Origin of the sequence: Streptomyces cyaneofuscatus (genome assembly GCF_033109485.1) — a bacterium.
GTDB lineage: Bacteria > Actinomycetota > Actinomycetes > Streptomycetales > Streptomycetaceae > Streptomyces > Streptomyces cyaneofuscatus.
Genome location: NZ_CP137002.1, coordinates 5598446 through 5713788 on the forward strand (window position 1 = coordinate 5598446; position 115343 = coordinate 5713788).

Sequence of the window (115343 nt, forward strand, 5' to 3'; positions counted from 1 at the left end):
TCGCTCGGCATGGGCCAGCGGCTCGGCATCGCGGCCGCGCTGATCGGCGACCCGGAGGTGCTGATCCTCGACGAACCGGTCAACGGCCTCGACACCGAGGGGATCCGCTGGATCCGCGAACTGATGAGGTCCCTGGCGGCGGAGGGCCGTACGGTCTTCCTCTCCAGCCACCTCATGAGCGAGATGGAGCTCACGGCCGACCACCTCATCGTGATCGGCCGGGGCCGGCTCATCGCGGACACCACGATGCGCGACTTCATCGAGACCAACTCCCGCGCCCACACCCTCGTACGCACCCCCGAACCGGAGAAGCTCCGCGCTCTGCTGGAGTCGGCGGGGGCACAGGTCCGCCTGGACGCCACGGGCGGCTGGCGGGTGGACGGCCCGGACGCGGCCGCGATCGGGAACCTGGCCCGCGACCACGGCCAGGCCATCCACGAACTGACATCCACGCGCTCCTCGTTGGAGGAGGTCTACACGGCGCTGTCGCAGTCGTCGGTGGAGTACCGGACCGAGAACCAGAAGGAGAAGGAGGCAGCCCGATGACGACGCTGACGCTCGGATCCCAGGCCCTGTCCTACGAGTGGATCAAGTTCCGCAGCGTGCGCTCAACGGTGTGGACGACGGTGGCGACCGCCGTACTCCCCCTCCTGGGCGCGGTGTTCGTCGCGGCCACCGGCAGCCTCCAACCCGACGACACCGTCCTCGGCGGCAGCCTCACGCTCTCCGTCGTGGCCCAGATGCTGGCGGCGGTGGTGGGCGCGCTGGTGGTCTCGGGGGAGTACAGCAGCGGCACGATCCGTACGACGTTCGCGGCCGTACCCCGCCGGTCCACGGTGTTCGCGGCCAAGGCGACGCTGGTGGCGGCCGTGATGTACGTCGTCGCGCTGCTCTCCTGCTCGGCGGCGTACCTGGTAGGGGACGCGATGCTGCCGGAGGGCCGCTACGCCCAAGGCGAGCCGCTGCCCGCCCTGTTCGGCATCGCCGCGTCCTTCGCGGTGGCGGCGGCGCTGGGCCTGGCGGTCGGCACCCTGGTCCGCCACTCCGCCGGCGCGGTCACGACGGTGATCGGCGTACTGCTCCTGCCGTCCCTCTTCGGCCCCCTTTTCGGGAACGCCGAACGCTGGATCGCCGGCCTCTCCCCGACGGCGGCCCTGGAGAAGCTCACCCAGACCTCGGACGCCACCGCCGACACGGTGGGCAGCCTGGGCCCCTGGCCCTCCCTGCTCCTGGTCACGGCCTGCACGACGGCTCTTGCCCTGGCCGCGCTGGTGCTGCTCCGGCGACGGGACGCGTGAGAGCGACCCCGGATGGTGCATACGGCTTTCGGGTTGCCCTCCATCGTGGTGACGTGGATCACGCGGTACCTCCTTGAACCCGCAACTTCCCGCTGCATAGCATCTGGTAACGGTAGAGTAAATTCCGTTGAATGGACATAGAAGGCGTTATGTAAAAGAAATCGATGGCCGGTATTTCTGCGAATGGTGTCGGACGAGCCTAAGGGCCATTAAATGGTCCGGGTGAATATTCCGCGAAATATTCGGGAAATCGCTGATCGGGGTGGCGCGGGGCAACGTTTCGTCTGATGGTTGATGAGGGGGAGACAACGGGTGAAGGCGGAATGGGTACTCATAGTCGAGGGGGATCCGGAAGCGGCTCAAGAGCTTTCCGACAACCTCCAGCGCAATGGCTATTCGGTCCGATGGGCTCGGACCGGTGAGCAGGCACTCCACATGCACGGCGAGGCCGATCTGGTTTTGCTGACGCTTGACCTGCCGGATGTCGACGGTCTGGAAGTCTGCCGGGCCGTGCGGGCGACCGGCCGTGCGCCGGTCATCGCGTTCACCGAGGGTGCGTCGGAACTCGACCGGGTCCTCGGACTCCAGGCGGGCGCCGACGACTGCATGGACAAGCCGTACGGGCTCCGCGAACTGCTCGCCAGGATGGAGGCGGTCCTGCGACGTACCCGGACGACTGCGGAGCCGCCGGCTCCGCAGTCGATCGGCCTGGGTTCGCTCTGGATCGACGCCGTGGCCCGCGAGGTGTGGCTCCACGGCGAGCGGATCGAGATGACCCGCAAGGAGTTCGACCTGCTCTACCACCTCGCCAGCCGGCCCGGCGAGGTCACCTCGCGGGCGGAGCTGATGGCCGAGGTCTGGGAGGTGCCCGAGGCCCACACGCTGAACATCCGGGCCAGCCGCACCATCGACACGCACATCAGTGCGCTCCGCAGCAAGCTCGGCAACGACATCTGGATCACGACGGTGCGGGGCGTCGGGTTCCGCTTCTGTGCCGGCCAGGGCCTCGCGTGCGGATCGGGGCCGTGAGCGCGGCCGCGTCGGGGGGCCGGGTCCCGGCCCCCCGGGTGCGGCCGCGTCCGGACGTCGTGGGTGCTCTCAGTCCGCCGGGCCCGGCCGGCGGCGGGCGTCCAGCGTCCGCAGGACATCGCCCTCGTGGTAGTACGTACGCCCCTGGTGGCCGCGCCGCCGCCACCCCTGCTCGCTGGCCATGCGGTACACGCTGCCGGGTGCGACCTTCCAGAGCGTGCTGATGTCCGCGGCGGTCAGCCAGGCCGGCGCGGTCCTCCTCGCCGGGCCCCCCGGAGCCGGGGCGGAGGCCGCCTTCTCCCGCACGCGCTGCCCCAGCCGTACCCACTCGCCCGCGGACCAGCGATGGCTGCGGTCGGCGTCGCAGCGGACATCCGTGGAGCCCTCGCCGGCGCCACCGGGGAGCACACGCGCCCGCAGCGTGCCCGGGCAGCCGGTCTCCGGGCAGGTCCCCACCGGCGCCCTGCGGTGACGGTCCGGCTCGGCGACCCGCCGGGCCGTTCGCACCAGGCCGGCCGCCTCGCGTGAGGCGTCCGGCGCCGCCGGGTGCCGGCACAGCCAGTCCAGGTGGAGCTGGAGGAAGGCCGCGAGGGCTCGGGGGTCACGGGCGGGCGGGGGCAGCCTGCGCTCCTCGGAGACCAGGCCGGCCCAGGCGCCGAGCACGTGGACCACCGCGGCCCGGGCGTCCGCCGCCGCCGTGTTGAACGGCATGCCGGGCAGCGGGCCGCCCGAAGTCCTCTCGTAGGGGCCCTCGCTCGTCCTCCCACCGCCCAGGACCTCTCCGCAGGCCTCATGGAGCGTCGGCAGCCGCCGCAGGTCGTCGAAGAGGCCGGCCCGGCAGCGCGCGCAGATCCCGTCGCCCGCCGCCAGGGGGTGGCGGTGCTCCGTCTCGCGTGCCGCACAGGCGGCTCCCCCGCACAACGCGGCCCCCGCGGACGTCCGCCCTTTTATGCCGGTCTCCGTCGATACCCGTTTCGCTGCCACGTTACGTGTCCCCCGTCGCGTTCTGTGAGTCCCTGCCCCATCCCGGGTCAGGGGCGGTAGCGAATGTATGAGGTGGCGCGAGTGAAGGCAACAGTCTTATGGACTTCACGCCACTTTGCGTTCGCTTGACATATTCTTATAGCTTCTCTTGAAGTGCGCCCTTGACTTCGGTCTCGTCTCCGAAGAAGCTAATCAATAGCTTCAGAAGAACTGTGGACGAGGTCACGTGCCCCGGGTTTCCGGCTATGGGCCGTCGGTCACGGAAGTGCCACCCGCTTATTTTTTGCCATGAACCATTTCTTTTCCCCGAGCTGCCGCTTACTGCAGAATAATTGACAGGCCGAGGCCCCGGCGCAATTGCTCCGAGCGGAAAGACACGGATATGAGAAAGCTCCCCGCCCCCGTGCGGATCGGTGTGCTCGGTTGCGCCGAGATCGCCCGCCGCCGGATCCTGCCCGCCTTCGGCGCGCTCCCCGATGCCCGGATCACGGCCGTTGCCAGCCGCAGCGCCGACAAGGCGGCGGGCCTGGCGCGGGAGTACGGCTGCCGCCCCGTGCACGGGTACGAGGAACTGCTCGAACGGGACGACGTGGACGCGGTCTACGTACCGCTGCCCGCCGCCCTGCACGCCGAGTGGGTCGAGGCGGCGCTGAAGGCCGGCAAACACGTCCTCGCGGAGAAGCCCCTCACGACCGAGTTGCGGAGCACCCACACGCTCCTCGCTCTCGCCCGCGACCTGGGGCTGGTCCTGATGGAGAACATGATGTTCGTCCACCACTCCCAGCACGAGACGGTCCGGGCCATGGTCAGGGACGGCATGATCGGGGAACTGCGCGACTTCCAGGCCTCGTTCGCGATCCCCGCGCTGCCGGACAGCGACATCCGGTACAACGCGGCACTGGGCGGCGGGGCGCTGCGGGAGCTCGGCATCTACCCCATCCGGGCCGCCGTGCACCTGCTCGGAGGGGAGCTGGAGGTGGTCGGGGCGGTGCTCACCGCCGGGGCGGGACGTTCGGTGGAGACCTCTGGCGCCGCGCTGCTGCGCACCCCGCAAGGGGTCACCGCCCAGCTCACCTTCGGGCTGGACCACGCCTACGGGTGCCGGTACCAACTCTGGGGCAGCGAGGGCCGGATCACGCTGGACCGGGCCTTCACGCCCCCCGCGGACCACCGCCCCGTACTGGTCGTGGAGCACCGCTCGGGCGGTAAGGAGGAAAAGGTGCTGGAGGCCGACGACCAGGTGGGCAAGGCGGTCGCCCGGTTCGTGGCGGCGGTGCGGAACGGCAGCGCCCCCGCCGACGAGGACTGCCTGCGGCACGCGGCTCTCCTGGACGAGGTGTACCGGGTGGCCCGCACCACGTGAGCGCACGGCGGCGGGTGCGTGCCGCGCCCCCGCAGGACGGGACCTGCCGACGAGGAGACAGGACATGAGACAGATGACCATGCCCGCACGCGGGCCGGCGCCTTCGACGGGCACGCCGGGCGCCAGGGCGGGGGCGTGAAACGCGGAGTGGGCGACCTCGCGCTCTTCGGAGGCCGCTCCGCCTTCCTGCAGCCCATCTACGTGGGGCGCCCCAGCCATATCGACCGCGGCCGCCTCTTCGAGCGGCTCAACTGGGTCCTCGACAACCAGTGGCTCACCAACGGCGGGCCGCTCGCCCTGGAGTTCGAGGACCGGGTCGCCGAACTCGCCGGTGTGCGCAACTGCGTGGCCACCTGCAACGCCACGACGGCGCTCCAACTGCTCATCCAGGCCTCGGACCTCAGCGGCGAGGTCATCATGCCCTCGCTCACCTTCGCCGCCACCGCCCACGCCGTCCGCTGGGTCGGGCTCGAGCCCGTCTTCGTGGACGTCGACCCGGCCACCGGCGCCATGGACCCCGCCGCCGTGGCCGAGGCCGTGGGGCCGGAGACCGCCGCCATCGTCGGGGTACACCTCTGGGGGCGCCCGTGCGATGTGGACGCCCTGGAGAAGGTCGCCGCCGAGCACGGGCTGCCGCTCTTCTACGACGCCGCGCACGCCATCGGCTGCACCTCGCGCGGCCGGCCCGTCGGCAGCTTCGGCACGGCGGAGGTGTTCAGCTTCCACGCCACCAAGGTCGTCAACGGGTTCGAAGGCGGCGCGATCGTCACCAACGACGACGGCCTCGCCCAGCGGATCCGGGCCCTGCACAACTTCGGCATCGGGCTGACCGGGGTCAGCGCGGCGGGCGGGACCAACGGAAAGATGAGCGAAGCGTCCGCCTCGATGGCGCTCACCTCGCTCGACGCTTTCGACGCCACCGTGCGCCACAACCGCGCCAACTTCGAGCTGTACAGCGCGGAACTCTCCGACGTGCCGGGACTCACCGTCGTACCGCACGACCGGGAGGAGTCCCACAACTACCAGTACGTCGTCGTGCTCATCGACGAGGAGCAGACCGGTATCCGGCGCGACCTGCTGCTGGACGTCCTGGGGGCGGAGAACGTGTCGGCGAAGCCCTACTTCTCACCCCCCTGCCACCAACTGCCGCCGTACAGCGACCGCCGGCCCGTCACCCTCCCGCACACCGAGCGCCTCGCGGCGCAGGTGTTCGCGCTGCCGACCGGGTCGACCGTCTCCCGCGAGGACATCCGGCGGGTCTGCAACGTCGTACGCCTGGCGGTGTCCCGCGGAGCCGAAGTGACATCCCGCCGACGGCGGACGAAGGGAGAACAGGCATGACACCCGTGAAGGGAGACACCGCGCCGCCCCTCGCATTCGGGACGCCGGGTGGAGACAGGGAGGCGGCGTCGGCCGTGCGGGCGCTGCTGCTCGCGGGCGGCCACGGCCCGCCCGAGGAGGCCGGCCGGACCGCGGAGCGGCTCACCGCGCTGGGAGGGCACTACAGCAACCGGCCGTTCACCCCCCTCGAAGAGGTGCGGCAGCGGCTCGGCCTGGACGGCGACGCCTTCCGCCGGCTGCTGGACCTGTTCGGACGGATACCCGAACTGCGCGAAGCGGTCGTCGCGGGCCCTGCCGGGAAGTACTGGTCGAACACCGTGCTCCCGCTGGAGCGCGAGGGAACGCTGGACGCCGTGCTGGAGGGGAAGCCGGCCCACCCGCACATCGTCGGCCTCTACCCGGGACCGACCTGCATGTTCCGCTGCCACTTCTGCGTCCGGGTGACGGGCGCCCGGTACGCCTCGTCCGCCCTGGACACCGGCAACGAACTGCTCGCCTCGGTCATCGACGGGATGCCGACCGGCAACCCCCACGCCCTCTACGTCTCCGGGGGCCTGGAGCCGCTCACCAACCCGGGGCTCGGCGAACTCGTCACCCGTGCCGCCCGGCGGGGCTTCCGGATGACGCTCTACACCAACTCCTACGCGCTCACGGAGCAGACCCTGACCCGCCAGCCGGGCCTGTGGGACTTCCACGCGGTACGCACCTCCCTCTACGGGCTCGACGACGCGGAGTACGAGGCGACGACCGGCAAGAAGCAGGCGTTCCGCCGCGTGCGGGAGAACCTGGCCGGTTTCCAGCGGCTCCGGTCCGCGCGGCAGCGACCGGTGCGGCTCGGCCTGAACTACATCGTGCTGCCCGGCCGGGCCCACCGGCTGCTCGACCTCATCGACTTCGTCGCCACCCTGAACGCCGCCGCGCCGGACCGCCCCGTCGACTTCCTCAACCTGCGGGAGGACTACAGCGGCCGCCCCGACGGCCGGCTCCCCGCCGAGGAGCGGGCCGAACTGCGCGAAGCCCTGGCCGCGTTCGAGCGGAAGGCGGCGGAGCTGACACCCACCCTGGACATCGACTACGGCTACGCCCTGCACGGCCTCAAGTCCGGGATCGACGCCGAGCTCCCCCGGATCCGGCCCGGGACGATGCGCCCGGGCGCCCACCCCCAGGTCGCAGTCCAGGTCGACCTGCTCGGCGATGTCTACCTCTACCGCGAGGCGGGCTTCCCCGACCTCGCCGGGGCCGACCGCTACATCGCCGGGCGCGTCGCCCCCGACAGGCCCCTGAGCCAGGTGGTGCGGGACTTCGTCTCCGAGGGCCGGCAGATCGCACCGCGGGCGGGCGACGAGTACTTCATGGACGGATTCGACCAAGTGATCGCGGCACGGCTCAACCAGATGGAGGCCGACACCGCCGCGGGCTGGGGGGACAAACGTGGGTTCCTTCGCTGACGGCGCCGAGCGCGCCGCCGACCGTGCCGGTGACCCGGCGGGAAAGGCTGACCGATGACCACACGGGTCTGGGACTACCTGGCCGAGTACGAGAACGAACGCGAGGACCTGCTCGACGCGGTCGAGAAGGTCCTCTCCTCCGGACAACTGGTCCTCGGAGAGAGCGTCCGGGGCTTCGAGGAGGAGTACGCGGCCCACCACGGCGTCGCCCACTGCGTCGGGGTCGACAACGGGACCAACGCGGTGCAGCTCGGCCTGGAGGCGCTGGGCGTCGGGCGCGGGGACGAGGTCATCACCGTCTCCAACACCGCCGCCCCGACCGTCATCGCCATCGACGCCGCGGGAGCCGTACCCGTCTTCGTCGACGTACTGCCGGAAACGGCACTGATGGACACCTCCCAGGTCGCCGCGGCCATCACCGAGCGCACCAAGGCGATCCTCCCCGTCCACCTGTACGGCCAGTGCGTGGAGATGGCACCCCTGCGGGAACTGGCCGACGCCCACGGACTGCGGCTGCTGGAGGACTGCGCGCAGGCCCACGGGGCACGCCACCACGGGCAGCTCGCCGGAACGATGGGGGACGCCGGCGCCTTCTCCTTCTACCCCACCAAGGTGCTGGGCGCCTACGGCGACGCCGGTGCGGTGATCACCGCGGACGACGAGGTCGACCGGGCGCTGCGGCAGCTGCGCTACTACGGCATGGAGGAGGTCTACTACGTCGTCCGGACACCCGGCCACAACAGCCGGCTCGACGAGCTGCAGGCCGAGATCCTCCGGCGCAAGCTGCGCCGCTTCCCGCGCTACGTCGAGGGGCGGCGTGCCGTCGCCGACCGCTACGCCGAAGGCCTGCGGGACCTGACGGGACCGGGCGGGCTCGTGCTGCCGGCCGTGGCACCCGGCAACGACCACGTCTACTACGTCTACGTCGTCCGCCACCCCCGCCGCGACGAGATCATCGAGGAGCTCAAGGGCCACGGCATCGAGCTGAACATCAGCTACCCGTGGCCGGTGCACACCATGAGCGGCTTCGCGCACCTCGGGTACGAGGAGGGCGCACTGCCCGTCACGGAGTCCCTCGCCCAGGAGATCTTCTCCCTGCCGATGTACCCCTCGCTCTCCAAGGACACCCAGGACAGCGTGATCAGCGCCCTCCACTCGGTGCTGGCCACCTCGTGACCTCCTCGCCGACCTACGACAAGAAAGCAGGGCAGACCATGAGCAGCGGCGCGGCACGCAATCTCTTCGACACCGCGGATGTGTACGAGGCCATCTACCGGGGGCGCGGCAAGGAGTACGAGGCGGAGGCGGGGCGCGTCGTCGAGCTCGTCCGCGCGGTCCGCCCGGACAGCACGTCGCTGCTGGACGTCGCCTGCGGACCCGCCGCCCATCTGGTGCACTTCCAGCACCACTTCGCCCATGTCGAGGGCGTGGACCTGTCGGAGGACATGCTCCGGGTCGCGAAGGAGCGGGTCCCCGACGTCCCGCTGCACCACGGCGACATGCGGGACTTCCGCATCGAGGGCAGGTTCTCCGTCATCACCTGCATGTTCAGCTCCATCAGCTACGCCAGGACCCCCGACGAACTGGACGCCGCCCTGCGCTCCATGGCCCGTCATCTGACGCCCGGCGGGGTGATCGCGATCGAGCCGTGGTGGTTCCCGGAGGACTTCCGGCCCGACCACATCGGCGGCGACGTGGTGACGGTGGACGGCCGGACCATCTCCCGGGTCTCGCACTCGGTGCGCGAGGGCCGGGCCACGCGGATGGACGTGCACTACCTCATCGCCAGTCCGGCCGCCGGCATCCAGCACTTCTCCGACACCCACCGGATGACCCTGTTCGAGCGCGCCGAGTACGAGGCGGCCTACACCCGGGCCGGGCTCTCGGTGCGCTACGAGGCCGATCCCGCCGGCGGGCCCGGCCTGTTCGTCGGCGCCCTGCCCGCGGGCGAAACCTCCGTCTGACCGGCAGTGCGCCGCCCCACTCACGGAAGAGGTCCCATGTACACGCTGCACGTCCGCCGGAGGCTCGCCGCCACGACCGGAGCCCTGCTGCTGGCCACCGGTGCGGTTCTGACCGGTGCGAGCCCGGTCGCCGCCGCGGGTCCCGCTCCCCGCGTCGAGGTGCGCAACGGCCCGGTGCTGGAGATCGTCTCCACCGAGACGTCCCTGACCGCCCCGGCCACCGCGCGCCCCGGCCCCGTCACCTTCCGCTCGTCCACCACGCACGAGGGGTCGGGCTGGGTCGGCCTGGCCCGCGCGCACGAGGACGGCACGACGTCGTTCCTCGGCGGAGTGGTCAACCACCCCGGCCGACCGGGGCTGTTCACCACGACCCTGACGCCGGGGGAGTACGTGCTCTTCGACTACCTGTACACCCAGGGCGGCGCCGAACCGAGGGAGCGACGCCTCACGGTCTCGGGACCCGTATCGGGTACGACGCCGAAGCCGACGGCGACCATCGTGTCCCGGGAGGTGCCGGGGAAGGGCCCCCGCTTCACGGTGACGGGCAAGCTCCGCGCCGGAGCGCCGATCCGGTTCACCAACGAACTGCCCGGCCAGTACAACGAGGCCGTGCTCTTCCCGCTGCCCGCGAACGTCACCCGGGCCGAACTGCAGGCGTTCTTCGACGCCGCCGACGAGGGCGAACCGGTCGAGGCGCCCTTCGACACCTCGCTCGGCCTGGGCAGCCTCCCGCTGTCGACGGACCGCTCCCAGGTCTTCCAGGTGCCGCTGGAGCGCGGCCGGCACGTCCTGGTCACCTGGGTGCGCGACAGCAGCGGCCATCTCCTGGCCAAGCAGGGCCAGTTCGAGATCGTCGACGTGTGCTGACCCGGCGGCCCGGCCCCCGCGACCCCGCCCTTCCCCAGCCGTAGAACCCGAAGGAGGCCCGACGTGCGGATCATGTTCGCGACCTGGCCGGCGACGTCCCATCTGTATCCGGCGGCGCCGCTGGCCTGGGCCCTGCAGAGTGCGGGCCACGAAGTGGTCGTGGCCAGCTATCCCGCCCTGGCGGACACCGTGGTGGCGGCAGGGCTCACCGCGGTGTCCCTGGGGGCCGCAGCCGACACCGCACCGAAGGCGTCGCTCCCCGACGACGAGCTGGACGTACTCGCCGCGGCCCTCGGACCCGGCCCCGACGAGGGCCATCTGTGGGAGTTCTTCCGGCACCGCATCCTGCCCGTCCTCTCCTTCCACTACCCGGGCCGCGCTCCCGACGCGGAGCAGCGGGCCATGGTGGACGACCTGGTCTCCTTCGCCCGCGACTGGCGGCCGGACCTGGTCCTCTGGGACCCGGCCTTCCTCGCCGCACCCGTGGCCGCGCGGGCCTGCGGAGCCGCCCACGCCCGCCTGATGTGGGGCCTGGACTACTTCGGGTGGATCCGCGAGCGGTGTGCGCGGCTGGCCGCCCGCCCCGGCGGAAACCCGGTGGGCGACCCGCTGGTACGCCTCGCGGAGCCCATGCACCGGCGGTTCGGGTACGACTCCGACGAGGAGATGTTCCTCGGCCAGTGGACCGTCGACCTGATGCCGCCCGGGATGCGGCTGCCGCTGGACACCCGCAGTGTCTCCCTGCGGGCCGTCCCCTACCAGCAGACGTCCGTCATGCCGCCATGGCTGCGCGAGCGGCCCGAACGGCCGCGGGTCTGCCTGACGCTGGGGGTGACCGGGCGGGAGCGGTTCATCAACAGCGGGGTCCCCCTCTCCGAGGTCCTGGACATGATGTCCGGACTGGACGTGGAGGTCGTCGCCACCCTCAACGCCGATCAGCTCGCGTCGGTGGGCCAGGTGCCCCCCAATGTCCGCACGGTCGACTACGTACCGCTCAACCAGCTCCTGCCGACCTGCTCGGCGATCGTGCACCACGGCGGATTCGGCACCTTCGCCGCCGCGGCGGCCCAGCGGCTGCCGCAGCTGATCACCGGGGCGCTCAGCGCCTGGGACCGGGGCGTGGCCATGGCCACCGCCCAGTACGTCGAGTCCAGGGGAGCCGGACTCGCCATGGCCGTCGAGGGGTTCACCCCGGAGGTCATGCGCAAGCACCTGCTGACGCTGCTGCACGATCCGTCGCTCGGCGAGGGCGCCACCGAGCTGTACCACGACCTGCTGGCCACACCGAGCCCCGCCGACATCGTGCCCGTCCTGGAGCAACTGACCGCCCGGGCCCGCGGCTGACCTCCTCCGGGCCCCGCCGGAGCCTTGTGCCGAAACCACTGGAGAGCCCATGCGCGTCCTCGTGACGACGACGCCCCTGTCCACCCATTTCCTCCCCCTGGTCCCCCTGGCCTGCGCCCTGCGCGCGGCCGGTCACGAGGTGCTGGTCGCCGGCCAGCCGGACGTGCTGGACGCGGTCCGCTCGGCCGGCCTCAACCAGGTCACCATCGGCGAGCGGTTCCACACCCAGGACCGCATGCTGGGGCTGCTCCGCGGCGACGAACGGCTCATCCACACCTACGGCCGCCCCACCGCCGAGGACATGGCCGGATACCCGGACACCTGGGTGGAGCACACCGCTTCGATGGTGCCCCGGTACCTCGACTTCGCGCGGGCCTTCCGGCCCGACCTCCTGGTCTCCGACCCGCTGGACTTCAAGTCCCTGATCGTCGCGGCCGTGCTCGGCGTGCCGTCCGTGCACCACCGCTGGGGCGTGGACCCGCTGTCGGGCCCGATGCGCCGGAGCGCCCGGGACCCGCTCAAGGCGGTGTGCGAGAGCGTCGGACTCGCCGGACTGCCGGACCCCGACGTCGTGCTGGACCCGTGCCCCCCGTCCCTTCAGCTGCCGGAGGCGGATCCGGGCACTCCGGTCCGCCACTTCCCGTACAACGGCAACGGTGAACTCCCGGCGTGGCTGCGGGAGGAGTGGCAGGCGCGGGGCGACCGCCGCCCGCCCGACGGCCGGCGCAGGGTGGTCGTCTCCATGGGCGCCCGCACCCTCGATCTCAACGGGGTGCCCCTGATGCGCCGGGTCCTGGGGGCGTTCGACGGACTCCAGGGTGTCGAGGCGCTCGCCACGGTGGAGGAGCGCTACCGGGAGAGGATCGGCCCGCTGCCCGCCAACGTCAGGCTGATCGAGCCGACACCGCTGCACTTCTTCCTCGACGGCTGCTCGGCGATGGTGCACCACGGAGGCACCGGCACCGTCACCACGGCCGCCGCCTACGGGCTCCCGCAACTGGCCCTGCCGCAACTGGCCGACCAGTTCGCCAACGCCGACCGGCTGGCCGCCACCGGCGCGGGCCTGATGCTGGACACCGCCGCCGCGCAGGACGACCCCGCCCAGGTGCGCGCCGCGGTGGAGCGGTTGCTGTCGCAGCCCGGTCTCGCCGCCGCCGCCGAGGGGCTGCGGCGCGAGACCGAGGCGATGCCGGTCACCTCCCGGGTGGTCACCGACCTGGAGCGGCTCGCCGCCGGGTACCGGGGCCGCGACCGCGCGGCGCACGGGTGAGCGCCGGCTCCGGCCCGGGGGCCGGGCCACCGGATGTGAACGGCGCCCGCGAGCGTACTCGTGGGCCTGACCTCTGCCAGGAGTGCTGATGAGAATCCTGTTTCTCGCGGGGGGCAGCCCCGCCACCGTGTTCGCCTTCGCGCCGCTCGCCACGGCCGCGCGCAACGCCGGCCACGAGGTCTTCGTCGCCACGATCGAGGAGAACGTGCCGTTCGTCGAAGGGGTGGGGCTGCCGCCCGTCCCCGTCGCGGTGATGGCCGATCTGGAGATCCTGGCCCGCGACGGCTCCGACCGGCCGGCGGAGACGCTGAGGGACCCGGTGCGGCAGATGCGGCTCGTCGGCCGCTGGTACGCCCGGATGGCCCGCGGCAGCATGGACGGACTGACGCGCCTCACGGAGAGCTGGCGGCCCGATCTCGTCGTCGGCGGCAGGCTGGCCTACGCCGGGCAGCTCATCGCCGCCAGGCTCGGCGTCCCCTACGTGCGCCACCCGTGGGGCCTGGGGGACTGGGGCGGTTACGACGTGGGCGGCGCCGAGGAGCTCGCCTCCGGGCAGGGCGGGGCCGGCTCCGACCCGCTGCCCGCCCCGGCCATGGCACTGGACATCTGTCCGCCGGCGCTGGTGCCCGAGGGGTCGGCCTCCGCCGAGCCGGGGCAACTGCTGCGCTGGATACCGGCCAACCTCCAGCGCCGGCTCGAACCGTGGATGTACACCAAGGGGGAGCGCCGCCGGATCTGTGTGACCACCGGAACCCGGGTGACGGAAGAGAAGAGCAAGGACGAGAACACCTTCGACGCGCTCGGCCGGAACTCGGACTTCCTGCGCGAACTGGCGGCCACCGCCGCACGGCTCGACGCGGAGATCGTCGTCGCGGCCCCGGACGACGTCGCCCGCCGCCTGAGGGAGGAACTGCCGGACGTACGCGCCGGCTGGATCCCCCTGGACGTGCTGGCACCGACCTGCGACCTCATCGTCAGCCACGGCGGCACCAACACGAGCATGGTGGCGCTGAACGCCGGAGTGCCGCAGCTCAACATCACCAAGATGTACATCTCCGAGGCGCAGTCGACGCTCATCTCCGACTTCGGCGCGGGCCTCACGATCCCGGTCGCCGAGGCCGGCGCGGACCGTGTGGAGGCCGCGTGCGAGGAACTGCTCTCCCGGCCGGCGTACGCGAAGAGGGCCCGTGAGGGAGCGGCCGACATGGCGGCCATGCCCTCACCGGCCGCGGTGGTCGGGAAGCTGGAGGACCTCGCCGCCGCGTGACCGCGCCCGGCTTCCCCCGGCCCCCAGCCCCCAGCCCCCCCGCCCCCTGTCCCGAACCCACGGTCCACGCAGCAGAACGGAGAGTCCCGATGCGGGTCCTGTTCACGATCTTCCCGGCGACGGCGCATCTGTACCCGGTCGTTCCCCTCGCCTACGCCCTCCAGAGCGCGGGGCACGAGGTGTGTGTGGCCACCACCCCCGACCTGGCGGCCGACATCACCGCCGTGGGCCTCAAGGCCGTGCCGGTCGGCGAGCCGGTGGACCTCGGAGCGGTCCTCCAGCGGGTCGCCGCCGAGGACAACCTGGAGCGGCTCGCGGGCCGTCTGGGCATCGACGAGGCGGGCCTGGCCGACCCCGAGGTCCGCAAGTCCGTCCGCTACCACATGATCTCCATGATCACCCTGGGCCATCCGTCCCCCTCGACCGGGCGCGTCGCGCTCGCGGACCTCGTCGACTTCGCCCGGTCCTGGAGCCCCGACCTGGTGCTCTGGGACCCCATGTGCTTCGGGGCCGCGGTGGCCGCCCGGGCCTCCGGGGCCGCGCACGCGCGCGTCCTGTGGGGGATCGACCTCTTCGCCCGCTTCCAGGACGCCTACGTCGACGTCCTCAACGACCCCGGCGACCTGGGGGAGGACCTGCTCATCGACGCCCTGGCGCCCACGATGCGGCAGGGGGGACTCGCGTACGACCGGGAGCTGCTCTACGGGCAGTGGAGCGTCGACCTCATGCCGCAGCGCATGAGCCGGGAGGAGACGGGCCTGCGCTACCTCCCCGTGCGGCGGGTCGCCTACAACGGCCCCGGGGTGTACCCGGAGTGGCTGCTCACCCCGCCGAAGAAGCCGCGGGTCTGCCTCACGATGGGCATGAGCATGCGCAAGTACTTCGAGGAGGACGAGGCCCTCGTCACCGAACTGCTCGCCACGGCGGCCGGCCTCGACGCGGAGGTCGTCGCCACGGTCGACGCGGGCCAGTTCGCCGCCGACTACGTCCTCCCGGACAACGTCCGCACGATCGACTACGTCCCCCTGGACCTGGTCCTGCCCACCTGTGCGGCGATCGTCCACCACGGCGGTACGGGAACCTACGCGGCGGCCGTGGCCCACGAGGTACCGCAGCTCATCCTCCCCACCCCCATGGGCGACCACCTGGCCCTCTCCCGGTACGTCGCCGAGAGGGGCGGCGGACTCTACACCGAGCGCGCCGACTTCTCACCCGAGGTCGTGCGCGAACAGCTGGTGCGACTGCTCTCCGAGCCCTCGTTCCGGCAGGGCGCCACCGAACTGCGGCGGGACCTCCTCGCCTCGCCCAGCCCGGTCGACAGCCTGCCCGCGCTGGAGAAGCTCACCGCCCAGTACGCCCGTTGACCGGCACCGCCCGCACCCGGAGCCACCAACTGTCCGGCCCAGGAAGCCAGGAAGGGTTGTCATGCAGGCACGCGAGCTGAATGTCGCGGGGGCTTTCGAGTTCACCTCCGCCACTTTCCCCGACGACCGGGGGCTCTTCGCCTCGCCGTACGAGGAGAAGGAATTCACCGCGGCGGTGGGACACCCGCTGTTCCCCGTCGTCCAGTCCAGCCACAGCGTCTCCCGGCGCGGCGTCGTCCGCGGGGTCCATGTCACGGCGACGCCCCCGGGCCAGGCCCAGTACGTCTACTGCGTGGGCGGGCGCGCGCTCGACGTGATCGTCGACACCCGGGTCGGATCCCCGACCTACGGGCGCACCGACACGGTCCTGCTGGGCGGGGACACCGTACGCGCCGTGTACTACCCCGTCGGGGTCGGCCACGCGTACATCGCGCTGGAGGACGACACGGTCATGTTCTACCTGCTCTCCGCGGGCCATGACCCGGGCAGCGACCTGTCGCTCTCCGCCCTGGACCCGGCGCTCGGAGTGCCCGTTCCGCCGGGCCTCGAACCGATCCTGTCCGAGCGCGACCGGAACGCCATCACCCTGGCCGAGGCGGAGGCCCGGGGTCTGCTGCCCCGGTACGACGAGTGCCGCGCGGCCGGAACGCCGGGCAGGCCGGCGCAGGGCCGAGGGGCGAGGGCGTGAGGAACGGTGCGTGGGCGGGCGGTGCCGCGGATCCCCGGCGCCGGCCGCTGGTCACGGTGCTGGGCGCCTCGGGGCTGATCGGCTGCGCGCTGACCCGGGAGCTGGCCAGCCGGCCGATCCGCCTGCGCGTCGTCTCGCGGCGCCCCACCCCGGCCCCCGCGTCCGCAGAGGCCGACATCGAGGTGCGCACGGCCGACCTGACCGAGGCCGGCGCGCTCGCCGACGCCGTGGCGGACGCCGACGCCGTGGTCCACCTGGTGGCCCACATGACGGACGCCACGCGGTGGCGGCTCGACGCGGACGACACCTTCGCCGAGCGGGTCAACCTGGGGCTGGTCCGCGAACTGGTCGAGCTGCTGCGGCGCGACGCCGCCGCGGTCGCACCCGGCCCGGCCCCGGTCGTCCTCTTCGCGGGGACGGTCTCCCAGGTCGGCCTCTCGGCGCGGGAGCGGATCGACGGAAGCGAGAGCGACGCGCCCACCGGCGCCTACGACCGTCAGAAGCTCGCCGCCGAACACCTGCTGAAGCGTGCGACGGCGGAGGGGGCGCTGTGCGGGATCTCGCTGCGGATGCCGACGGTGTTCGGCCATGAACCGCACGCACCGGCCCTGGACCGGGGGGTGGTCTCCACCATGATCCGCCGGGCGCTGGCCGACGAGCCGCTCACCCTCTGGCACGACGGCAGTGTCCTGCGCGACCTGCTGCACGTCGATGACGTCGCCCGTGCCTTCGTGGCCGCCCTGGACCACGCGGGGAGCCTCGGGGGCGGGCACTGGCTCCTGGGCAGCGGCCGGGCGGAGCGCCTGGACGAGGTGTTCGCCAAGATCGCGGGGGCGGTGTCCGCGCGGACGGGCCGCCCGCCCGTCCCGGTCCACTCGGTCGCCGCGCCCGCCCAGGCGGAGGTGACGGACTTCCACAGCTACGAGATCGACTCCTCGGCGTTCCGGGCGGTCACCGGCTGGCGGCCCCGGGTGCCGCTGGACGAGGCCCTCGGCCGCACCGTCTCGACGCTCGCGCTCGACGGGCGCCACCGGCTCCCGTCCGGAAAAGGGGGGCCGTCGTGACCCGTGCCCCTGCCATCCGGTCGCGGGAACTGGCCGTCAGCGGAGCCTTCGTGTTCAGTACGCCGTCGTCCCCGGCGGACGAGCGCGGCTTCACCGTCCCGACGCTGAGCGAGGAGACCTTCGCCGAGGCGCTGGGGCGGCCCGTGTTCCCCGTGGCCCAGGCGAGCTACAGCCGCTCCCGGCGGGGTGTCCTGCGCGGTCTGCACTACACGGCGGCCCCGCCCGGCCGCCCCAAGTACGTCAGCTGCCCGCGCGGCAGCGCCCTGGACATCATTGTCGACACCCGGGTGGGGTCGCCGAGCTTCGGGCGGCACGATGTGGTCCGGTTCGATCAGGAGGAGCCCCGTGCCGTGTACTTCCCGGTGGGGGTGGGCCATGTGTTCGTCGCGCTGGAGGACGACACCCTCATCTCGTACCTGATCCGGGGCGGATATGTCCCCGAGCGGGAGATGGCCCTCTCCGCGTTCGACCCCGCCCTCGGGCTGCCGATCCCCGAAGGTCTCGAACCGATTCTCTCGGAGCGCGACCGCGCTGCTCCCACGCTCGCCGAGGCGGAGGCCGCCGGACTCCTTCCCGAGTACGCCGTGTGCCGGGCCGCCGAGGAGGAGTTCTGGGCCTTCGGCGGCACCCGCCCCCCTTCACGGAGGTAGACAGTGCCGGACAGTCCGACACCGGCCGGCCCGGCCGGAAACGCCCTCGTCCTCGGCGGGACCGGCTGGGTGGGGCGGCACGTCTGCGCCGCGCTCGCCCGGCGTGGGTACACGGTGCTGGCCGTGGCCAGGAACCCTCCGGCGGCCGCCGGAGGGCCCGCGTTCCGCTCCCTGGACCTGGCGGCCGCCTCCACCGGAGCCCTCGCCCGGCTCCTGGCCGACACGCGCGCGGACGTGGTCGTCAACGCGACCGACGCGGCCAACGCCACCGACGGCTGGGACCGGACCGACGAGGAACTCCAGGTGGCCAACGTGCGGTTGCCCGGGAGACTGGTCGAGGCGATGGCGGCGCAGCCCCGGCGCCCGTGCCTGGTCCACTTCGGCACCATCCACGAGTACGGTCCGGTCGAGGCCGGCGCCTCCGTCTCCGAGACGGCCGTTCCCCGGCCGGTCAACACCTACGCCCGCACCCGCCTGGCGGGTTCGCTCACCGTGCTCGACGCGGCCCGCTCGGGAACCGTCGACGCGGTGGTCCTGCGGCTGGTGAACGTCCTGGGTCCGGGCCCCTCGCCCGCCAGCTTCCCGGGCAAGCTGCTGGAGCTGCTGCGCGAGGCCGCCGACCGGGGTGCCGCCGGCCTCACCGTCGCCGACGCGCGGCGCGACTGGCTCGACGTGCGGGACGCGGCGGCGGCGGTGCCCCTCGCCGTACGCCCGGGGCCCGGGGTGAACGGGGAGGCGTTCAACCTGGGCAGCGGCACGGCGGTCCACACCCGCGACCTGGTCGCGCTCGCCCGTACGGCCGCCGGACTGCCCCCGCACGCCCTCACCGAGCGGGAGAGCACCGTGCCCGGGCTGGGCGGGGACTGGATCAGGGCCGACATCCGGCGGGCGGCCGAGCGGCTGGGCTGGGCCCCTCGGATCGGTCTCGTCCGGTCGATGGAGGACATGTGGGAGGCAGCCGTCCCCGCCCCGGGCGGGGCGCCTTCAGCCGGGCAGCCCGGCTGAGAGCCCGTCGAGCACCCGGCGCAGCTGCCAGGCGAAGGACTCGTCGGTGTCGGGGTGGGGCTCGGCCTCGTTGACCATGCGGGTGAAGAACGGGTACTGGCCGCTGTCCATGAGGTGCTGGAGGTAGGGCAGCATGCGGTCCTGCCACGGGCCTTCGGCGCCACCCTCCGCCCCGGTGCCCGCCGGGTGGCGCCAGGCACGCTCCTCCAGTTCGGTCTGGACGAAGCCGTTGACGAAGGCGTGCAGGGTGTTGATGACCCGCACCATCTCGTCCATCGACAGACCGAGCTCCGACACGGCGGAGAGCGCCAGCTCCGTCGAGGCCAGCACATTGGGTCCCAGCACCGGACGCCCCGCGAGGAGCGAGGCGAGCCAGGGGTGGCGCAGCATGACGGCCCGCTTGGCGTGGGCGAGCCGTCCGAGGTCCTCGCGCCAGTCCCCGGAGGGGTGGGCGGGCCGGTCCTCCTCGCCCATCGCGGCGTCGGCCATGAGGTCGAACAGTTCGTCCTTCGTCCGCACGTGGCGGTAGAGGGACATGGTGCCGCACCCCAGCCGGGCGGCGACCTGCCGCATCGTGACCGCGTCCACCCCTTCGCTGTCCGCGAGAGCGAGGGCGGCGGCGGTGATCTGGTCACGGGAGAGCGCCACCTGGGGGCTCCGCCGGGGACGCTGCGGGCGCATCCAGATGACATCGGCCTGCGGGTCGCCGGAGTCGGCCACGTCGGGCGTCCTTTCGGTTCCGGGCTGCCGGGCGGTCGTGGCAGCCGATGAGGAATGAGTTGCGTACAGCGTATCTGTGAGTACGATGTACGCAAGCGTACGGCGCACGCAACGCGCCGCGCAGACGGCGAAGGGGAACGGACACATGGCAGCGCAGGGCCTGACCTTGGTGATCGGGGCGACGGGGAACGTGGGGCGCCAGGTCGTCCACCAGCTCGTGGAGGGCGGCCATCCGGTGCGCGCGTTCGTGCGGAACCCCGCCGCCGCCGGACTCCCCGCCGAGGCGGAGATCGCGCAGGGCGACCTGACGGACCCGGCCACCCTGGAGGCGGCCCTGGAGGGCGTCGACTCGGTCTTCCTGGTCTGGCCCTACCTCACCCTGGAGGACGCCCCCGCGGTCGTCGACACGATCAGCGCCGACGGCCGCAAGGTCGTCTACCTCTCCTCGGCCGGGATCAGGGACGACCGCGCGGAGCAGGACGACCCGATCAACCGCTTCCACATCGGCATCGAGCAGATGATCGACAAGAGCGGGGCGCCGTGGACGTTCCTGCGCTGCGGCAGCTTCATGGCCACCCTGCTGGAGTGGTCGGAGCAGATCCGGGAGGGCGTCGTACGCGAGGCGTTCCCGGACGCCGCCCGGGTGCTGATCCACGAGAGCGACATCGCCGCGATCGCCGTACGCGCCCTCACCGAGGACGGGCACGCCGGCCGCAAGTACCTGCTGACCGGCCCCGAGGCGCTGAGCCAGGTCGAGCAGGTGCGCATCATCGGCGAGGCCATCGGGCGGCCGGTGCGGTTCGAGGAGGTCACCCAGGAGGAGCTGCGGGAGGCCATGCTCTCCGAGGGCTGGGCCGACGGTGACATCGACGGCCTCTTCGCCGCCTACGCGCAGATGGGCCAGGTCGAGCAGCCCGTGCACTCCACGGTCGAGGAGATCACCGGCGTCCCGGCCCGCAGCCTGTTCCGCTGGGCCCAGGACCACGCCGCCGACTTCCGCTGAGCCGGTCATCCCGCCCCGGCGGCCCGCTCGTGGGCGGGGCGCCGGGGCCGTCCGCGCCGCGCGGACACCCCCACCCACCCCGGACCGTCAGGAGGAGACCGGATGCGCGTTCTCATGATGAGCACCCCCGCGTCGACGCACTTCACGCCGATGGTGCCGCTGGCGTGGGCGCTGCGCGCCGCCGGGCACGAACTGCTGGTCATGGGGCAGCCGGACGTGATGGGCGCGGTCCGCTCGGCCGGACTGAACGGGGTGAGCGTCGGCCCCTGGTTCCACGGCGACTCCATGATGCTCGCCCTCGTCGGCGACGAACGGCCCGTCCGGGCGATCCCCCGCACCCCGCCCGAGGCGCTCGGCAACCTGGGCTACACCTGGATGACGCACACCAAGTACGTCCTGCCGGAATACCTCGCCTTCGCCCGCGCCTTCCGGCCCGACCTCGTCGTGGCCGATCCGATGGAGTACGGCTCACTCGTCGTGGGCGGCGCCCTCGGCGTACCCGTCGCGCACCACCGGTGGGGTGTGGACCCCATATCCGGCCCCGCCCGCCGGGCCATGGCCCCCCACCTGCGGCGGTGGTGGCAGGACGAGGGGCTCGCCGGGCTGCCCGACCCGGACGTGATCGTCGACCCCTGCCCGCCCTCCCTCCAGGACCCGGACGCGGAACCGGGCCTGCCCGCCAGGTATGTGGCGTACAACGGCAACGGCCCGCTCCCCTCCTGGCTGCGCACCCACCGGGAGGAGCGCGCGCGGGCGACGGAGCCGGACTCCCCGCGGCGGGTGGTCGTCTCCCTGGGGACGTACACACTGCTGCTGAACGGGGCGTCCCTGGTGGGCGACGTCCTGCGCGCGTTCCGCGGCTTCCCGGACCTGGAAGTGATCGCGACCGTCCCGCCCGAGTACCAGGACGCGGTCGGTCCCGTCCCCGGCCACGTACGCATGGTGCCGCCGGTACCGCTCCACCTGCTGCTGCCCGGCTGCGACCTGATGGTCCACCACGGCGGAGCGAGCACCGTGATGACGGCGCTGTCCCTCGGCCTTCCCCAGCTCGCCCTGCCGCAGCTCGGCGACACCTTCGCCAACAGCGACCGGCTGGCGGCGACGGGCGCGGGCATCAGCCTGGACACCGCGGAGGCGCAGGACGACCCGGCACGGCTGCGCGCGGCGCTGGAGGAGCTGCTCACCGCCCCCGGGTACCGCGAGGCCGCCGGCGGGCTGAGCCGGGAGATGGCGGCCATGCCCGGCCTGCCCGAGGTCGTCGGCGACCTCGAACGGCTGGTGGCGAAGGGACGCCCCTCCTTCTGACACACCGTGATCCGCCCACCCCTGCCCCACTCCTGAAGGAGAGAAGACCCATGAGCGACAGGACGACCACCGTCCGGACCCGCAGGGGCGGGTGGCGCTGATGCGCGTGCTGTTCACCGTGTCGGACTGGACCACCAACTGGTTCTCCCTCGTACCGCTCGGCTGGGCTCTCCGGTCCGCCGGCCACGACGTGCGGGTGGCCTGCGCCCCCAGCCAGGCCGAACCGGTCTCCCGCGCCGGACTCCTCCCCGTCCCCGTCCTGGTGGGCACCGACCTGGCGGTCACCGCCCGCGTGCACAACTGCCGGGAGGCCGCAGCCGGACGATGGCCCTTCCCCGAACTGCCGCCGCACCCCGACACCGGCCGCCCGCTCACCGCACCGGACGCGTTCGACGCCGCCGTCTGGTACCGGCAGAACATCGACCGCATGGCGGGCGACGCCCGCCGGTCCACCGACGACGCCGTCGCGTTCGCCCGGTGGTGGCGGCCGCACCTGGTGGTCCACGACCTGATGAGCCTGGAAGGCCCCCTGGTCGGCCGGGTACTGAACGTGCCCGCCCTGCTCCACCTGTGGGGCCCGCTGGGCCCCGAGGACCCGGTCCCCGGGGTGCCGCAGGACGAGGCGAACAAGTCCACCTTCCTGCCCGTCGACCTCAGCGGCGCCTTCGCCCGGTACGGCGTCGGGGAGATCGGCCCCGAGGTGTACGAGCACGTCGTCGACCCGTGCCCCACCGCCGTCGCCCCGCCCCTGCGCGGCGAACGCCTCCCCGTCCGCCACGTCGTCTACAACGGCCCGGGCCCCATGCCCGCCTGGCTGATGGAGCCCTCTGAGAAACCGCGGGTCTGCGTCGTGTGGGGCACATCCGTGAGCACGATGTTCGGCGACTCCTCCTTCCCCGTGCCACGCATCGCCGAAGCACTGGAGGGACTGGACGCGGACGTGGTGTTCGCCCTCACCGGCGCCGACCGCAGGCGGGCCGGAACGCTGCCGCGGGACATGCGGCTGCTGGAGAGCCGCGTACCGCTGCACCTGCTGCTCAGCGGGGCCGACCTGGCCGTCCACCACGCGGGCGGCGGCTGCACCATGACGGCGCTCGCCGCCGGGACGGCCCAGCTGACCCTCCCTCCCGGTCACGACCAGGAGGTCATCGCACCCCGTCTCACGGCCGCCGGGGTCGGGGAGCACCTGCACGACGCGAAGGCCGGCCCGGAGGCGATCAGGTCCGCGGTCCGCCGCCTGCTGGGCGACCCCGGCCCCCTGGCGAGGGCCCGGGAGCTCGCCCAGGAGATGGCGGACCGCCCGAGCCCCGCCGCGCTGGTCTCCTCGCTGGAGCGCCGGGTGGAAGGAGGAGGGCGCGCCCTCCTCCCGCCGGCCCGTTCCACCCGTCCGACCACGACCCCACTGGAAGTGATCACATGACGCATCGCGCAGCCCCCAGGGAGCCCCTCGTCACCGTGCTCGGCGCCTCGGGGTTCGTCGGATCCGCCGTGGCCAGGCAGCTCGCCCGCCGCCCCGGACGGCTGCGGCTGGTGGCGCGCCGCCCGGCGTCCGTGCCCGCGGACGCCCGTGCCGACACGGAGGTCCGTACCACCGACCTCACCGAGCCCGGCGCGCTCGCCGACGCGGTGGAGGGCTCCGACGCGGTGATCCATCTCGTCGCCCGGATCACGGGCGCCTCCACCTGGCGCATCGCCGAGGACGACACCGCCGCCGAGCGGGTCAACGTCGGCCTGATGCGGGACCTGATCGAGGTCCTGGGCGCGCGCCGCACCGCGGGCGGAAGACCGCCGGCGGTGGTGTTCGCCGGGACCGCGCTGCAGGTCGGGCTGCCCGCCCACACCCGGATCGACGGAACCGAACCCGACCACCCGACCGATGTGTACGGGGGCCAGAAGCTCGCCGCCGAACACGCCCTGAAACGCGCCGCACAGGACGGGATCCTGCGGGGCGCCGCCCTGCGGCTGCCCACCGTCTTCGGCCACGGCGCCGAGTCCACGGTGGCCGACAAGGGGGTCGTGGCGACGATGGTGCGCCGCGCGCTCGCCGGGGAGCCGCTCTCCATGTGGCACGACGGGACGGTCCGCCGCGACCTGGTCTATGTCGACGACGCGGCGGCGGCGTTCCTGGCGGCGCTGGACCATGTCGACGCGCTCGCCGGCCGCCACTGGCTGATCGGCACCGGACGCGGCGAGGGCCTCGGCGCGGTCTTCACCACCATCGCCGACCTCGTCTCCCGGCGCACCGGCCGCCCACCGGTCCCGGTGGTCTCCGTACCGCCTCCCGCACAGGCCGAGGCCGTCGACTTCCACAGCGTCGAGATCGACTCGACGGCCTTTCGGACCGTCACCGGCTGGCGCCCGCGGGTGCCGCTGCACGAGGGGCTGAGCAGAACGGTCACCGCACTCTCCGAGCCGTCGCCCGCCCACCAACCCCTGCTCCGGCCGCGCTCCTGACCGCCCGGGGCCACCCGGCCTCCCGCGCGTCCCCACCCTCCGCGTACCCCCGCCCGCTTCGGTATAAGGACCCCCCTTGCTCATCCGGCTGCTGCGCACGTACTTACGTCCGCACCTGCGACCCCTCGGTCTGCTCGGGCTCTTCCAGCTCCTGCAGACGCTGGCGACCCTCTATCTGCCGACCCTCAACGCCCGCCTCATCGACGACGGGGTGATCAAGGGGGACACCGGATACGTGCTGGCCGTCGGCGGTCTCATGGTGGCCGTCGTGCTGGTGCAGATCCTCTCCGCGGCCGCCGCCGTCCACTTCGGGGCCAAGGTGGCGACGGCGCTGGGCCGGGACGTACGGGTCGCGATCTTCGAGCGGGTCCAGGGACTCTCCGTCCGGGAGGTCGGCCGGTTCGGCGCCCCGTCGCTCATCACCCGCACCACCAACGACGTGCAGCAGGTGCAGATGGTGCTGCTGGTGGGCTTCACCCTCGCGCTGCCCGCCCCGTTCATGGCCGCCGTGGGCATCGCGATGGCGCTGTCCCTCGACGCCACGCTCTCCTGGCTGCTGCTCGTCGTGGTCCCGCTGCTGGTGGTCGTGGTGGCGGTGATCCTGCTGCGCATGGCGCCGCTCTCCCGGGACATGCAGGAGCGCATCGACCAGGTCAACCGGGTGGTACGGGAGCAGATCACCGGCATCCGCGTCATCCGGGCCTTTGTCCGCGACGCCCATGAGCAGGGCCGGTTCGCCCGCGCCAACACCGAGCTGATGCAGGTCTCCCTGGGCGCCGCCCGGATCAACGCGCTCATGCTGCCCAGCATCATGCTGATCCTGAACGGCGCCAACATCGCCGTCCTGTGGTTCGGCGGCCACCGGATCGACAGCGGTTCCCTCCAGGTCGGCGCCCTGATCGCCTTTCTCCAGTACCTGCTGCTGATCCTCCAGGCCGCGATCATGGCCACGTACATGCTCATGATCATGCCGCGCGCCGAGGTGAGCGCCGGACGCATCCGCGAGGTGCTCGGTACGGAGTCGAGCGTCAGCGTGGCCGCGTCGCCGGTCACCACCTTGCGTGAGCCCGGCCATCTCGACGTCCACGACGTGGAGTTCCGCTACCCGGGAGCGCAGGAACCGGTCCTGCGCGGGGTCCACCTGTCCGCCCGGCCCGGTGAGACGACAGCCGTCGTCGGGTCGACCGGCAGCGGCAAGACGACCCTGGTCAATCTGGTGGCGCGGCTGTTCGACGCCACCGGCGGCAGTGTCCGGGTGGGCGGCAGCGACGTACGGGAGCTCGATCCGGCGCTGCTGCCCTCCACCGTGGGGCTGGTGCCCCAGACGCCGTACCTGTTCTCCGGCACCGTGGCGAGCAACCTCCGGTACGGGAACCCCGACGCCGACGACGCCGAACTGTGGCGGGCCCTGGAGATCGCCCAGGCACGGCAGTTCGTGGAGGCCATGCCAGGGCGGCTGGAGGCCCCGATCAGTCAGGGCGGCGGAAACGTGTCCGGCGGCCAGCGCCAGCGCCTGGCCATCGCCCGCGCGCTGGTGGCGAGGCCGGACATCTACCTCTTCGACGACTCCTTCTCCGCCCTGGACTACGCGACGGACGCGGCTCTGCGGGCCGCGCTGGCCCGGGAGACCGAGGACGCCGCGGTGGTCATCGTGGCGCAACGGGTCGCGACGATCCGGGACGCGGACCGCATCGTGGTGCTCGACGAGGGCCGGGTGGTGGGGACGGGCACCCATACCGATCTGATGGAACGGAACGAGACCTACCGGGAGATCGTGCTCTCCCAGCTCACCGAGGAAGAGGCAGCATGAGTACCGGCGCCTGGGAGAAGGACCCCGAGAGGACCGAGACCGGCGAGAGTGGTCCTGAGGTGACCGGGGCCGGTGATGAGATGACCGATCCCGATCCCGAGGAGACCATGGACTTCCTCGGCTCCGGCGCCCGGCTGGTGCGGCGGATGCGCCCGGACCGGCTGCTGCTGTGGGCGGTCCTCGCCATCGGTGTCGCCGGGGTCGCCCTCTCCGTCCTGGTCCCCGCGATCCTGGGCAGGGCGACCGACCAGGTGCTCGACGGAGTACGGGGCGACGGGGTCGACTTCGCCCGCGTCGGCGCGATCCTCCTGGTTGCCCTGGCCGCGTCCGTCGGGTCCGCCGCCTTCACACTCGCCCAGGAACGCCTGACGGCGACGATCGCCGAACGCACCGCCTTCCGGCTGCGCACCGACGCGTCCGCCAAGATCGCCCGGCTGCCCCTCGGCTACTTCGACCGGCAGTCGCGGGGCGAGGTGCTCTCCCGGATGACGAACGACATCGACAACGTCGTGCAGACCATTCAGCAGGCGCTGACCCAGATCATCACCTCGCTGCTCTCCGTGGTCGGCGTGCTGGCCATGATGCTGTGGATCTCTCCGCTGCTGGCGCTGGTCGCCGTGGTGACCGTGCCGCTGTCGGTCTACCTCACCAAGCGCATCGCCCGGCGCGCCCAGCCGCAGTTCGTCCGCCAGTGGGAGGCCACCGGCCGGCTGAACGGCCATATCGAGGAGATGTACACGGGGCTGGCCGTGGTGAAGGCCTTCGGCCGGCAACGGCAGTCGCTGCGGACCTTCGTCGAGCACAACGACCGGCTCCACGAGGCGAGTTTCAAGGCCCAGGTCATCTCCGGCATGATCCCACCCGCCATGACCTTCGTCGGCCACCTCGGCTACGTCCTGGTCGCGGTGATCGGTGGCCTCCGGGTCGCCGCCGGTTCCATGACCATCGGCGGCGTCCAGGCGTTCATCCAGTACACCCAGCAGTTCAACCAGCCCATCACCCAGGTCGCGTCCATCGCCAACATGCTCCAGTCCGGGGTGGCCTCGGCGGAACGGGTCTTCGAACTGCTCGACACCGAGGAGCAGACACCCGACCCCGCGACCAGCCCGCTCCCCGGCGCGCACGGCGACCGGGGGCGCGTCGTCTTCGAGGGCGTCTCCTTCCGGTACGAGCCGGCGAAGCCCCTGATCGAGGACCTCCACCTGACCGTCGAGCCCGGCCGCACCGCGGCCATCGTCGGTCCCACCGGCGCGGGCAAGACCACCCTCGTCAACCTGCTGATGCGGTTCTACGAGGTCACCGGCGGCCGGATCACCGTGGACGGGAGGGACATCTCCCTGCTCCCGCGGGCCGAACTCCGTTCCGGCATCGGCATGGTGGTCCAGGACACCTGGCTCTTCGGCGGGACGATCGCCGAGAACATCGCGTACGGCGCCGACGGGGTGTCGCGCGAAAAGATCGTCGAGGCCGCCGTGGCCACCCATGCCGACCATTTCATCCGGACCCTGCCCGACGGTTACGACACGGTGATCGACGAAGAGGGATCGAACGTCAGCGCCGGTGAGAAGCAATTGATCACCATCGCGCGCGCCTTTCTCACCGAACCGGCCATTCTGATCCTGGACGAGGCGACCAGTTCGGTGGACACCCGAACCGAAATGCTCATTCAGCGCGGCATGGCCACCCTGCGCACGGGCCGCACCAGCTTCGTCATCGCCCACCGGCTCTCCACGATCCGGGACGCCGACGTCATCCTGGTCATGGAAGGCGGCAGCATCGTCGAACAGGGCACCCACGATGAGCTCATCGCGGCCGATGGCGCCTACGCACGGCTGCATGCCGCCCAGTTCGCCGCGGCGGCCGACGGGTGAGGGGCGGATCACGCGGCGTAGGCCGCCGCCCCTCGGCGGTAGGTGCTCGGCGCGGTGCCCATCGCCCGCTTGAAAGCGGCGGAGAAGGCGAACTCCGACGCGTAGCCGGCCTGTTGCGCGATGACGGAGAGCGTGGTGTCGCTCTGGCGCAGCCGCTGTGCCGCGGTCACCATCCGGACCCGGGTCAGGTGGGCCAGCGGGGGACTGCCGACGAGGTCGGTGAAGCGGCGGGCGAAGGCGGAGCGCGAGAGGCCCGCGAGGGAGCCGAGGCTCTCCACGGTCCACGGCAGGCCGGGGGAGTTGTGCATGGCGCACAGGACCTTGCTGATCGCCGGATCGTTGAGTGCCGGGCCCCAGCCGGTGTCGGCGCCGTGCTCCCGGTACCAGGAGCGCAGGACGTACAGGAACAGGGTGTCCAGCAGTACGCCGGTGGCTGCGTCCGACCCCATGCCGGGCGTGTCCTGCTCGTGGCGGAGCAGGTCCAGGACGCCCCGTAGCGGTGCCTCCTGGGCCGGTCGGGCGGGCAGGTGCAGGACGGGGGGCAGGTCGTCGAGGAGCGGGTGGCACTGGCTGCGGTCCAGCGGGAAGTATCCGCTGAGCAGCACCGCGGCCGGCTCCTGGCCGCCGTCCGGCCCTCCGGGAGCGCCGATGCGGAAGGCCCCGGGGGTGGCGTCGAACAGCTCGGGGGACAGGGCCTCTTCGGCGCCCGCCCCGTCCCCGGCAGGCGTCGGCCCGCCGGCCAGCCGGTGGGAGAGACCGGCGGGGACAAGGGCCACGCTGCCCGCGCCGAGGGTGGTCCGTTCGCCGCCCGGCACCGTCAGGGAGGCCGTGCCCCCGAGGACGAAGTGGAAGGCCGCTCCGGGAACCTGGGGGAATCGGCAGGCCCACGCCGCGTGCCCCGTCAGATGTGCCCAGCGTGGCCGGTCGGCGCGCATCGAGGCGGACACCTGGCTCAGGAGATCCATGGGTTCAGCGTAAGCGCTTCCTCCGCCGCCGTACGGACTTTGGCGTATGGACGGGGGACGGTGGCGCATGGAGGTGGCCGTGACGCCCCCATAGCCTGCCGGGAGGGCGACGGAGTCACTCCGTGGCTCCCGCTTCGAACGAGAGTGGCTGACCATGATCAAGGTAGGAATCGTCATCGCGAGCACCCGTCCGGGACGCGTCGGTGAGGACGTGGGCCGGTGGGTGCTGGAGGTGGCCCAGCGCCACGGCGGCGCCGCCTACGAGCTGGTGGACCTGAAGGACTACGAACTGCCCCACCTGGACGAGCCGGTGCCCGCGCTGATGGGCGGGTACAGCCGGCCGCACACCCTGCGCTGGGCCGAGAAGGTCGCCTCCCTGGACGGCTTCGTCTTCGTCACACCCGAGTACAACCACGGCGTGCCCGGGGCCCTGAAGAACGCCATCGACTTCCTCTACGCGGAGTGGGGCGACAAGGCCGCGGGCTTCGTGGGGTACGGCATGGAGGGCGCGGGCCGCGCCATCGCGCACCTGCGCAACACCATGGCCGCCATCGGGATCGCCGATGTGCGCCACCACGCCGCGCTCCTCATGCACCACGACTTCGTCGACTTCCGTGAGGTCAAGCCGCAGCCGCACCAGGAGGACGCCGTGCGCGCCATGCTCGAGGACGTCGTCTCCTGGAGTACGGCGCTGCGTCCGCTGCGCGCCGGCTGAGGAAGCCCCCGCCCCCTCGACCGTCAGGACCGGCCGGCCACCGGCGTTCCTGACGGTTTCGTATGTCCCCGCCCGGTGGCGCCGGCGGGGCGCATCCGAGCCGTAAGAGCTTTGTCGCATGTTTGTCAAGCCGATCCCGTGCTCCTTTACCCGGACCCGGAAAAATGGCGGAAACGTACTCCTGGGTGACCGGGTTACCTCGGGTCACGGATTGTTTGCCCGGCAGAGTTCGCCACTGTTCGCGCCATATGCCCCCGGTGGTGACGTTATTCATCGGGGATCCGAGGGGGTATGCCCGGCCTGGCGCGGAATCGTTAACCCTTTGACAGAATGGTGAGGCCATTCGTAAAGTCTTTCGCGGATCCTTCTCGATCTGTAAACCGCGCCAAGGTGCAGGAGTAGCAGATGCAGCAGAATTCCATCCTTCCTACAGAGGGCCGAATACGTCAGCAGCACACCACGCGGCCGCCGGCGCCCCCCTTCCCCGCCGTTCCCGGGGACGCCACCGCGGAGCTGCGTGCCACACTGCGCATCCTCGTCGTGGAGAACGACGGGCCCGCCGCCGACTGTCTCGTGGGAGGGCTGCGCCGGCACGGATTCCAGGCGGACAGTGTGGACACCGGAAGAAGAGCGCTGCAGGCCTACCGCCAGGCCGACCTGGTACTGCTCGACCTCGATCTGCCCGACCTGGACGGGCTGGAGGTGTGTCACGGCATCCGGTCCTCGTGCGACACCCCCGTCATCGCCGTCACCGCGCGGGGTACGGAGCTCGACCGGGTGCTCGGCCTCCAGGCGGGTTCGGACGACTACATGGTCAAACCGTACGGCTTTCCGGAGCTGCTGGCCCGCATCGAGGCGGTGATGCGGCGCTCCAGGCCGAAGCGGGTCGTCAGGGACGTCATCATCCGAGGTCCGCTGCGCATCGACGCGCGAACCCGCGAGGTCAGCCTGCACGGCGGGCGCATCGAGGTGACCCGCAAGGAGTTCGATCTGCTGCATCTGCTGGCCTCGCAGCCCGAAGGCGTCGTCTCCCGCAAGCAGTTGATGGTGCAGGTCTGGGACGACTCCATGTCGCGCCCCGGGCGCACCATCGACACCCACGTCAGCAGCCTGCGCGGCAAGCTGGGTTCGAGCAGCTGGATCACCACCGTGCGCGGCGTCGGGTTCCGCTTCGGCCGCCCCTGACGCGTTACCGCGGGCAGGACGAGCGGTCGGGGCGCCCGGCGGGGGAGTGCGCGCGACCGTCCGGCCTTCGTGAGATGAGCCGTGTTCACCGGCCGGCCTGCCCGGCCGGCCGAAAAGATGCCCGGTGCCGGGAGCGTGTCCGGCACCGGGCACTTGTCTCCGGTCATCGCCGGCTCCGCTCCCCGTGTTCCTTCCGCTTTCCTCCTGAGTGGCGCCCGCCCACGCGCCACCCACCACCCGCTTTGCCTTTCTCTGACCTTCACATTACCTTGCTCTGTTATTTGTCAATCCATCTGACATGAGCTGACAGAGATCTGAATAAATGTGGGTTGACTCCTCTCTCCGGAGCGAAGAAGCTTATCTCTAGCATCCGCTGAACTGTGTTGAATTCCGGTCCGGATGGTTTCTCATCGGCAGTGCGGCAGTAGCGGCACTTTTCCATGGCCACGCATTCCATGGATTTCCGAACGCGTTCAAGGAGAGGTATATGGATGCTGCGGTGATCATTTCGGGCGCCGGCCCGGCAGGGCTCATGCTCGCCGGTGAACTGCGGCTCGCGGGGGTCGAGGTCATCGTCCTGGAACGCCTCGCCGCACGTACCGGGGAATCCCGCGGACTCGGCTTCACGGCCCGCACGATGGAGGTCTTCGACCAGCGGGGGCTGCTGCCCAGGTTCGGAGAGATCGAGACCAGCACCCAGGGCCACTTCGGCGGGGTTCCCATCGACTTCGGGGTGCTGGAAGGCGCCTGGCAGGCCGCCAAGACTGTGCCCCAGTCGGTGACCGAGACCGTGCTGGAGGAATGGGCCACGGAGCTGGGCGCCGACATCAGACGCGGCCACGAGACGCTCTCCTTCGAGGACGACGGCCAAGGCGTCGACGTCGTCGTCCGGGGCACCGAAGGGGAACACCGGTTGCGCGCCGCCTACCTGGTCGGCTGCGACGGGGGCCGGAGCACCATCCGCAAGGCCGCCGGCTTCGACTTCCCCGGCACCCCCTCGACCATGGAGATGTTCCTCGCCGACGTACGAGGTCTCCAGCTCGCCCCGCGGATGATCGGCGAGACGCTCCCCGGCGGCATGGTCATGGTCGGTCCGCTGCCCGGCGGCCTCACCCGGCTCATCGTCTGCGAACGCGGCACACCACCGCGACGCCGGACCGCACCGCCCGACTACGAGGAGATCGCGGCGGCATGGAAACGGCTTACCGGCGACGACATCGCGCACGGCGAACCGGAATGGGTCAGCTCCTTCGGCAACGCCACCCGGCAGGTCACCGAGTACCGCCGCGGCCGGGTCGTCCTGGCCGGCGACTCCGCCCACATCCACCTGCCGGCCGGCGGGCAGGGCATGAACACCAGCATCCAGGACTCCGTGAACCTGGGATGGAAGCTGGCCGCCGTCGTGGCCGGACGGGCCCCCGAGGCGCTGCTCGACACGTACCACGCGGAACGGCACCCGGTGGGCGAGCGCCTGCTGATGAACACCCGCGCCCAGGGGCTGCTCTTCCTCAGCGGCCCCGAGGTGCAGCCGCTGCGCGACGTCCTCACCGAACTCGTCGCCCACGAGGAGGTCGGCCGTCATCTCGCCGGCATGGTGAGCGGCCTGGAGATCACCTACGACGTGGGGTCCGGCCGCCACCCGCTGCTGGGCCGTCGCATGCCGCACCTCGAACTCGTCGGCGAGGCCCGCAAGACGAGCAGCACCGAACTGCTCCGGGCCGGCCGGGGCGTTCTGCTCGACCTGGAGGACAATGCCAGGCTGCGCGACCGGGCCGCCGCGTGGTCGGACCGGGTCGACATCGTGACGGCGCTGCCCCACGCGCTGAGCGCCCGCAGCCCGCTGCACTCCACCGCGGCCGCCCTGCTCCGCCCGGACGGCCATGTCGCCTGGGCCGCGCCCGGCGCCCACCACGATCTGCCGATGGCGCTGGAGCGCTGGTTCGGTCCCCCCAGAGGATCCGGGGCATAGCCGCGGCCGCCGCCCGCCCGGACATCTCGACACCCGGAAGAGAGAAGAAGCATGCACAGCAATCTGATCGTGGCCCGGATGGACGCCGCGTCCGGCCGTGATGTGGCCGAGCTCTTCGCCGCGTTCGACGCCACGGAGATGCCCCACCGGATGGGCACCCGGCGTCGTCAGCTGTTCCGCTACCGCGGCCTCTACTTCCACCTGCAGGACTTCGACACGGAGAACGGGGGCGCCCTCATCGAGGAGGCCAAGACCGACGAACGGTTCGTCCGCATCAGCCAGGACCTCAAACCCTTCATCCAGGCGTACGACCCGGCGACCTGGCGTTCGCCGGCCGATGCGATGGCCACCCGCTTCTACGACTGGACGGCCACCGCATGAGCCCGCACACCGGCCGGGACCTCCCGAGACGCCGGGTGGTCATCACGGGACTCGGGGTCCTCGCGCCGGGCGGCATCGGGGCCGAGAACTTCTGGAGTCTGCTCAGCGAAGGCCGCACCGCGACCCGCGGCATCACCTTCTTCGACCCCTCGCCGTTCAGGTCGCAGATCGCCGCGGAGGCCGACTTCACGCCGGAGCTGCACGGACTGGGACCGCAGGAGATCCGCAGGATGGACCGTGCCGCCCAGTTCGCCGTCGTGGCGGCGCGCGAGGCGTTCGCCGACAGCGGCCTCTCCCCGGCCGGGCTCGTCCCCCACCGCACCGGAGTGACCATCGGCAGCGCAGTCGGCGCCACCACCGGGCTCGACGACGAGTACCGCGTGGTCAGCGACGGCGGCCGGCTCGACCTCGTGGACCACGCCTACACCCCGCCGCATCTGTACGGCCACTTCATCCCCAGCTCCTTCTCGGCCGAGGTGGCCTGGGCCGTCGGCGCCGAAGGGCCCAACACGGTCGTCTCAACGGGCTGCACATCCGGTGTCGACGCCGTCGGACACGCCGTCGAGCTGATCCGTGAGGGCTCCGCCGACGTCATGATCGCCGGTGCGACGGACGCCCCCATCTCCCCGATCACCGTCGCGTGCTTCGACGCGATCAAGGCGACGACACCGCGCAACGACGATGCCGAGCATGCCTCCCGCCCCTTCGACGGCACCCGCAACGGGTTCGTCCTGGGCGAGGGCTCCGCGGTGTTCGTCCTGGAGGAGCTGGACGCCGCCGTCCGGCGCGGCGCCCACATCTACGCAGAGATCGCCGGGTACGCCTCCCGCTGCAACGCCTTCCACATGACGGGACTGCGCCCGGACGGACGGGAGATGGCCGAGGCGATCACGGTCGCGCTGGACGAGGCGCGGATGAACCCGCAGACCATCGACTACATCAACGCCCACGGCTCCGGCACCAAGCAGAACGACCGGCACGAGACCGCCGCGTTCAAACGCAGCCTGGGGGAGCACGCCTACCGCACGCCCGTGAGCTCCATCAAGTCCATGGTGGGCCACTCGCTCGGCGCGATCGGCTCGATCGAGATCGCCGCCTCCGTCCTGGCCATGGAGCACCACGTGGTGCCGCCCACCGCCAATCTGCACACGCCGGACCCGGAGTGCGATCTCGACTACGTACCGCTCACCGCCCGTGAGCACACCACCGACACCGTGCTGACCGTCGGCAGCGGATTCGGCGGGTTCCAGAGCGCGATGGTGCTGGCCCGTCCCGAGAGGAGCGCGGCATGAACGGCACCACCGTCATCACCGGCATCGGGATCGCCACACCCCACGGACTCGGTATCGAGGACTACTGGGCGGCCACCCTGGTCGGCAAGAACGCCATCGGGCGCGTCACCCGCTTCGACCCCTCCGGCTATCCCGCCACGCTCGCCGGCGAGATCGACGGGTTCGTCGCCGAGGAGCACCTGCCGGGCCGGCTGATCCCGCAGACCGACCGGATGACCCGCCTCGCGCTCGTCGCCGCCGACTCCGCGTTCGAGGACGCCGGCGTACGCCCGGGTGACGTCGCCGAATTCGACATGGGCGTGGTCACCGCCAGTACCGCGGGTGGCTTCGAGTTCGGCCAGAACGAGCTCAAGAAGCTGTGGAGCCAGGGCAGTCAGTACGTCAGCGCGTATCAGTCCTTCGCTTGGTTCTACGCGGTCAACAGCGGCCAGATCTCGATCCGCAACGGCATGCGCGGACCCAGCGGAGTGGTCGTCAGCGACCAGGCCGGCGGTCTCGACGCCCTGGCCCAGGCCCGGCGGCAGATCCGGCGCGGCAGCGCGCTGATCCTGTCCGGCGGCTTCGACGCGCCGATCTGCTCCTGGGGCTGGGTGGCCCAGCTCGCCGGCGGCCGGATCAGCACGAGCCAGGACCCCGAGAGGGCCTACCTGCCCTTCGACGCCGGCGCGCGCGGCTACGTACCGGGGGAGGGCGGAGCGCTGATCGTCCTGGAGGACGGCGAGGCCGCCGCCCGGCGGGGCGCGCGGCAGATCTACGGAGAGATCGCCGGTTACGGCGCGACCTTCGACCCGAGGCCGGGCAGCGGCCGGGAGAGCGGACTGCGCCGCGCGGTCGAACTGGCCCTCACCGACGCGGGCCTGGAGCCCGGGGAGATCGACGTGGTGTTCGCCGACGCGGCGGGCACGCCCGAACTGGACCGTATCGAGGCCGACGCGCTCACCGCGGTCTTCGGTGCGCGCGCGGTTCCGGTCACCGCGCCGAAGACATCGACGGGGCGGCTCTACTCGGGGGCCGCTCCGGTGGACGTGGTCGCCGCCGTCCTGTCGATGCGGGAGGGCCTGATACCGCCCACCACCAACGTACGGCCGGCACCGGAGTACGGCATCGACCTCGTCACCGGGCAGCCCCGCGCGGCACGGGTGCGCGCCGCCGTCGTCATCGCCCGCGGACACGGCGGATTCAACTCCGCCGTGGTGGTCCGGGACACCGCACGGACTGCCCGGCCGGCACCCCACCCTCAGAGCACAGGACCGACGGAGGAATGACCATGGCCCCTCAGGAATTCACCCATGCCGACCTCAAGCGCATCCTCCTCGAAGGAGCCGGTGCCGAGGAGGGCGTCGACCTCGACGGCGACATCCTCGACACCGATTTCGAGGCGCTCGGATACGAGTCACTGGCCCTGCTGGAGACCGCGGGTCGCATCGAGCGGGAGTTCGGCCTCTCGCTGGAGGACGACGTCTTCGTCACGCACCCCACGCCCCGCGCCCTGACGGCGGCCGTCAACGCCGTCCTCCGCAGCGACGTGACCGCGTAGCCGCACGGCCCTCGCGCCGCTGCCCATCACCCTTACGCAGGAAGAGAGATGACATGACGCAGCAGGACCGGCCGGTCGCCCTCGTCACCGGCGCCACCAGCGGTATCGGCCTCGCCGTCGCCCGGCTGCTGGGGAGGGCGGGACACCGGGTGTTCCTCGGCGCCCGCACCGCCGAGAACGTCGAGGTGACCGTCAAGGAGCTGAGCGACGAGGGGCTGGACGTCGCGGGGACCGCCCTCGACGTCCGCTCCCCGGACGATGTGCGCGCGTTCGTGCAAGCCGCCGTCGAACGGTTCGGCACGGTCGACGTACTCGTCAACAACGCGGGCCGCAGTGGCGGCGGGGTCACCGCCGACCTCGCGGACGACCTGTGGGACGACGTCATCGACACCAACCTCAACAGTGTCTTCCGGATGACCAGGGAGGTCCTCACCACCGGCGGACTGCGCCACAAGGACCGCGGCAGGATCATCAACATCGCCTCCACGGCCGGTAAGCAGGGCGTCGTGCTGGGAGCGCCGTACTCGGCCTCCAAGCACGGCGTCGTCGGCTTCACCAAGTCCCTCGGCAACGAGCTCGCGCCGACCGGCATCACCGTCAACGCGGTCTGCCCGGGGTACGTCGAGACCCCCATGGCCCAGCGGGTGCGCCAGGGGTACGCGGCTGCCTACGACACCACCGAGGAAGCCATCCACGACAGGTTCCGGGCGAAGATCCCGCTCGGTCGCTACTCGACCCCCGAGGAGGTCGCCGGCCTGGTCGGCTACCTGGTCTCCGACGCCGCGGGCTCCATCACCGCGCAGGCGCTCAACGTCTGCGGCGGCCTCGGCAACTTCTGACCCCGACCGACGGACCCGACCGAAGGAGTGAGGACACAGCCATGACCCGAGAGGTCGAGCACGAGATCACGGTGCGGGCGCCCGCCGCCGAGGTGTACCGCCTGATCGCCGACGTGGCGAACTGGCCCCGGATCTTCCCGCCCACCGTCCACGTCGAACACGCCGAGCGGGGCGAGCACGAGGAGCGCATCCGTATCTGGGCCACGGCCAACCAGCAGGTCAAGAGCTGGACGTCCCGCCGCACCCTCCACCCCGACGAGCTGCGCATCACCTTCCGCCAGGAGGTCTCCGCCCCGCCGGTCGCCACCATGGGAGGCGCGTGGATCATCGAGGCGCTGTCGGCCGACGCGTCCCGGATCAGGCTGCTGCATGACTACCGGGCGGTCGATGACGAACCGGAGGCCCTGCGCTGGATCGACGAGGCCGTCGACACCAACAGCCGCTCCGAACTCGCCGCGCTCAAGTCCAACCTCGAACTCGCCCGCGCCACCGAGGAGCTGGCCTTCTCCTTCGAGGACACCGTGCGGGTGGCGGGTTCCGCCAAGGACCTTTACGACTTCATCGACGCGGCGCATCTGTGGCCCGAGCGGCTCCCCCACGTGGCGACCGTTCGCCTCGACGAAGTGGCCCCCGGGGTCCAGCTTCTGGAGATGGACACCCGGGCCAAGGACGGCTCCACGCACACCACCGCGTCGTACCGGGTCTGCTTCCCGCACAGCAGGATCGCGTACAAGCAGGTCACCCTGCCCGCGTTGATGACGCTGCACACCGGCGTCTGGACGTTCGAGGACGAGGCGGACGGAGACGTGCTCGCCACCTCCCAGCACACCGTCGTGCTGAACACCGCGAACATCGCCCGTGTCCTCGGCCCCGACGCCGGTGTGGCGGAGGCGCGCGCGTACGTGCACACCGCACTCAGCACCAACAGCCTGGCCACCCTCGGCCACGCCAAGGCCTACGCCGAGGAGCGGCGCTGACCGTGGTGGCCGACGGCACGAAGACCCAGGTGGTCGTGGTCGGCGCCGGCCCCGTCGGCCTCATGCTCGCCGGTGAACTGCGGCTGGGCGGCGCCGATGTCGTCGTCCTCGAGCGGCGGACGGCACCCACCACCGCATCGCGGGCGACCACCCTGCACGCCCGCACGATGGAGATCCTCGACAGCCGCGGACTGCTGGACCGGCTCGGCCCGGTGCCGAACGAGGTGACCGGGCACTTCGGCGGCATTCCGCTGGACCTGAGCCTGCCCGGCCGCCACCCCGGCCAGTGGAAGGTCCCGCAGGCCCGCACCGAGGAACTGCTCCACGACTGGGCGACGGAGCTCGGCGCGGTCGTCCTGCGCGGACACGAGCTGCGCGCGCTGGAGGTGACCGCCGACCACGTCCTGGCCGAGGTGGCCGGCCCGGCCGGCCCCATGGCCCTGCGGGCGAAATACGTCGTCGGCTGCGACGGCGAGGACAGCACGGTGCGACGGCTGGGCGGATTCGACTTCCCGGGCACCGACGCCTCGCGGGAACTGCTCCGCGCGGACGTGGCGGGTATCGACATCCCCGACCGCCGGTTCGAGCGGCTGGAGAGGGGCCTGGCCATCGCGGCCCGCCGCCCCGACGGGGTCACGCGCATCATGGTCCATGAGTTCGACCGGCCCCGCCGCACCACCGGCGAGCCCGGATTCGACGACGTCGTCCAGGCCTGGCGGCGTGTCACGGACGAGGACATCAGCGGCGGAACCCCCCTCTGGGTCAACGCCTTCGGCGACGCGTCCCGGCAGGCCGCCCGCTACCGCGACGTCCGGCTGTTCCTGGCGGGCGACGCCGCCCACCAGCAGATGCCGATCGGCGGTCAGGCCCTCAACCTCGGGCTCCAGGACGCCGTGAACCTCGGGTGGAAACTGGCCGCCCAGGTACGCGGACGCGGCCCCGAAGGGCTGCTCGACAGCTACCACACCGAGCGGCACGCGGTCGGCTCCCGGACGCTGGGCAACATCCGGGCCCAGGCCCTGCTGCTCCTCGGCCCCACGGAGACCGGGCCGGTCCGCGAGGTGGTGGGGGAGCTCCTCGCACGGGACGGCGTACGCGAACACCTGGCCGGCATGATCTCCGGTCTCGACGTCCGGTACGACGTGGGGCCGGGCAGCCACCCGCTGCTCGGCGCCCGGCTCCCGTACGCCCGCCTCCTGCACGGCGACGAGGGCGGCGGAGAGCCGGCCGGCGAGGCCCGCGAGATGACCACGACCGAACTCCTGCGCACCGGCCGGGGCCTCCTGCTCGACCTGTCCGGCGATCCGTCCCACGCCGACCGGACCCGCGCGGCGGCCGGACCGTGGTCCGGCCTGGTGGACACCGTGATCGCCACCCACCGCGGGGCCGGGGCCGACGCCACCCCGGACGGCGCCCTGAGCGGCACGGATGCCGTCCTCGTACGCCCGGACGGTCACGTGGCCTGGACCGGGTCCGAGGGCGAACCGGATCTCGTCACCGCCCTGGGCCGCTGGTTCGGCGCACCGGCGGCCCCGCACAACGTCATGACGTCCAAGAAGCGGAGATACGACATGGGCAGGCTCAACGGCAGGACAGCACTGGTCACGGGGGCGAGCCGGGGGATCGGCCGGGCCACCGCCGTACGTCTCGCGCAGGAGGGGGCGCTCGTCGCGGTGCACTACGCCTCCGGCCAGGCGGACGCGGAGGAGACCGTCGCCTCGATCGAGAAGGACGGCGGACGGGCCTTCGCCGTCCAGGCCGAACTGGGCGTGCCCGGCGATGTCCACCGGCTCTTCGTCGCTCTGGAGAACGGCCTCAAGGAGCGCACCGGCTCCACGGAGCTGAACATCCTGGTCAACAACGCCGGGGTCATGGGCGGAGCCGCCGCCGAGGACACCACCCCCGAGCAGTTCGACCGGCTCATGGCGGTCAACGCGAAGGCGCCGTTCTTCATCGTCCAGCGCGCCCTGCAGAACATTCCGTCCGGTGGCCGCATCGTCAACATCTCCTCCGGGCTCACCCGGTTCGCCAACCCGCAGGAGATCGCCTACGCCATGACCAAGGGCGCCGTCGAGATGCTCGCCCTGCACTACGCCAAGGCGCTCGGCCCCCGCAACATCACCGTCAACAGCGTGGCGCCCGGCATCACACGCAACGGCAACCCCGCCTTCGGGATCCCGGAGGCCGTCGAGCAGATGGCGGCGATGTCCACCTTCAACCGGGTCGGTGAACCCCAGGACATCGCGGACGTGGTGGCCTTCCTCGCCACCGACGACGCGCGCTGGATCACCGGCGCCTTCATCGACGCCACCGGCGGCACGCTGCTCGGCTGAAGACGCCCGAGCCTCCGTCCCGGGGCCGGGCGCGCCACCGCCCACAGGCTGCCCGACCCGGCCCCACCACCCCGGAAGAGGACCATGACGCATCCGAGGACCATCGGTCACGGTGGGCCGCCGGCGCCCCACGGGCGATGGACCCCCGCCCTGTGGGGTCTGCTCCTCGTCCTCGCCGGCAACATGCTCATCGACGCCCTCGAAGTCTCCGTCGCGCTCGTGGCGCTCCCGGCCATCGGCCAGGACCTCGGGATCGCGGGGCCCCGGCTGCACTGGGTCGTCAGCGGCTTCGCCGTCGGTTTCGGCGCGCTGCTGCTGTTCGGCGCCCGGCTGGTCGCCCTGCTGGGCCGCCGCCCCGTCTACCTCGCGGCCCTGCTCGTCTTCGCCGCGGCCTCCCTGGCGGGGGCCCTCACCGACGCGGTGCCCGTGCTGATCGCCACCCGCTTCGTCAAGGGGTTCTGTGCCGCGCTCACCGCCCCCACCGGGCTGGCCATCATCGCCGCCACGTTCCCCGAGGGCCGGGAGCGCGCCAGGGCGGTGTCGGTCTACACCCTCTGCGGCGGTTGCGGCTTCTCGGCCGGACTGCTGCTGTCGGGCGTACTCACCGAGGCGAGCTGGCGCTGGACGTTCGCCTTCCCCGCACCGGTCGCCCTGCTGCTCTTCGCCTTCGCCCTGCGCCTCATCCCGCACGACACCCCCGGCAACGCACCGGAGCGCACCTCCGGCAAGCAACCGGCACGCAGTTACGGGTTCGCCGGCGCGCTCACGCTCACCGGCGGCGTACTGCTGCTGCTGTACGCCCTCACGTCCGGGGCCGAAGCGGGGTGGGCGCACGCACGCACTCTCGGCTCCTTCGCGGCGGCCGGCCTGCTGCTGGTGGCGTTCGTCCGTGTCGAACGCGGCGCCCGGCAGCCGCTGGTGCGGCGGCAACTGTTGCGCGACAGGCACCTGGTCAGATCGGCGCTCGGTGCCGCGGCGCTCAACGGCTCCTTCCTGGGCCTGCTCTTCCTGAGCACCCTTCACCTTCAGCGGACAGCGGGCTGGACACCGCTCCAGACCGCTCTGGCGTTCCTGCCCGCCAGCGTGCCGCTGGCCGCGTCCGCGCTGTACTCGGGGCGGATGGTCGCCCGGTTCGGCCCGGCCCGGCTGATCGTGGCGGGCGCCGCCCTGCCCCCGCTGGGCTACCTGCTCGCCCTGCGGCAGCCCGTACCGGTGCGGTACGTCACCGACGTCCTGCCGACGATGCTGCTGGTGGGGGCGGGCTTCGTCCTGGCCTTCACCGCCCTGCACATGCAGGCCACCTCCCGCATCCCCGCCGAACGGCAGGGGGCGGCGAGCGGCATCTACCAGACCGCGGTCCAGATGGGCGCCGCGTTCGTGCTCGCCCCGGCCGCCGTACTGCGCACCGACAGCCACCGGCTGGGCCTGCTGCTGGTCACGGTGGTCGGGGCGCTGGGCCTGGCCGTCGCCCTCACCGGCGTACGCCCTCAAGCCCCGCGCGCACGCCCGGAGTCCGGCCCATGAGGTCCGGGTCCCCCCGGGCCACCGAGGGAACCCGGCTCGACCTCCTGCTGCTCCGGCTCCCCGCCGCCGGTGGTCCCGGGGCGCACGGCCCCGGTGCACTTTCCCGCGCCGCCGACCTCGACGTGCTCGACGACGCGGAGAGGCGGCGTGCCGCCTCCTTCCGGCGTCCGGCCGACGGGCTGCTGTACGCGGCGGCCCACGCCGCCCTGCGGCGGCTGCTCGGCCACCGGCTGGGCATCGCGCCGCGCCAGGTGCGCTTCGTCCGGGAACCCTGCCCGGGCTGCGGCGGTCCGCACGGCAGACCGGCCCCGGCCCACCCGGGGGAGCCGCCGCTGCACTTCTCCCTCTCGCACAGCGGCGGCCTGGCGCTGATCGCCATCGCCTCCACCGCCGTCGGAGTGGACGTCCAACGGCTGCCGGGAGCCGGGACGGTGGAGGTGTGCTCCGCCGCACTGCACCCGGGGGAGCGCGCGGAGCTGGCGCAGGAGCCACCGCAGACGAGGCCGGCGCTGTTCGGCGGGATCTGGGCCCGGAAGGAGGCCTACCTCAAGGGCCTGGGCACCGGACTCGGCCGCTCGCCGGCCGCGGACTACCTCGGTGCCGACAGCCACCGCCGGCCCCCGGGCTGGTCCTTCGTCGACGTGCCCTGCGGCCCCGGGCACCGGGCGGCGGCCGCCCTGCCGGGGGAGCCGCCCGCCTCGGTGGCCGTCCGTCCACTGCCCTTCGGCGGGTGACACCCGCGGGACGGCCGTCGCTACGCATCCGATCACCGAGTGGAGAACGCCATGTCCACCTTGAAGGAACGTCTGGACGAACTCGGCGCGCTCAAGAGGTCGGCCCGTGAGGGGCCGGACCCGGCCGCGACCGACAGACAGCACGCCAGGGGCAAACTGACCGCGTACGAGCGGATCGCGCTTCTGCTCGACCCCGGCTCCTTCCACGAGACCGAGGCGCTGCGACGGCACCGCGCGACCGGCTTCGGCCTGGAGGCCAAACGCCCGTACAGCGACGGTGTCGTCACCGGCTGGGGCACGGTGCACGGCCGTACCGTCTTCGTCTACGCCCATGACTTCCGGGTCTTCGGCGGGGCGCTGGGCGAGGCGCACGCCGCGAAGATCCACAAGGTGATGGACCTGGCCGAAGCCGCGGGCGCGCCCCTGGTCAGCCTCAACGACGGTGCCGGAGCCCGCATCCAGGAGGGGGTGACGGCCCTCGCCGGATACGGGGGCATCTTCCGGCGCAACACCCGCAGCAGCGGCGTCATCCCGCAGCTCTCGGTGATGCTGGGCCCGTGTGCGGGAGGCGCGGCCTACTCGCCCGCGCTGACGGACTTCGTGTTCATGGTCCGGGACTCCTCCCAGATGTTCATCACCGGACCCGATGTGGTGCGGGCGGTCACCGGAGAGGACATCACGCAGGACGGGCTCGGCGGCGCGGATGTGCACGCGGGCCGCTCCGGCGTCGCCCACTTCGCGTACGACGACGAGGAGTCCTGCCTGGAAGACGTGCGCTTCCTGCTCTCCCTGCTGCCCTCGAACAATCGCGAACTTGCCCCCGTCGTCCCCACCGACGACCCCGTCGGCCGGCGCGGTGACGCGCTGCTCGACATCGTCCCCGCGGACCCCGGCCACTCCTACGACATCCGGCAGGTGGCCGAAGAGATCGTGGACGACGGCGAGTACGTCGAGGTCCAGCCCTCCTGGGCGCCGAACATCGTCTGTCTCCTCGCCCGGCTCGACGGGCACACGGTCGGCGTCGTCGCCAACCAGCCCGCCGCCATGGCGGGCGTACTGGACATCGACGCCTCCGAGAAGGCGGCGCGGTTCGTGCAGTTCTGCGACGCGTTCAACATCCCCCTGGTCACGCTGGTGGACGTGCCGGGCTTCCTGCCGGGCGTGGACCAGGAGCACAACGGGATCATCCGGCGGGGCGCGAAGCTGCTCTACGCGTACTGCAACGCCACCGTCCCCCGGATCTCCCTCGTCCTGCGCAAGGCCTACGGGGGCGCGTACATCGTCATGGACTCCCGCTCCATCGGCGCGGACATCGCCCTCGCCTGGCCCACCAACGAGATCGCGGTGATGGGCGCCGAGGGTGCCGCCAATGTGATCTTCCGCCGGGAGATCGCCGCCTCCGACGACCCCGAAGGGCTGAGGCAGCAGCGGATCAAGGAGTACAGGAGCGAACTCATGCATCCCTACTTCGCCGCCGAACGCGGTCTCGTGGACGACGTCATCGACCCGCGCGACACCCGGTCCGCTCTCATCGGCGCCCTCGCCATGCTGCGCGCCAAACACGCGGATCTTCCCGCGCGCAAGCACGGAAACCCCCCGCAGTGACCCACGGCAGGAGCACACCCGTGACCCCGTCCGAGCCCGACGAGGCCCTGTTCCGCGTGGAGGCCGGTGCCCCCGACGCCACGGAACTGGCCGCCCTCACCGCCGTACTGCTGGCCCGCGCGGCTGCCCGCGAGCCCCGCACCCCGCAGGCCCCGGCCCCTGCCCCGGCGCGCTGGCGCCGCTCCGCACGCGCTCCGCGGCACGACCTGCCCCCGAGCTGGCGCCGCTGACGCCCGGGCGCGACGTGGCCGTCCGCCGGAACACCGTCGAACGGCGGGACGGCCCTCTAAGGGATGTGTCAGCTCATTGTCATTCTTTGGTTAATTTCCTTGCCGCGCGTCACACGTGCCGGGAATGTGAAATCGGAACACCGTGGGCCCTTTTCGGCGCGCGGCGCCATTGACGAGGAGAACTCTCCATGACGGCGAAAAAAGTGGTCCTGGTGGTCGGGGCCACCGGGAATGTAGGACCGCCCGCCCTTTCCCAACTGCTGGAAACCGGTGCCGTGGTCCGCGCATTGGTGACCGAGAACGATCCGAACGCCGACCGGGTGCCGGCCGGGGTCGAGGTGTTCCACGGTGATCTGGCCGAACCGGAGACACTCCGCGCGGCGCTCGACGGCGTCGACAGCGTGTTCCTCATGTGGCCCTTCTTCCACCTGTCGGTCGCGACCGCCCCCGAGGTCCTGGCGATGATCCAACGGGCGGCGCGGCGCGTCGTCCTCGTCTCCTCGGTCGGCGTGCACATCGGGCTGGAGAGGCAGGACAACAACTGCCACGCCTACCTGGAGGAGCTGATCGCGCGGACCGGCCTGGAGTGGACCTCGCTGCGGACCACCGGCTTCATGGCCAACGCCCTCGGGTTCGCCCCGCAGATCAAGGCGACCGGCGTGGTGCGCTTCCCCTTCGGGGCGGCCGCCCGCACCGCCGTCCACGAGGCGGACCTGGCCGCCGTCGCCGTACGTGCCCTGGTGGACGACGGCCACGCCGGCCGGGCCTACCTGGTCAGCGGGCCCGAGGTCATGACCCAGGAGGAGCAGGTCCACATCATCGGCGAGGTGCTCGGCCGGGACCTCGGGTGGCAGGACGTGCGGGCGGAGGAGGCCCGGGCCCGGATGGTCGCGTCCGGGTGGCCCCCCTCGTACGCCGACGGTGCGCTCGACTACTTCGAACAGCTGACCAAGGAGCCGGAGGTCAGGAGCTCCGTGGTGGAGGAGATCACCGGACGGCCGGCCCGCACCTTCCGGACCTGGGCGTCCGAGTCCGCCGACCGCTTCCGCTGAGCCGCTGGGAAAGAGCTGACCCATGACTGCAACGACCGCGGCCGGCAAGGCCGTCGGCCACGTCACCTTCGAGGAAGTCAAAGCCTCCCGACCGGGCGTCGCGGAGGAACTCACCACGCTCATCGCCGCGGAGTTCCGAGCCCGGGTCCGCCACCTCGCCGGGTTCGTCTCGGCGCGCATCCACCTCAGCCTGGACGGCACCAGCGTGGTCAGCCGCGTCGAGTGGTCGAGCGAAGAGCACTCCCGCGCGGCACTGCGCGACGGAGGGGCCACACTGCACGCCCTCCCGGAACGGCCGGGCGTGGTGTCGGTCACCACCTTCGCCGGTGAGCCCGCCCCCGGTATCCAGGGGCCGGCCGAGGCCGGGCCCGCCGGTGTCGTGGCGGTGGTCAAGCGCCATGTCGGGGAGCGCCGGGACGCCGAGACCCTGGCCCGGCTGCTGCACGCCTCAGGGGGGTGGAAGAGCGAACACCCCGGCTTCATCTCCGCGACCCCCTATGTCAGCCTGGACGGCGCCACCTACCTCAACTACCCGCAGTGGGTGTCCGAGGAGTCCTTCCACTCCTACATGGACGACCCCCGCAACGCGGCCGGACAGGACGCCATCGCCGTACTGGAGACGGAACCGCCCGAGATCCTCCTGTGCGCGCTGGTCACACACATCGACGCGGCGCCGCGCGAGCACCCGCCCGCCCGCGCGCACAGCACCGGGTCGCTGTCCCCGGACACCGTGTCCCCCCTGGACCAACTGCGCCTCTTCGAGCGGAAGTACGATCCCGGCACCACGGAGATCCTCCGGCGGCTGCCGATCCGGCCGCGTCGGCGCTGCCTGGAACTGGGCGCGGGCGCCGGCTCCATGGCGTACTGGCTGGCCGACACGGCACCGGAGGGCAGTGTCGTCGCCGTCGACACCGACACCGGGTATCTCGACCCGGACCGGGCCGGCAACCTCACGGTCCGGAAGGCGGACATCACCTCGGCCACGTTCGCACCGGGCTCCTTCGACCTGATCCTGGCCCGCGCGGTACTGGAGCACCTGACCGACCCCGACGCGATGCTGGACCGCGCCCTGAGCTGGCTGGCCCCCGGTGGCTGGCTGGTCGTCGAGGACTTCTACTTCCTGCCGGCCGCCGACGCCCCCACTGCCGTGGGCCGTTCGCTCCTGGATGCCTACGTCACCCGAATGCGCGAGCACGGGGCGGACCTCAGCTGGGGGCGCCGGCTGCCCGCCGCCCTGGCCCGGGCCGGACTCACCTCGGTCGCCACCCGGGTGACCCCCGCGGGGCCCGGACAGTCCGCCGTCGACGACGAGCTGATCGCCCTGCGGATGCGGCAGGAAGGCCACACCCTCGTGGACGGCGGACAGGTGACCGCCGGAGAACTCGACACGTTCCTCGGCCTGCTGGGCACGTCCGAGGGCCGGGACCTGACCGCCCTGCTCGTCTCCGCCTGGGGCCGGCGGCCCGCGGACCCCGAGGAGAGATGAACCGTGCGTATCACCGAACTCGGCATACCGGGCGTGTTCGCCGTCACCCCGAAGCGGCTGGACGATGACCGCGGGTCCTTCCACGAGGGCTTCCGAACCGATGTGTTCGAGCGGGAGACCGGCCGCGCCTTCGAGCCCCGGCAGATCAACTACTCGGTCTCGCGCCGCAACACCCTCCGGGGAATCCACAGCGTGACCGTCCCGCCCGGGCAGGCGAAGTTCGTGACCTGTGTACGGGGGGCGCTACGGGACTTCGTGGTCGATCTCCGTATCGGGTCCCCCACCTTCGGACACAGTACGAGCAATGTCCTGGACGAGGATTCCGGCCGTTCCGTCTACGTTCCCGAAGGCGTGGGACACGGATTCCTCACCCTCACCGACAACGCCTGTATCTGTTATGTGCTTTCCAGCACCTACATCCCCGGAACACAGATCGACATCAATCCGCTGGACCCCGACCTCGCTCTTCCCTGGGGATTTACGGAGCCTCCGCTGATGTCCGAAAAGGACGCACACGCCCTCTCGCTGAAGGACACCTTGTCCACCGGTCGGCTGGCACATTGGAAGGACGACTCATGAAGGCACTGGTGTTGTCGGGCGGGTCCGGAACCCGTCTGCGGCCCTTCAGCTATTCGATGCCGAAACAGCTGATTCCGATCGCCAACAAGCCTGTTCTGGAACACGTCGTGTCGAACATCCGCGACCTCGGAGTGACCGAAATCGGCATCGTCGTCGGCGACCGCGCCGGCCAGATCCGGGCCGCCATGGGAGACGGTTCCGCGCTCGGTGTGCGGATCACCTACATCCCCCAGGACGAGCCGCTCGGCCTCGCGCACTGCGTCTCCCTCGCGCGCCCCTTCCTCGGCGACGACGACTTCGTCATGTACCTCGGCGACAACATGCTCCCCGACGGGGTCGGGCCGATCGCCGAACGGTTCGCCGAGGACCGCCCCGCCGCCCAGCTGGTGGTGCGCAAGGTGGCGGACCCCCGGGCCTTCGGCGTGGCCGAGGTCGACGGCACGGGCCGGGTGGAACGGCTGGTGGAGAAGCCCGCCCACCCGCGGAGCGATCTGGCGCTCATCGGCGTCTACTTCTTCACCCCGGCGATCCACGAGGCCGTCGGGGCCATCGAGCCGAGCGCCCGCGGCGAATTGGAGATCACGGACGCCATCCAGTGGCTCGTCGCGCGGGGAGCCGACGTACGGGCGAGCGAGTACGACGGCTACTGGAAGGACACCGGCCGGATCGAGGACGTCCTGGAGTGCAACCGCGAACTCCTCGACGCGCTCCAGCCGTCCGTCGCCGGCGAGGTCGACGAGACCAGCACGCTGGTGGGAACCGTCGTCGTCGAGGCGGGCGCCCGGGTGGTGGGCTCGACCGTGGAGGGGCCGGTCATCATCGGCGCCGGTACGACCGTCACGGGCAGCCACATCGGCCCGTACACCTCCATCGGCAGGAACTGCGTGCTCGGTGACACCCGCATGAGCCACTCGATCGCCCTGGACGACGCCACCGTCTGCCGGGTCGGCGGCCTGCACGGCTCCGTCATCGGCCGGTCGGCGACGGTCGGCCCGGCCGACCAGGGCGCCACCCGGCACCGCCTCCTCGTCGGCGACCACACCCGGGTCGAGGTGGCGGCATGAAGCGGATCCTGATCACCGGAGGCGCGGGCTTCATCGGCTCGCACCACGTGCGCTCCCTCCTCGACGACGCCTATCCCGACTGGGCGGGGGCCCACGTCACCGTCCTCGACAAGCTCACCTACGCCGGGAACCGCAGCAACATCCCGGCCCACCACCCCCGCCTCACCTTCGTCCGCGGAGACATCTGTGACGACGCGCTCCTGCGCGAGCTGCTGCCCGGCCACGACGCGGTGATCCACTTCGCCGCGGAGTCGCACGTCGACCGTTCCCTCGAATCGGCGGAGGAGTTCGTCCGCACCAACGTCGTCGGCACCCAGCGACTCCTGGACGCGGTACTCGCCACCGGCGTCGGCCGCGTCGTCCACGTCTCCACCGACGAGGTCTACGGCTCCATCGAGGAGGGAAGCTGGACGGAGGAGTGGCCGCTGGCCCCCAACTCCCCCTATTCGGCGTCGAAGGCCTCCTCCGACCTGCTGGCCCGTTCGTACTGGCGCACTCACGGCCTTGACCTCTCCGTCACCAGGTGCTCCAACAACTACGGCCCCTACCAGCACCCGGAGAAGCTCATCCCGCTGTTCGTCACCAACCTGCTGGAAGGGGTGCGGGTCCCGCTCTACGGCGACGGCGGCAACGTCCGCGAGTGGCTCCACGTCGACGACCACTGCCGGGCGATCGACCTGGTCCTGAACAACGGCCGGGCCGGCGAGATCTACAACATCGGCGGCGGCAACGAACGGACCAACGTCGCCATCACCCGATCCGTGCTCGAACTGACCGGCCAGGACTGGTCACGGGTACGCCGCGTCGCGGACCGCAAGGCACACGACCTGCGGTACTCCCTCGACGACACCAAGATCCGCGAGGAGCTCGGCTACGCCCCGCGCATCCCCTTCGAGGAAGGCCTCGCCGCCACGGTGGCCTGGTACCAGGACCACCCCGACTGGTGGAAGGGCACGAAGCTCAGGACGGTCGCGGAGTGACCGTCGGCCGCACGGTCCTGCTCCTTGGCGGCACGGGCTTCCTCGGCCGTGCCATCGGCGCCGCCTTCGAGGCCGGCGGAGCCCGGGTCCTCTCCGCGGCCCGCGGCGGCCCACTGCGCCTGGACCTCACCCGGGCCGGCGCCGAGGATCTCGCGGCGCTGCTCCGAGCCCACCCGCCGGATGTCGTGGTGAACGCGGCGGGCCGCGCCTGGCGGGCGACCGATGAGGAGATGTACGCGGCCAACGCACTCGCGGTCGTCCGGCTGGTGGAGGCCATGGCCGGGCTCCCGGACCGGCCGCGCCTCATCCAGCTGGGAAGCGTGCACGAGTACGGCGCCGGTGTGGTCGGGGCAGGCCTCCGGGAGGACCACCCTCCCGCCCCCGTCACCGCCTACGGGCGCTCCAAACTCCGCGGCTCACAAGCCGTCCTGGACGGCGTACGCACCGCGAACCTGGACGGAATCGTGCTGCGCCTGGCCAACGTCTGCGGCCCGGGAGCCCCGGCGGGGAGCCTCCTCGGGGCGGTCGGCGCCCGGCTGGCCCGCGCCGGGTCGGCCCCCCGGGCGGCCGACGACCCCGTGGTGCTGCGGGTCGCGCCGCTGCGGGCGCGGCGCGACTTCGTCGACGTACGCGATGTGGCCGAAGCGGTGGTGGCCGCGGCCGGGCTTCCCGGCACGGGCCCGGCCGAACCGGTGATCAACATCGGGCGCGGTGAGGCGCTGGACATGCGGGAGCTGGTCGAGCGGCTGGCGGCCCTCAGCGGTCTGCCGGTGCGGATCGTCGAGGCGGAGACCGACGGCCCGCTCCGCGCCGACGTGGAGTGGCAGCGGCTCGACGTCTCCAAGGCCCGGCTGCTGCTGGGCTGGCGGCCCCGGCGCGGAGTGGACCGGTCGCTCGGGGACCTGCTCGCCGTCGAACGGGCCGCCGCCCCCGCGGCGAGGCCGGCGTGACCCCGATGGACGCCATCGAACGACGAAAGGGACACCATGAGCGTGCACAAGAACCTGGTCCTGGATGAGGTGCGGAAATACCACCAGGACACCCGGGGTGACGGGGTGTTCGTTCCCGGCACCACCGAGATATGGCCGTCCGGGGCGGTGCTGGAGGAGGACGACCGGGTGGCCCTGGTCGAGGCGGCCCTGGACATGCGCATCGCGGCCGGCCGCAGCTCGCGGAAGTTCGAATCGCTCTTCGCCCGCAGGATGGGCCGCCGCAAGGCCCACCTGACCAACTCGGGCTCATCGGCGAACCTGCTCGCGGTGGCCTCCCTGACCTCCCATCTCCTGGAGGACCGCAGGCTTCGCCCCGGCGACGAGGTCATCACGGTCGCGGCGGGCTTCCCGACCACGGTCAACCCGATCCTGCAGAACGGCCTCGTGCCCGTCTTCGTCGACGTCGAACTCGGGACGTACAACACCACGGCTGACCGGGTGGCGCAGGCCATCGGCCCGAAGACCCGGGCCGTCATCGTCGCCCACGCCCTGGGCAACCCGTTCGAGGTGGCCGAGATGGCCCAGCTCGCCGAGGACCACGACCTGTTCCTCATCGAGGACAACTGCGACGCGGTCGGTTCGACGTACGACGGGAAGCTCACCGGCACCTTCGGCGACCTCACGACCGTCAGCTTCTACCCGGCGCACCATCTGACGATGGGCGAGGGCGGATGCGTACTGACGTCGAACCTGGCGCTGGCCAGGATCGTGGAGTCCCTGCGCGACTGGGGCCGGGACTGCTGGTGCGAACCGGGGGAGAGCGACAAGTGCCTCAAGCGGTTCGCCTACCAGATGGGCACCCTCCCTGAGGGGTACGACCACAAGTACATCTTCTCGCACGTCGGTTACAACCTGAAGGCCACCGACCTCCAGGCGGCCCTCGGACTCACCCAGCTCACCAAGCTCGACCGCTTCATCGACGCCCGCAAGCGCAACTGGCAGCGGCTGCGGGACAGTCTCGACGGCGTCCCGCATCTGCTGCTGCCGGAGGCGACACCGCGCAGCGACCCGAGCTGGTTCGGCTTCGTGCTCACCGTCGACCCGGACGCGCCGTTCGCCCGGGCCGAGCTGGTCGACTTCCTCGAAGGCCGCAAGATCGGCACGCGCCGGCTGTTCGCCGGGAACCTCACCCGGCACCCCGCCTACATCGACCAGCCGCACCGGGTGGTCGGCACGCTCGCCAACAGCGACATCATCACCGACCAGACCTTCTGGGTGGGCATCTACCCGGGCCTCACCGACGAAATGATCGATTACATCGGCTCCTCGGTGCGGGAGTTCGTGGCAGCCCGCGGCTGACGACCTGTTCCGTTCGCGTTCACGACCGTCTGGAGTACGTCATGCTGTCCCCATTCGCCCCTCTCGCGGCCGGGCCGGACACCCTCAGGCCCCGGGAAGACCCCTCGGTCGCCCAGCGGATCCTGCGGTCGGCCGGGTCACCCGCCGGCTCATGGCTCTCCACCGAGGCCTTCCCCGGCTGGCTGGAGGAGCGCCGCCGCGCCCACCGCTTCGAGGTCGAACGCATCCCGTTCGCCGAACTCGACGGCTGGTCGTTCCAGGAGGGCACCGGAAACCTCGTGCACCGCAGCGGACGGTTCTTCTCCGTGGAAGGACTGCGGGTCAGCACCGGCGAAGGCCCCGTCCGCGCCTGGGACCAGCCGATCATCAAACAGCCCGAAGTGGGCATCCTGGGCATCCTCGCCAAGGAGTTCGACGGGGTCCTGCACTTCCTGATGCAGGCCAAGATGGAGCCGGGCAACCGCGAACTTCTCCAGCTCTCGCCGACCGTGCAGGCCACCCGCAGCAACTACACCCAGGTGCACCGGGGTGCGGGGGTGAAGTACATCGAGTACTTCACCCGGCCGGAGGACGGCCGGGTCCTCGCCGATGTGCTCCAGTCCGAGCACGGCTCATGGTTCCTCCACAAGAGCAACCGCAACATGATCGTGGAGGCCGTCGGCCCGGTCCCGCTCCACGAGGACTTCTGCTGGCTGACGCTCGGGCAGCTGGCCGAGCTCCTGCACCAGGACAACGTCGTGAACATGGACGCGCGTACGGTGCTGGCCTGCGCCCCGTACCCCGACCAGGTGGACGGGGCCCTGCACACCGACACCGAGCTGCTCTCCTGGTTCACCGCCGAACGCGCGCGCCACGACATGACCGCCGAGCGGATACCGCTGGCGGACGTGGCCGGATGGAAGCGCGACGCGTGGGCCATCGAGCATGAGGAAGGCCGCCACTTCGACGTCGTCGCCGTTGACGTACAGGCGGGCAACCGGGAAGTCACCGGCTGGACCCAGCCGCTGTTCGAGCCGCGCGGCCTCGGTGTCACCGCCTTCCTCACCCGCCGGTTCGCCGGTGTCACGCACGTCCTGGCGCACGCCCGTACCGAGGGGGGCTTCCTCGACACCGTCGAACTGGGCCCGACCGTCCAGTACACCCCGGCCAACTACGCGCACCTCACCGGGGAGGACCGCCCGCTCTTCCTCGACCAGGTCCTCGCCGCCGAGCCGGGCCGCATCCGGTACCAGGCCGTCCACTCCGAGGAGGGAGGCCGCTTCCTGAATGCCGAGAGCCGCTACCTCCTCGTCGAGACCGACGAGGACCGGGCCCCCCGCGAAGCACCCCCCGGCTATCACTGGGTCACCCCCGGGCAGCTCACCTCCCTCGTCCGCCACGGCCATTACGTCAATGTGCAGGCCAGGACCCTGCTCGCCTGCCTGTACGCGAGCGGCGCGCGCACGACCTGACCCCCGCGCCGCCCCAGAACTCCGCCACCAGGAACCGCGCCACGGCGCCACGACCCAGAAGGCAGGACCGGATGGCCGACCCGTTCCGCACACCGCTCCCGCCGGGCACACCCCCTTCCCCCGGCGTCCGCAACGTGGTCCTGGACGCCGGAGGCATCCCCCTCTCGGGCCTGCTCGCCGAGCCGCCCGGCACCCCGCCCCGAGCGGTGCTCGTCGCCCTGCACGGCGGCGGCATGCGGGCCGGGTACTTCGACAGCCGCGCCTGCCCCGGCATGTCCCTGCTGGAGCTCGGCTCCGCTCTCGGCTGCACGGTGCTCGCCCTGGACCGCCCCGGCTACGGACTCTCCGCGGCGGCCCTGCCCGAAGGCCAGACCCTCGCCGAGCAGACCGCGACCGTGGGGAAGGCGCTCACCGCGTTCGCCCGGAGCCACCCGACCGGTGCCGGCTTCTTCGTCGTGGCGCACTCCAACGGAGGCAAACTGGCATTGAGCCTGGCGGCGCGGGACCACGGCCGCGCCCTGCTCGGCCTGGACATCTCCGGACTCGGCCAGCGGTTCGCCGTGGACGTGCCCCGGCTTCCCTGCGCCGAGAGCCGCGGTGACTGGCGCAGGCACTGGGGTTCCGTCCGCCTCTACCCGCCCGGCGCCTTCGCGCAGGGCCGCGGCCTGGTGGCGCCCGTGCCGAGCCGGGAGTCGGATGAGGGGCCGCGGTGGCCTCTGCTCTACCCCGGCATCGCCGCCGGGGTACGGGCCCCGGTCCGCCTCACCTTCGCCGAACAGGAGCAGTGGTGGCACCACGACGACGAGGCGGTGGCCGCCATGACCGGTCTGCTCACCGCGAGCCGCGTGACCGTCGCACGGCAGCCCGACGCGGGGCACAACATCAGCCTCGGGTGGGCCGCCCGCGCCTATCACCTCAAGGTGCTCAGCCACCTGGAGGACTGCCTCCTCGCCCGCGTCGCGGCGCCCGCCGTCCTGGCGCACCGCGCACCGGCCGGCCGGTGAGAGCGCGCGGGGACGGCTGCCCCCCCCGGCTACCCGGTGACGAGCCTCTCCAGCCGGCCGACGAACGCGGCCGGCGGCGGGAGCCGGGCGATCTCGCGAGCGAGCAGACCCGACCGCTCCCGGTAGCGGGGATCGGTCAGCAACTCCTTCGCCGCCTGCCGCACCGCGTCGCCGGTGGCGTCCTCGGGATCGAGGGCGATCGCCGCGCCGAAGCCCGCGATCCGCCGGGCCGGGGGAGCGAAGGCCGGGGACTCGGGAACGATGAGCTGGGGCACGCCCGCGTGCAGGGCGTTCATCGCGGTGGCGCCCCCGGCGTGGTGCATCACGAGGTCGCAGGTGGGCGCGACCACATCCAACGGGATCCAGCCGGTCCGCACCTGGGGCAGCGCGGCGCGCAGCTCGGCCGCGAGCGCCTCGGGCGCGGGAACGACCAGCTCCGCGTCGAGCGGGGCGAGTTGCTCCGTCAGCTCCCGCAGTCCGGCGAAGCTCCGCTCGGTGCTCGCCCTGCTGCCCGCGGTCAGGCAGATCCGGGGGCGCTCCGGCCGGGTGTACATCCACGGTTCGAGCGCGCACTGCAGATTGCCCGGCGTCCAGCGCATCAGTTCCGCGGGGGGAGCGTCCGGCGGGGCGATGGAGGGCGGGCAGATCTCGATGCGCAGTTCGGCCTCGGGCAGGTGCCGGATACCGAGCTCCCGCAGCTCCGGATCGAGGACCCGGTGAGCGCCCTCGTCCGTCCCGCGCCAGTCGCCCGGGTCCCACGCCTGCATGACGTGCGGGATGCCGAGCCGGGCCGCGAGCAGGGGCGCCGCGTACCCCATGGTGCCGCCGACGACGAGGTCGGGCCGCCAGTCGCGGGTGACGTCCACGAGCGAGGCGTAGCTCTCCGCCGCCAGGTGGGCGAACCAGCCCCCGACGAATGCGAGCAGCCCGCGCGGGTCCTGTGGAACCGGCACCGGCCTGCCGTCGCGGCCGGTCGAGATGTAGTACCAGATGTCGTGCTCGGCCACCGGGAGCGCGGCGATACCGCAGCCGGTGATGACCGGCGCCATCTTCTTCGTGGTCGCGATGAAGACCTGGTGTCCCGCGCTGCGCAGGGCGTGGGCCAGCGGCACGATGCCGAAGATGTGGGCGGGGGCGACCCCGCCGATGAACAGGACCTTCACTGCGCCTCCTGAGGAGCTGGGGGCGGCTCGTCACCGCCTGGCCGACGGCCGGAGTACGTCAGGCGATGACGTCGGCGGATGACGTCAGCCGATGTACGGTGCCGCGGCCCGCGCCCCGCGCAAGGCTTCTCCCCACCACAGGAGTTGGCCCAGCAGCGTCTTGGCCGCCCGCTCGCTGCCCGCCGCGTCCAGCGGCAGCCCGTCGGGGCCGAACGCGGCGCCGGCGTTGTGGAAGCTGATCTGGTCGCGCACCGTGGTCGCGTGGACCTCGGCGAAGACCTGCCGCAGGTGCTCGGCGGCCCGCAGGCCGCCTCCCATGCCGCCGTACGAGATCAACCCGACCGGCTTGGCCTTCCACTCGTCGAGGAACCAGTTGACGGTGTTCGTCAGCGCGGGGGGCGCGGTGTGGTTGTACTCGGGTGTCACCACGGCGAACGCGTCCGCCGATGCGAGGGTCTCCCGCAACCGGTCGTGTGCCTCCCGGGTCGCCGGGGAGAGAGCCCCGGAGTGCGCGGGCATGGTCAACGGCAGTGAGTGGTCGGCCAGGTCGACCAGATCGACCCGCACGCCGCCGTGCCGCTCGGCCTCACCGGCGAACCAACGGGCCACGGTCGGCCCGAACCGCCCCTCGCGCACGCTGCCGATGATCACGGCGATCCTCAGGGGACCAGGGGACATGGCTGACCTCCAGGACGCGGGCAGGGGTGTCCCGGCGCATCGCCCCAGGGGTGGGCGCCGGGAAGTACCGCCAGTCTTCGGGGCCGCGCGCCGGGGGACAAGGCAGTTGACGAAGAGCTGTAACGGCGTTGTCCGGCCGCTGACCTTTTCCCCGGGGGAACGGGGGTCGGGAGGACCAGGTGGCGACGGGCCGACCTGTGAAATGTCGTCGGCCCGACACGACGGTCGGTGCGCCCCCGGCAGGACTCGAACCTGCGGCCAAGCGCTTAGAAGGCGCCTGCTCTATCCACTGAGCTACGGGGGCCGGGAGCCCTGATCGGGTGGTTCCGTGGCCGTGCCGGGACAAGGATAGGGCTCCGATCGCCTGGACCCGGTTGCTTCACCTGCGTGGCACGATGTGGAGGTTCGGTGAAGCGAACCGATAATCGCAGGTGAGTGCGGATCGTGCATAGCTTTTCGCTCCCTGTGGCCCGGGTGTTGTGCACTCGTTATGCCTGCGCCCTACTCGTCCCCTCTGTCCCGACTCTGTCCGGAGAGTGGAACCGCCGCGCAGAGGGGTCTATAAGCTTCAAAAGGGCGCCAAAATTGGGCATTCTTCGCATGTGGTGACCATGGACGTACGGCCTCAGCTCATCGACGCACTTTCCGCCCTGCGCGACCGTGTCGCCGCCGTGCGTCTTCCACTCCCGCTGCCGGGGGCCGAACGCGCCCGGCAGACGAGGGTCGAACTCCTCGCACAGCTCGACGACTACCTCCTGCCCCGGCTCAAGGACCCCGAGGCCCCGCTGCTCGCCGTGATCGGCGGATCCACCGGGGCCGGGAAGTCCACGCTGGTCAACTCGCTCGTCGGGTGCCGGGTCAGCGAGGCCGGGGTGCTGCGGCCCACCACCCGTACCCCGGTGCTGGTCTGCCACCCCGACGACCACCACTGGTTCGCCGGCGTACGGGTGCTCCCGCAGCTCACCCGGATCTGGCTGCCGCCGGGTCAGGCCCCGGACCCCGACGGGCTCGACGACCTCGGGGCGGGCGCCGACGACGAGGCGAACGTGCTGCGGGTGGAGACCGCTCTCAGCCTGCCCCGCGGGCTCGCCATCCTCGACGCCCCCGACATCGACTCCCTCGTCGTACGCAACCGGGTCCTGGCCGCCGAACTCATCTGCGCCGCCGACGTCTGGGTGATGGTCACCACGGCGTCCCGGTACGCCGACGCGGTCCCCTGGCATCTGCTGCGTACCGCGAAGGAGTACGACGCCGCCCTCGTCACCGTCCTCGACCGGGTGCCCCACCAGGTGATCGCCGAGGTCTCCCGGCAGTACGCGGCACTCCTGACCCGCGCCGGACTCGGGGACGTACCCCGCTTCACCATCCCCGAACTCCCCGAGTCCGCGGGCGGCGGCAGCGGACTCCTCCCCACCACCGCCGTCGCCCCGCTCCGCGCCTGGCTCACCCACCGGGCCCAGGACCCCGCCGCCCGGCAGCAGGCGGTGGGGCGTACGGCCTCCGGGCTCATCGAATCGCTGAACGTACGGATGCCCGAGCTCGCGTCGGCCGTCGCCGCGCAGTACGCGGCGTCCGTACGGCTCACCGGGGTGGTCCAGGACGCCTACGGCAAGGAGGCCGAACGGATCCGGCGCAGGCTCCAGAGCGGGGCGGTCCTCTCCGGGGACGCGCGGACCCGGTGGCGCGGCTACCCCCTCTACAGTGCCCCCGGCGAGCTCCTCGAAGCCCTGGTGGACAGCCTGATCGCGCTCCTCCAGTGCGCCGTCTCCGCCGCCGACGACCAGATCCGTACGCAGTGGAGCCGAGAGCCCGCCGCCGGGGTCTTCCGGTTCGAGGGCGCGGGCCGGGAGACCGGGGGGTGGGGGCCCGTCGAGGACATCGAGGGCCGGATCGCCGTGGCCGTACGGCGGTGGCGGCGGGTCCTGGAGGAGCTCGCCGAGGAGGAGGTGCGCCAGCTGGAACGCAGCGTGGCGCCCGACCCCGAGACCGTCGCCGCCCTGCTCGCGGCGGCCCTGCTGGGCGGGCGGCGGGCCCGTACGGCGGGGGAGCAGCTCGCCGAACGCATCGGGGCCCAGGGTGCGCTGCGCCTGCGCGACAAGGGCGGGCACCTGCTGACGACCTATCTGGACCAGGTGCTCGGCGGCGAACGCGACCGCAGGCTCGCCCCGCTCGACGCACTCGACATCGCCCCGGAACCGCAGGCCGAACTGATCGCCGCGCTTTCCGTCATGCAGAAGGAGAGGTGGCAGCGATGACTGCCGTCACGGACGAGGACCAGGGCAACAGCACGACGGAGACCGGCGAACCGAAGGAGAAGGAGAAGGAAAATGAGGAGGCCCGGAGCAAGGACGGGCGCTGGGACGACGGGCTGATCGCCCGGCGCGCCGCCGCGGCCGACCCTCGCGGCGATTCCGGAACCGGGCACTCCCGTACGGACGGGGGCTCCACGGACTCCGCCGACCCGTCCGGCCTCACTGCCCCGTCCGCCCCCGCCGGCGCCCCTCCCGACGAGGACGACGTACGGCCGCAGGTCGAGGCGTACGGGGCCTCCGGCGGCCCCCTGCCCACCCGCCTCGACGCCCTGCGCGAACTCGTCGGCCTCTCCCGCGCCCGCCTCGACCGGGACACCCTCGCCGAGGCCGGACGCGTACTGGACGAGGCGGCCGCCCGGCAGCGGCTCTCCTCGCGGCACACGGTCGTCGCCATCGCGGGGGCCACCGGGAGCGGCAAGTCGACCTTGTTCAACGCCCTCGCCGGCACCCAGATCTCCGACACCGGGCTGCGCCGCCCCACCACCTCCCAGCCCATCGCGTGCAGCTGGACCGACGGGGCCGCAGGCCTCCTCGACCGCCTCGCCATCCCCGGCCGGCTCCGCCGCAGGCCCCACCCCGGGCCCGCCGCCTTCGACGAGGCGCTCCAGGGGCTCGTCCTGGTCGACCTGCCCGACCACGACTCCGCCGCGACCGCCCACCGGGACCAGGTGGACCGGGTGCTGGCGCTGGTCGACGCGGTGATCTGGGTCGTCGACCCGGAGAAGTACGCCGACGCCGCCCTGCACGAGCGCTACCTGCGCCCCCTCGCCGGGCACGCCGAGGTCACCTTCGTCGTCCTCAACCAGATCGACCGGCTCCCCGGCGAGGCCGCCGACCTCGTCCTCGACGACCTGCGCCGGCTCCTCGACGAGGACGGCATGGCCCTCGGCGAGCACGGTGAACCCGGCGCCACCGTCATGTCCCTCTCCGCCCTGACCGGCGACGGGGTGCCCGAACTGCGGGAGATGGTCGGCCGGTTCGTCCAGGACCGCACGGCCGCCACCCGCCGGCTCTCCGCCGACGTGGACGCGGCGGCGGCGCGGCTGCGCCCCGTGTACGTGGCGGAGGGGCGGCCCGGACTCGGGGAGCGGGCCCGGGAGGAGTTCACCGACCGGCTGGCCGAAGCGGTCGGGGCGGCCGCCGCCGGGCAGGCCGCCGAGCGGGAGTGGCGCAGGAACGCGGGGCGGGCGTGCGGGACGCCGTGGCTGCGGCTGTGGCGCTGGTACGAGTCCCGGGGGCTGCCGGGCAGCCTGGACCGGATGGGCCAGGCGCTCGCCCCGCCCGAGGAGGAGCCGACCGCCCGGCAGCGGGTGGAGCAGGCGGTCCGGATCGTCGCGGACGACGCCTCCGCCGGGCTCCCCGCCCCCTGGGCGCAGGCGGTGCGCGAGGCCGCGTTCAACGGGGCGAAGGGGCTGCCGGAGGCGCTGGACGACCTGGCGGCGAAGGCGGCCGCGGGGGGCGGTTCCGCCAAGGGATCGGGCGGCTCCGGGCGGTTCGGTACGGCGTCGGGCCGGGGCCCGGCCACGGGCGTGGCGCTCGGCGGCCGGCCGGCTAAACCGCCCCGGCCGAAGTGGTGGCCCGCCGCGGTCCTTGCCCAGGTCTCCATGACGCTGCTCCAGGTCTTCGGCGGTCTGTGGCTGCTCGGCCAGATCGTCGGGGTCCTGGAGCCGGGGCTCGTCGTCCCCGCGCTGATCATGCTGGCCGGGGTCGTCGGCGGGCCGCTGGTGGAGTGGTCCTGCGCGGCGGCGATCCGGGGCCCCGCCCGGCGCTACGGCCAGGACGCCGAACGCCGGCTGCGTGAGGCGGCGGCCGGGTGCGGCCGGGCCAGGGTCCTGGACCCGGTCTCGGCGGAGCTGGCGCGGTACCGGGAGGTGCGCGAGCGGTACGTGGCGGTGACGGAGTTTTCCACAACCGGCCAGTAGTCCACAGGCTCCGGCGCGATTCGCTTCCGGCGTCCACCATGAAGTCGTCGGCATGCGGGTTCGCCGGCGGACGGATACGCGACGCACGACCGGAACGACGGAACGACGGAACGACAGAACGACGGAACGACGGAAATCGGGGGCGGGAAATGAACGAGACGATGGTGACACTGGTGGGAAACGCGGCCACCGCGGTGGAGTTCCGCGAGACGGCGACCGGGGGAATGGCGCGATTTCGCTTCGCCGTGACCCCGAGGCGCCGGGACCGCGAGACGCAGCTGTGGGCGGACGGACCCACCAGCTTCTACACGGTGTGGGCCTGGCGCACCCTCGCCGCGAACCTGGCCGGCTCGGTGGCGATCGGAGAACCTCTGGTGGTGCACGGCCGGTTGAAGGTCCGCGAGGAGGAACGGGAGGGCGGGCGGCGGACGTTCGTGGATGTCGAGGCGGTCGCGGTCGGCCACGATCTGAGCCGCGGGACCGCCGCGTTCCGCCGGGTCGTCAGGACCGAACCGGCGCTGACGGCGGCCTCGCACAGCGGAGCTGACGGACAGTCGGACACCGGTTCCGGCGCGTCACGGGCCCGGTCGGAACAGGCCGCCGAAAAGGTGGCTGTGTCCTGAAAGGGCTGGTCGCAGGGGCGGCCCGGCGATAACGATTCCGATTCGGAATGGTTGGCCAGGGGCAGTACGGGGGATTGTGGTTCGCCCGGTCCTTAGGATTCCCAGAGCTCATGGATCACTTGAGTCTGCTGGCGGGGCATTCCCCACACGCGCACCACGCGCGAGGGCCCCGCCCGGAGGGGAATTCTGTGTCTTCTGCGCCTTCAGTGTCCGCTTCGCCGTCCGCCGCGAAGGCGGTGCACGCCTCCGACGCGAAGGCGCTGCACGCCGTCCCTGGCAGAACGCCGCGGGCCGGGAAGGCCTCCGGGACCGGGCGGCCACGACGCGGCCGGGCCTTCCTCCGGCCGGTGGCCGCGCTGCTGCTCTCCGGTCTCGTCACGGCGGCCACCCTCGCCGGGACGGGCACGGCGGCCGCCGACGATCCGGGCCGGCACCAGGGCGGCGCGGCCGCCGTCCTCGACGGGCTGAAGACCTTCGACAGCGCCGTGCTCCGCACACCGGGTGAGAACGGTGCCCCCGACGTCACGCAGGAGCTGCCCGCCGGGCTCTTCGAGATGACCGTGGACGGCGGCGGCAAGCTCAAGACCTACTGCGTCGACCTCCACAACCCCACCCAGAACCAGGCGAAGTACCTGGAAACCCCCTGGGCCGAGACCTCCCTCGGCGCCAACCGGAACGCCGGGAAGATCCGGTGGATCCTCCAGCACTCCTACCCCCAGGTCGACGACCTCGCCGCGCTGGCCGAGGCGGCGGGCACCGGGCCGCTCACCGAGCGGACCGCCGCGGCGGGCACCCAGGTCGCCATCTGGCGCTACTCGGACGGTGCCGATGTCACCGCGGTGGACAAGCAGGCCGAGAAGCTCGCCGACTGGCTGCACCGGCGCGCCCGCAACGTCACCGAACCCCGGGCGTCCCTGACGCTGGAGCCCGCGGCGGTCTCCGGCCGGGCGGGCGAGCGGCTGGGCCCGGTGACCGTCCGCACGGACGCGGAGCAGGTCTCCGTGTCGCCCCCGGTGGACGCGGCGGTCAGCGGCATCACGGTGACCGACAAGAAGGGCAGGCCCGTCACCTCGGCCACCGACGGCGCCCGCCTCTACTTCTCCGTGCCGAAGGGCAGCGCCGACGGCTCCGCCTCGTTGTCCGTCCAGACCACCACCTCGGTACCGGTCGGCCGTGCCTTCGCCGGGACCACCCGCACCCAGACCCAGATCCTGGCCGGATCCAGCGAGTCCACGGTCTCCGCCCGGGCCACCGCCACCTGGGCCGAGACGGGCGCCGCCCCGGCCCTGACCGCCCGGAAGAACTGCGCGGCCGGCGGCGTGGACATCACCGCGGTCAACCGGGGCGACGAGCCCTTCACCTTCGAGCTGGGCGGCGCCGAGCACACCGTGGCCGCCGGAGCCACCCGGACGGTGACGATGCCGGTCGCCGAGGACCAGGCGTACGACTTCACCATCACCGGCCCCGCCGGTTTCCGGAAGAGCTTCACCGGCGTGCTGGACTGCGCCACCAGCGGCAGCGTCATCGCGGCCGAGAAGGACCAGCAGGCCGACGAGGACAGCGGCATCGGCACCCGATCCGCCCGCGACTCCCTCCCCGCCTCGACCGGCACCACCACCTCCGGCCTGGAGGGCGACCTCGCAGCGACCGGCGGCTCCAGCACCACCCCGATGATCGCCGCCCTGGCCGTCGGCTTCCTCGTGATCGGCGGCGGCGCCCTGTTCGTCCTGCGCCGCAAGGAAGCACAGGAGCACGCTGAGTAGGTGCGGGTGCGCATCCGTGAGCGGTGACGGATGGCCGATCCCCGGACGGGTTTCCTTCCGGGGATGGACGTCAGGCAAGATGGGGTGTATCTGCCCACACCTCTATTGCTGCCGGACGGTTTCTCTTGGCTGAGTTCATCTACACCATGCGCAAGACGCGCAAGGCGCACGGCGACAAGGTGATCCTTGATGACGTCACCTTGAACTTCCTGCCCGGCGCGAAGATCGGTGTCGTAGGACCCAACGGCGCCGGTAAGTCCACGGTGCTGAAGATCATGGCGGGCCTGGAGCAGCCGTCCAACGGTGACGCGTTCCTGTCGCCCGGGTTCAGCGTCGGCATCCTCATGCAGGAGCCGAAGCTCGACGAGAGCAAGACCGTCCTGGAGAACGTCCAGGACGGCGCCGCCGAGATCATGGGCAAGCTCAAGCGCTTCAACGAGGTCGCCGAGCTCATGGCGACCGACTACTCCGACGCGCTGATGGAGGAGATGGGCAAGCTCCAGGAGGACCTGGACCACGCCAACGCGTGGGACCTGGACGCCCAGCTGGAGCAGGCCATGGACGCCCTGGGCTGCCCGCCCGGCGACTGGCCGGTCACCAACCTCTCCGGTGGCGAGAAGCGCCGCGTGGCGCTCTGCAAGCTCCTCATCGAGGCCCCGGACCTGCTCCTCCTCGACGAGCCCACCAACCACCTCGACGCCGAGTCGGTGAACTGGCTGGAGCAGCACCTCTCGAAGTACTCGGGTGCCGTCGTCGCCGTCACCCACGACCGGTACTTCCTGAACAACGTCGCCGAGTGGATCCTGGAGCTCGACCGCGGCCGCGCGATCCCCTACGAGGGCAACTACTCCACGTACCTCGACAAGAAGGCCGCCCGCCTCAAGGTCGAGGGCCGCAAGGACGAGAAGCGCCAGAAGCGGCTCAAGGAAGAGCTGGAGTGGGTACGGTCCAACGCCAAGGGGCGCCAGACCAAGTCCAAGGCCCGTCTCGCCCGGTACGAGGAGATGGCGGCCGAGGCCGACAAGATGCGGAAGCTGGACTTCGAGGAGATCCAGATCCCGCCGGGGCCGCGCCTCGGGTCCATCGTCGTCGAGGTCGAGAACCTCTCGAAGGCCTTCGGCGACAAGGTCCTCATCGACGACCTGTCCTTCACGCTGCCCCGTAACGGCATCGTCGGCGTCATCGGTCCGAACGGCGCGGGCAAGACCACGCTGTTCAAGATGATCCAGGGCCTGGAGACGCCGGACAGCGGCGCCATCAAGGTCGGCGACACGGTCAAGATCTCCTACGTCGACCAGTCCCGCGCCAACATCGACCCGAAGAAGACCCTCTGGGCCGTCGTCTCGGACGAGCTGGACTACATCAACGTGGGCCAGGTCGAGATGCCTTCGCGGGCGTACGTCTCCGCGTTCGGCTTCAAGGGGCCGGACCAGCAGAAGCCGGCAGGTGTCCTCTCCGGTGGTGAGCGCAACCGCCTCAACCTGGCGCTGACGCTCAAGGAGGGCGGCAACCTGCTGCTCCTCGACGAGCCCACCAACGACCTCGACGTGGAGACCCTGTCCTCGCTCGAGAACGCGCTGCTGGAGTTCCCCGGTGCGGCCGTGGTCATCTCCCACGACCGCTGGTTCCTGGACCGCGTCGCCACGCACATCCTCGCCTACGAGGGTGACTCCAAGTGGTACTGGTTCGAGGGCAACTTCGAGTCGTACGAGAAGAACAAGGTCGAGCGTCTCGGCGCGGACGCGGCCCGCCCGCACCGCGCCACGTACAAGAAGCTCACGCGAGGCTGATCGTCTTGGCCCGTCACATCTACAGCTGCCCCCTGCGCTGGTCGGACATGGATGCCTTCGGCCACGTCAACAACGTGGTCTTCCTCCGCTACCTGGAGGAGGCGCGCATCGACTTCATGTTCCGGCTGGCGCCGGGGGACGGCTCGCCGTCGTTCTCGGGCGGGTCCGTCGTGGCCCGGCACGAGATCGACTACGTACGGCCGCTGGTGCACCGGCACGAGCCGGTCACCGTCGAGTCGTGGGTCACGAAGATAGGCGCCGCGTCGCTGACGATCGCCTATGAGATCAAGGACCCCGACCAGGTGTACGTACGGGCCTCGACCGTCGTCGTCCCGTACAACCTGGAGGCCGAGCGGCCCCGGCGGATCTCCGCCGAGGAGAAGCTCTTCCTCCAGAAGTACCTGGCAGAGGAGCCCGCCGCGGCATGACGGTGCCTGTGCAGTCGCTGCTGTTCGCCGATCCGAGGGAGGCGGCGGATCTCGCCGCCTTCCTCGGCCGGCTGCTCCACTACGACCGGGCCGCGGCGGTCCGGTTGCAGGCGGGCGGCGGCGACGCACTGGCCGTGTTCGGGCGCCCGCCCTCCTTCGAGGTGCTCGTGATCCGTGCGGCCCGCCTGGCCCGCCCCGAGACGCTCGACGTCACGGTGTCGGCCGGGGAGCTGCTGGAGTCCCTCTCCCTGTCCCCGTCCCTGGACACGGCCGGGGAGGAGCCGGGGGAGCGGGGCGGTGTGCTGCCCGCTCCCGTGACCGGGCCGCCCTGGACCGGCGTCCTGCCGCCCCGGGGGCCCTGGCGGGAACAGGCCGGTCTGCCCCGGCCGGACGCCCTGCGCGCCGCCCTGGACGCGGCCGTCGCCGAATTCCGTACGCGGGACGAGGCGCTGCCCGAGGAGCTGCGCACCCGCGCCGAACGCGACCGGATCGGCCGGGAGATCTGGTCCCGGCCCGTCGGCGCCACCGAACTGCCGCTGCGCGCGGTCCACGCCGCCCAGTCCCTGGGCTTTCTCCGCGCCGACCCCGGCTTCCCCGTCTCGCTCCTCGCCGCGGGCGGCTGGCTGCGGCTGCGGACCCCGTTCGGGTCGGTCGCCCTGCGCCGCGACCCGGTCGGCGGGCTGGGCTCGCTTGCCCTGACCGTCGGGCACCGCTGAGCCCGGCGGGCGGACCGCTCGCCCGCCCGCCCGTCCCAGCCGTCAGTCGGCGGTGTTGACCATCGAGGCCGCCGCGTACGTCAGGTAGTCCCACAGCTGCTTCTCGTGCTCCGGCGCGAGCCCCAGCTCGTCCAGCGCCACCCGCATATGGGACAGCCACGCGTCGTGCGCCGCCCGGTCCACCCGGAACGGGGCATGCCGCATCCGCAGCCTCGGGTGGCCGCGGTGGTCGCTGTAGGTGCGCGGGCCGCCCCAGTACTGCATCAGGAACAGGGCGAAGCGCTCCTCGGCCGGGCCCAGATCCTCCTCCGGGTACATCGGCCGCAGCAGCTCGTCGCCCGCGACCCCCTCGTAGAAGCGGTGGACCAGGCGCCGGAAGGTCTCCTCGCCGCCGACCTGCTCGTAAAAGGTCTGCTCCTGAAGCGTGTCGCGCGGAATCTCTGTCACCCGTCCATGGTCGCAGACGCACCGGCCGGGGTCAGGGGTCCTAGGACCAATGGCCGGGACCCCGCCGCGATCCGTGTGCGATCCATGTGCGGTCGCGTGCGGTCGCGTGCGGTCGCCTCCGCCGTCCCGCCGCAGGACAGTGGAGACATGGGCGCACACCGGGAAGTCCCGTCCGAGGCCGGTACCGGGGCCGAGACCGACTCCGAGGTCGACGAGGCGCACCACGCCCTGGTGCGGGACATCGTCGCGCAGGGCGGGCTCACCGACCCCGCCTGGCGGGCCGCCTTCGAGGAGGTGGAGCGCCATCTGTTCGTGCCGTACTACTACGTGCACGGCAGCCGGGGCTACGAGCGGCTCTGGGGCGAGGACCCCGATCCCGTACGCCGTCTGCGCTGGGTGCGCGGAGTGTACGGGGACGAGGCGCTGGCCACCCGGATGCGGGACGGCGAGCTGATCTCGTCCTCCAGCCAGCCCTTGCTGATGGCCCTGATGCTGGAGGCGCTGGACGTACGGGACGGGCACACCGTCCTGGAGATCGGCACCGGCCCCGGCTACAACGCCGCGCTGCTCTCCCACCGGCTCGGCGACGCGGCGGTGACCAGCGTCGATCTCGACCCGGAGATCACGGACGCGGCCCGTGCCCATCTCGCCGCCGCCGGGTACCGCCCGACGGTCATCACCGGCGACGGGGCCCGGGGCTGCCCGCAGCGAGCCCCGTACGACCGGATCATCGCCACCTGCACGCTGCCCGCCGTACCGTCCGCCTGGCCGGAACAGTGCTCTCCGGGGGCGCGGATCCTGGCCCCCGTCGCGACCGGGCTCGTCTCGCTGGACGTACGCGCGACGGCGCACGGTCCACGCGCCGAGGGGCACTTCCTGCACACCCCGGCGTACTTCGTGCCCCTGCGCGGTGCCTCACCGCTCTCCGAACCGCTCGCGCGCCCCGGCGGAGTGCCGCGGCGCGCGATAGGGGACGAGCTCTTCCGGTTCCTGCTGACCCTGACGGCGGGCAGCCTCGACCCGCGCGACGCCCTCTCCCTCTGGGAGCGCGAGGAGCGCCCGCAGCGGGAGAGGTACGGCGTCACGGTGGCGGACGGCCGGCAGTGGGCCTGGCTGGACGACCCGGAGGGGCCGTACACCTGGTCCCTGGGTGTCTCTTAGTCCCGGCGGATCGTGATCGTCGTCCAGGCCCCGACGTGCACCTGGTCGCCGTCCTGGAGGGGGACGGGGACGTACGGCTGGATCGGCTCGTCGGCGCCGTTGAGCGTGGTGCCGTTCGTCGACTTCTGGTCGACCACGGACCAGCCGCCGTCGGGCTGCTGCACGAGGACCGCGTGCTGGTGGGAGACGCCCGGGTCCTCCGGCGGCACGGACAGGTCGATGTCCGGGGACTCGCCGGTGCTGTGCCGGCGGCGGCCGATGGTGACCTGGCTCCCGGTGAGCGGCAGGCGCTGCTCGGGGGAGTACGCGGGCAGGTTCAGCCCGGTCGCCTCGGGGCCGCTGCGCTGCATCATCGCCAGGAAGTACTCACGGTCCGGCGCGATGACGGCGGTCCAGGTGGTGGCCTGCTGCGGCTGCCCCTGACCGGGGACCTGGCCGTAGCCCTGGTCCTGGCCATAGCCCTGATTCCCCTGCGGCTGGCCGTGTCCCTGGCCTTGGTTCTGGCCTTGGCCTTGGCTTTGGTAGGGCGCCTGCTGCTGGAACGCCTGGGGCGGCTGCTGCGCCTGCTGCGGTGCCGGTGCCTGTGCCTGGGAAGGCGGCGGCAGGACCCAGTCGTCGCCACCGCCACCGTGCGGGGACTGGTGCTGGGGCGGCGCCGACTGGTGTTGCTGCGGCGGCGCGAAAGGCGAGGACTGCTGCGGCTCGAACGGTGAGGGCGCCGACTGGTGCTGGTGCGAGGGCGGCGGGCCCTGCTGCTGGAAGACCGGCGGAGGCGGCGGGCCCTGCTGGAACGCGCTCGGCGGAGGGCCGCCCTGGCCACCGGGACCGCTCTGGCCACCGCGCTCGTCCTGGCCGCCATGACCGCCTTGGCCGCCGTGACCACCCTGGCCGCCGTGACCGGTCTGTTCCGGAGCGAGCGGCTCGGCGGGACGGTTCACCTGTGAGGGCCGCGAAGCCTGGAACTCGTACGGGTCGTGCTGCTGAGGCCGCGGCGCACCGCCAGGACCACCAGGACCACCGGGGCCGGCAGGGCCGCCCTGTCCGCCCTGGCCCCCAGGACCACCCTGTCCACCCTGGCCGCCCTGTCCTCCGGGGCCCTGCTGGGCCAGGAAGCCGGGCGGCAGGTTGAGGCCGGGCGGCGGGCCGCTGGGTGCGCCGGGCTGCGGGGCCAGCGGCGTGTAGGAGGTCGCCGTGTTGGTGAGGAAGTTCCAGCGGCACTCCTCGCAGTACGGCGCGTTCGCCTCGCGGGGCGTGCGGCACTGCGGGCAGAGCTCGGCCTGCATCGTCGCCGGACCGCCGTCGTGGGAGGCGGGCGGCGGGTAGCCGTAACCGGGGGCGGGGGGCGGAGGAGGCGGTGGGGGTACGGCGCCGGCGGGGGCGCCCGTTCCGGTCATGCGGTGTCCGCAGACCTCGCACCAGTCCTCGGAACCCGACTGGTGTCCGTTCGGGCAGGTCGGCATGTCGGCGCTTCCCCCTCTCCTCGTCCGGCCCAGGGGGCCGTCATGCTGTCGATCGATCGTGACCGTTCGGTCACCGATGCTGCTACTTCTTGACGCGAACAGTCTTGGTCGAGCGCGTTTCGAGGGTCATCTCGTCCGCTTCCGCGACCTTCGCTTTCAGTCGCACAGTACCGGTCGCCGCATCGACGACGTCGACCACCTTCGAAAGCAGTTTCGCAGTGTCCTGGTTCCCGGACACCGATGCCAATTGCACCGCACGGCCCAGTTTCGCCGTAGCGCCGTCGAAGTCGCCCGATTTCCGGGCATCCAGCCCCTGCTGGATGACCTGGGCCAGCTCCGCCTGGCCCGTGTAGTGCGCGACCTGCGGATTGATCGAGGTCGACGCCACCATGTCGTCCGTCCAGACCGCCCGTACGAGCCCCTGCGAGAGGACCTGCGGGGCTCCCGCGCCCGAGGGGTCCGGCAGGATCAGCGAGACCCGCGCCGCCAGCATCTCCTGGCCGATCCCGGCCTCGGGGACCAGGACGCAGACGTGGTAGTCGCGGGACTCGTCGCCCCAGGAACCGGTCGGGTAGTCCCCGGCGCGCGGGCCCGCCTCGGTGCGCCGGCCGGTCAGGTCCTCGACCGTCGGCGCCACCTGCTTCACGAACCGGATCTCCACCCCGACGGGCGTCCAGAGCCGCAGCGCCACGTCCGCGACCTCCTTGCCCATCGCGTTCTCCATCATCTGCGTGAAGTCGGCGGCGAGACCGGCGGGGTCGGCGACGATGTCGGCGGTGCCGAGCAGCGCGGAGGCGATGGAGGTGACCTCCTTGACCTCCCAGTCGGTGCCGACACCCCGGGCGTCACAGGTGAACCGGCCCGCGCAGGAGTCCAGCGCGGCCCGCAGGTCCTCGGGCGCCTCGTGCTCGTTGCGGCCGTCGGTCAGCAGGATGCCGTGCCGGATGTCGACGTCGGCGGCGCCCAGCAGCCGGTCGGTCAGCCGCAGCCAGGTGCCGATCGCGGTCCCGCCGCCCGCGCTCAGCCTCCGCAGCGCCTCCTTGGCCTGCGCCTTGGTCCGCGCGTCGGCGACCGCGAGCTGCCCGTTGCCGGGGTAGACGTCCTTGGCCACATGCGTCCCGGCGACCACCGCGAACCGGGTGCCCTCGCGCAGGGTGTCGATGGCCGCCGCCGTCGCGTCGCGCGCGTTGCGCATCTTCGTGGGCGGGTAGTCCATCGAACCGGAACAGTCGACCATCAGCACCACCGCGGCGCTCGGCGCCTGCCCCGGCCCCGGCCCGTATCCCGGTACCTGTCCGGGGGAGGCCGCCGCCCGCGGCAGCGGGATGCCGCCGGTCGTGCCGCCGCCGGTGGAGGTGACGGTGACGATCGCGTTGACCTCGCGGCCGCCCTCGGGCAGGAACGCGTTCTGGTACACCTCGACGGAGAACTGCGGCACGTTCGACTTCGAGAAGTTGGCCATCCGGTCTGCTCCCTGAGACTCAAACGGTGGTGCAGGCCGATCCTGCCCCTTGCGGCTCCACGGCGAACGGCAGCAGAGCCACTGTTACGTTGTCGTGGCCCCCGCCGTCGAGTGCGTGCCCCACGAGCACCTGGGCGCCGTGCAGCGGGCGCCGGTGGGCCTCCGGAGGCACGGCCGCGGCCATCTCCTCGGCGGATTCCGCGTAGTTCCACAGGCCGTCCGTGCAGACCACGACGAGGCCGGGGCGGTCCGGCTTGAACGAGGCGGTGTGCGGCTCCAGTTCGTAGGAGTCGGCGCCGAGCCAGCCGGTGATGGCGTGGGCGCGCTCGTCCGCGTACGCCTCGGCCTCGTTCATCAGGCCCGCCGCCACCATCTGCGCGGCCCAGGAGTCGTCCTCGGTGAGCCGGGCGGGCGGGCCCGTGCGGTCGTCCGGCACCCAGTAGACCCGGCTGTCGCCGACCCAGCCGACGACCAGCAGGCCGCCCGCCATGATCGCGCCGACCAGGGTGCAGGCCGGGGCGTTCTGATGGCGGTGGGCCTCGTGCTCGGCCGACCCGGGCGGGTCCTGGGCCAGCGCGTTGACCGCCTCGGACGCGGCGACGATCGCCTCGTGCATCGCCTGCTGCGGGTGGGTGCCGCGCGGCAGGGACTCCAGGAGCGCCTCGTTGGCGGCGCTCGCGGCGGCGGCCGACGCCTCGTCGGGCCGGCTCGCCGAGGAGACGCCGTCGCAGACGATCGCGACCACGGCGGGCGAACCGTCCGGCAGCGCGGTCGAGGAGACCGCGAAGGAGTCCTCGTTACGGTGGTGGCGCAGGCCCCGGTCGCTGACGGCGGCCACCGAGCCGAGCTCCTGCTCCATGTGGTCGCGCTCGCGGGGCTGGGCGTGCCCGCAGTTCTCGCAGTACCCGTCGGGGTCGACCCGGCCGGACCGGCAGGCCACACAGACCTTCGTCCCGGCGGCGGGCGTCGGGGCGGGCTCCGCCGTACGGGGATCGGGCGCGGCGAGCGCGAAGTCGCCGGAGGCGTCCGGGGGTACGACGGTGGCCGGTTCCGCCAGCACCGCCCGGTCGTCGTGGCGCACCGGAGGTGTCGTCGGCGGGTCGTCGTGGTGTGCTCCGGGTGTCGCCGGCAGTGGCTTGCCGCCGGAGTCCGTGCCGGGCAGGTCCGTCGCGCGGTGCACGGGTACGGGCACGTCGGAGCTGTCCGTCTCGGAGGCGGCGGGCCACTGCACGGCCGCCACCGGCGGTGCGGGCGCGTCGGGCGCGTGCGGGGCCGTCGGCGCGACGGCAGGGGCAGCGGCAGGGGCGGGCGGGGCCGCCGGTGGCACGGTGATGGCCAGCGTCGGCCGGTCGTCCGGACGGGCCGGCACGGCCGAGAGGTCGTAGCCGCACGCACCGCAGAACAGGTCGCCGGACGCCGGCGGTTCCGCGCAGCCGGGGCACCTGGTCAGGGCGGGCTGCTGGTGGCTCTCTGACATCTTCACACCCACGTCCGGGGGCGGAAACGGTTGGCCCGCTCCACCAGTTCGATCCTCTCGTCGCCCCGCTGTGCGAGCCGGGCGAGCATGCGGTACGAGCGTTCCAGGCCCAACCGCAGTCCCTTCTCGTCCAGTTCGGCGTCGAGCAGCTTCCGGGAGCCCGAAGCTCCGGCGGCTGCCGATCCGCCCGGCGGCGGGGCGCCGGGACTACCGGAGAGTACCCAGTCCAGCGCTTTGCCCAGTACCTCGGTCGTCAACTGCTCGCGCCGCACCGGGTCCAGGCCGAACCCGGTCAGCGCCGCCACCTGGACGGCGGCGGCCGTCAGGTCGGTCAGCAGGGGCTCGGCGGGGTCCCGCTCACGCAACCGGGCGCGGACGGCGGCGACCCGGGCCGCGGTGTAGTGGATCGACGCCTCCGGCACCGACTCCAGGGTGCGCGCCGCCTCCGCCCGCTCCCCGGCGGCGATCTGCACCCGGGCCAGACCGAACGCGGCGCTCACGAAGCTGGGATCGGTCGCCCACACCAGGCGGTAGTACTCGGCGGCGTTGTCCAGCTGGCCCAGCACCTCCGCGCAGATCCCCAGCGCCAGCTTGGGCGCGGGCTCCCCGGGGAACGCGTCGTACACCGCGTCGAAGGAGAGCGCCGCGACCTCGTGGTCACCGGTCACCAGCGAGGTGATGCCCCGGCACCAGACGACCCGCCAGTCGTCCGGGTGCCGGGCCTCCAGGGCGTTCAGCGTGTCGGCCGCGGCGTCCGGCTCGTGCATCTCCAGCTGGGCCCGCAGCTCCCGCAGCCGGGTCTCCAGGGAGGCCGAGGGCACCGCCTGGAGGGCCGCGATCAGCTCGGCGGGGGCGGAGGCCATCAGGCCGGCCAGGAAACCGGCGTTCGGGTCGTTCGCGTCGACCCGGGGGACCGGCAGCGCCAGGGAGGTGGCCCGCGCGTCGAACAGGGCGAGCCGGACGCCCCCGGTGGTCACCCCGTACGGGCCGGGCTGCGCGGCGGGGGAGGGCGGGGCCTCCCGGGGTGCCGGGACGGGGGCTTGCCCGTACGCCGGGGGTTGAGCAGGCGCAGGAGCGTGGACCGGGGGCGCGTACGCCGCTGCCGGTCCGCCGCCCCGTACATGCGTCGCCGTCGCCGTCAGCGGAGCCGCCCCCGCGCCGGGCCACGCGGCTCCGGCGCCCGGGCCGGCGGGGTGCGCCCCCACCGGTAGCGCGCCCGCCACCGCCGACGTCACGGCACCAGGAGCCACCGGCATCGCACCGCCCTGGCCCGGTACGCCGCCACCCTGCGCCGGAATGCCCGGCAGCGGACCCGTACCGCCCTTGCGGCGCCCGAAGCGGCCACCGCGCCCCGAGGCCGTCGCCCGGGCGCCCAGCCGCGACACATCGTCCACCTGCTCGGCGAACAACTCCGTGTCCGTCACCCGCAGTTCCGTGCCGAACAGCGTCGACAGCGCCGGCCTCGGCCGCCCGCTCTGGAGCGCCACGACCTCGCGCAGCACCCCCGTCAGCTGCTCGGCCATCTCGGAGGCGGAGGCGAACCGCCTCCCCGGGTCCGGGTCGGTCGCCCGGACCAGCAGCCGGTAGAAGGACTCGTAGGTGCGGAAGACCTCGATGTTGTCCGGGTCCGGCAGCGAGTCCACGAAGACGTTCGTGTACCCCTGGAAGTCGAAGGTGAGGACCGCCAGCGTCCGCGCCACCGTGTACAGGTCGGAGGCGACCGACGGGCCGACCTCCGCGACCTCGGGGGCCTGGTAGCCGACGGTGCCGTAGATGGCGGACTCGTCGTCGTCCATCCGGCGGACCGCGCCCATGTCGATCAGCTTGAGCTGGTCCTCGGTCTGGATCGCGTTGTCGACCTTGAAGTCGCAGTAGAGCAGGTTGCGGCTGTGCAGATGGCCGAGCGCCTCCAGCGCCTCGATCCCGTACGCGCAGGCCTGCTCGACCGGGAGCGGGTCGCGCTTCCCGGACGGGGTGCGGCGCTGGTTGGCGATCTCCTTGAGCGCCTTGCCGCCGACGTACTCCATGACGATGTACCCGTCGAGCGAACCGGTCCGCTGGTCCAGGTGCTCCACGAAGTTGTAGATCCGCACGATGTTGGCGTGCTCGATCTCGGCCAGGAAGCGGCGCTCGGAGATGGCCGCGGCCATCGCGTCCTGGTCGCCGGTGTCCAGCAGGCCCTTGAGGACCACCCAGCGGTCCGAGACGGCCCGGTCCACCGCGAGGTAGACCCAGCCGAGCCCGCCGTGCGCCAGGCAGCCCACGACCTCGTACTGGCCGTGCACGATGTCGCCGCCGGTCAGCTTCGGCACGAAGGAGTACGGGTGGCCGCACTTGGTGCAGAACCCCTCGGTGCGGCCCGGCCGCTCCCCGCGCGAACGGCCCACCGGGGCCCCGCAGTCCGAGCGGGAGCAGAACCGCTTGCGCTCGGGCACCTCCGGGTTCTCCATCACCGCCGTACGCGGGTCGGGCCGGGGCACGTCCGGTACCTGCACCAGGCCGACGCCGAGCCGGCCCCGGGTGGAGGAGGCGGCCGACGAGCCCGAGGAACGCACCGAGACCGAACGGGAGGTGGAGGAGCCGGAGAGCGAGCGGGAGAGCCGCCCCGACACCGAGCGCCGCGAGGTCGACGAACGCGACGAGGAGCGCGCGGAGGCACGGGAGCCGGAGCGCTGCGAGGAGCTGTTGCGGTTGCTCGCGCGGCCGCTGGCCCGGCCGCCGCCCGCGATACCGGTGGGCGGTGAGGAGACCATGCCCGTCGGCGAGACGACCGGGGCCAGACCGCACGTGTCGCAGTACAGCTCACCGCCGCCCATGTCCTCGTAGGAGCCCTCGCACGCCGGGCGCTGGCACTGCGTACTCATCGTGTCTCCCCCTGATCGCCCCGCCGGTCCTCGGGTCCGTCGGCCGGGCGCGGTGTCAGCAGCTCGGCCGCCGCCTGCTGGTAGCGCAGCACGTTCTGCTCGGCGACCCGCAGATCGCACGGGGCGCTCCACAGCATCCGGCGCGCCGCGTCGTACCGCTCGATCAGCAGCGGGTCCTCCGCCAGACCGTGCCGGGCCACCTTCGCCTTGTACGCGTCGAGCCGGCCGCGCAGCTCGGCGCGGACCGCCAGCGGGGCCGTCACCGAGGTCAGCGACTCCCGGGCGCGCAGCAGCTCCTCCTCGGCCTCCTGCTCCAACGACTCAAGGAGCGGGGAGAGCCGGTTCCACTGGGCGCGCCTGCGGTACTCGGCGGCGATGTCCAGCCGCTCCTGGAGGGCGGTCGCCGGTCCGCTGACGGCGGGCACCTCGGACGCGGCGATCTTGGCCAGCACCTCGCCGCGCGCCGCCCGCGCCTCGGTCAGCGTGCGGTCGGCCCGCGAGAGCACGTCCCGCAGCCGCATCAGCCGCGCCTCGGCGTCCTGCCGCACCGCGAGCACCGCCTCGATCTCCCGCCGTACGTCCTCCAGGGCGCGGGCCGCCCGGTCGTACCGCGAGGTGTCCGGGCGGCCGCCGCCGGGCGCGGCGCTGCCGGGGCCCGGCAGCCAGAACGCCAGCGGGTCGGAGATCACCTGCACGCGCAGCGTGGTGAGCTCCTCGGTGATCTCCTCCAGGTCGTCCCCGGCCGGATGCTCACCGGGCCGCACCCCGACCGAGTGGGCCAGCGAACGGGTGCGGTGCAGCTCGGCGGCGAGCAGGTCGATCCGGGCGGGCAGCGCCGACCAGACGGAGTCCGAGGCGACGACCATGTCCAGCGACCTGGCGTACAGCTCGTTCATCCGGGCCACCAGCTCCTGGAGCGAGAACCGCTCCGACAGCCGGGCCGGGCCCGTCACCGAGGAGGGCGGCAGCGCGCCGGAGTTGGCCACGGTGACCGCCTCGCCGCGCAGCAGCTCGGTCAGGGCGGCCAGATCCTCCCGGTTCGGATGGCGGCGGCGCGCCCGTATGTCCCGGGCCTCCTCCAGCGCACCCGCGTAAGCGTCGAAATACCCCCACAGCACCGTGATCGACCGCTCGGTCGTGGCCCAGCGCTCCCGGGTGAGACCGGTCAGCTCGGCGCCCTCCAGGAGGCGGCGGCCCGCATGGTCCTGCAGGGCGAGGAGCGAGGTCTCGATGGCCTCGTGCTCCGCGCCGAGCCGGGCCAGCGCACGGTCCGCCTCTTCCCGGTCCATGACCGGGCCGGGGGGCCTCCCCGCGAAGCTGGGGAAGGATCCCGCGACGCCCATCGATCACCTCTCCGCTCTCGCCGCCGGGCCGGTGGGCCCGGACGGGGTCAGTTGCTCCGGTACGTACGTGTCCATTCGGGGACGCACGTGCTCCGGCGTGCCGGGTTCACTCGCTCCGGTACTTCGGGGCCGGCGGCGCCGTGATGCCGGGCAGTCCGGCGGCCAGCCACTTGCGGTACGACACCATCCAGGCGCTGTCCTTCCCGCCCGCGCGATAGTCCACCAGGACCTTGTTGACCCGGGCCACCAGATCGTCGGCACCCTTCTTCGCCGCCACGCCGTAGAACTCGGTGGTGAACGGCCCCGAGCCCTTGAGGGCCACCGCTGGGTCCTGCGCCGCCTGCCCGGCGCCCAGCGCGTTGTCCGTGAGGACGGCGTCGACCTCGCCGAGCTGGAGCCGCACCAGGCAGTCCAGCTGGTTGGGGACGGTCAGCCGGTCCGGGTCCCGCTCGGTGCCGTCGAACTCGTCCCGGAATATCGCCCCGTACGACTCCTTCTCCAGCGCCTCGAACGCGGTGGTGCCCTCGCCGGAGCAGACCCGCTTGCCCTTAAGCGAATCGTCGTACCCCGTGATGGGGGAGTCCTTGGGGGCCAGGATCTGCTGCCCGGTCCGGAAGTAGGCGGTGGAGAAGGAGACCTGCTCCAGCCGCTTGCAGTTGATGGTCATCGTCCGCACGATGACGTCGACCCGGTCCCTCTCCAGGGCGGCGATGCGCTGGTTGGTGGGGATCGCCCGGAAGATCACCGCGTCCGGGTCGCCGAGGATGTCCTTGGCCAGCGCCCGCACGAGGTCGATGTCGAAGCCTTCGAGCTCGCCGCTGTACGGATTGCGGTAGCCCCAGCGGTAGCTGTTCTGGTCGACGCCCGCGACCAGCTTGCCACGCGCCTTGATCTTCGCGATGCCCGGCCCGTCCGCCGACGAGGGCGGCAGGCTCGCCTCGGGATCGGTGCACGCCTCGGCCCGCACCGGGACCGTCGCCGTCGTCCCGCTGCCCACCGGGTCCGCCCCGGCGGTCCGCCCGCCGTGCTGGGAGAGCGGCAGCAGGGTGAGCGCGGCGGTGATCACGCACGCCACCGCCATCGCCGTCACACCGCCCCAGCCGCGCAGCCCGCCCCGTGGGGTGCGGCGCCGTGCCCACGTCCTCGCCCTGGCCATCGCTGCCCCTCTCACCGGTACTCCGAGAGCCTGCGGTTGATCCCGAGGATCGCGGCGACCGCCCCCAGCACCGCCAGCGCGGCGGCTCCGGTCGGCAGGCCGCGCAGGGCCCCGCGCCCGTCCTCGGCGGCCGCGGTGAACTCGCCCTGCTCATGGGCGAGCGCCGTCCGCAGCGCGCTGTCGACCTGCTGGAAGGACTGCCCCGTGGAGTCCTCCGCCCCGATGATCTGCTGCAGAGCGCCCTCGTAGTCGCCCTGGTCGTCCGTGGCACGCGCCTTGCGGTGGCGCTCCTGCCACTCCGTGACGCTCTTGGCGGCCTTGGCCACCGGGGCGCTGCCGCTCGCGTCGTCCGCGAGCCGCTCGGCCTCCTTGAGCTGCTCCCGGAGGGCCTTCATGCCCGTGGTGTAGTCCGTCTCGTACTGGTCGGCCGAGCCGTCGGCGGTCAGCACGGCGCCGCGCGCCACCAGTGTGAGGTTCTCGTTGGCGCGCGCCTTCAGGGAGTTGATCCGCGCGTTGTTGAGCACACCGAGCGACTCCTGACCCTGCGTCATCGCGGACCGCAGCTCGGTGCGGGCCACCGTGTGCCCGACCGCCAGCCAGAGCAGCACCACCGAGGCGGCGGCCGTGGCCACCAGCAGCCCGTGGTTGAACACCCGGTTGGTGCGGCGGTAGTTGCGGCGCTGCATCCACACCAGGGCGCCCAGCACGACGAGTCCGGCGGCGAGCGAGAGGAAGGGCCACCGGCGGGCGTCGGCGGCGTCCCGGTCGAGCCTGCCCGTCTCCGCCGCGTACAGCCGCTCGGCCGCCGGCAGCAGCTCGTCGGTCATCTTCTGGTTGGCGTACCGGAGATAGGCGCCGCCCAGCGGCAGCCCCTGCCGGTTGTTGGCGCGGGCCCGCTCGATCAGACCGGTGTAGACGGGCAGCACCTCGTTGAGCGTGGTGATCTCCCGCCAGGAGCTGGTCGAGGAGTCGGTGTTGGCCGACGCCTTAACCAGCAGCCGGGCCGCTTCCTCGATGTCCTTCCGATACTGCTCCTGCACGGCCTTGGGCTCCTGCGCCCCCGCGAGGAAGCCGCCGGCCGCCATCGTGTCCGCGTCGGCGAGCGAGCGGTAGATGCTCGCCGCGTCCGCGCTGAGCGGCTGGCTGCGCCCCACCACGTCGTCGGCGGCTGAGGCCCGGTGCGAGATCTCCAGCGCGGTCACCGCCCCGAACGCCACGACCAGCAGCGCCAGCACGGCCCCGATGATCTGCAGGCGGCCCGGCTCGGTGGTCGCCGCGGCGCGCAGCCGGCGGCTCTGCACGGCCCAGGAGCCCGGTCGTTGAGCGGGCAGACCGGTGGGCGCGGGCGCCTGCTCCGGCGCGCGCTGCGTCTGCGGGCCGCCCTGCGGCAGCTGTGTCACTCGACCTCCCCCTCGGTCACCGACAGTCCCCCGGACCCCGGCAGTTCGGGGCCGGCGCCCGGCCAGAAGTATGGCCGCGGGGACGTACCCGCACATCGTGAACGCCTGGATCCCGTACCGGACAACGCATTCGATCAGGGCGGACGCGGCTGATCAAGGCGATCGGCGCAACGTGCCCCGAAACATCCCCATAAGCGAACCGGCAGCATCGCCGGCCTCTTCGCACCGCTCCGGATCCGCCCCGAGCCTTCCCCGACCGCCCAGCCATCCCCATGCGTTGCGGACTCCCCATCAGGTACACGAGTGGGGCGTCCGATCGGTTCCCCGGCCTCCCGCGTTCCCCCGAACGAGGGAGGGGCGCCCCACCGCGCCGAACGCGACAGAACGCCCCTCGTCCCGGCCTCCCAGAGTCCCGGCCTCCCGGAGTCCCGGCCCTCCCGGTGTTCCCGGGAGGGCAGTCCCGGGAGATCAGGCGTACTGCGCCCGCAGCCGCCGGTGGACCTCCGGCGCCGCCCCCGTGACGTCCAGCCCCAGCAGCGCCGCCCCCAGCACCGGCGGCTCGGACACCACCCGCACCGCGGCCTTCGGGGCGCGGGCCGCCAGCAGTTCGGCGATCCGGTCGTTCAGCTGCGGATGGCGCGCGGCCAGCACGCTGCCGCCCAGCAGAACCGGAGCCTCCTCCTCCAGCAGCCCGAGCCGGGTCAGCGCCACCGACGCCATCGCCACCACCTCCTGCGCCAGCCGCTCCACCAGCGCGCCCGCCACCGGGTCCCCGGCGACGGCGGTGGCGAACAGCACCGGCGTCAGCTCATGGCGCCGGGTCAGCGGAATCGTGCCCCGGTGCAGCGCCTCGATCAGGGCGTACATCGAGTCGAGCCCGAAGTGCCCCGGCAGTACCCGGGCCAGCTCGGTCGGCTCACCCCGCCCGTCCTCGGCCCGCGCGGCGAACCACAACGCCTCCTCCGCGAGCCCCGCACCGCCGCCCCAGTCGCCGGATATCCGGCCGATCGCGGGGAAGCGGGCCGTCCGCCCGTCGGGCACCATGCCCACGCAGTTGATCCCGGCCCCGCAGACCACCGCGACGCCCCGGGGCTCGTCCACCCCCGCGCGCAGGATCGCGAAGGTGTCGTTGCGCACCTGGACCGACGTCCCCCAGCCACGGGCCTCCAGGGCCTCGGCCAGCTCCGCCTCCTCGACCGGCAGGTCGGCGTTGGCCAGGCACGCGGACACGTGGCCGACGGAGCCGACGGGTCCGGGCAGCGCGGCGAGGGCCTCGTCCAGGGCGCCGGCCAGCACGTCGAGCGCCGCCTCCACCCCCACGTAGGGCGGCTGGAACCCCCCGCCCCGGGCCGTCGAAAGAACCGTTCCGTCCGCACCGATCAACGCCACATCGGTCTTGCTGTTGCCCGCGTCGACGGCGACGACCGAGACGTTCACGCCCACGCGAGGTGCTCCCGGTTGTGCGCGATCAGCCGGTCGGTGAGCTGCTCGGCGTACTCGTACTGGCCGATCAGCGGATGGGAGAGCAGCGCCTTGAAGACCCGGTCCCGGCCCCCGCGCAGCGCGGCTTCCAGGGCGAGGTCCTCGTACGCCGTCACGTTGGCGATCAGACCGGCGTACAGCGGGTCCAGCGCGGGCACGGCCAGCGGGGTCGCCCCGTCGTGGCCGACCCGGGCCTGCACCTCGATGACCGCGTCGTCCGGGAGGAAGGGCAGCGTCCCGTTGTTGTACGTGTTCACCACCTGGACCGGCGAACCGCCGCCGCCCAGCAGGGAGGCCGCGAGGTCCACGGCCGCCTCCGAGTAGAACGCGCCGCCGCGCTTGGCGAGCAGCTCGGGCTTCGTATCCAGTGTCGGGTCGCCGTACATCGCCAGCAGTTCCTTCTCCATCGCCGCGACCTCGGCGGCCCGGGACGGCTTGGTCCCCAGCTCCCGTACGACCTCGTCGTGGGCGTAGAAGTAGCGCAGGTAGTACGAGGGGACGACGCCGAGCCGGTCCACGATCTGACGTGGCATGTGGAGGTCGTCGGCGATGGCGTCACCGTGCTCGGCGAGCAGCTTCGGCAGCACGTTCTCGCCGTCCGGGCCGCCCAGGCGCACGCCCAGCTCCCAGGTGAGGTGGTTGAGCCCCACGTGGTCGAGGTGGACCTGTCCCGGCTCCACGTCCAGCAGCCGGGCGAACTTGCGCTGGAAGCCGATCGCCACGTTGCACAGGCCGACCGCCTTGTGCCCGGCCTGGAGCAGGGCGCGGGTGACGATGCCGACCGGGTTGGTGAAGTCGATGATCCAGGCGTCCGGGTTGGTGCGGCGCACCCGCTCGGCGATGTCCAGGACGACCGGCACGGTCCGCAGCGCCTTGGCGAGGCCGCCGGCGCCGGTGGTCTCCTGGCCGATGCAGCCGCACTCCAGCGGCCAGGTCTCGTCCTGGTTGCGCGCGGCCTGTCCGCCGACGCGCAGCTGGAGGAGGACCGCGTCGGCGCCGGCGACGCCCGCGTCCAGGTCGGTGGTCGTGGTGATCTTCCCGGCGTGGTCCTGCTTGGCGAAGATCCGCCGCGCCAGGCCGCCGACCAGCTCCAGCCGGTCGGCCGCCGGGTCGACGAGCACCAGCTCCTCGACCGGCAGCGTGTCCCGCAACCGGGCGAAGCCGTCGATCAGTTCAGGGGTGTAGGTGGACCCGCCACCAACTACTGCGAGCTTCATTGTCAGCCCTTTACTCCGGTGAGTGTGACGCCCTCGACGAATGCCTTCTGAGCGAAGAAGAAGACGGCGATCACGGGGGCCATGACCAGAACGGTCGCGGCCATGGTCAGGTTCCAGTCGGTGTGGTGTGCGCCCTTGAAGGATTCCAGGCCGTAACTGAGCGTCCAGGCGGCCGGGTTCTCGGAGGCGTAGATCTGTGGTCCGAAGTAGTCGTTCCAGGCGGCGAAGAACTGGAAGAGCGCGATGGCCGCGATGCCGGGCTTGGCCATGGGCAGGACGACCTTCATCAGCGTGCGGAACTCACCGCACCCGTCCACCTTGGCGGCGTCCAGGTACTCGTTCGGGATGGTCAGAAGAAACTGCCGCAGCAGGAAGATGGAGAACGCGTCACCGAAGGCCATCGGGATGATCAGTGGCCACAGGGTGCCGGAGAGGTCCATCTGCTTCGCCCAGAACAGGTACATGGGGATGATGACGACCTGCGGCGGCAGCATCATCATCGAGATGACGAGCATCAGGGACAGCTTGCGGCCCCGGAAGCGGAACTTCGCCAGCGCGTACGCCACGGGGATCGACGACACGACGGTCAGTACGGTGCCGAGTCCCGCGTACAAGAGGGTGTTGCGCCACCAGACAAGGAAGCCCGGAGTGTTGAAGACCCTCTCGTAGTTGCCCCACTCCCAGGTGTTGGGTGTGAGGTCACGCGTCAGCGCCTGTTGGTCGCTCATCAGCGAGGTGAGCACCACGAAGACGAACGGCAGCACGAAGAAGAGCGCGGCGGCGATCCCGAGCGAGTGAACGGCGATCCAGTGCAGCAGGGCCTTACGGCGGGCGGTGCGCGCGGCGGGCGTGGGCGCATCACCTGTAGGGAGTGCGCGAGGTTTGTCGAGGAGCTGGGTCATAGCTCAGTCACCGGCCTGGATCAGGTTGTTGCGGCCTCGCATGAGCAGCGCGGTGAACGCCATGGCCAGGGCGAACAGGACGAGGGCGACGACACACGCGGCGCCGTAGTCGAAGCGCTGGAAACCGAGGTTGTAGACGAGCTGAGGGAGCGTGAGTGTCGACTTGTCGGGATAGCCGGGTTCGAAGGACTGTCCTGAGCCGCCGATCACCCCGGAGGCGACCTTTCCGGCCACCAACGGCTGGGTGTAGTACTGCATCGCCTGGATGACGCCCGTCACCACGGCGAACAGCACGATCGGCGCGATGTTCGGCAGGGTCACGAAGCGGAACTTCTGCCAGGCGGAGGCGCCGTCCAGCTCGGCCGCCTCGTACTGCTCGGTCGGCACGTCCAGCAGCGAGGCCATGAAGATGACCATCAGGTCCCCGATGCCCCAGACCGCGAGCATGGTGAGGGCCGGCTTGGACCAGGTGGCGTCGTTGAACCAGCCGGGCGTCGGCAGCCCCAGGTCGCCCAGGATCGCGTTGACCGGCCCGGTGCCGGGGTTGAGCAGGAAGACGAAGGCGAGCGTCGCGGCGACGGGCGGGGCGAGGTAGGGAAGGTAGAAGAGCGTCCGGAAGACGCCCGTCCCTGTCTTGATCTTGGTGATCAGCAGCCCGATCCCGAGCCCGAAGACGACCCGGCAGGTGACCATGACGACGACCAGCCAGAGCGTGTTCCACAGCGACGGCCAGAACATCGGATAGTCCTGGAAGACGTACGTCCAGTTCGTCAGCCCGCTGAAGACCGGCGCGCCGAACCCGTCGTACGACGTGAAGGAGAAGTAGACCGTCGAGACCATCGGGTACGCGAAGAAGACCGAGAACCCGATCAGCCACGGCGACATGAAGGCCGCGTTCCGCAACGCCGACCTGCGGCGCTTGGAGCGGAGTGTGTGCGTCGTCATCGTGGGGCTACTTGGCCTTGGCGATGTCGGTGTCGATCTGCTTCGCGGTCTTCTCCAGACCGGCCTGGAGGTCCTTCACCGCGCCCTTCTCGTACTGGTAGCCGAAGTCCTGGAGGGTCAGCTGGTACGTGGCCCCGTTGACGGCCCCGTCGGAGGTGCTGGAATCCGGGTGCTGGGCGATGTCCAGGAAGGTCTTGAAGCGCGGGTCGAACTTCAGGCCGGGCGACTTCAGCGCCTCCAGGGTGGAGGGCACGTTCCGGATGCCGTTGGAGAAGTTGACGACCGCCTCGGTGTCGCTGGTCATGAACTTGACCAGCTCCCAGGCGGCGTTCTGCTTCTTGCTGGCCGGAGCGATGCCCACGATGGTGCCGGAGAGGTAGCCCTTGCCGTAGCTGTCCGCCTCGTCGTCCGCGACGGGCATCGGCGCGACCCCGATCTCGAAGTCCACCCCGGCGTCCTCGGCCATCCCGAGCCGCCATTCACCGTCCAGCTGCATGGCCACCTGGCCGGTGTGGAACGGGTGCTTGGCGCCCCACTCGTCACCGAACGTGCCCCGGTACTTCTCCAGCTTGGTGTAGCCGCCGAGGCTGTCCACCAGCCTCTTCTGGTACGTGAACATCTTGGCGAACGCGGGATCCTTGGCGATGTTGGACTTGCCGTTCTCGTCGAAGTAGGTGTGGTCCCATGAGGGCATGTAGTGGCTGACGACGGTCTCGTAGCCGTGGAAGTTCGGCATGAAGCCGAGCTGCTGGTAGGTGTCGCCCTTCTCGACCGTCAGCTTCTTCGCCACGCTTGCCAGTTCGGACATCGTCTTCGGCGGCGCGGTGATCCCGGCCTTCTTGAACGCGTCCTTGTTGTAGTAGAGGCCGTAGGCGTCCGTGAGGAGCGGCAGGGCGCAGCGCTTGCCCTCGAACTGGGTGTAGTCCAGGAGGACCTTCGGGAAGGTCTTCTCCAGGTCCAGCTTCGACTTCTCGATGAACGGTTTCAGATCGGTGAAGGCGCCCGAGGCACAGAACTTGCCGACGTTGGCCGTGGTGAAGGACGAGACCACGTCCGGCCCGTCCGAACCGCCCGCCCGTAGAGCCTGGTTGAGCTTGTCGTCGTTGATGTTGCCGGAGACCTTCACCGTGATGTTCGGGTGGGCCTTCTCGAACCGGTCGATGTTGTCCTCGACGGCCTTGACCTCGGCGGGCGAGCTCCAGCCGTGCCAGAAGTTGATCGTGGTCTTCGCCTTCGGGTCGTCGGTGGCCCCGGCCTCGGACTGGCCGGTACACGCGGTGGCGAGCACCGATATCGCGGCGACGGCGACAGCGGTGGTGGTGAGACGGCTTGTGCGCATGACAAAGCTCCCAGGGACGGGGGAAGAGAGGCAGACGGCAGGGGCGGTTACGGGGGTCGGTTCAGCGCGAGGTGTCGAACACTTCGTCGCGGGTGTCGGCGAGCGCCCTCTCCAGGGCGCCACGCAGCACGGGGGTGCGGTCGATCTCACCGACGACCAGCCGGGGCCGGGAGGCGGCGAGTTCGGCCAGCTCGGACTGGATCAGGGAGCGCAGGACCTCGCCGCCCGCGGCGACCGCGCCGCCGGCGAGCACGATGAGCCCCGGGTCCAGGACGGCGGTGACGGAGGCGAGGCCGGTGGCGAGCCGGTGCGCGTACTGGCCCAGCAGCTCGGTCAGCGCCTCGTCCTGCTCGTACGCGGCGGCCGCCCGCTCCAGCAGGGTGGCGGCGGCCTTGGCGTGCGGCTGCTGCGGGGGGTCGATGCCGAGCGCCTTGGCGATCCGGGGCACCGCCTGGGCGCCCGCCAGCTCCTGGAAGCCGCCGCTGTTGGCCTTGACGACCTGGCGTACGAGGGGGGTCCCGGGCACCGGCAGGAAGCCGACCTCGCCCGCGCCGCCGGTGAAGCCGCGGTGCAGGCGCCCGTTGATGACGAGGGCGGCGCCGAGCCCCTCCTCGTTCCAGAGCAGCACGAAGTCCTCGTGGCCGCGGGCCGCACCGAGGCGCTGCTCGGCCACGGCGACCAGATTGACGTCGTTCTCGTACTCCACCGGCATCGGCAGGAACGCGGCCAACTCGTCCAGGAGGGTGGGGGAGTGCCAGCCGGGCAGGTGCGAGGCGTACCGCAGCCGCCCGGTGCCCGGGTCGAAGGCGCCCGGGGTGCCGATGACGACCCGGTGGATGTCGGCCCGGGTCAGCCCGGCCTCCTTCACCGCCCCGTCCAGCGCGTCGGCGACCTGGCGCACCACGCTGTCGGCGCGCCGCCCCGGTGTCGCGAGCTCGAACTCCCCGACGCTCGCCCCGGTGACATCCGCGACGGCGGCGATGATGCGCCGCTCGTTGACGTCGAGCCCGGCGACATGGGCGGCGCGCGCGTTGACGGTGTAGAGCTGCGCGTTGGGCCCCGGCCGCCCCTCACTGGTCCCGGTGGCGACGACGAGTCCCGCCGCCTCCAGCCGGGCCAGCAGCTGGGACGCGGTGGGCTTGGACAGCCCGGTCAGCTTGCCGATCCGGGTCCGGGAGAGCGGCCCGTGCTCCAGCAGCAGATCGAGGGCGGCCCGGTCGTTCATGGCCCGCAGCACCCGGGGGGTGCCCGGTGTGGTTCCCGTCATCGTGGATGCCCCACCCTCGTCGACTCTGTTAGGAAACTTTCCTATTCTGGGAGGACCGTAAGACGCGGGTCGCCGGGGCGTCAATGGGGATCGCCTATCGGACAATCGAACTGTGACCTGTGCCATGAAGCCACGTCGGGGTGATGGTGACGGTCGGCGACGGTAGCGGCCGAAGCCGCTCCACTTGGCCTCGTTCTGCGGAGGCGTGGGGGTAATGGGCGTGACGTGTGTGGCGATGTCAGCCCCGGCGTGTTTGCGGAGCGTGATGCCGTACGGGTGTGGCCGGTACCGGCAGGTGGGCCGGATGGCTGGTTTGCGATCCACGCGATGTTTGTTTTCGTGAATTTTTCGCTTGACGAAGTGAATTGACGTGCCCTTGACTCAGCCCTCGCTTGTGTTGGTCTTGTGACTCTGGGGTGGGGACTGTGGAGTTTGGGTTGGGTTTTCGGCATGCCCGAAGACGGAGCGGGGGCGCGGTCGCCTTGATGGCGCTGATGTCGCTGCTGGTGATGCCGGTGCCGGACGCACGGGGTGCGACCGCGACGGAGGAACCGCCGGCGGTCACCGAGGATCAGCGAGCCCTGGACCGGGCCGAGGAAGCGGGAACGCGGGTCGAGGTGGAGGGGAAGCGTTCGGAGTACGCGACTGTGTACGCCAACCCGGACGGAGTCAGCTTCACCCTTGAACAGTCCGTGACGCCCGTCCGGGTGGCGAAGGCCGACGGCGGCTGGCAGCAGCCCGACGCGACGCTCGAACGCCGCTCCGACGGAACGGTCGGGCCGAAGGCCGCCGCCGTCTCCATATCCTTCTCGGGCGGTGGCGACGGCGCCCTGGCCAAGATTGGGAAGGCGGGGCGTTCGCTGGAGCTGGAGTGGCCCCACGACCTGCCCGCCCCCCGGATCGACGGTGCGAGTGCCGTCTACGACGACGTGCTGCCGGACGTGGATCTCAAGGTCACCGCGACGGTGGCGAGCTTCCAGCAGATTCTGATCGTCAAGACGCCCGAGGCCGCCGCTGACCCCCGCCTCAAGAAGCTGACCTTCGGCATGGAGACGGCCGGCCTCGACGTCCGCAGAGGCAGCGCCGGAAACCTCGCCGCCGTGGACGGGGACGGCCGGACGGTCTTCCGGGCACCGCCGGCCCAGATGTGGGACTCCGCCGGAGCCACGGCCGCTCCGGGGTCCGCCGCGTCGAAGGGCGGAGCCGGGACGGTGGCCTCCCGGCGGACGGGGGTGACCGGCGGCAGCGCGGAACCGGCCGCTTCGGGCTCCGGTCTGGAACCGGGCCAGGGCGACAACGTCGAGCGCATCGACGTACAGGTCACCAAGGACTCCCTCACTGTCGTTCCGGACGCCGCGATGCTCGACGGCACGAGCGAGTCGGCCTTTCCGCTCTTCATCGACCCGCCCGTCACCTGGGGCGAGTCGGAACGCACCCTGCTGAGGTCCGACGGTTACGAGTCCTACGAGTGGAACAACGGCGACGACGGCCAGGGCAAGGGCGTCGGCAAGTGCGGCACCTGGCTGGGCTACTACTGCGGTCCGGGATACGTGCAGCGCCTCTACTTCGAGTTCTCGCCGGCCGAACTCAAGGGCAAGAACGTCCTGTCCGCCTCCTTCCGGGTGACGGAACCCTGGGCGTTCCAGTGCGATCCCCGTGTGGTGGACCTGGTGCGGACGACCGACATCTCCTCCTCCACGACCTGGACCAGCCGGCCCACACATCTGGATTTGATGGTCGACCGGAACGTCTCCGCCGGCCGGGGCTCCGCGTGCGACCCGGACCAGCCGGACGCCCCCATCTTCTTCGAGGACTCGCCCAGCGAGTCCAACGAGAACCTCACGCCGACCGTGAAGAGCTTCGCCGCGGGCAAGTTCGCCCGTCTCACCCTGATGCTGAAGGCACACGACGAGACGGACACCTCGGCCTGGAAGCGCTTCAAGAACGACGCCGTCCTCGTGGTGAAGTACGTCGGTCTCCCGGCGCTCCCCAAGTCGACCGGCTTCCCCTCGGGCACCGGCGTGGTGTGTTCGACCGACTCGGGTGACCCCTCCACCATCGGCGACCCCGAGCCCGTGGTCACGGGCAAGCCCATGGCGGCCTCCGGGGGGACGTCCCAGGCGAACCTGCGCATCCGGTGGCGTACCGAGAAGCTCTCCGGATCGACTTGGTCGGTCGCCCACACCGATGTCGACGGTCCCACCTCCGGCTACGTCGGGAGCGGGGCGGTCCAGAACCGGCGACTGCCCAAACTGACGGAGGGGGTCCTGTACCGCCTGAAGGCGCTGACCATGTCGTACGACGAAGCCGGCGCCAACAGGCTGAACACCGGCTACACCACGCCCTGCTACTTCAAGGTCGACCGGTCCCGGCCTCTGCCCCCGGTCGTCACTCCGGCGAGCGGCAGCCCGTACACCCTGTGCGGCACCGTGTGCCTGCCCGGCGGCGGTCCCGGCACCAAGGGGCGGTTCACCTTCGCTCCGGCGGCCGGTGACACGAACGTGGCCTACCAGTACCGGCAGTCGAACTCGGTCCCGTGGTCGGGCGAGATCAAGGGCTCGACCGTGGGCGTGGACATCGTCCCCCAGGAATCGGGCACCTATCAGCTCCAGGTCCGGGCCAAGGACACGGTGACCTGGGGAGCCGTCCGGATCGTCAGTTTTCTGGTGAAGGAGGGGTCGGGCCCGGTCGGCCGCTGGCGCTTCGACGAGAAGAGCGGCCCCGCCATCGACTCCTCGACCACGGCGGCCGCGAACCAGGAGAACGCCACCCTGGCCACCGGCGCGGTGCGCGATGGGCTGGGCCGGCGCGGTGAACTCCGCCACGGTCCAGACGGGCAGCCGCTCGCCACCCCCGTGACCGACACCGGACTACGGCTGAACGGCACCTCCGGATACGCGGCGACGAGCGCGCCGGTCCTGGAGACCCGGTCCGCGTACACCGTGTCCGCCTGGGTGCGGATGGAGAACAAGGCCACGGAAGGGATCGTGCTCTCCCAGGACGGGGCGCAGTTCAGCCCCTTCCTCCTGTGGTACGAGAACACGTACGACTCCTGGTGCTTCGGGACCAAGGCGCAGGACGCGGCCGACGGCAAGGCGTACTACGGCGTGTGCGGCAGGCGGCCCGCCGTGGTCAACGCATGGACCCATCTCGCGGGGAGCTACGACCCGGTCACGAAGACGGTCGCGCTCTACGTCAACGGCCGCCAGCAGGGCTCCGTCGTCTCCGACGGAGGCTGGGCCGCGAACGGAGGCTTCCAGATCGGCCGCTACAAGTGGGCCAACAAGTACCTGTTCAACTTCAACGGCTCCATCGACGAGGTCGCCGCGTGGCAGCGTGTCCTCTCCCCGGCCGAGGTGGCCACGGAGGCGCGCAGCCTGTCGGCCGGAACCGGTCAGGCGGACGTCGAGCTGGTGGCGCACTGGGACCCCTCCGGGGCATCCGGCACCACCCTGGCCGACCAGGGCACCGGATACGGGCGCAGCCTCGCGACGAGCGGAGGGGCCGTGCTGGACGGCCGCTCCCTGGTGCTGGACGGCAAGGACGACGCGGCCGCCACCTCCGGCCCCGTCGTCGACGACTCCGGCTCCTTCACGGTGACCGCGGCCGTCGAGCTGGATCAACAGGCCCTGCTCACCAAGAACATCGGATACGTCGGCCAGGTGGCAGGGCAGCGCACGGCCACCGGCTCCTCCTGGGGCCTCTGGTTCGAGCTCACCGGCAAGGAGACCCGGTTCGACGACGACGGCAACGAGTACACCGCTCCGGTCGGGCTCTGGCACTTCGGCCGGGTCGGCGCCAACGGAGCCGGTGACTGGGTGAGTTCGGACGAGGAGGCGGAGCTGGGGAGTCCGGTCCGGCTGACGGGGGTCTTCGACGCCCTGGACGGGACGGGCGGGTCGGTGGTGCGGCTCCATGTCGGGCTGAAGCAGAACGACATGGACAAGACGTACACGTCCGCCACCGGAGCCGGTGACTTCGCCGTCGGCAAGGGCTACAGCACCACCGCGTGGGGGCACCACCTGCCCGCCCGCGTGGACGACGTCCGGCTCTGGGCCGGGGCGATGTCCGACGTGGACCAGATCGCGGACGTCGTCGGCGACTGACCGACCCAGCGGGTGTCCTGCCCCATCGGCAGGACACCCCCGCGGCCCGGCACGCTCCCGTACGCGGACCGTGCCGGGCCGGTTCAGGCACAGCGGACCCCGGTTCGACGACACGACGCCGTTCCTCGGCGGGCGTGGTCCCGGGCGGGCCGCACTTCATTCGTGACATGTGGGAGCAGTGCTGTCATGGGCAAGACTTCGCAGGCATTTCATCGGAGACGTAAAGAACGGGGGCCGGTCGGCGCCGGCCGGGGACGAAGAGGTACGGGGCGGACGCCCCTGCTCCTCGCTCTCGCCGTCGTCCTCGCCGTCCCGGTCGGGTTGACACCTGTGGCGCAAGCCGCCGAAGGGCCCGGCCGGCCCGGTGTGCCGAAGCAACGGGCCAGCAAGGTGGAGCCCATGAGCGCCACCGGTGCCGCCGAGGTGCGCCGCAACGCCGAGCGGTCGGCGGCGCGCAACGCCGCCGAGGCGGACCGGGCGGGAAGCGAACGCGGGGCGTCCTCCTGGCCCGCGAGAGCCACCGCCGAGGTCCCGTCGGCCGCCGCCGGGAAGGGCAGCCCCACCCGCGTCGGCCGGGTGCCCGTCACCGTGGAGCGGGTGCGCGGCACGGCGGGCCCGGCCGAGGTGGACGTGGCGGTGCTGGACCGGAAGGACACCGCGGCGGGGGGCGTGCGCGGTGTGCTCCTCACGGCGCGCGGCGACCGCCCCGGCACCGCCGAAGTGACCGTCGACTACGCCTCGTTCGCGTCCGTGATCGGCGGCGGCTGGGCAGGCCGGCTGAGCCTCGCCCAGCTTCCCGCCTGCGCCCTCACCACCCCCGGCGCGGCCGGCTGCCGTGAGGCCACTCCTCTCGACACCCGTAACGACGTCGAGGGACAGCAGCTGACGGCCGAGGTCTCCTTCCCGGCCGCGACCGCCGCCAGGGCGGGTGAACAGGCCGCGCCCGTCGTGCTGGCCGTCGCCGCGACCGGCTCCGGTCAGTCCGCCTCCGGCGGGGGCGACTTCTCCGCCACCCCGCTCGCCGCCTCCGCCAGCTGGGAGGCCGGCGGCTCGTCGGGATCGTTCACCTGGTCCTACCCCATGGGCGCCCCGGCCCCGGCCGCCGGACCCCAGCCCTCCCTGGATCTCTCCTACGACTCCGGCTCCATCGACGGCCGTAACTCCTCGACGAACAACCAGGCCACCGATGTCGGCGAGGGCTTCGGGCTGTCGACGGTGTCGTACATCGACCGGCAGTACGGCTCGTGTGCCAAGGACGGCCACGCCAAGCAGTACGACCTGTGCTGGAAGTACGACAACGCCTCGCTGGTCCTCAACGGCAAGTCGTCCGAGCTGGTCAAGGACGACACCACCGGCAAGTGGCGGCTGAGCAACGACGACGCCTCCCAGGTCACCCGCCAGACCGGCGCGGACAACGGTGACGACGACGGCGAGAGCTGGATCGTCACCACCGCCGACGGTACGAAGTACCACTTCGGGGTCGACAAACTGCTCGGCGCGGGCTCCCAGCGGACCAACTCCGTCTGGACCGCCCCGGTCTTCGGGGACGACCAGGACGAGCCGGGACACAACAAGGGCGACACCTTCGCCAAACGCTCCCTGACCCAGGCCTGGCGCTGGAACCTCGACTACGTCGAGGACATCCACGGAAACGCCATGACGTACTGGTACACGAAGGAGGAGAACCACTACCGCAAGAACAAGGCCGACACGGCGGACACGGTCTACACGAGGGGCGGCCACCTCAACAGGATCCTTTACGGACAGCGCAGCGACACCCTGTTCTCCGCCACGGCCCCCTACCGGGTCAGCTTCGAGCACAAGGAGAGGTGCACCGCATCCGACTGCGAGAAGCTGACCGAGAGCACCGCCAAGAACTGGCCCGACGTACCTTTCGACGCGATCTGCGCCGCCGGGGCGAACAAGGACAAGTGCCTGGCCGAGGGACCCTCGTTCTTCTCCCGCAAGCGCCTGACGAAGATCACGACCGGGACGCTCGCCGGCAGTGACTACACTCCCGTGGACTCCTGGGCCTTCGACCAGACGTACCTGGACGGCGGCGACATCGGGAACTCCTCGGACCACACACTCTCCCTCCGGAGCCTGCGCAGGACCGGCCACACCGGAACGGCGATCACCCCGGACCCGGTGGACTTCACCTACCACATGCGCCCCAACCGGGTGGCGGGCGGAACCCAGCCCGGCGGCGGCAACATCTCGCCCCTCACGCGCCCCCGACTGAACACGATCACCACCGAGACCGGCGCACTCACCACCGTGACCTACAGCGCCCCCGAGTGCGTCCGCGGATCGCGGATGCCGTCGGCCGAGGACGACAACGCCGAGCCGTGCTACCCCCTTTACTGGAACATCAACGGCGCGACGGACGCGAGTCTGGACTGGTACCACAAGTACCGGGTCCTCGCGGTGACGGTCGGGGACCCGGCCGGCCACGGCGAGACCGTCGAGCACTCCTACGTCTACGAGAAGCCCGCCTGGCACTACAACAACAGCCCGTTCGTCCCCTCCGACGAGCGGACCTGGTCGTCCTGGCGTGGCTACCAGAAGGTCACCGCCCTCGCGGGCGCCGCCACGGGCACCCGGACCAAGACCGTGTCCACGTTCCTCCAGGGCATGCACAAGGACCCGCGCGCGACGGGCGGACCCCGCACGGTCAGCGTTCCGGGCATCGACGTGGCGGGCCTCGACGTACCCGACGTCACCGACTCCGAGCAGTACGCGGGATTCGCCCGGCAGACCATCACCTATGACGGGAACACCCCCGTCTCCGTGACCGTCAACGACCCCTGGTCCGTCCGCACCGCGACCCAGCACAAGTCCCACGCCGACACAGAGGCGTACTACGTGCGCACCGGCAGGGCCACCACCCACACCTACCTCACGCGGTCGAAGACCTGGCGCTCCACCAGCACCGCCACCACGTACGACTCCTACGGCATGGCCGAGCGGATCGAGAGCGCGGGAGACCTGGCCAAGTCGGGCGACGAGACGTGCACCAGGACCTGGTACGCCCGGAACGACACCCTGGGGCTCAGCGACCTCACGTCCCGTATCCGCGTCGTCGGCCGCCCTTGCGCGACCGGCGAGGCGGCGCTCTCCCTGCCCGCCTCCTCCGCCACCCGCGGGGATGTGCTGGCCGACACGGCCACGGTCTACGACACACCGTCGACCACGGGCTGGACAGCGTCCCAGGAGCCCACCCGCGGCACGGAGACCTGGACCGGCCGGGCCACCGGATACCCGGCGACGGCGACCGGGGGCGAACGCGCCCCCAAGGGCTGGCAGCGGACCACCGCGTCGACGTACGACGCGCTCGGCCGCCCGCTGATCGTGACGGACGCCGCGGGGCAGCCCACCTCGACCGTCTACACACCGACCGGAGCCGGCGTCCCCGCGCGGGCCACCGTCACCAACGCCAAGGGGCACCGCACCATCACCGTGCTGGACGGCGTCCGAGGGCTGGCGGTCCAGACGCACGACGCGAACTCCCGTAAGACGGAGCAGAGTTACGACGCGCTCGGCCGGCTCCGGCAGGTCTGGCTGCCCGACCGGAGCTCCAGCGCCGGCCAGAGCCCCAGCATCACCTACTCCTACACCCTCCAGCGCGGCAAGGCGCCGGCCATCGGGACCTCGACCATCAAGTCCTCGTCCGCGGTGAGCACGTCGTACGAGATCTTCGACTCGCTGCTGCGCCCCCTCCAGAAGCAGACACCGACCTCGAACGGCGGACGTCTGCTCACCGACACCCGCTACGACTCACGCGGCCTGGTCCGCCAGACGCTGAGTGAGGTCTTCGACTCCAAGTTCACACCCGACGCCGCTTACGCGCGGGCCGAGTTCGGTGGTGCGCCGAAGCAGAACGACTTCGTCCACGACGGCGCGGGGCGGGAGATCGGCAACACCTTCGCCGTCTTCGGCATCGACAAGTGGACCACGACCAAGAGCTACACCGGCGACTCCACGGCCACCAGCGCGCCCGCGGGCGGCCGGGCCACCCGGGTGATCACCGACGCCCTCGGACGCACGGTCCAGCGCCGCGAGTACGCGGCGCCGCAGCCCACGGACATCGAGTACACCGGCACCGCCGGGGCCGCCTACACGACGACGCGGTTCGGCTACACCACGGACGGCAAGGAAAGCTCGATCACCGGTCCGGACAACAGCAGGTGGACCTACACCTACGACCTGTTCGGCCGCAAGGTCGCCGCGACGGACCCGGACAAGGGCGCCTCCTCGACCGGCTACACCGCCGCTGACCGGCCGGACTGGGCCGAGGACGCGGAGGGCCGGAAACTCCTCTACAAGTACGACGAGCTGGGACGTACGACCGACCTGTGGGCCGGAGCCCGTACCGACGCGAACAAGCTCGCCCACTGGACCTTCGACACCGTCGCCAAGGGGCAGATGACGAGCTCCATCCGCTACGAGGGCGGAGCCGTCGCCACCGGCAGGGCGTACACGAAGGCCGTGACCGCCTACGACAGCCGCTACCGGGCCACCGCCTCGCAGATCTCCCTGGACGCCAAGGACCCCCTGGTCGTCTCGGGCGCGGCCCAGAGCAGCTACGCCTTCGAGACCGCGTACAACCTGGACGGCACGGTGCAGTACACCGGTGAGCCGGCCGCCGGAGGACTGCCCGCGGAGCGGGTGGCGATGACCTACACGTCCACCGGTCAGACCGCCTCGGTCGCCTCCGGCACCTCCGGCTACCTCCACAGCGCCTCCTACGACGTGCTCGGCCGCCCGCTTCAGCTCACGCTCGCCGTCTCGGGTGCCGCGGAGGCGAAGAAGACCTACCTCAACAACGAGTACGAGGAGGGGACCGGCCGGATCACCCGCGCCTACGTCACCACCCCGCAGACCGCCCCGTACAAGCCGCAGGACCTCGGCTACACCTACAACCAGGCGGGCAACGTCACCAGCATCACCGACACCCCCAACCCGGACGCCGTCCTCAAGGGCGAGACGCAGTGCTTCACCTACGACGGGCACAGCCGGCTCAAGGAGGCCCGGACGTCGACCACCGCCGACTGCTCCGGCACCACGCCCGGCGGGCCGGCCCCGTACCGCACGGCGTACACCTACGACGAGGGGGGCCAGCGCCGCACGGAGACCCAGTACGACGTGAACGGCACCGGTACCACCAGCACCTTCTGCTACACCGACACCGCCCGGCCGCACGCCCTGAAGGCCACCACCAAGGCGACGGGCGAGAAGCCGTGCGACGCGGCCGCCCCCGCGTACGACTACGACAAGACGGGCAACACCACCAAACGCCCGGGGCCCACGGCGGGCCAGAGCCTGCTGTGGGACGCCGAGGGACGGCTCAGCCAGCTCACCGAGGGGACCCGTCGGACCAACTACCTCTACGACGCCGACGGAACCCTGCTCATCCGCCGTGCCACGGGTGACGGCGAGAGCGTGCTGTACCTGGGCGGTACGGAGATCCACCTCAAGGTCACCGGATCCACCCGCACGTCATGGGCCACCCGCTCCTACAAGGCGGACGGCACCGTCATCGCCGTCCGCAGCAACGAGTCCGGCAGCCAACGGCTCACCTTCCTCGCCGGTGACAACCACGGCACGTCCAGCCTCGCGATCGATGCCACCACCCAGGCGGTGGTCCGGCGCTACACGACACCGTTCGGCGCCGCCCGGGGAACGGGGCCGGGTAACTGGCCCGACGACAAACGGTTCCTGGGCAAGCCGGCGGACACCGGAACGGGCCTCACCCACATCGGCGCCCGCCAGTTCGACGCCCTGCTGGGCCGCTTCCTCAGCGTCGACCCGCTGCTGGAGAGCGACAAGCACCAGTCCCTCAACGGGTACTCCTACGCGGAGAACAACCCGGTCACCCTGGCCGACCCGACCGGCCTCGGCTCGTTCTCCTGCTCCGGCAAGAGCTGCTCCCCCGACGTGATCGCCGCCGAGGAGACCGTCTCCCCGCCGGTGGTGGGCTCGGGCGGGCCCGGCGGCTACGGCGGGCCGGGCAGCTCCGGCAAGTCCAAGGGCGGAACCGCGTCCGGCAACACCTGCGGTCCCCAGTGCCGGGCGGCGGCCCTCTACGAGCAGCAGCGTGTGATGGCACTGCGCCAGGCGCGCGCCGACCAGATCCGCACGCTGATGTACGGCATGCAGCCACCGCAGTCGCGGTTCCTGCCGAAGGTGGACCTGAAGGGCTGCAACAAGGAGTGCCGGACCGAACTCCTGCGCCTGCACATCACGAACATGCCGGTCACCAGCGGCTCCTCCAAGAACTACAACCTGATCAAGTGGCTGAACGACGTGGGTGCCGAAGCTGCCAGAGACACGGCCGGCTTCCTCGGAGACATCCCGCGGTACGAGAGCGACGCAGTCGGGGAGCTGTATGAGGCGTCGGTGATTCTCACGGGCGGTTCCTGCAAGGATGACGGCGCGGATCTGACCGTCTGCACCCACGGGTTGATCCCTCTTTCAGCCAGGGGCGGAACCACGCTGGGAGACACCTACACCACCGAGAAGGGTGTCCCTGAGTATGTTTCCCCCAAACGTCTCCGGCATGAGCGCGAGCACGTCAAGCAGTGGGAGAAGTACGGAGACAACTTCATCATCAAGTACTTCATGGAAGGTCTGGACCCATGCGGGAACAAGTACGAGGAGCAGGCGGACTACGCAGACGGGGGCTACTCCTGCCCATGAGGTCCACGTCCTTGTTTCCCGCACTGCTCGCCGGCGTAGCGATGGTCGCTCTCTCGTCGTGCATCCCGCCCAACGGGCCGATCACCTACTCCGGCTTCCGTATGGAGGGTGCCGGCCTCCTCGTGGCCATGCCGCTCTGCCCCGGCGAGACGGTCGAAAGCGCGGAGATCGTGGTTCCGAGGAAGGACAAGAAGGAGGGCGGCTTCGAGACGCTCTGGAGCGCCCGTGAGCCCCGGACGGCCGAGGCTCGGGGCGGGGTCTTCCAGGTGAACGGGCCGGACAGCTTCGCCAGAGTGACCAAGGAGCTGCCCGGCACTCTGCCGGACGAGTTCTACGTCGACACGCGGCAGGTCAGGGACGGCAAGGAGGTCAGCGGATCGGGGTACGTCGATCTCACCGAGCTGGACTCGGCCGAGCTGCGGGACGACGAGTTCATCACGCATAAGGGCAAGGTCATGACCCGCGACGAGATAAACGCCCAGGCCTACTGTGGGGGGAAGAAGTGACCGTTCCCCGATGACAGAAGAAGGGGCGCCCCACCGACCCGGTGGAGCGCCCCTTCTTCAGCGCACGCGTGCCCCTACTTGTTCAGGTTCGTCGCCGGCGGCGGTATCGGCGTCGCCGCCATCGACTGCGGGGACGTCGCCGACGCATAGGCCGACGGGGCCGCCATCGCCGCCGTCGGGTCCGCCGTGGACTCGGCCTCCGCCTGGAGCGGCACCGCGCCGATCATGCGGATGCCGGCGTCGTCCAGCGCCTGCTTGATGCGCCAGCGCAGCTCGCGCTCCACGCCCACCGACTTGCCCGGCATCGTCTTGGCGGTGACCCGGACCGTCATGGAGTCCAGCAGGACCGCGTCCAGGCCGAGCACCTCCACCGGGCCCCACAGCCGCTCCGACCAGGGCTCTTCCTTCGTCATGGTCTCGGCGGCCGTGGTGATCGCCTCACGGACGTGCTCCAGCTTTTCCGTCGGGCGGACGGTGACGTCGACCCCGGCGGTGGACCAGCCCTGGCTGAGGTTGCCGATCCGCTTCACCTCGCCGTTGCGGACGTACCAGATCTCGCCGTTGTCGCCGCGCAGCTTGGTGACCCTCAGGCCCACCTCGATGACCTCACCGGAGGCCACCCCCGCGTCGATCGTGTCCCCGACCCCGTACTGGTCCTCCAGGATCATGAAGACGCCGGAGAGGAAGTCCGTGACCAGGTTGCGGGCGCCGAAGCCGAGTGCCACACCGGCGACACCGGCCGAGGCGAGGAGTGGCGCGAGGTTGATCTTGAAGGCGCCCAGCACCATCAGGGCGGCCGTTCCCATGATCATGAAGGAGGCCACCGACCGCAGGACCGAGCCGATCGCCTCCGACCGCTGGCGTCTGCGCTCCGCGTTCACCAGCAGACCGCCCAGCGCCGTGCCCTCCACCGCCTGGGCGCTGCGGTTCATCCGGTCGATCAGGTTGGTCAGAGCGCGCCGGATCAGATAGCGCAGCGTGACCGCGACGGCCACGATCAGCATGATCCGCAGACCGGTGCTCAGCCAGGTGGACCAGTTCTCCTCGACCCAACCCGCGGCGTTCCCGGCCTGCTCGGCGGCTTCCTCCAGCGAGCCGCCCGGCCCGGGTGACGGGGTTGCGGCCAAGAGGACGGACAGGTGCACGGTGGGGACCTCCAGAGGGACGACGGTTGACCGATAACACTAACGAAGCCGGGGGAGTGGATCGTTGCCGTCTTCGGAGGAGAGACAGGTCTCACCGGGGATACCTCTGCTGTGGCCGATCACACAGTGCGGACGGCCGCCCTGGTGGGACCGCCCTCCGGGGCCGGGACGGCGCCCGCCGCGCCCGGGGGTGAGAAAAATCCTCCCGGCCCGTTACCCCTACGTGGTGGCGCTTTGACCAGGCATGAGGAGAGACTGAGATCGGATCGTCCCGGCGCGAGCCACGCGCCGCCGGCGTACAAGGAGGCATCCACCGTGCCGCACGTCCTGGTTCTCAACGCGTCGTACGAGCCGCTCGGCGTCGTACCGCTCCGCCGCGCGCTCGTCCTCGTCCTCGAAAACAAGGCGATCTGCCTTGAGGAGACCGGCGCCTTCCTGCACAGTGCCACCGCCGCCGTGCCCGCGCCCAGCGTGGTCCGGCTCAAGCGTTTCGTCCGGGTCCCCTACCGGGGGCCCGTTCCCCTGACGCGCCGGGCGCTGTTCGCCCGGGACGGGGGGCGCTGCATGTACTGCGGGGCCGCCGCGACCAGCGTCGACCACGTGATCCCGCGCAGCCGCGGTGGACAGCACGCGTGGGACAACGTGGTGGCGGCCTGCCGCCGCTGCAACCACGTCAAGGCCGACCGCCACCTCCCCGAGCTCGGCTGGCGGCTGCGCCACCAGCCCGCCCCGCCGACCGGCCTGGCCTGGCGGATCATCGGGACCGGACACCGCGACCCGCGCTGGCTGCCGTACTTGCAACCGTTCGGCGCGGACGACGTGATGGCCCGGATCGACGGCGTCTCCGCCTGAGACCGGGCCTTCGTCGTCCCTGTCCAGAACGTCACTCCGCTACCGCGTACGCCTCCACCGACCACAGCGAGTAGCCGTACTGCGTCGCCCGGGCATCGCCCTGCACCCGGATGAACCGGGTGTCCTTCGCGTCCATCCGCACCGACTCGCGACCGCCCCGGCCCTCCCGGACGGTCGCCGCGGTGCGCCAGGTGCGGCCGTCGGCGGAGGTCTGTATGCGGTAGCCGGCGGCGTACGCGTCCTGCCAGGACAGCACCACCTGCCCCAGCCGCACCGGCTGCGGGAGCTCGGCCTGCCACCACGCGCCGTCCTCCGCGGGTGAGGACCACCGGGTCTCCGGATCGCCGTCCGAGGCGGCGGACGCCGGGAAGTCCGGGGTCTCGTCGGCGGAGGAGGAGGCCGTGGCCGTACGCACCAGATCCGGGCCGCCCGTACGCGGGAAGGCCCGCACGGTCAGCGTGGACTCCTGGCCGCCGAAGGCCAGCGGCACCTCGTACTCACCCGCCGGGGTGTCCGCCGGAACGGTGATGTCCACCGGCACCTCGGTACGGGAGCCGCGCGGCACCGTCGTCTGCTTCGGGACCCGCACCTCGATGCCCTTCGGCGCCTTCGCCGTGAGCTTGCCCTTCACCTCGGCCGGACGCCGCCCGGCCAGCCGCGCCGCCACCCGCTGCGGCTCACCGCCGATCTCCGCGTCCGTCTCGCCGTGCGCCAGGTCGAGCACCGCGTCCGGCTCGTCCCCGAACCACGGCACCAGCGCGCGCAGCTTCGGGGTCCCCGCCGGGATCGCGGGGGCCGGCGGCAGGCTGGGGCTCAGGTACGACGGGGGCGTGGTCCGGGCCGCCTCGGGCACCGTGACCCGTACGGCGTCCGCGCGCAGCCCCTTCGCGGCGGTCTGGGTCCAGCCGGTCGGGGACAGCCGCCCCAGCGCCCGCCAGCCCTCGCCCGGCACATGGGCCTCCACGACCGCGCCGGTCAGGTCGGGTCCGGGCTCGGCGAGCGCCGTCACGGCCTCCACCGGGCGGGCCCGGTCCAGCCGGACCGTGTAGCTGTGCGCGTCCTTGGTGACCCGGCCGCTGGACCGGTCCACGCCGTTGAAGCCGTCGGCGGTCTTCTCCGCCCGGTCCAGGAAGGGGTCGAGCACCCCCTTGCCGACCGTGGCCCTGGCCGCCGCGATCTCCTGGCGCAGCGGCTCCAGCGCCAGCTGCTCCCGCCAGGCGGCCGCCCCGTCGCCGGCCGCCTGGGCCTGGAGCAGGTCCACGACGAGCTCACCGGCGTGGCCGTAGCGGGCCAGCTGCTCGGTCCAGGGCCGCACCTCGTCGGCGAGGCGCCCCTCGGCGGGGGTGGCGAGCCGGTCGGGGGTCTGCCGCATCACGGTGAAGGCCGCCCGCAGCTCGCGCGCCGCCCGGTCGCGTACCGGCGCGGCGGCCGCCCGGGACTGCCAGAACGCGGCGAACAGGGGCTGGAGGTAGGCGGACTCCGCCGAGCCGAGCACGGAGTCCGCGCTGTTGCCCGCCAGTGCCCGCAGCGCCTCCCGGGTCCCCGCGTCGCCGCCCGCCAGATCGTCGATCGCCGCCTGCCAGGACTCGTCCGCGCGGTACCCCTTCGGGTTCCAGGCGAAGTCGGCGGCGGTGAACAGCGGGATGCGGGAGGCGGCCGCCTGCTCCATCGCGTTGGCCAGCAGCGCCGCCGAACCGCTCGCCACCGCAGGGTCCCGGCCGGTGTACGGCCCCAGGAAGATCCGGTCCTGGGCGTAGTCGTTGACCGGGTAGTTGTCCATCGTCACCAGCGGGTGGCGGAACGCGTTTCGCGCCCCGGACAGCTCACCCCCGGTGATCTTCTTCGGTACGACCCCGACGCCGGTCCAGGCCACCTGCACCCGGTCGTCCAGCTCGGCGGCGAGCGCCGTGCGGTAGTCGGTCGCCCCGTCCTGGTAGAACTCCGTCGGCAGCACCGACAGCGGCGCCGCGTCCGGATGGCGCTCCTCCAGATGCCGGGCGACCGCCCCGGCCACCCTCGCCTGCGCGCGGGCCGCCGCCTTGGGGCCGCTGCCGAACGTCTCGGCGTCCAGGTCGCAGTGCCACTCGCTGTAGCTGACGTCCTGGAACTGGAGCTGGAAGACCCGCACCCCCAGCGCCCACATCGCGTCGATCTTCTTGGTCAGCGCCCGGACGTCCTGGTCGGACGCCATGCACATGGCCTGCCCCGGGGAGACCGCCCAGCCGAGCGTCACATGCTCGGCCTCGGCCTTCCGCGCCAGCTCCCGGAAGTCGGCGCGCTTCAGGGCCGGGTACGGCTCACGCCACCGGGCCAGCCGGTAGGGGTCGTTGCCCGCCGCGTAGAGGTACCGGTTCTGCTTGGTGCGGCCCATGAAGGCGAGCTGCGCGAGCCGCTCCTCCTGGGTCCAGGGCTGCCCGTAGAACCCCTCGGCCATGCCGCGTACGGCCGTGCCCGGCCAGTCCCGCACCACGACCCCGGCCACCGAGCCGCCGCGCACCAGCTGCCGCAGCGTCTGGACCGCATGGAACAGGCCGTCCTCGCCGAGCCCGTCCAGGGCCACGGTGGCGCGCCCGGCAACCTGGCCGGAGGCGATCCGGTAGCCCCCGGTGGGCAGGTCGGCGCGGTCGGGTGCGCGCAGCGCCCGCAGCGCCTCCCCGGCGCCCGGGCCGCCGATCCGGATCAGGGGCCCGCGTCCCGGCAGGCTCTCGTGGACGGTCGTGACTCCGGCCGCGCGGAGGAGGGAGCGGAGCTCCTCGACGGCGTACGGATCGGCGTCCGGCGCGGCGACGACGGTGGCCTCACGGCCGAGCGGCACGGCGGGGCCGGTGGCCCTGATGCTCTGCGGCCGGGGCCACACGGCGGGCGGCTGCGCGCTGTCGGCGCGGTCGGGCGAGGTGGCGGGGGGTTTGCCGGGGTCGGCGGGGGCGGCGGTCGCGGTCGGTGCGAAGGGGCTCAGCAGCCCACCGATCACGGCGACGGCCACGGCCGTGGCCTGCTTTCTGCGCCCGAACCGCACGTCGCGCTCCCTCGAAAGGCCTGAGTGGGGTCCGAGCCCACCACCCGGGCGCGAGGGTGTCAATGCAGCTGGCTGTTCTGTCGGATTTGCCGGGAATAGTGACACCTTCGTGCCTGGTGGGACGCGTGTGGCTGACGGGGATGGCTGAAAACGGCCCATACCTGCCGTACTGGGGAACGGAATGTGACTCACGGCACGTTGGCTCGTTGTTCTGATGCGTGCGTGGTATCTGCCTGGACATGACGTGTACGTCACGTCGAGGTCTGCGCACGCGAGGCCTGGGTAGGCCTGCTGTGTCCTGTTCTCCACGGCCAGGAGGCCACCATGCCCGCATCCGCGCAGCTTCTGCTCTCCGCCCTCTCCAAACAGGTACCCGCCCAAGCCGATCCCGCACCGCTCACCAGCCGACTTCCCCTCGACGATGTCGCCCACCTGATCAGCGGGCCGCCGCTCGCCGACATCTCCCTCCTGCTCGGTGAATCCCCCTACCCCGACGCCGCACCGCTGACCAGCGAGCCCCCGCTCGCCGATGCCACCCCGCTCACGAGCGAGCCTCCGCTCGCCGCCGTCGCCCCTCTGACCAGCGAGCCGACCGCACCCGGCACCGCAGGGGGCATGGAGTTCCCAGGAGTCTGAATGGGCTTGTCCCGGCTCGCCGCACTGCACGGTGTCGCCACCTCCTACTCCCCGTCCCCGGATGTCACGGTGTCCGTCCCCGACGACACGGTCATCGCCGTGCTCGCCGCGCTGGGCGTGGACGCCGGCACCCCGGAGGACGTACGGAGGTCACTCGTCGCCGCGGAGTCCCGCTCGCGCCTGCTGCCGCCCACCGTGGTGGTCTGGGCCGGTGAGCCGCTACCGCCCGCGCTGACCGCGCTGCCGCCCGGCTCGACCGTCACGGTCGAGCCGGAGCCGGCCGGCGGGCCCCCCGCGCCCGCCACCTCCTGGAAGGTCCCGGAGGCCGCCTCGTCCTGGAAGCTGCCGGGGGCCGCGGAGGCCTCGGGAGCCGCGGAGGCCGCGGAGGCCGCCCCGGACCCGGCGGCCGAGCTCCCGCCCGGCTGGACCCAGCCCCCGTACGGTGTCCACCGCGTCCATGTCCGGGCGCCCGACCACCACGAGGCCACCGCCACCCTGGTCGTCGCCCCGGCCCGGGTCCCGCAGCCGCCCGAGCGCACCCACGGCTTCCTGGTCCAGCTCTACTCCCTGCTCTCCGCCCGCTCCTGGGGCATGGGCGACCTCGGCGACCTGGCCGACCTCGCCGCCTGGGCCGGGCGCACCCTCGGCTCCGGGTTCATCCAGGTCAACCCCCTGCACGCGGCCGTCCCCGGGAAGCCCACCGACCCCTCCCCGTACCGCCCCTCCTCGCGCCGCTTCCCCGACCCCGTGCACCTGCACGTCGAGTCCGTCCCGGAGTACGGGCACGTCCACGACCGGGCCACCCTGGACGACCTCCGCCAGGACGCCGCCGCCCTCAGCGAGGCCGTCCTCAACAAGGGCGCCCTGATCGACCGGGACGCCGTCTGGGAGCTGAAACGGCAGGCCCTGGAGCTGATCGCCCAGGTGCCCCTCACCCCCGGCCGCCGCGCCGCCTACTGCGACTTCCTGGCCGAGCAGGGCCAGGCGCTGGAGGACCACGCCCTGTGGTGCGCGCTCGCCGAGGTGCACGGCCCCGACTGGCACGCCTGGCCCGAGCCCCTGCGCGACCCCCGCTCCCCGGGGACCGCCCGCGCCCGCTCCGAGTTGCTGGACCGGGTCGACCTGCACTGCCGCCTCGCCTGGCTGACCGCCACCCAGCTCGCCGACGCCCAGCGGGCCGCCGAGGACGCCGGGATGGAGGTCGGGATCGTCCACGACCTGGCCGTCGGCGTGCACCCGGCGGGCGCCGACACCTGGGCCCGGCAGGACGCCTTCGCCCACGGCATGTCCGTCGGTGCGCCCCCGGACGCCTTCAACGCGCGCGGCCAGGACTGGGGTCTGCCGCCCTGGCGCCCCGACGCCCTCGCCGCCACCGGTTACGCCGCCTTCCGGGGCCTGCTGCGCGGGCTGCTGGCCCACGCGGGCGCCCTGCGCATCGACCACGTCATGGGCCTCTTCCGGCTCTGGTGGGTGCCGGAGGGCAGACCGCCCACCGATGGTACGTACGTCACGTACGACGCCGAGGCCATGCTCGCCGTCCTCGTCCTGGAGGCCCACCGGGCCGGTTCCGTCGTCGTCGGCGAGGACCTCGGCACCGTCGAGCCCGGCGTCCGCGAGGCGCTCGCCCGGCGCGGGGTGCTCGGCACCTCCGTGCTCTGGTTCGAGCGCGACTGGGACGGCGACGGCCGCCCGCTGGCCCCCGAGAAGTGGCGGCGGGACTGCCTCGCCACCGCCACCACCCACGACCTGCCCTCCACCGCCGCCCGGCTGACCGGCGACCATGTGACGCTCCGGCACCGCCTCGGCCTGCTCACCCGCCCCCTGGAGGAGGAGCTCACCGAGGACGTCACCGGTACGGCGGAGTGGCTTGCCCTCCTCGCCCGGCTGCGGATGCTCCCCGAGGGCGACGGCAACGAGGAGGCGGCCGTCCGCGCCGTCCACCGCTTCCTGCGCGCCACCCCCGCCCGGATGACCGGCGTCTGGCTCCCCGACACGGTGGGCGACCGCCGCCCGCAGAACCTCCCCGGCACCTGGGACCAGTACCCCAACTGGCGGCTGCCCATCGCCGACCCGGAGGGCCATCCGGTCACCCTGGAGGAGATCGCCGCCTCGCCCCGGCTGCACGGCCTGATGGAGGTCCTGCGGCCGCCGAAGGCCCGTACGGCACCCCCGGGCGAGCGCCCCGCCTAGGCGTTCGCTACGTTGGCACCGTGGACAAGAAGAACGGAATGCGCGCCGGCGTCGTTGCGGCCGGGACGACGCTGATGATGCTGCTCATGTCGGCCCCGGCTCTCGCGCTCACCCGCGACGACGGTGACGACCCGGGTCCGGGCCTCAGCGCGATGGAGACCATCGGTCTCTACGTCATCGCGCCCATCGGGCTGTTCCTGGTGATCACGGCCCTGGTCATGGTCCTGGACAAGTCCAAGAAGCAGGTCTGACCCGCACCCGTACGAAGGATGCGCCGCCGGTAGGAGCTACCGCGCGGCGCATCTGCATGTCCGCACGGCGCATCTGTACGCCCGCACCGCGCATCCGTACGTCCGGCGGCGGAAGGCGCCGGACGGCACATACGGCACCCCGGTAGGTTGCGGCCATGACCGAGTGGGACGTCAAGAAGCTCCGCATCCTGCGCACCCTGCGCGACCGGGGCACGGTGACGGCGACCGCCGAGGCGCTCCTGATGACCCCCTCCGCCGTCTCCCAGCAGCTCACCAACCTGGCCAAGCAACTCGGCGTGGAGCTCCTGGAGCCCCAGGGCCGCCGCGTCCGCCTCACGGACGCCGCCCACCTCGTCCTGCGCCACGCCGAGGCGGTCTTCGCCCAGCTGGAGCGGGCGGACGCCGAACTCACCGGCTATCTGCGCGGCGAGGCCGGCGAGGTCAGGGTCGGCGCCTTCTCCACCGCCGTACCCGCCCTCGTGGTCCCCGCCGTGCGGCTGCTGCGCGCCGAGGACCGCCCGGGACCCGACGTACGCGTACGGGAGGCCGAGGCGGCCCAGGCGTACGAGCTGCTCACCGCGGGGGAGGTGGACCTGGCCCTCTCGCTGGCCGCCCACGCCCCGACCGCCCGCGACCCCCGCTTCTCCCTCTTCCCGCTGCTCGCCGACCCGCTGGACGTGGCGCTCCCGGCCGGTCACCCACTCGCCGACGCCCCCGCGCTGCGCCTCGCCGACCTGGCCGCCGACCGCTGGATCTTCGGCGGCTCGGGCCCCTGGTCCGAGATCACCACGGCGGCTTGCGAGGCGGCCGGCTTCGTCCCCGAGCAGGCCCACAGCGCCGCCGGGTGGACCGCGATCCTCGCGCTGGTCGAGGCGGGCATGGGCATCGCGCTCGTCCCCCGGATGGCCTCCCGGGAGCAGCGGCGCGAAGGGGTGGTGATGCGGGTCCTGGAGGCGGACCAGCCGCGCCGCCACGTGGTGGCGGCGGTCCGGCACGGGGCGGAGAGCGGCCCGGCGGTGGCGAGGGTGCTCGCGGCACTCACCGAGACCGCCCGATCTTTCAGCTGAGCTGAACGGTATCTGCGAAAACTTTCGATGGACCTGACGGGTCGGTCGGCGCGAAGGTAGGGGCATGACCTTCGACGCGAGCGAGACCACATTCCAGAACTCCGACACCGACCCCCACGCCAATGACGCCGCGCCCTACGGCGGCGGCGACCCGTACGCCGACTACCGCGAGGCGGGCGACCTCCCCTTCACCGAGCTGGTCGACCTCGCCGACCGCCGCCTCGGCGCGGGAGTGATCGCCGCCAACGACGAGTTCTTCGCCGAGCGTGAGAACCTCCTCCTGCGCGAGCGCGCGGTCTTCGACCCCGAGCACTTCGGCCACAAGGGCAAGATCATGGACGGCTGGGAGACCCGCCGCCGCCGTGGCGCCGACGCCGAGCATCCCTTCCCGGCCCCCGAGGACCACGACTGGGCGATGGTCCGTCTCGGCGCCCCCGGCATCGTGCGCGGCCTGATCGTGGACACCGCCCACTTCCGCGGCAACTACCCCCAGCGCGTGTCGGTGCAGGCCACCGCCGTGGAGGGCGCCCCGAGCCCCGAGGAGCTGCTCGCCGACGACGTGAAGTGGGAGGAGATCCTTCCGCCCACCCCCGTACGCGGGCACGCGGCCAACGCCTTCGAGATCACCGGCGGCCGCCGCTACACCCACCTGCGCCTCTGCCAGCACCCCGACGGCGGCATAGCCCGCCTCCGCGTGCACGGAGAGGTCGTCCCCGACCCGGCCTGGATCGCCGCGCTCGGCACGGTCGACCTGATCTCGGTGCTCAACGGCGGTACCTACGAGGACGCCTCCGACCGGTTCTACTCCTCGCCCACCCAGATCATCCTGCCGGGCACCTCCCGCAAGATGGACGACGGCTGGGAGAACCGCCGCCGCCGGGTCCGCGACACCAACGACTGGGTCCGCTTCCGCCTCCCGGCCCAGGGCGCGGTCCGCGCGGTCGAGATCGACACCGCCTACCTCAAGGGCAACTCCGCCGGCTGGATCGCCCTCCAGGGCCGCAACGGCGACACCGGCGAATGGTTCGAGATCATCCCGCGCACCCGCCTCCAGCCCGACACCCTGCACCGCTTCGTGCTGCGCGCCCAGGCCGTCGTCACCCACGTCCGCCTCGACGCCTTCCCCGACGGCGGGGTGGCCCGGATGCGGCTGCACGGCGGCTTCACGGAGTCCGGCACGGCCGAGCTCACCCGCCGCTACGAGGAGTCCGCCTCGTAGTGCCCCCTGCTACCGCCCGGCGGACGGCTGCGCTCCTGCGCCCGCCCGCCGGGCGGTTTCCAACGGCCCGCGCGGCTCAGGCGGCGTACGCGGAGATCCGCAGCGTCTGGGCCAGCACCCGCCAGGTGCCCCAGGCGAACACCCGGTTCACCGTGTTGCAGAAGGCCTCGCCCGTGCAGTCGGTGGGCCGGTCCTGCCAGGCGCGGACGGTCAGGGTGTGGAAGCCGAGCGTCCGCGAGAACGCGAAGCGGATGTGCATGCCCCGGCCCAGCTGGTGCCCCGGCAGCGTGTTGATCTGGAAGAAGTCGTTCCCGATGTACTCGACCTCCACCGGGTTGCCGCCCAGCAGCTCGCACCGCGCGCCCGCCCGGATCCGGCCCGCGCAGCCGCCGCTCACCGGGAAGAGCCAGAAGTGGTCGGTCAGCTGGGCCCGGACCGCGTGCGGGCTGGTGAAGGGGTGCAGCCCGAGGCTGTACCCGTACGTGTAGAGGCCGTAGCAGCCCGCCGGGCCCGTGCGGCAGTCGGTGCGGGGCTCCGCGACGGCCGGGCCCGTCAGCAGCCCCGCGCACAGGGCCAGCGCGACCGGGACAGCGGCGAAGCCGGGCATCGACCCTCCGGTTGCGTACGGCGTACGTCTCGCACGCTAGGCCACGGGGTACGGGCCCGCACGCGGGCGTACGCCGAAGAGACCTTGGCGTACGCCGAAGAGACCCGGGCGTACGCCGAAGGGGCGCCCCCTCCGCCGCAGCGGAGAGAGCGCCCCCGGGCGCGTACGAAAAGCGACTACGCGGTGGCCGCCGCCGCGTCCGCCGCCTGGGCCTTCAGCGCGCGCTCCACGCCCGACCGCGACTCCGACATCGTCCGGCGCAGGGCCGCGCTCGGCTCGGCCGAGGCCAGCCACGCGTCCGTGGCGTCCAGGGTCTCCTGGGAGACCTGGAGGGCCGGGTAGAGGCCCACGATGATCTGCTGGGCCATCTCGTGGCTGCGCGAGTCCGAGACCTCCTTCACCGAGGCGAAGTACTTCTCCGTGTACGGGGCCAGCAGCTCGCGCTGGTCCGCCTGGACGAAGCCGGTGATGACCGCCTCCTGGAGCGAGTTGGGCAGCTCGCCCGACTCCACGACCGAGGCCCACGCCTCCGCCTTGGCCTCCTCCGAGGGCTGCGAGGCCCGGGCGGTGGCCGCGTGGCGCTCGCCCGCCGCCGTCCGGTCGCGCTCGTACTCGGCGGCGATCTCCTCCTCGTCGAGCAGGCCGACGGCCGCGAGCCGCTGCACGAACGCCCAGCGCAGCTCGGTGTCGACGGTCAGGCCCTCGATCGACTCCGTACCGTCCAGCAGCGACTGGAGCAGGTCCAGCTGCTGCGGGTTGCGGGCCGTCGCCGCGAAGGCACGGGCCCACGCCAGCTGGTGGTCGCTGCCCGGCTCCGCCGCCCGCAGGTGCGCGAGCGTCGCCTCCGTCCACTGGTTGAGCACGGACTCACGGGACTCCGGGGCCGCGTACAGGTCCAGGGCCAGCTTCAGCTGGCGGTGCAGCGACTGGACGACGCCGATGTCCGACTCCTTGCCGATGCCGGAGAGCACCAGCGAGAGGTAGTCGCGGGTCGCCAGCTCGCCGTCGCGCGTCATGTCCCAGGCCGAGGCCCAGCACAGGGCGCGCGGCAGCGACTCGGTGAAGTCGCCCAGGTGCTCGGTGACGACCCGCAGCGACTCCTCGTCGAGGCGGACCTTCGCGTACGACAGGTCGTCGTCGTTGAGCAGGACGACCGCCGGGCGGGCCTTGCCCACCAGCTCCGGCACGGCGGTGCGCTCGCCGTCGACGTCCAGCTCGATCCGGTCCGTCCGGACGAGCTTGCCGCTCTCGTCCAGGTCGTACGCGCCGATGGCGATCCGGTGCGGGCGCAGCGTCGGCTCGCCCTTGGCGCCGGCGGGCAGCGCGGGGGCCTCCTGGAGCACGGTGAAGGAGGTGACGCGACCGTCGGCGTCGGTCTCGATCTCCGGGCGCAGGATGTTGATGCCGGCCGTCTCCAGCCACGCCTTCGACCAGGTCTTCAGGTCACGGCCGGAGGTCTTCTCCAGCGCGCCCAGCAGGTCGGAGAGGCGGGTGTTGCCGAAGGCGTGCGCCTTGAAGTACGCCTGCACGCCCTGGAAGAACGCGTCCTTGCCGACGTACGCCACGAGCTGCTTGAGGACGGAGGCGCCCTTGGCGTACGTGATGCCGTCGAAGTTGACGAGGACGTCGTCCAGGTCGCTGATGTCCGCCATGATCGGGTGCGTGGAGGGCAGCTGGTCCTGCCGGTACGCCCAGGTCTTCATGGAGTTGGCGAACGTGGTCCAGGAGTGCGGCCACTTCGAGCCCTCGGCGTCCGCCTGGCAGGCGATCGAGGTGTAGGTGGCGAACGACTCGTTGAGCCAGAGGTCGTTCCACCACTCCATCGTCACGAGGTCGCCGAACCACATGTGGGCCAGCTCGTGCAGAATCGTCTCGGCCCGCACCTCGTACGCCGCGTCCGTCACCTTGGAGCGGAAGACGTACTGGTCGCGGATGGTGACCGCGCCCGCGTTCTCCATCGCGCCCGCGTTGAACTCCGGGACGAAGAGCTGGTCGTACTTGGCGAACGGGTACGCGTAGTCGAACTTCTCCTGGAACCAGTCGAAGCCCTGCCGGGTGACGGCGAAGATGTCCTCCGCGTCCAGGTACTCGGCGAGCGAGGGGCGGCAGTAGATGCCGAGCGGGACGGACTGGCCGTCCTTCTCGTAGCTGCTGTGCACCGAGTGGTACGGGCCGACGATGAGCGCCGTGATGTACGTGGAGATGCGCGGCGTCGGCTCGAACGTCCAGACGTCGTCCTTCGGCTCCGGCGTCGGCGAGTTCGAGATGACCGTCCAGCCGGAAGGAGCCTTCACGGTGAACTGGAAGGTCGCCTTCAGGTCCGGCTGCTCGAAGGAGGCGAAGACGCGGCGGGCGTCCGGCACCTCGAACTGGGTGTACAGATAGGCCTGCTCGTCGACCGGGTCGACGAACCGGTGCAGGCCCTCACCGGTGTTGGTGTACGCGCAGTCCGCGACGACCTTCAGCTCGTTGGCGCCCGTCCTCAGCTGCGGCAGGGCGATCCGGGAGTCGCGGAACACGGCGGCGGCGTCCAGCGCCTCGCCGTTGAGCACGACCTCGTGGACGGCCGGGGCGACCAGGTCGATGAAGGTCTCCGCACCGGCCTCCGCGGAGTCGAAGCGCACGGTGGTCACGGACCGGTAGGTGCCGCCCTCCTGCGCTCCGGAGAGGTCGAGATCGATCTCGTACGCGTCCACGGTCAGCAGGCGCGCCCGCTCCTGTGCCTCTTCGCGGGTCAGATTCGTGCCAGGCACGCGGTCATCTCCTAGGTGTGCGACTTGATATGCGACGTTTCCGTCATCCTTCCACGTGCCGTGCCCCCAATGCGATGTCCGTTTTCCGCCGGACGCGGACGGCTCCGGGGGCCAGGCTCGAACCATGACCGGATACGAGCCCCGCGCCATCGCCCCCGCCGCCCTCGCCGAGCTCCGCGCCACCGATGACGCGGGCCGCCTCTGCGCCCCGTACACGGAGACGGGGGCCGGCGCCCCTCTCCGCTGCTGCCTGCGCGGCAGCGAGCCGGGGGAGCGCATCGCCCTGGTCTCCTACGCCCCGCTGCGCCGCTGGGCGGCCGCGACCGGGGCGGCCCCGGGGGCGTACGACGAGCAGGGCCCCGTCTTCATCCACGCCGAGGAGTGCGCGGGCCCGGCCCCGGCACGCCCCGGCTACCCCTTCTCACGCCCCGGCGCCCTGCGCACGGTGCGCCGCTACGACGCGCGCGGGCACATCGTCGGCGGCCGGCTGCTGGAGATCCCGGCCGAGGCGGAGAAGGGCTTCGACGCGGCGTTCGGCGAGGCGTTCGCGGACCCGGAGGTGGCGCTGGTGCACGTACGGGCGGTGGAGTACGGATGCCTCCACTTCGAGGTGCGGCGGCCCTGAGGTACGCACACGAAGGGGCGGCCACCGGTGGTATCCGGTGGCCGCCCCTTCCCGTACGCGTACGCATAAAAGGGTCGCGCGTCAGCCCTTCAGCTCGGCCGCCACCAGCTCCGCGATCTGGACGGCGTTCAGCGCGGCGCCCTTGCGGAGGTTGTCGTTGGAGACGAAGAGCGCGAGGCCGTTGTCGACGGTCTCGTCGACCCGGATGCGGCCCACGAAGGAGGCGTCCTTGCCCGCCGCCTGGAGCGGGGTCGGGATCTCCGAGAGCTCGACGCCCTCGGCGTCCTTGAGCAGCTCGTAGGCGCGCTCGACGCCGATCGGGCGGGCGAAGCGGGCGTTGATCTGGAGCGAGTGGCCGGAGAAGACCGGGACCCGGACGCAGGTGCCGGACACCTTCAGCTCCGGGATCTCCAGGATCTTGCGGGACTCGTTGCGGAGCTTCTGCTCCTCGTCCGTCTCGAACGAACCGTCGTCCACGATCGAGCCCGCCAGCGGCAGCACGTTGAAGGCGATCGGGCGCTTGTAGACGGCAGGCTCGGGGAAGTCCACGGCCTCGCCGTCGTGGGCCAGCTTCTCGGCCTCGGCGACGACCTTGGACGCCTGGCCGTGCAGCTCGGCGACGCCGGCCACGCCGGAGCCGGAGACGGCCTGGTAGGTGGCGACGGTCAGCGCTTCGAGGCCGGCCTCGGCGTGCAGCGGGCGCAGCACGGGCATGGCGGCCATCGTGGTGCAGTTCGGGTTGGCGATGATCCCCTTGGGCCGGACACGGGCCGCGTGCGGGTTGACCTCGGAGACGACCAGCGGGACCTCGGGGTCCTTGCGCCAGGCGGAGGAGTTGTCGATCACCACGGCGCCCTGGCCGGCGACCTTCTCGGCCAGCGCCTTGGAGGTCGCGCCACCGGCGGAGAACAGCACGATGTCCAGGCCGGTGTAGTCGGCCGTGGAGGCGTCCTCGACGGTGACGCCGGAGCCCTTGAAGTCGATCGTGGAGCCGGCGGAGCGGGCGGAGGCGAAGAGCCGCAGCTCGTCGACGGGGAAGTCCCGCTCGGCCAGGATCCTGAGCATGACTGTGCCGACCTGACCGGTGGCGCCGACGATTCCGACCTTCACTGAGACTCCCTCTGTACGTACGCGCGGCCCGTTTACCGCTCCATGATGTGTATGTCCGGGCCTGCCTTGTCCAATCCATTGTCCGACCTGCGGACTCCCCGCTCGAGAACCGCAGATTCTGCATCGGCCGGGCAGGCCAAGGGAAACATCTGCGGTGGCCTTCCCCGCGGTGTGACGATGAACACGCACAGCGGGGCGGGTGCTCATGGAGAGCGCCCGCCCCGCTGCTGCTCGTACGGTGTCCGTTACGGCGTGACCTTCTCGATCACGACGCTGCCGGTGCCCGCGGCGGTGCCGCGTGCGTTGACCAGCTGGACCTCACCGAAGAACTGCCGCCCCTCGGGAGCCGCACCGGCGACCACGACCTCGGCGCCGACCTGCGCCGAGGCGCCGTTCGCCAGGTTGTAGGTCTTCGACGCGTCGACCCTCAGGGTGCCGAGCGAGGCCGCGTAGTACACGTCGCGGTAGTCGTAGGTGGTCGACCCGGACGGGACCGAGTAGCCCTCGACGATGACCGTGTACGTACCGGCGGCCGGGTTGACCAGGCTGACCTTCTCCTCGGAGCCGGCGGTGGTGCCGCTGCCGACCTGGGTGGCGCCCCGGAGGACGTACAGGTCGAGGTCGGCGTTGGCGTCCGACGTACCGCCGATGGCGAAGTCGAGCTTCTCGACGCCCGCACCGATGGTGACCGTGGTCTGGCGGGTCTGGCCGGTGGAGATCGACGGCTTGTCGACCTTGGCCGAGCCCAGCGAGCCGCCCTTGAGCTTGCCCTCAAGAGCCGCCGCGCCGTTGGTGACCTTCCAGTTCACCGCGGCCGGAGCGCCGATCTTCGCCTCGGCGATGGTCTGCACCGCCGGGTCGAAGGAGGCATCGAGCAGCGAGACGTCCAGCTTGAACGGGTTGTCCAGCAGCGGCGACGTACGGCGCGACTCGACCTCGATCTCCCACACGCCGGGGTACGGGTCCTTGTAGGACCGCACGTCCGGACGGCAGGTGTTGGCCGGGTTCTCGTAGTTCGGGTAGCAGTTGACCGTGGAGGTCGGGTCGACCGGCGTCCCGTACGGGTGCAGGGCGATGAACCGGGTCTGGCTGCCCGAGCGCAGCGCGCTGAGGGCGACCTCAAGGGTCTTGGCGCCCTCCGGCACGTTGATGAAGTACGAGGTGGTGCCGTTGCGCTGCACCGAGCTCGACGACTTGAAAGCGTAGCCGGGTGCGTTCAGCTCGTTGGCGACGACGACCGTGGACAGGACCTGGTGGTCGATGCCGACGGTCTTCTTGTCGTCCAGCTCCAGGATGGCGCTGTGCACGCCCGCCTTCTTGGCGTTCGCCGTGACCTTCAGCTTCACCGGGGTGTCGAGCGGCAGCGAGACGTACTCGGGGCTGCTCAGCTTGAAGGTGCCGTCGTTGTTCTTCCACGACAGCTTGTGCTGGACGTTGCGGTCCGGACCGGTGGTACGGGTTACGGTGATCTCGTAGACCTTCGTCTCGCCGGTCTTGAGCCCGCCCTCACGGTCGTAGAGACCGGTGCCGAAGCCCGGGTCCTTGAGCGCGAAGTCGATCGCGGTGTCGACCGGGGCCTTCACCTTGTACTCGTGCGCCGGGTTGCCCTTCTTGGTGATGAGCTTCCAGGCACCGACGATGTCGATCAGACCGGAACCCTGGGCGTGCGCGGGCACGTCCTTGATGTGGGTCGCCGAGCTGGTCAGCGCGACGCGGAGGTCGGCCGGGGGCAGCTCCAGGTCCTTCTGCTTCGCGGCGGAGAGCAGCAGGGCCGCCGCACCGGCGGCCTGCGGCGAGGCCATCGAGGTGCCCTGGAGCATCGAGTAGCCGGGCGGCAGGGCGTAGCCCGCCTCCTTGACCGGACCGCCCTCGGACCAGGTCTGGGTGGTGTTGATCGCCGCACCCGGGGCCGAGATGGTCGGCGTGAAGCCGCCGTCCTCACGCGGACCGCGCGAGGAGAAGGGGAGCAGGTCGTACTTCTTGGTGACGTTGGAGCCGTAGTTCGCGGCCCACGTCTCCTTGGAGATCGACGCGCCCACCGAGATGACGTGGTCGGCCAGGGCCGGGTCACCGATGGTGTTGAGGCCCGGGCCGCTGTTGCCGGCCGAGATGACGAGCTGGACGCCGTAGATGTCGACGAGGCGCTTGTAGAGCTCGGCGCGGGCGTTGTTGCCGTCGTTCAGCGGCGGCAGGCCGCCGATCGACATGTTGACGATGTCGACACCGCGGTTGACGACGAGGTCGATCATGCCCTCGGTCAGCGCGATGTTGGTGCAGCCGCCGGACCAGGTGCAGGCGCGCGAGGAGACGACCTTGGCGCCGGGCGCCGCGCCGTTCATCTTGCCGCCGAACAGGCCGTTGGCCGCGGTGATCCCCGCGACGTGCGTGCCGTGCGAGCCCTCGATCACGCCGATGTTGACGTAGTCGGCCTTGGCGCCCGCGGCGTTGTAGACCACGTTCTTACGGGTCTCGACGACGAACGGGATGCGCTCGACGACCTTGGTGGCCGGGTCGTCCTCACCGAAGTACGCGACCTGGAACTTGTCCTTGTACGGCTTGAGGGCCGTGTCGTCGGAGAAGTCCGCGTTCGCGTTCAGGTCCACCCGGATGGTGCCCTTGACCGCGTCGTACAGCACGCCCCACACGTCGGTGGTGTCACCGTCGCGGTTGAGGTCGCCCGCCATGTCGCCGCCGGTGGTGGCCGACTCGGCGAAGGTGGCGAACTTGTAGCTGCCCGCCGGAGCCGAGTAGGTCTTCCCGTCGACCGTGAACGTCGGGCCGGTGACGGTCTGCGACATCTGCAGCCAGGTGCCGTCGCCGTCGCTCACCGGGTCGGTGGCGGTGACCCAGTCGACGATCTTGCGCTCGCCGGTGGTGGTCTTCTTCAGCGCCGGGTGGCCGAGGTCGACACCGGAGTCCAGGACACCGATGGTGATCCCGCG

At 71.9% G+C, this 115343-nt stretch carries 88 protein-coding genes, 1 tRNA gene and 1 pseudogene (2 of these 90 running past the window's edge); 64 read left to right on the plus strand and 26 right to left on the minus strand.

What is annotated here, in order from left to right; translation table 11 throughout:
- From R2B67_RS24595 to R2B67_RS24605, 3 genes and pseudogenes are all read left to right on the plus strand, one after another.
- Window positions 1-546, plus strand: a pseudogene (locus tag R2B67_RS24595) (ATP-binding cassette domain-containing protein); its annotated part reaches 177 nt to the left of the window's first position; the annotation flags it as partial.
- Window positions 543-1298, plus strand: coding sequence for an ABC transporter permease subunit (locus tag R2B67_RS24600; protein WP_317821097.1), 756 nt, complete (start codon window positions 543-545; stop codon window positions 1296-1298). The pseudogene R2B67_RS24595 and the gene R2B67_RS24600, both read left to right, overlap by 4 nt.
- A gap of 294 nt (window positions 1299-1592) precedes the next feature.
- The gene (locus R2B67_RS24605; RefSeq protein WP_317821098.1) at window positions 1593-2327 is read left to right on the plus strand and encodes a response regulator transcription factor; all 735 of its coding nucleotides are present in this window, start codon (window positions 1593-1595) and stop codon (window positions 2325-2327) included.
- A gap of 69 nt (window positions 2328-2396) precedes the next feature.
- Here the strand turns inward: R2B67_RS24605 and R2B67_RS24610 are convergent, their stop codons facing one another.
- Window positions 2397-3311 (minus strand): helix-turn-helix domain-containing protein, encoded by a 915-nt coding sequence (locus R2B67_RS24610; protein WP_317821100.1) that lies wholly within the window; start codon window positions 3309-3311, stop codon window positions 2397-2399.
- 382 nt (window positions 3312-3693) lie between these two features.
- Between R2B67_RS24610 and R2B67_RS24615 the strand changes: the two genes are divergently transcribed.
- From R2B67_RS24615 to R2B67_RS24680, 14 genes are all read left to right on the plus strand, one after another.
- Window positions 3694-4674, plus strand: coding sequence for a Gfo/Idh/MocA family protein (locus R2B67_RS24615; RefSeq protein WP_317821103.1), 981 nt, complete (start codon window positions 3694-3696; stop codon window positions 4672-4674).
- Between the two features lie 135 nt (window positions 4675-4809).
- Window positions 4810-6015: a dTDP-4-dehydro-6-deoxyglucose aminotransferase gene (locus R2B67_RS24620; protein WP_026241362.1), complete on the plus strand. Its 1206-nt coding sequence runs from the start codon at window positions 4810-4812 to the stop codon at window positions 6013-6015.
- Entirely contained in the window at window positions 6012-7463 is a 1452-nt protein-coding gene (gene desII, locus R2B67_RS24625) for a dTDP-4-amino-4,6-dideoxy-D-glucose ammonia-lyase (RefSeq protein ID WP_239475935.1), read from the plus strand. The genes R2B67_RS24620 and desII overlap by 4 nt, the downstream gene beginning before the upstream one ends.
- A 54-nt stretch (window positions 7464-7517) precedes the next feature.
- Window positions 7518-8639 (plus strand): DegT/DnrJ/EryC1/StrS family aminotransferase, encoded by a 1122-nt coding sequence (locus tag R2B67_RS24630; protein WP_317821105.1) that lies wholly within the window; start codon window positions 7518-7520, stop codon window positions 8637-8639.
- A 38-nt stretch (window positions 8640-8677) separates the two neighbouring features.
- Window positions 8678-9427 carry a class I SAM-dependent DNA methyltransferase gene (locus tag R2B67_RS24635; protein WP_317821106.1) on the plus strand — a complete coding sequence of 250 codons (750 nt, stop codon included), beginning with the start codon at window positions 8678-8680 and terminating at the stop codon, window positions 9425-9427.
- Between the two features lie 36 nt (window positions 9428-9463).
- Window positions 9464-10294, plus strand: coding sequence for a hypothetical protein (locus R2B67_RS24640; protein ID WP_317821107.1), 831 nt, complete (start codon window positions 9464-9466; stop codon window positions 10292-10294).
- Window positions 10295-10366: 72 nt separating this feature from the next.
- A complete protein-coding gene (locus tag R2B67_RS24645) occupies window positions 10367-11638 on the plus strand; it encodes an activator-dependent family glycosyltransferase (RefSeq protein ID WP_317824954.1) in 1272 nt (423 codons plus the stop codon).
- A 49-nt stretch (window positions 11639-11687) separates the two neighbouring features.
- Window positions 11688-12908 carry a nucleotide disphospho-sugar-binding domain-containing protein gene (locus R2B67_RS24650; RefSeq protein WP_317821108.1) on the plus strand — a complete coding sequence of 407 codons (1221 nt, stop codon included), beginning with the start codon at window positions 11688-11690 and terminating at the stop codon, window positions 12906-12908.
- An 88-nt stretch (window positions 12909-12996) separates the two neighbouring features.
- On the plus strand, window positions 12997-14175 hold the full coding sequence (locus R2B67_RS24655; protein WP_018511374.1) for a nucleotide disphospho-sugar-binding domain-containing protein: 1179 nt from the start codon (window positions 12997-12999) through the stop codon (window positions 14173-14175).
- 89 nt (window positions 14176-14264) lie between these two features.
- A complete protein-coding gene (locus tag R2B67_RS24660; RefSeq protein WP_164238991.1) occupies window positions 14265-15539 on the plus strand; it encodes a nucleotide disphospho-sugar-binding domain-containing protein in 1275 nt (424 codons plus the stop codon).
- Between the two features lie 61 nt (window positions 15540-15600).
- Window positions 15601-16227: a dTDP-4-dehydrorhamnose 3,5-epimerase family protein gene (locus tag R2B67_RS24665; protein ID WP_317821110.1), complete on the plus strand. Its 627-nt coding sequence runs from the start codon at window positions 15601-15603 to the stop codon at window positions 16225-16227.
- Window positions 16224-17291, plus strand: a complete 1068-nt coding sequence (locus R2B67_RS24670; protein ID WP_317821111.1) for an NAD-dependent epimerase/dehydratase family protein — start codon at window positions 16224-16226, stop codon at window positions 17289-17291. The genes R2B67_RS24665 and R2B67_RS24670 overlap by 4 nt, the downstream gene beginning before the upstream one ends.
- Window positions 17288-17941 carry a dTDP-4-dehydrorhamnose 3,5-epimerase family protein gene (locus tag R2B67_RS24675; protein ID WP_018511378.1) on the plus strand — a complete coding sequence of 218 codons (654 nt, stop codon included), beginning with the start codon at window positions 17288-17290 and terminating at the stop codon, window positions 17939-17941. The genes R2B67_RS24670 and R2B67_RS24675 overlap by 4 nt, the downstream gene beginning before the upstream one ends.
- Before the next feature lie 3 nt (window positions 17942-17944).
- Window positions 17945-18946 carry an NAD-dependent epimerase/dehydratase family protein gene (locus R2B67_RS24680; RefSeq protein WP_317821113.1) on the plus strand — a complete coding sequence of 334 codons (1002 nt, stop codon included), beginning with the start codon at window positions 17945-17947 and terminating at the stop codon, window positions 18944-18946.
- On the opposite strand, the gene R2B67_RS24685 is transcribed toward R2B67_RS24680, so the two are convergent.
- On the minus strand, window positions 18926-19666 hold the full coding sequence (locus tag R2B67_RS24685) for a TetR/AcrR family transcriptional regulator (protein ID WP_164238999.1): 741 nt from the start codon (window positions 19664-19666) through the stop codon (window positions 18926-18928). The two genes, R2B67_RS24680 and R2B67_RS24685, sit on opposite strands and share 21 nt — an antisense overlap.
- Window positions 19667-19811: 145 nt before the next feature.
- Between R2B67_RS24685 and R2B67_RS24690 the strand changes: the two genes are divergently transcribed.
- The 6 genes from R2B67_RS24690 to R2B67_RS24715 all read left to right on the plus strand — a co-directional run bounded on the left by R2B67_RS24690 (window position 19812) and on the right by R2B67_RS24715 (window position 28109).
- Entirely contained in the window at window positions 19812-20669 is an 858-nt protein-coding gene (locus R2B67_RS24690; RefSeq protein ID WP_317821115.1) for an NmrA family NAD(P)-binding protein, read from the plus strand.
- A gap of 102 nt (window positions 20670-20771) precedes the next feature.
- Complete coding sequence (locus tag R2B67_RS24695) at window positions 20772-21974, plus strand: nucleotide disphospho-sugar-binding domain-containing protein (RefSeq protein ID WP_317821117.1); 1203 nt, start codon at window positions 20772-20774, stop codon at window positions 21972-21974.
- A gap of 100 nt (window positions 21975-22074) precedes the next feature.
- Window positions 22075-23394 carry a nucleotide disphospho-sugar-binding domain-containing protein gene (locus R2B67_RS24700; protein WP_317821119.1) on the plus strand — a complete coding sequence of 440 codons (1320 nt, stop codon included), beginning with the start codon at window positions 22075-22077 and terminating at the stop codon, window positions 23392-23394.
- Window positions 23391-24428 (plus strand): NAD-dependent epimerase/dehydratase family protein, encoded by a 1038-nt coding sequence (locus tag R2B67_RS24705; protein ID WP_018511384.1) that lies wholly within the window; start codon window positions 23391-23393, stop codon window positions 24426-24428. The genes R2B67_RS24700 and R2B67_RS24705 overlap by 4 nt, the downstream gene beginning before the upstream one ends.
- A gap of 76 nt (window positions 24429-24504) precedes the next feature.
- Entirely contained in the window at window positions 24505-26238 is a 1734-nt protein-coding gene (locus R2B67_RS24710; protein ID WP_317821120.1) for an ABC transporter ATP-binding protein, read from the plus strand.
- Window positions 26235-28109, plus strand: coding sequence for an ABC transporter ATP-binding protein (locus R2B67_RS24715; RefSeq protein WP_018511386.1), 1875 nt, complete (start codon window positions 26235-26237; stop codon window positions 28107-28109). Before R2B67_RS24710 ends, R2B67_RS24715 begins: the two co-directional genes overlap by 4 nt.
- 8 nt (window positions 28110-28117) lie before the next feature.
- Here R2B67_RS24715 and R2B67_RS24720 read toward each other — a convergent pair whose 3' ends face one another.
- Window positions 28118-29074 (minus strand): AraC family transcriptional regulator, encoded by a 957-nt coding sequence (locus R2B67_RS24720; RefSeq protein WP_317821122.1) that lies wholly within the window; start codon window positions 29072-29074, stop codon window positions 28118-28120.
- 154 nt (window positions 29075-29228) lie between these two features.
- Between R2B67_RS24720 and R2B67_RS24725 the strand changes: the two genes are divergently transcribed.
- The 23 genes from R2B67_RS24725 (at window position 29229) to R2B67_RS24835 (ending at window position 54302) form a co-directional block, all read left to right on the plus strand.
- Complete coding sequence (locus R2B67_RS24725; protein WP_018511388.1) at window positions 29229-29789, plus strand: NADPH-dependent FMN reductase; 561 nt, start codon at window positions 29229-29231, stop codon at window positions 29787-29789.
- Between the two features lie 405 nt (window positions 29790-30194).
- Complete coding sequence (locus tag R2B67_RS24730) at window positions 30195-30974, plus strand: response regulator transcription factor (RefSeq protein WP_317821129.1); 780 nt, start codon at window positions 30195-30197, stop codon at window positions 30972-30974.
- A 487-nt stretch (window positions 30975-31461) separates the two neighbouring features.
- Window positions 31462-32943: an FAD-dependent monooxygenase gene (locus R2B67_RS24735; RefSeq protein WP_317821131.1), complete on the plus strand. Its 1482-nt coding sequence runs from the start codon at window positions 31462-31464 to the stop codon at window positions 32941-32943.
- 51 nt (window positions 32944-32994) lie between these two features.
- Window positions 32995-33324 (plus strand): TcmI family type II polyketide cyclase, encoded by a 330-nt coding sequence (locus tag R2B67_RS24740; protein ID WP_018511391.1) that lies wholly within the window; start codon window positions 32995-32997, stop codon window positions 33322-33324.
- Window positions 33321-34616 carry a beta-ketoacyl-[acyl-carrier-protein] synthase family protein gene (locus R2B67_RS24745; protein ID WP_317821132.1) on the plus strand — a complete coding sequence of 432 codons (1296 nt, stop codon included), beginning with the start codon at window positions 33321-33323 and terminating at the stop codon, window positions 34614-34616. The genes R2B67_RS24740 and R2B67_RS24745 overlap by 4 nt, the downstream gene beginning before the upstream one ends.
- Window positions 34613-35881, plus strand: coding sequence for a ketosynthase chain-length factor (locus R2B67_RS24750; protein ID WP_018511393.1), 1269 nt, complete (start codon window positions 34613-34615; stop codon window positions 35879-35881). The genes R2B67_RS24745 and R2B67_RS24750 overlap by 4 nt, the downstream gene beginning before the upstream one ends.
- A 2-nt stretch (window positions 35882-35883) precedes the next feature.
- The gene (locus tag R2B67_RS24755; RefSeq protein WP_086018869.1) at window positions 35884-36153 is read left to right on the plus strand and encodes an acyl carrier protein; all 270 of its coding nucleotides are present in this window, start codon (window positions 35884-35886) and stop codon (window positions 36151-36153) included.
- Between the two features lie 53 nt (window positions 36154-36206).
- Window positions 36207-36992 (plus strand): 3-oxoacyl-ACP reductase FabG, encoded by a 786-nt coding sequence (fabG, locus tag R2B67_RS24760; RefSeq protein ID WP_317821135.1) that lies wholly within the window; start codon window positions 36207-36209, stop codon window positions 36990-36992.
- A gap of 41 nt (window positions 36993-37033) precedes the next feature.
- Window positions 37034-37969, plus strand: a complete 936-nt coding sequence (locus R2B67_RS24765; RefSeq protein ID WP_317821136.1) for an aromatase/cyclase — start codon at window positions 37034-37036, stop codon at window positions 37967-37969.
- A 2-nt stretch (window positions 37970-37971) separates the two neighbouring features.
- Window positions 37972-40302 (plus strand): SDR family oxidoreductase, encoded by a 2331-nt coding sequence (locus tag R2B67_RS24770; protein ID WP_317821137.1) that lies wholly within the window; start codon window positions 37972-37974, stop codon window positions 40300-40302.
- Window positions 40303-40386: 84 nt separating this feature from the next.
- A complete protein-coding gene (locus R2B67_RS24775) occupies window positions 40387-41826 on the plus strand; it encodes an MFS transporter (RefSeq protein ID WP_317821138.1) in 1440 nt (479 codons plus the stop codon).
- Window positions 41823-42560, plus strand: a complete 738-nt coding sequence (locus R2B67_RS24780) for a 4'-phosphopantetheinyl transferase family protein (protein ID WP_317821139.1) — start codon at window positions 41823-41825, stop codon at window positions 42558-42560. The genes R2B67_RS24775 and R2B67_RS24780 overlap by 4 nt, the downstream gene beginning before the upstream one ends.
- 51 nt (window positions 42561-42611) lie before the next feature.
- Window positions 42612-44165, plus strand: coding sequence for an acyl-CoA carboxylase subunit beta (locus R2B67_RS24785; RefSeq protein WP_317821141.1), 1554 nt, complete (start codon window positions 42612-42614; stop codon window positions 44163-44165).
- A 20-nt stretch (window positions 44166-44185) separates the two neighbouring features.
- Window positions 44186-44395, plus strand: coding sequence for an acyl-CoA carboxylase epsilon subunit (locus tag R2B67_RS24790; protein WP_018511401.1), 210 nt, complete (start codon window positions 44186-44188; stop codon window positions 44393-44395).
- Between the two features lie 188 nt (window positions 44396-44583).
- Window positions 44584-45447 (plus strand): NmrA family NAD(P)-binding protein, encoded by an 864-nt coding sequence (locus R2B67_RS24795; protein WP_317821143.1) that lies wholly within the window; start codon window positions 44584-44586, stop codon window positions 45445-45447.
- Between the two features lie 22 nt (window positions 45448-45469).
- On the plus strand, window positions 45470-46933 hold the full coding sequence (locus tag R2B67_RS24800) for a methyltransferase domain-containing protein (RefSeq protein WP_317821144.1): 1464 nt from the start codon (window positions 45470-45472) through the stop codon (window positions 46931-46933).
- Between the two features lie 3 nt (window positions 46934-46936).
- Entirely contained in the window at window positions 46937-47512 is a 576-nt protein-coding gene (locus R2B67_RS24805) for a dTDP-4-dehydrorhamnose 3,5-epimerase family protein (RefSeq protein ID WP_018511404.1), read from the plus strand.
- Complete coding sequence (locus R2B67_RS24810; protein ID WP_317821147.1) at window positions 47509-48576, plus strand: glucose-1-phosphate thymidylyltransferase; 1068 nt, start codon at window positions 47509-47511, stop codon at window positions 48574-48576. Before R2B67_RS24805 ends, R2B67_RS24810 begins: the two co-directional genes overlap by 4 nt.
- The gene (gene rfbB / locus R2B67_RS24815; RefSeq protein WP_018511406.1) at window positions 48573-49556 is read left to right on the plus strand and encodes a dTDP-glucose 4,6-dehydratase; all 984 of its coding nucleotides are present in this window, start codon (window positions 48573-48575) and stop codon (window positions 49554-49556) included. Before R2B67_RS24810 ends, rfbB begins: the two co-directional genes overlap by 4 nt.
- A complete protein-coding gene (locus R2B67_RS24820; protein WP_317821148.1) occupies window positions 49553-50506 on the plus strand; it encodes an NAD-dependent epimerase/dehydratase family protein in 954 nt (317 codons plus the stop codon). Before rfbB ends, R2B67_RS24820 begins: the two co-directional genes overlap by 4 nt.
- Before the next feature lie 36 nt (window positions 50507-50542).
- Entirely contained in the window at window positions 50543-51847 is a 1305-nt protein-coding gene (gene rfbH, locus R2B67_RS24825) for a lipopolysaccharide biosynthesis protein RfbH (RefSeq protein WP_317821149.1), read from the plus strand.
- 41 nt (window positions 51848-51888) lie between these two features.
- Window positions 51889-53298, plus strand: a complete 1410-nt coding sequence (locus R2B67_RS24830; protein WP_317821150.1) for an NDP-hexose 2,3-dehydratase family protein — start codon at window positions 51889-51891, stop codon at window positions 53296-53298.
- Window positions 53299-53369: 71 nt separating this feature from the next.
- Window positions 53370-54302: an alpha/beta hydrolase gene (locus R2B67_RS24835; protein ID WP_317821151.1), complete on the plus strand. Its 933-nt coding sequence runs from the start codon at window positions 53370-53372 to the stop codon at window positions 54300-54302.
- A 29-nt stretch (window positions 54303-54331) separates the two neighbouring features.
- Here R2B67_RS24835 and R2B67_RS24840 read toward each other — a convergent pair whose 3' ends face one another.
- From R2B67_RS24840 to R2B67_RS24850, 3 genes are all read right to left on the minus strand, one after another.
- On the minus strand, window positions 54332-55465 hold the full coding sequence (locus R2B67_RS24840; protein ID WP_317821153.1) for a glycosyltransferase: 1134 nt from the start codon (window positions 55463-55465) through the stop codon (window positions 54332-54334).
- Between the two features lie 84 nt (window positions 55466-55549).
- Entirely contained in the window at window positions 55550-56143 is a 594-nt protein-coding gene (locus tag R2B67_RS24845; RefSeq protein WP_109977722.1) for an NADPH-dependent FMN reductase, read from the minus strand.
- 231 nt (window positions 56144-56374) lie between these two features.
- Window positions 56375-56447, minus strand: a tRNA-Arg gene (locus R2B67_RS24850).
- Between the two features lie 307 nt (window positions 56448-56754).
- Between R2B67_RS24850 and R2B67_RS24855 the strand changes: the two genes are divergently transcribed.
- From R2B67_RS24855 to R2B67_RS24885, 7 genes are all read left to right on the plus strand, one after another.
- Window positions 56755-58398, plus strand: a complete 1644-nt coding sequence (locus R2B67_RS24855) for an ATP-binding protein (RefSeq protein WP_317821155.1) — start codon at window positions 56755-56757, stop codon at window positions 58396-58398.
- Window positions 58395-60377, plus strand: coding sequence for a GTPase (locus R2B67_RS24860; RefSeq protein ID WP_317821156.1), 1983 nt, complete (start codon window positions 58395-58397; stop codon window positions 60375-60377). Before R2B67_RS24855 ends, R2B67_RS24860 begins: the two co-directional genes overlap by 4 nt.
- Window positions 60378-60526: 149 nt before the next feature.
- Window positions 60527-61000, plus strand: coding sequence for a single-stranded DNA-binding protein (locus tag R2B67_RS24865; protein ID WP_317821157.1), 474 nt, complete (start codon window positions 60527-60529; stop codon window positions 60998-61000).
- A gap of 206 nt (window positions 61001-61206) precedes the next feature.
- Window positions 61207-62763: a Cys-Gln thioester bond-forming surface protein gene (locus tag R2B67_RS24870; RefSeq protein WP_317821159.1), complete on the plus strand. Its 1557-nt coding sequence runs from the start codon at window positions 61207-61209 to the stop codon at window positions 62761-62763.
- Between the two features lie 125 nt (window positions 62764-62888).
- Window positions 62889-64553 carry an energy-dependent translational throttle protein EttA gene (gene ettA / locus R2B67_RS24875; protein WP_018511417.1) on the plus strand — a complete coding sequence of 555 codons (1665 nt, stop codon included), beginning with the start codon at window positions 62889-62891 and terminating at the stop codon, window positions 64551-64553.
- Between the two features lie 5 nt (window positions 64554-64558).
- Window positions 64559-64981 (plus strand): acyl-CoA thioesterase, encoded by a 423-nt coding sequence (locus tag R2B67_RS24880; protein WP_015608571.1) that lies wholly within the window; start codon window positions 64559-64561, stop codon window positions 64979-64981.
- Complete coding sequence (locus R2B67_RS24885; protein WP_317821164.1) at window positions 64978-65697, plus strand: DUF8010 domain-containing protein; 720 nt, start codon at window positions 64978-64980, stop codon at window positions 65695-65697. Before R2B67_RS24880 ends, R2B67_RS24885 begins: the two co-directional genes overlap by 4 nt.
- Window positions 65698-65739: 42 nt before the next feature.
- On the opposite strand, the gene R2B67_RS24890 is transcribed toward R2B67_RS24885, so the two are convergent.
- On the minus strand, window positions 65740-66144 hold the full coding sequence (locus R2B67_RS24890; protein ID WP_018511419.1) for a globin: 405 nt from the start codon (window positions 66142-66144) through the stop codon (window positions 65740-65742).
- A 147-nt stretch (window positions 66145-66291) separates the two neighbouring features.
- Between R2B67_RS24890 and R2B67_RS24895 the strand changes: the two genes are divergently transcribed.
- Window positions 66292-67305: a methyltransferase domain-containing protein gene (locus R2B67_RS24895; RefSeq protein WP_317821166.1), complete on the plus strand. Its 1014-nt coding sequence runs from the start codon at window positions 66292-66294 to the stop codon at window positions 67303-67305.
- Here R2B67_RS24895 and R2B67_RS24900 read toward each other — a convergent pair.
- The 13 genes from R2B67_RS24900 to R2B67_RS24960 form a co-directional block, all read right to left on the minus strand.
- Window positions 67302-68765 (minus strand): FHA domain-containing protein, encoded by a 1464-nt coding sequence (locus tag R2B67_RS24900; RefSeq protein WP_317821168.1) that lies wholly within the window; start codon window positions 68763-68765, stop codon window positions 67302-67304. The two genes, R2B67_RS24895 and R2B67_RS24900, sit on opposite strands and share 4 nt — an antisense overlap.
- 82 nt (window positions 68766-68847) lie before the next feature.
- Window positions 68848-70227: a vWA domain-containing protein gene (locus R2B67_RS24905; protein WP_317821170.1), complete on the minus strand. Its 1380-nt coding sequence runs from the start codon at window positions 70225-70227 to the stop codon at window positions 68848-68850.
- 19 nt (window positions 70228-70246) lie between these two features.
- Window positions 70247-71704: a PP2C family protein-serine/threonine phosphatase gene (locus R2B67_RS24910; protein WP_317821171.1), complete on the minus strand. Its 1458-nt coding sequence runs from the start codon at window positions 71702-71704 to the stop codon at window positions 70247-70249.
- Window positions 71705-71706: 2 nt separating this feature from the next.
- Window positions 71707-74568 carry a serine/threonine-protein kinase gene (locus R2B67_RS24915; RefSeq protein ID WP_317821172.1) on the minus strand — a complete coding sequence of 954 codons (2862 nt, stop codon included), beginning with the start codon at window positions 74566-74568 and terminating at the stop codon, window positions 71707-71709.
- A complete protein-coding gene (locus tag R2B67_RS24920; protein WP_317821173.1) occupies window positions 74565-75911 on the minus strand; it encodes a hypothetical protein in 1347 nt (448 codons plus the stop codon). Before R2B67_RS24920 ends, R2B67_RS24915 begins: the two co-directional genes overlap by 4 nt.
- Window positions 75912-76017: 106 nt before the next feature.
- Window positions 76018-77067, minus strand: coding sequence for a glutamate ABC transporter substrate-binding protein (locus R2B67_RS24925; RefSeq protein WP_317821174.1), 1050 nt, complete (start codon window positions 77065-77067; stop codon window positions 76018-76020).
- Window positions 77068-77078: 11 nt separating this feature from the next.
- Entirely contained in the window at window positions 77079-78467 is a 1389-nt protein-coding gene (locus R2B67_RS24930; protein ID WP_317821176.1) for a GlnX family signal transduction membrane protein, read from the minus strand.
- 468 nt (window positions 78468-78935) lie between these two features.
- Window positions 78936-79910 (minus strand): N-acetylglucosamine kinase, encoded by a 975-nt coding sequence (locus tag R2B67_RS24935; protein ID WP_317821177.1) that lies wholly within the window; start codon window positions 79908-79910, stop codon window positions 78936-78938.
- The gene (locus R2B67_RS24940) at window positions 79901-81166 is read right to left on the minus strand and encodes a 6-phospho-beta-glucosidase (RefSeq protein WP_317821179.1); all 1266 of its coding nucleotides are present in this window, start codon (window positions 81164-81166) and stop codon (window positions 79901-79903) included. Before R2B67_RS24940 ends, R2B67_RS24935 begins: the two co-directional genes overlap by 10 nt.
- Window positions 81167-81168: 2 nt before the next feature.
- Window positions 81169-82068, minus strand: coding sequence for a carbohydrate ABC transporter permease (locus R2B67_RS24945; RefSeq protein WP_317821181.1), 900 nt, complete (start codon window positions 82066-82068; stop codon window positions 81169-81171).
- A 3-nt stretch (window positions 82069-82071) separates the two neighbouring features.
- Window positions 82072-83013 carry a carbohydrate ABC transporter permease gene (locus tag R2B67_RS24950; protein ID WP_317821185.1) on the minus strand — a complete coding sequence of 314 codons (942 nt, stop codon included), beginning with the start codon at window positions 83011-83013 and terminating at the stop codon, window positions 82072-82074.
- Between the two features lie 7 nt (window positions 83014-83020).
- Window positions 83021-84352 carry an ABC transporter substrate-binding protein gene (locus tag R2B67_RS24955; RefSeq protein WP_317821187.1) on the minus strand — a complete coding sequence of 444 codons (1332 nt, stop codon included), beginning with the start codon at window positions 84350-84352 and terminating at the stop codon, window positions 83021-83023.
- A gap of 61 nt (window positions 84353-84413) precedes the next feature.
- Complete coding sequence (locus tag R2B67_RS24960; protein ID WP_128849785.1) at window positions 84414-85619, minus strand: ROK family transcriptional regulator; 1206 nt, start codon at window positions 85617-85619, stop codon at window positions 84414-84416.
- 494 nt (window positions 85620-86113) lie between these two features.
- Here R2B67_RS24960 and R2B67_RS24965 point away from each other — a divergent pair, with 494 nt between their 5' ends.
- The 3 genes from R2B67_RS24965 (at window position 86114) to R2B67_RS24975 (ending at window position 96930) form a co-directional block, all read left to right on the plus strand.
- Window positions 86114-89725: a laminin G domain-containing protein gene (locus tag R2B67_RS24965; protein WP_317824955.1), complete on the plus strand. Its 3612-nt coding sequence runs from the start codon at window positions 86114-86116 to the stop codon at window positions 89723-89725.
- Window positions 89726-90124: 399 nt separating this feature from the next.
- Window positions 90125-96424, plus strand: a complete 6300-nt coding sequence (locus R2B67_RS24970) for an RHS repeat domain-containing protein (protein WP_317821190.1) — start codon at window positions 90125-90127, stop codon at window positions 96422-96424.
- Window positions 96421-96930: a hypothetical protein gene (locus tag R2B67_RS24975; protein WP_317821191.1), complete on the plus strand. Its 510-nt coding sequence runs from the start codon at window positions 96421-96423 to the stop codon at window positions 96928-96930. The genes R2B67_RS24970 and R2B67_RS24975 overlap by 4 nt, the downstream gene beginning before the upstream one ends.
- 74 nt (window positions 96931-97004) lie before the next feature.
- Here the strand turns inward: R2B67_RS24975 and R2B67_RS24980 are convergent, their stop codons facing one another.
- Entirely contained in the window at window positions 97005-98075 is a 1071-nt protein-coding gene (locus R2B67_RS24980; protein WP_018511438.1) for a mechanosensitive ion channel family protein, read from the minus strand.
- A 315-nt stretch (window positions 98076-98390) separates the two neighbouring features.
- On the opposite strand from R2B67_RS24980, the gene R2B67_RS24985 reads away from it, so the two are divergent.
- Entirely contained in the window at window positions 98391-98927 is a 537-nt protein-coding gene (locus R2B67_RS24985; protein WP_018511439.1) for an HNH endonuclease, read from the plus strand.
- A gap of 31 nt (window positions 98928-98958) precedes the next feature.
- Here R2B67_RS24985 and R2B67_RS24990 read toward each other — a convergent pair whose 3' ends face one another.
- On the minus strand, window positions 98959-101943 hold the full coding sequence (locus R2B67_RS24990) for a glycoside hydrolase family 84 protein (RefSeq protein WP_317821192.1): 2985 nt from the start codon (window positions 101941-101943) through the stop codon (window positions 98959-98961).
- 324 nt (window positions 101944-102267) lie between these two features.
- Between R2B67_RS24990 and R2B67_RS24995 the strand changes: the two genes are divergently transcribed.
- The 5 genes from R2B67_RS24995 (at window position 102268) to alc (ending at window position 107306) form a co-directional block, all read left to right on the plus strand.
- On the plus strand, window positions 102268-102579 hold the full coding sequence (locus R2B67_RS24995) for a hypothetical protein (RefSeq protein WP_317821194.1): 312 nt from the start codon (window positions 102268-102270) through the stop codon (window positions 102577-102579).
- Window positions 102580-104769 carry a 4-alpha-glucanotransferase gene (gene malQ / locus R2B67_RS25000; protein WP_317821196.1) on the plus strand — a complete coding sequence of 730 codons (2190 nt, stop codon included), beginning with the start codon at window positions 102580-102582 and terminating at the stop codon, window positions 104767-104769.
- A 38-nt stretch (window positions 104770-104807) separates the two neighbouring features.
- Complete coding sequence (locus R2B67_RS25005) at window positions 104808-105020, plus strand: hypothetical protein (RefSeq protein WP_435807911.1); 213 nt, start codon at window positions 104808-104810, stop codon at window positions 105018-105020.
- 155 nt (window positions 105021-105175) lie between these two features.
- The gene (locus tag R2B67_RS25010; protein WP_317821197.1) at window positions 105176-106087 is read left to right on the plus strand and encodes a LysR family transcriptional regulator; all 912 of its coding nucleotides are present in this window, start codon (window positions 105176-105178) and stop codon (window positions 106085-106087) included.
- A 64-nt stretch (window positions 106088-106151) separates the two neighbouring features.
- Window positions 106152-107306 carry an allantoicase gene (gene alc, locus R2B67_RS25015; RefSeq protein ID WP_317821198.1) on the plus strand — a complete coding sequence of 385 codons (1155 nt, stop codon included), beginning with the start codon at window positions 106152-106154 and terminating at the stop codon, window positions 107304-107306.
- A 76-nt stretch (window positions 107307-107382) separates the two neighbouring features.
- Here alc and R2B67_RS25020 read toward each other — a convergent pair whose 3' ends face one another.
- Complete coding sequence (locus tag R2B67_RS25020) at window positions 107383-107913, minus strand: hypothetical protein (protein WP_317821200.1); 531 nt, start codon at window positions 107911-107913, stop codon at window positions 107383-107385.
- A gap of 176 nt (window positions 107914-108089) precedes the next feature.
- Window positions 108090-110666 (minus strand): aminopeptidase N, encoded by a 2577-nt coding sequence (pepN, locus tag R2B67_RS25025; RefSeq protein ID WP_317821201.1) that lies wholly within the window; start codon window positions 110664-110666, stop codon window positions 108090-108092.
- 124 nt (window positions 110667-110790) lie between these two features.
- On the opposite strand from pepN, the gene R2B67_RS25030 reads away from it, so the two are divergent.
- Window positions 110791-111291, plus strand: a complete 501-nt coding sequence (locus R2B67_RS25030) for a DUF1203 domain-containing protein (RefSeq protein WP_317821202.1) — start codon at window positions 110791-110793, stop codon at window positions 111289-111291.
- 81 nt (window positions 111292-111372) lie between these two features.
- Here R2B67_RS25030 and R2B67_RS25035 read toward each other — a convergent pair whose 3' ends face one another.
- Window positions 111373-112401: an aspartate-semialdehyde dehydrogenase gene (locus R2B67_RS25035; RefSeq protein ID WP_237325877.1), complete on the minus strand. Its 1029-nt coding sequence runs from the start codon at window positions 112399-112401 to the stop codon at window positions 111373-111375.
- Between the two features lie 245 nt (window positions 112402-112646).
- A protein-coding gene (locus R2B67_RS25040; RefSeq protein WP_317821205.1) for a S8 family serine peptidase crosses the window boundary here: on the minus strand, window positions 112647-115343 show its 3' portion. Its footprint extends 612 nt past the window's final position; the window shows 2697 of its 3309 coding nt (coding positions 613-3309); its start codon lies off the right edge, out of view; the stop codon is at window positions 112647-112649.

Coding starts and splice junctions, on each gene's coding strand:
- R2B67_RS24640 (WP_317821107.1), top strand. CDS start 9,464: ATGTACACGCTGCACGTCCGCCGGAGGCTCGCCGCCACGACCGGAGCC.
- R2B67_RS24975 (WP_317821191.1), top strand. CDS start 96,421: ATGAGGTCCACGTCCTTGTTTCCCGCACTGCTCGCCGGCGTAGCGATG.
- R2B67_RS24800 (WP_317821144.1), top strand. CDS start 45,470: ATGACTGCAACGACCGCGGCCGGCAAGGCCGTCGGCCACGTCACCTTC.
- R2B67_RS24855 (WP_317821155.1), top strand. CDS start 56,755: ATGGACGTACGGCCTCAGCTCATCGACGCACTTTCCGCCCTGCGCGAC.
- R2B67_RS24810 (WP_317821147.1), top strand. CDS start 47,509: ATGAAGGCACTGGTGTTGTCGGGCGGGTCCGGAACCCGTCTGCGGCCC.
- R2B67_RS24615 (WP_317821103.1), top strand. CDS start 3,694: ATGAGAAAGCTCCCCGCCCCCGTGCGGATCGGTGTGCTCGGTTGCGCC.
- R2B67_RS24650 (WP_317821108.1), top strand. CDS start 11,688: ATGCGCGTCCTCGTGACGACGACGCCCCTGTCCACCCATTTCCTCCCC.
- desII (WP_239475935.1), top strand. CDS start 6,012: ATGACACCCGTGAAGGGAGACACCGCGCCGCCCCTCGCATTCGGGACG.
- R2B67_RS24865 (WP_317821157.1), top strand. CDS start 60,527: ATGAACGAGACGATGGTGACACTGGTGGGAAACGCGGCCACCGCGGTG.
- R2B67_RS24690 (WP_317821115.1), top strand. CDS start 19,812: ATGGCAGCGCAGGGCCTGACCTTGGTGATCGGGGCGACGGGGAACGTG.
- R2B67_RS24845 (WP_109977722.1), bottom strand. CDS start 56,143: ATGTCCCCTGGTCCCCTGAGGATCGCCGTGATCATCGGCAGCGTGCGC.
- R2B67_RS24950 (WP_317821185.1), bottom strand. CDS start 83,013: ATGACGACGCACACACTCCGCTCCAAGCGCCGCAGGTCGGCGTTGCGG.
- R2B67_RS24745 (WP_317821132.1), top strand. CDS start 33,321: ATGAGCCCGCACACCGGCCGGGACCTCCCGAGACGCCGGGTGGTCATC.
- R2B67_RS25010 (WP_317821197.1), top strand. CDS start 105,176: ATGACCGAGTGGGACGTCAAGAAGCTCCGCATCCTGCGCACCCTGCGC.
- R2B67_RS24750 (WP_018511393.1), top strand. CDS start 34,613: ATGAACGGCACCACCGTCATCACCGGCATCGGGATCGCCACACCCCAC.
- R2B67_RS24995 (WP_317821194.1), top strand. CDS start 102,268: ATGCCCGCATCCGCGCAGCTTCTGCTCTCCGCCCTCTCCAAACAGGTA.
- R2B67_RS24970 (WP_317821190.1), top strand. CDS start 90,125: ATGAGCGCCACCGGTGCCGCCGAGGTGCGCCGCAACGCCGAGCGGTCG.
- R2B67_RS24785 (WP_317821141.1), top strand. CDS start 42,612: ATGTCCACCTTGAAGGAACGTCTGGACGAACTCGGCGCGCTCAAGAGG.
- R2B67_RS24700 (WP_317821119.1), top strand. CDS start 22,075: ATGCGCGTGCTGTTCACCGTGTCGGACTGGACCACCAACTGGTTCTCC.
- R2B67_RS24735 (WP_317821131.1), top strand. CDS start 31,462: ATGGATGCTGCGGTGATCATTTCGGGCGCCGGCCCGGCAGGGCTCATG.
- R2B67_RS24725 (WP_018511388.1), top strand. CDS start 29,229: ATGATCAAGGTAGGAATCGTCATCGCGAGCACCCGTCCGGGACGCGTC.
- fabG (WP_317821135.1), top strand. CDS start 36,207: ATGACGCAGCAGGACCGGCCGGTCGCCCTCGTCACCGGCGCCACCAGC.
- R2B67_RS24955 (WP_317821187.1), bottom strand. CDS start 84,352: ATGCGCACAAGCCGTCTCACCACCACCGCTGTCGCCGTCGCCGCGATA.
- R2B67_RS24860 (WP_317821156.1), top strand. CDS start 58,395: ATGACTGCCGTCACGGACGAGGACCAGGGCAACAGCACGACGGAGACC.
- R2B67_RS24885 (WP_317821164.1), top strand. CDS start 64,978: ATGACGGTGCCTGTGCAGTCGCTGCTGTTCGCCGATCCGAGGGAGGCG.
- R2B67_RS24605 (WP_317821098.1), top strand. CDS start 1,593: ATGAGGGGGAGACAACGGGTGAAGGCGGAATGGGTACTCATAGTCGAG.
- R2B67_RS24755 (WP_086018869.1), top strand. CDS start 35,884: ATGGCCCCTCAGGAATTCACCCATGCCGACCTCAAGCGCATCCTCCTC.
- R2B67_RS24660 (WP_164238991.1), top strand. CDS start 14,265: ATGCGGGTCCTGTTCACGATCTTCCCGGCGACGGCGCATCTGTACCCG.
- alc (WP_317821198.1), top strand. CDS start 106,152: ATGACCTTCGACGCGAGCGAGACCACATTCCAGAACTCCGACACCGAC.
- R2B67_RS24960 (WP_128849785.1), bottom strand. CDS start 85,619: ATGACGGGAACCACACCGGGCACCCCCCGGGTGCTGCGGGCCATGAAC.
- R2B67_RS24665 (WP_317821110.1), top strand. CDS start 15,601: ATGCAGGCACGCGAGCTGAATGTCGCGGGGGCTTTCGAGTTCACCTCC.
- R2B67_RS24795 (WP_317821143.1), top strand. CDS start 44,584: ATGACGGCGAAAAAAGTGGTCCTGGTGGTCGGGGCCACCGGGAATGTA.
- R2B67_RS24905 (WP_317821170.1), bottom strand. CDS start 70,227: ATGGCCAACTTCTCGAAGTCGAACGTGCCGCAGTTCTCCGTCGAGGTG.
- R2B67_RS24830 (WP_317821150.1), top strand. CDS start 51,889: ATGCTGTCCCCATTCGCCCCTCTCGCGGCCGGGCCGGACACCCTCAGG.
- R2B67_RS24720 (WP_317821122.1), bottom strand. CDS start 29,074: ATGGATCTCCTGAGCCAGGTGTCCGCCTCGATGCGCGCCGACCGGCCA.
- R2B67_RS24915 (WP_317821172.1), bottom strand. CDS start 74,568: ATGAGTACGCAGTGCCAGCGCCCGGCGTGCGAGGGCTCCTACGAGGAC.
- rfbB (WP_018511406.1), top strand. CDS start 48,573: ATGAAGCGGATCCTGATCACCGGAGGCGCGGGCTTCATCGGCTCGCAC.
- R2B67_RS24730 (WP_317821129.1), top strand. CDS start 30,195: ATGCAGCAGAATTCCATCCTTCCTACAGAGGGCCGAATACGTCAGCAG.
- R2B67_RS24635 (WP_317821106.1), top strand. CDS start 8,678: ATGAGCAGCGGCGCGGCACGCAATCTCTTCGACACCGCGGATGTGTAC.
- R2B67_RS24895 (WP_317821166.1), top strand. CDS start 66,292: ATGGGCGCACACCGGGAAGTCCCGTCCGAGGCCGGTACCGGGGCCGAG.
- R2B67_RS24600 (WP_317821097.1), top strand. CDS start 543: ATGACGACGCTGACGCTCGGATCCCAGGCCCTGTCCTACGAGTGGATC.
- R2B67_RS24940 (WP_317821179.1), bottom strand. CDS start 81,166: ATGAAGCTCGCAGTAGTTGGTGGCGGGTCCACCTACACCCCTGAACTG.
- R2B67_RS24920 (WP_317821173.1), bottom strand. CDS start 75,911: ATGGGCGTCGCGGGATCCTTCCCCAGCTTCGCGGGGAGGCCCCCCGGC.
- R2B67_RS24945 (WP_317821181.1), bottom strand. CDS start 82,068: ATGACCCAGCTCCTCGACAAACCTCGCGCACTCCCTACAGGTGATGCG.
- R2B67_RS24740 (WP_018511391.1), top strand. CDS start 32,995: ATGCACAGCAATCTGATCGTGGCCCGGATGGACGCCGCGTCCGGCCGT.
- R2B67_RS24965 (WP_317824955.1), top strand. CDS start 86,114: ATGTCGCTGCTGGTGATGCCGGTGCCGGACGCACGGGGTGCGACCGCG.
- R2B67_RS25030 (WP_317821202.1), top strand. CDS start 110,791: ATGACCGGATACGAGCCCCGCGCCATCGCCCCCGCCGCCCTCGCCGAG.
- rfbH (WP_317821149.1), top strand. CDS start 50,543: ATGAGCGTGCACAAGAACCTGGTCCTGGATGAGGTGCGGAAATACCAC.
- malQ (WP_317821196.1), top strand. CDS start 102,580: ATGGGCTTGTCCCGGCTCGCCGCACTGCACGGTGTCGCCACCTCCTAC.
- R2B67_RS24900 (WP_317821168.1), bottom strand. CDS start 68,765: ATGCCGACCTGCCCGAACGGACACCAGTCGGGTTCCGAGGACTGGTGC.
- R2B67_RS24925 (WP_317821174.1), bottom strand. CDS start 77,067: ATGGCCAGGGCGAGGACGTGGGCACGGCGCCGCACCCCACGGGGCGGG.
- R2B67_RS25005 (WP_435807911.1), top strand. CDS start 104,808: ATGCGCGCCGGCGTCGTTGCGGCCGGGACGACGCTGATGATGCTGCTC.
- R2B67_RS24630 (WP_317821105.1), top strand. CDS start 7,518: ATGACCACACGGGTCTGGGACTACCTGGCCGAGTACGAGAACGAACGC.
- R2B67_RS24765 (WP_317821136.1), top strand. CDS start 37,034: ATGACCCGAGAGGTCGAGCACGAGATCACGGTGCGGGCGCCCGCCGCC.
- R2B67_RS24705 (WP_018511384.1), top strand. CDS start 23,391: ATGACGCATCGCGCAGCCCCCAGGGAGCCCCTCGTCACCGTGCTCGGC.
- R2B67_RS24715 (WP_018511386.1), top strand. CDS start 26,235: ATGAGTACCGGCGCCTGGGAGAAGGACCCCGAGAGGACCGAGACCGGC.
- R2B67_RS24695 (WP_317821117.1), top strand. CDS start 20,772: ATGCGCGTTCTCATGATGAGCACCCCCGCGTCGACGCACTTCACGCCG.
- R2B67_RS24835 (WP_317821151.1), top strand. CDS start 53,370: ATGGCCGACCCGTTCCGCACACCGCTCCCGCCGGGCACACCCCCTTCC.
- R2B67_RS24780 (WP_317821139.1), top strand. CDS start 41,823: ATGAGGTCCGGGTCCCCCCGGGCCACCGAGGGAACCCGGCTCGACCTC.
- R2B67_RS25020 (WP_317821200.1), bottom strand. CDS start 107,913: ATGCCCGGCTTCGCCGCTGTCCCGGTCGCGCTGGCCCTGTGCGCGGGG.
- R2B67_RS24775 (WP_317821138.1), top strand. CDS start 40,387: ATGACGCATCCGAGGACCATCGGTCACGGTGGGCCGCCGGCGCCCCAC.
- R2B67_RS24910 (WP_317821171.1), bottom strand. CDS start 71,704: ATGTCAGAGAGCCACCAGCAGCCCGCCCTGACCAGGTGCCCCGGCTGC.
- R2B67_RS24655 (WP_018511374.1), top strand. CDS start 12,997: ATGAGAATCCTGTTTCTCGCGGGGGGCAGCCCCGCCACCGTGTTCGCC.
- R2B67_RS24645 (WP_317824954.1), top strand. CDS start 10,367: ATGTTCGCGACCTGGCCGGCGACGTCCCATCTGTATCCGGCGGCGCCG.